This is a genomic window from Nocardioides sp. Z22_16, assembly GCF_058134365.1.
Map to the genome: position 1 here is coordinate 444,183 of NZ_JBYTTI010000002.1, position 113,842 is coordinate 558,024.

101 protein-coding genes and 1 riboswitch (2 of these 102 only partly in view) are annotated in these 113,842 nt (G+C 72.4%); of the genes, 66 read left to right on the plus strand and 35 right to left on the minus strand.

Annotated features, from left to right (window positions below; translation table 11 throughout):
• On the plus strand, window positions 1–1,516 hold the 3' portion of the coding sequence (locus AC3X7R_RS06430; RefSeq protein ID WP_489964743.1) for an ABC-F family ATP-binding cassette domain-containing protein. 182 nt of this gene lie to the left of the window's left edge; the window shows 1,516 of its 1,698 coding nt (coding positions 183–1,698); its start codon lies beyond the left edge, outside the window; the stop codon is at window positions 1,514–1,516.
• Between the two features lie 38 nt (window positions 1,517–1,554).
• Here the strand turns inward: AC3X7R_RS06430 and AC3X7R_RS06435 are convergent, their stop codons facing one another.
• Both AC3X7R_RS06435 and AC3X7R_RS06440 read right to left on the minus strand, forming a co-directional pair.
• Complete coding sequence (locus AC3X7R_RS06435; protein WP_489964744.1) at window positions 1,555–2,817, minus strand: S1C family serine protease; 1,263 nt, start codon at window positions 2,815–2,817, stop codon at window positions 1,555–1,557.
• Window positions 2,818–2,942: 125 nt separating this feature from the next.
• Window positions 2,943–4,277, minus strand: coding sequence for a citrate synthase (locus AC3X7R_RS06440; RefSeq protein ID WP_489964745.1), 1,335 nt, complete (start codon window positions 4,275–4,277; stop codon window positions 2,943–2,945).
• A 324-nt stretch (window positions 4,278–4,601) separates the two neighbouring features.
• On the opposite strand from AC3X7R_RS06440, the gene rplM reads away from it, so the two are divergent.
• From rplM to AC3X7R_RS06460, 4 genes are all read left to right on the plus strand, one after another.
• Complete coding sequence (gene rplM, locus AC3X7R_RS06445; RefSeq protein WP_489964746.1) at window positions 4,602–5,045, plus strand: 50S ribosomal protein L13; 444 nt, start codon at window positions 4,602–4,604, stop codon at window positions 5,043–5,045.
• Between the two features lie 26 nt (window positions 5,046–5,071).
• On the plus strand, window positions 5,072–5,584 hold the full coding sequence (gene rpsI / locus AC3X7R_RS06450) for a 30S ribosomal protein S9 (protein WP_489964747.1): 513 nt from the start codon (window positions 5,072–5,074) through the stop codon (window positions 5,582–5,584).
• Window positions 5,585–5,593: 9 nt separating this feature from the next.
• Entirely contained in the window at window positions 5,594–6,961 is a 1,368-nt protein-coding gene (gene glmM / locus AC3X7R_RS06455) for a phosphoglucosamine mutase (protein WP_489964748.1), read from the plus strand.
• A 71-nt stretch (window positions 6,962–7,032) separates the two neighbouring features.
• Window positions 7,033–7,479, plus strand: a complete 447-nt coding sequence (locus AC3X7R_RS06460; RefSeq protein ID WP_489964749.1) for a hypothetical protein — start codon at window positions 7,033–7,035, stop codon at window positions 7,477–7,479.
• On the opposite strand, the gene coaA is transcribed toward AC3X7R_RS06460, so the two are convergent.
• A complete protein-coding gene (coaA, locus tag AC3X7R_RS06465) occupies window positions 7,455–8,408 on the minus strand; it encodes a type I pantothenate kinase (RefSeq protein WP_489964750.1) in 954 nt (317 codons plus the stop codon). The two genes, AC3X7R_RS06460 and coaA, sit on opposite strands and share 25 nt — an antisense overlap.
• A 44-nt stretch (window positions 8,409–8,452) precedes the next feature.
• Here coaA and glmS point away from each other — a divergent pair, with 44 nt between their 5' ends.
• The 9 genes from glmS to tsaD all read left to right on the plus strand — a co-directional run bounded on the left by glmS (window position 8,453) and on the right by tsaD (window position 17,468).
• Window positions 8,453–10,297 carry a glutamine--fructose-6-phosphate transaminase (isomerizing) gene (gene glmS / locus AC3X7R_RS06470; RefSeq protein WP_489964751.1) on the plus strand — a complete coding sequence of 615 codons (1,845 nt, stop codon included), beginning with the start codon at window positions 8,453–8,455 and terminating at the stop codon, window positions 10,295–10,297.
• Window positions 10,298–10,305: 8 nt separating this feature from the next.
• Window positions 10,306–10,659 (plus strand): holo-ACP synthase, encoded by a 354-nt coding sequence (locus tag AC3X7R_RS06475; RefSeq protein WP_489964752.1) that lies wholly within the window; start codon window positions 10,306–10,308, stop codon window positions 10,657–10,659.
• A 1-nt stretch (window position 10,660) separates the two neighbouring features.
• Window positions 10,661–12,106: an NAD(P)H-hydrate dehydratase gene (locus tag AC3X7R_RS06480; RefSeq protein WP_489964753.1), complete on the plus strand. Its 1,446-nt coding sequence runs from the start codon at window positions 10,661–10,663 to the stop codon at window positions 12,104–12,106.
• Window positions 12,103–13,272, plus strand: coding sequence for an alanine racemase (alr, locus tag AC3X7R_RS06485; protein ID WP_489964754.1), 1,170 nt, complete (start codon window positions 12,103–12,105; stop codon window positions 13,270–13,272). Before AC3X7R_RS06480 ends, alr begins: the two co-directional genes overlap by 4 nt.
• Window positions 13,269–14,327: an alpha/beta fold hydrolase gene (locus AC3X7R_RS06490; protein ID WP_489964755.1), complete on the plus strand. Its 1,059-nt coding sequence runs from the start codon at window positions 13,269–13,271 to the stop codon at window positions 14,325–14,327. Before alr ends, AC3X7R_RS06490 begins: the two co-directional genes overlap by 4 nt.
• Complete coding sequence (gene tsaE / locus AC3X7R_RS06495; protein WP_489964756.1) at window positions 14,324–15,232, plus strand: tRNA (adenosine(37)-N6)-threonylcarbamoyltransferase complex ATPase subunit type 1 TsaE; 909 nt, start codon at window positions 14,324–14,326, stop codon at window positions 15,230–15,232. Before AC3X7R_RS06490 ends, tsaE begins: the two co-directional genes overlap by 4 nt.
• A gap of 33 nt (window positions 15,233–15,265) precedes the next feature.
• Entirely contained in the window at window positions 15,266–15,901 is a 636-nt protein-coding gene (gene tsaB, locus AC3X7R_RS06500) for a tRNA (adenosine(37)-N6)-threonylcarbamoyltransferase complex dimerization subunit type 1 TsaB (protein WP_489964757.1), read from the plus strand.
• Between the two features lie 74 nt (window positions 15,902–15,975).
• The gene (locus tag AC3X7R_RS06505) at window positions 15,976–16,425 is read left to right on the plus strand and encodes a GNAT family N-acetyltransferase (RefSeq protein WP_489964758.1); all 450 of its coding nucleotides are present in this window, start codon (window positions 15,976–15,978) and stop codon (window positions 16,423–16,425) included.
• Entirely contained in the window at window positions 16,422–17,468 is a 1,047-nt protein-coding gene (tsaD, locus tag AC3X7R_RS06510) for a tRNA (adenosine(37)-N6)-threonylcarbamoyltransferase complex transferase subunit TsaD (protein ID WP_489964759.1), read from the plus strand. The genes AC3X7R_RS06505 and tsaD overlap by 4 nt, the downstream gene beginning before the upstream one ends.
• A 96-nt stretch (window positions 17,469–17,564) precedes the next feature.
• Here tsaD and AC3X7R_RS06515 read toward each other — a convergent pair whose 3' ends face one another.
• Window positions 17,565–19,022, minus strand: coding sequence for a hypothetical protein (locus AC3X7R_RS06515; RefSeq protein ID WP_489964760.1), 1,458 nt, complete (start codon window positions 19,020–19,022; stop codon window positions 17,565–17,567).
• Window positions 19,022–19,471, minus strand: a complete 450-nt coding sequence (locus AC3X7R_RS06520) for a hypothetical protein (RefSeq protein ID WP_489964761.1) — start codon at window positions 19,469–19,471, stop codon at window positions 19,022–19,024. The genes AC3X7R_RS06515 and AC3X7R_RS06520 overlap by 1 nt, the downstream gene beginning before the upstream one ends.
• 277 nt (window positions 19,472–19,748) lie before the next feature.
• Here AC3X7R_RS06520 and AC3X7R_RS06525 point away from each other — a divergent pair, with 277 nt between their 5' ends.
• The 5 genes from AC3X7R_RS06525 to AC3X7R_RS06545 all read left to right on the plus strand — a co-directional run bounded on the left by AC3X7R_RS06525 (window position 19,749) and on the right by AC3X7R_RS06545 (window position 24,741).
• Window positions 19,749–20,372, plus strand: coding sequence for a hypothetical protein (locus AC3X7R_RS06525; RefSeq protein ID WP_489964762.1), 624 nt, complete (start codon window positions 19,749–19,751; stop codon window positions 20,370–20,372).
• A gap of 105 nt (window positions 20,373–20,477) precedes the next feature.
• The gene (locus AC3X7R_RS06530) at window positions 20,478–21,563 is read left to right on the plus strand and encodes an S-(hydroxymethyl)mycothiol dehydrogenase (RefSeq protein WP_489964763.1); all 1,086 of its coding nucleotides are present in this window, start codon (window positions 20,478–20,480) and stop codon (window positions 21,561–21,563) included.
• A 5-nt stretch (window positions 21,564–21,568) separates the two neighbouring features.
• On the plus strand, window positions 21,569–22,180 hold the full coding sequence (locus AC3X7R_RS06535) for an MBL fold metallo-hydrolase (protein WP_489965134.1): 612 nt from the start codon (window positions 21,569–21,571) through the stop codon (window positions 22,178–22,180).
• A gap of 191 nt (window positions 22,181–22,371) precedes the next feature.
• Window positions 22,372–22,995: a hypothetical protein gene (locus AC3X7R_RS06540; protein WP_489964762.1), complete on the plus strand. Its 624-nt coding sequence runs from the start codon at window positions 22,372–22,374 to the stop codon at window positions 22,993–22,995.
• 105 nt (window positions 22,996–23,100) lie between these two features.
• Window positions 23,101–24,741: a glycoside hydrolase family 3 protein gene (locus AC3X7R_RS06545; RefSeq protein ID WP_489964764.1), complete on the plus strand. Its 1,641-nt coding sequence runs from the start codon at window positions 23,101–23,103 to the stop codon at window positions 24,739–24,741.
• A gap of 14 nt (window positions 24,742–24,755) precedes the next feature.
• On the opposite strand, the gene AC3X7R_RS06550 is transcribed toward AC3X7R_RS06545, so the two are convergent.
• The gene (locus tag AC3X7R_RS06550; RefSeq protein ID WP_489964765.1) at window positions 24,756–25,952 is read right to left on the minus strand and encodes a class I SAM-dependent methyltransferase; all 1,197 of its coding nucleotides are present in this window, start codon (window positions 25,950–25,952) and stop codon (window positions 24,756–24,758) included.
• A 200-nt stretch (window positions 25,953–26,152) separates the two neighbouring features.
• Between AC3X7R_RS06550 and groES the strand changes: the two genes are divergently transcribed.
• The 3 genes from groES (at window position 26,153) to AC3X7R_RS06565 (ending at window position 28,733) form a co-directional block, all read left to right on the plus strand.
• Window positions 26,153–26,449 (plus strand): co-chaperone GroES, encoded by a 297-nt coding sequence (groES, locus tag AC3X7R_RS06555; RefSeq protein ID WP_489965135.1) that lies wholly within the window; start codon window positions 26,153–26,155, stop codon window positions 26,447–26,449.
• Between the two features lie 87 nt (window positions 26,450–26,536).
• On the plus strand, window positions 26,537–28,153 hold the full coding sequence (gene groL / locus AC3X7R_RS06560; protein WP_489964766.1) for a chaperonin GroEL: 1,617 nt from the start codon (window positions 26,537–26,539) through the stop codon (window positions 28,151–28,153).
• Window positions 28,154–28,238: 85 nt separating this feature from the next.
• Window positions 28,239–28,733: a phosphatase domain-containing protein gene (locus tag AC3X7R_RS06565; RefSeq protein WP_489964767.1), complete on the plus strand. Its 495-nt coding sequence runs from the start codon at window positions 28,239–28,241 to the stop codon at window positions 28,731–28,733.
• A gap of 4 nt (window positions 28,734–28,737) precedes the next feature.
• On the opposite strand, the gene AC3X7R_RS06570 is transcribed toward AC3X7R_RS06565, so the two are convergent.
• A complete protein-coding gene (locus AC3X7R_RS06570) occupies window positions 28,738–30,231 on the minus strand; it encodes a hypothetical protein (protein ID WP_489964768.1) in 1,494 nt (497 codons plus the stop codon).
• A gap of 75 nt (window positions 30,232–30,306) precedes the next feature.
• Here AC3X7R_RS06570 and guaB point away from each other — a divergent pair, with 75 nt between their 5' ends.
• The 8 genes from guaB to AC3X7R_RS06610 all read left to right on the plus strand — a co-directional run bounded on the left by guaB (window position 30,307) and on the right by AC3X7R_RS06610 (window position 41,490).
• Window positions 30,307–31,809 carry an IMP dehydrogenase gene (gene guaB / locus AC3X7R_RS06575; RefSeq protein ID WP_489964769.1) on the plus strand — a complete coding sequence of 501 codons (1,503 nt, stop codon included), beginning with the start codon at window positions 30,307–30,309 and terminating at the stop codon, window positions 31,807–31,809.
• 54 nt (window positions 31,810–31,863) lie between these two features.
• Window positions 31,864–32,970 carry a GuaB3 family IMP dehydrogenase-related protein gene (locus AC3X7R_RS06580; RefSeq protein ID WP_489964770.1) on the plus strand — a complete coding sequence of 369 codons (1,107 nt, stop codon included), beginning with the start codon at window positions 31,864–31,866 and terminating at the stop codon, window positions 32,968–32,970.
• Window positions 32,971–33,006: 36 nt separating this feature from the next.
• Window positions 33,007–34,734, plus strand: coding sequence for a glycerol-3-phosphate dehydrogenase/oxidase (locus AC3X7R_RS06585; protein ID WP_489964771.1), 1,728 nt, complete (start codon window positions 33,007–33,009; stop codon window positions 34,732–34,734).
• Between the two features lie 51 nt (window positions 34,735–34,785).
• Complete coding sequence (locus AC3X7R_RS06590; RefSeq protein ID WP_489964772.1) at window positions 34,786–36,399, plus strand: succinic semialdehyde dehydrogenase; 1,614 nt, start codon at window positions 34,786–34,788, stop codon at window positions 36,397–36,399.
• Window positions 36,399–38,156, plus strand: coding sequence for a GMC oxidoreductase (locus tag AC3X7R_RS06595; RefSeq protein WP_489964773.1), 1,758 nt, complete (start codon window positions 36,399–36,401; stop codon window positions 38,154–38,156). Before AC3X7R_RS06590 ends, AC3X7R_RS06595 begins: the two co-directional genes overlap by 1 nt.
• Before the next feature lie 192 nt (window positions 38,157–38,348).
• Window positions 38,349–39,941: a glutamine-hydrolyzing GMP synthase gene (gene guaA, locus AC3X7R_RS06600; protein ID WP_489964774.1), complete on the plus strand. Its 1,593-nt coding sequence runs from the start codon at window positions 38,349–38,351 to the stop codon at window positions 39,939–39,941.
• 20 nt (window positions 39,942–39,961) lie between these two features.
• Window positions 39,962–40,471 (plus strand): hypothetical protein, encoded by a 510-nt coding sequence (locus tag AC3X7R_RS06605; RefSeq protein ID WP_489964775.1) that lies wholly within the window; start codon window positions 39,962–39,964, stop codon window positions 40,469–40,471.
• Entirely contained in the window at window positions 40,468–41,490 is a 1,023-nt protein-coding gene (locus AC3X7R_RS06610; protein WP_489964776.1) for a substrate-binding domain-containing protein, read from the plus strand. Before AC3X7R_RS06605 ends, AC3X7R_RS06610 begins: the two co-directional genes overlap by 4 nt.
• On the opposite strand, the gene AC3X7R_RS06615 is transcribed toward AC3X7R_RS06610, so the two are convergent.
• The 5 genes from AC3X7R_RS06615 to AC3X7R_RS06635 form a co-directional block, all read right to left on the minus strand.
• Window positions 41,456–43,540, minus strand: coding sequence for an MMPL family transporter (locus tag AC3X7R_RS06615; protein WP_489964777.1), 2,085 nt, complete (start codon window positions 43,538–43,540; stop codon window positions 41,456–41,458). The two genes, AC3X7R_RS06610 and AC3X7R_RS06615, sit on opposite strands and share 35 nt — an antisense overlap.
• A gap of 98 nt (window positions 43,541–43,638) precedes the next feature.
• Window positions 43,639–44,592, minus strand: coding sequence for an SDR family oxidoreductase (locus AC3X7R_RS06620; RefSeq protein ID WP_489964778.1), 954 nt, complete (start codon window positions 44,590–44,592; stop codon window positions 43,639–43,641).
• On the minus strand, window positions 44,589–45,536 hold the full coding sequence (locus tag AC3X7R_RS06625) for a bile acid:sodium symporter family protein (RefSeq protein ID WP_489964779.1): 948 nt from the start codon (window positions 45,534–45,536) through the stop codon (window positions 44,589–44,591). The genes AC3X7R_RS06620 and AC3X7R_RS06625 overlap by 4 nt, the downstream gene beginning before the upstream one ends.
• A complete protein-coding gene (locus AC3X7R_RS06630; protein WP_489964780.1) occupies window positions 45,533–46,909 on the minus strand; it encodes a flavin-containing monooxygenase in 1,377 nt (458 codons plus the stop codon). Before AC3X7R_RS06630 ends, AC3X7R_RS06625 begins: the two co-directional genes overlap by 4 nt.
• Before the next feature lie 55 nt (window positions 46,910–46,964).
• Window positions 46,965–48,809: an AMP-dependent synthetase/ligase gene (locus tag AC3X7R_RS06635; RefSeq protein WP_489964781.1), complete on the minus strand. Its 1,845-nt coding sequence runs from the start codon at window positions 48,807–48,809 to the stop codon at window positions 46,965–46,967.
• A gap of 120 nt (window positions 48,810–48,929) precedes the next feature.
• Between AC3X7R_RS06635 and AC3X7R_RS06640 the strand changes: the two genes are divergently transcribed.
• On the plus strand, window positions 48,930–49,172 hold the full coding sequence (locus tag AC3X7R_RS06640; protein ID WP_489964782.1) for a hypothetical protein: 243 nt from the start codon (window positions 48,930–48,932) through the stop codon (window positions 49,170–49,172).
• Between the two features lie 30 nt (window positions 49,173–49,202).
• On the opposite strand, the gene AC3X7R_RS06645 is transcribed toward AC3X7R_RS06640, so the two are convergent.
• Together AC3X7R_RS06645 and AC3X7R_RS06650 are read right to left on the minus strand one after the other, a co-directional pair.
• Window positions 49,203–50,351: an acyl-CoA dehydrogenase family protein gene (locus AC3X7R_RS06645; RefSeq protein WP_489964783.1), complete on the minus strand. Its 1,149-nt coding sequence runs from the start codon at window positions 50,349–50,351 to the stop codon at window positions 49,203–49,205.
• Window positions 50,351–51,391, minus strand: coding sequence for an LLM class F420-dependent oxidoreductase (locus AC3X7R_RS06650; protein WP_489964784.1), 1,041 nt, complete (start codon window positions 51,389–51,391; stop codon window positions 50,351–50,353). The genes AC3X7R_RS06645 and AC3X7R_RS06650 overlap by 1 nt, the downstream gene beginning before the upstream one ends.
• A gap of 139 nt (window positions 51,392–51,530) precedes the next feature.
• Between AC3X7R_RS06650 and AC3X7R_RS06655 the strand changes: the two genes are divergently transcribed.
• Genes AC3X7R_RS06655 through AC3X7R_RS06665 form a run of 3 tightly spaced genes read left to right on the plus strand, consistent with a single transcriptional unit; the run spans window position 51,531 to window position 53,338 of the window.
• The gene (locus AC3X7R_RS06655; RefSeq protein ID WP_489964785.1) at window positions 51,531–52,043 is read left to right on the plus strand and encodes a Gmad2 immunoglobulin-like domain-containing protein; all 513 of its coding nucleotides are present in this window, start codon (window positions 51,531–51,533) and stop codon (window positions 52,041–52,043) included.
• Complete coding sequence (locus AC3X7R_RS06660; RefSeq protein WP_489964786.1) at window positions 52,040–52,321, plus strand: MerR family transcriptional regulator; 282 nt, start codon at window positions 52,040–52,042, stop codon at window positions 52,319–52,321. Before AC3X7R_RS06655 ends, AC3X7R_RS06660 begins: the two co-directional genes overlap by 4 nt.
• Before the next feature lie 9 nt (window positions 52,322–52,330).
• On the plus strand, window positions 52,331–53,338 hold the full coding sequence (locus AC3X7R_RS06665; protein ID WP_489964787.1) for an aldo/keto reductase: 1,008 nt from the start codon (window positions 52,331–52,333) through the stop codon (window positions 53,336–53,338).
• Between the two features lie 27 nt (window positions 53,339–53,365).
• Here the strand turns inward: AC3X7R_RS06665 and AC3X7R_RS06670 are convergent, their stop codons facing one another.
• The gene (locus tag AC3X7R_RS06670; protein ID WP_489964788.1) at window positions 53,366–55,123 is read right to left on the minus strand and encodes an ABC transporter ATP-binding protein; all 1,758 of its coding nucleotides are present in this window, start codon (window positions 55,121–55,123) and stop codon (window positions 53,366–53,368) included.
• Window positions 55,120–56,844 carry an ABC transporter ATP-binding protein gene (locus AC3X7R_RS06675; protein WP_489964789.1) on the minus strand — a complete coding sequence of 575 codons (1,725 nt, stop codon included), beginning with the start codon at window positions 56,842–56,844 and terminating at the stop codon, window positions 55,120–55,122. The genes AC3X7R_RS06670 and AC3X7R_RS06675 overlap by 4 nt, the downstream gene beginning before the upstream one ends.
• Before the next feature lie 164 nt (window positions 56,845–57,008).
• On the opposite strand from AC3X7R_RS06675, the gene AC3X7R_RS06680 reads away from it, so the two are divergent.
• Complete coding sequence (locus AC3X7R_RS06680) at window positions 57,009–58,085, plus strand: glycerophosphodiester phosphodiesterase family protein (protein WP_489964790.1); 1,077 nt, start codon at window positions 57,009–57,011, stop codon at window positions 58,083–58,085.
• Here AC3X7R_RS06680 and AC3X7R_RS06685 read toward each other — a convergent pair.
• A complete protein-coding gene (locus tag AC3X7R_RS06685; protein ID WP_489964791.1) occupies window positions 58,071–58,343 on the minus strand; it encodes a hypothetical protein in 273 nt (90 codons plus the stop codon). The two genes, AC3X7R_RS06680 and AC3X7R_RS06685, sit on opposite strands and share 15 nt — an antisense overlap.
• Complete coding sequence (locus AC3X7R_RS06690; RefSeq protein WP_489964792.1) at window positions 58,340–59,578, minus strand: PspC domain-containing protein; 1,239 nt, start codon at window positions 59,576–59,578, stop codon at window positions 58,340–58,342. The genes AC3X7R_RS06685 and AC3X7R_RS06690 overlap by 4 nt, the downstream gene beginning before the upstream one ends.
• Before the next feature lie 144 nt (window positions 59,579–59,722).
• Between AC3X7R_RS06690 and AC3X7R_RS06695 the strand changes: the two genes are divergently transcribed.
• The 6 genes from AC3X7R_RS06695 to pcrA are packed head-to-tail and all read left to right on the plus strand — an operon-like array spanning window position 59,723 to window position 66,508.
• Window positions 59,723–61,009 carry an ATP-binding protein gene (locus AC3X7R_RS06695; RefSeq protein ID WP_489964793.1) on the plus strand — a complete coding sequence of 429 codons (1,287 nt, stop codon included), beginning with the start codon at window positions 59,723–59,725 and terminating at the stop codon, window positions 61,007–61,009.
• Window positions 61,010–61,687: a response regulator gene (locus AC3X7R_RS06700; RefSeq protein ID WP_489964794.1), complete on the plus strand. Its 678-nt coding sequence runs from the start codon at window positions 61,010–61,012 to the stop codon at window positions 61,685–61,687. It abuts the gene before it with no gap.
• Between the two features lie 46 nt (window positions 61,688–61,733).
• Window positions 61,734–63,146: an APC family permease gene (locus tag AC3X7R_RS06705; protein ID WP_489964795.1), complete on the plus strand. Its 1,413-nt coding sequence runs from the start codon at window positions 61,734–61,736 to the stop codon at window positions 63,144–63,146.
• Window position 63,147: 1 nt separating this feature from the next.
• Entirely contained in the window at window positions 63,148–63,621 is a 474-nt protein-coding gene (locus AC3X7R_RS06710) for a universal stress protein (protein WP_489964796.1), read from the plus strand.
• 59 nt (window positions 63,622–63,680) lie between these two features.
• Window positions 63,681–64,037, plus strand: a complete 357-nt coding sequence (locus AC3X7R_RS06715; RefSeq protein WP_489964797.1) for a hypothetical protein — start codon at window positions 63,681–63,683, stop codon at window positions 64,035–64,037.
• Between the two features lie 32 nt (window positions 64,038–64,069).
• Complete coding sequence (pcrA, locus tag AC3X7R_RS06720; protein ID WP_489964798.1) at window positions 64,070–66,508, plus strand: DNA helicase PcrA; 2,439 nt, start codon at window positions 64,070–64,072, stop codon at window positions 66,506–66,508.
• A 21-nt stretch (window positions 66,509–66,529) separates the two neighbouring features.
• On the opposite strand, the gene AC3X7R_RS06725 is transcribed toward pcrA, so the two are convergent.
• Both AC3X7R_RS06725 and AC3X7R_RS06730 read right to left on the minus strand, forming a co-directional pair.
• The gene (locus tag AC3X7R_RS06725) at window positions 66,530–67,555 is read right to left on the minus strand and encodes a M23 family metallopeptidase (RefSeq protein WP_489964799.1); all 1,026 of its coding nucleotides are present in this window, start codon (window positions 67,553–67,555) and stop codon (window positions 66,530–66,532) included.
• Between the two features lie 343 nt (window positions 67,556–67,898).
• Window positions 67,899–69,254, minus strand: a complete 1,356-nt coding sequence (locus AC3X7R_RS06730; protein ID WP_489964800.1) for a cryptochrome/photolyase family protein — start codon at window positions 69,252–69,254, stop codon at window positions 67,899–67,901.
• 179 nt (window positions 69,255–69,433) lie between these two features.
• On the opposite strand from AC3X7R_RS06730, the gene sucC reads away from it, so the two are divergent.
• Window positions 69,434–70,615 carry an ADP-forming succinate--CoA ligase subunit beta gene (gene sucC / locus AC3X7R_RS06735; RefSeq protein ID WP_489964801.1) on the plus strand — a complete coding sequence of 394 codons (1,182 nt, stop codon included), beginning with the start codon at window positions 69,434–69,436 and terminating at the stop codon, window positions 70,613–70,615.
• Between the two features lie 16 nt (window positions 70,616–70,631).
• Entirely contained in the window at window positions 70,632–71,513 is an 882-nt protein-coding gene (gene sucD / locus AC3X7R_RS06740) for a succinate--CoA ligase subunit alpha (RefSeq protein WP_489964802.1), read from the plus strand.
• Between the two features lie 82 nt (window positions 71,514–71,595).
• On the opposite strand, the gene AC3X7R_RS06745 is transcribed toward sucD, so the two are convergent.
• The gene (locus tag AC3X7R_RS06745) at window positions 71,596–73,476 is read right to left on the minus strand and encodes a SigE family RNA polymerase sigma factor (protein WP_489964803.1); all 1,881 of its coding nucleotides are present in this window, start codon (window positions 73,474–73,476) and stop codon (window positions 71,596–71,598) included.
• A 122-nt stretch (window positions 73,477–73,598) separates the two neighbouring features.
• Between AC3X7R_RS06745 and AC3X7R_RS06750 the strand changes: the two genes are divergently transcribed.
• The 5 genes from AC3X7R_RS06750 to AC3X7R_RS06770 all read left to right on the plus strand — a co-directional run bounded on the left by AC3X7R_RS06750 (window position 73,599) and on the right by AC3X7R_RS06770 (window position 78,492).
• Complete coding sequence (locus AC3X7R_RS06750) at window positions 73,599–74,879, plus strand: cell division protein PerM (RefSeq protein ID WP_489964804.1); 1,281 nt, start codon at window positions 73,599–73,601, stop codon at window positions 74,877–74,879.
• Between the two features lie 9 nt (window positions 74,880–74,888).
• Window positions 74,889–75,521 (plus strand): phosphoribosylglycinamide formyltransferase, encoded by a 633-nt coding sequence (purN, locus tag AC3X7R_RS06755; RefSeq protein WP_489964805.1) that lies wholly within the window; start codon window positions 74,889–74,891, stop codon window positions 75,519–75,521.
• A gap of 1 nt (window position 75,522) precedes the next feature.
• A riboswitch (ZMP/ZTP riboswitch) is annotated at window positions 75,523–75,600 on the plus strand.
• 33 nt (window positions 75,601–75,633) lie between these two features.
• A complete protein-coding gene (gene purH / locus AC3X7R_RS06760) occupies window positions 75,634–77,208 on the plus strand; it encodes a bifunctional phosphoribosylaminoimidazolecarboxamide formyltransferase/IMP cyclohydrolase (RefSeq protein WP_489964806.1) in 1,575 nt (524 codons plus the stop codon).
• Window positions 77,209–77,251: 43 nt separating this feature from the next.
• Window positions 77,252–78,115, plus strand: coding sequence for a bifunctional methylenetetrahydrofolate dehydrogenase/methenyltetrahydrofolate cyclohydrolase (locus AC3X7R_RS06765; RefSeq protein WP_489964807.1), 864 nt, complete (start codon window positions 77,252–77,254; stop codon window positions 78,113–78,115).
• Complete coding sequence (locus tag AC3X7R_RS06770; RefSeq protein WP_489964808.1) at window positions 78,112–78,492, plus strand: DUF3017 domain-containing protein; 381 nt, start codon at window positions 78,112–78,114, stop codon at window positions 78,490–78,492. Before AC3X7R_RS06765 ends, AC3X7R_RS06770 begins: the two co-directional genes overlap by 4 nt.
• A 54-nt stretch (window positions 78,493–78,546) precedes the next feature.
• Here AC3X7R_RS06770 and AC3X7R_RS06775 read toward each other — a convergent pair whose 3' ends face one another.
• On the minus strand, window positions 78,547–79,539 hold the full coding sequence (locus AC3X7R_RS06775; RefSeq protein ID WP_489964809.1) for a malate dehydrogenase: 993 nt from the start codon (window positions 79,537–79,539) through the stop codon (window positions 78,547–78,549).
• A gap of 106 nt (window positions 79,540–79,645) precedes the next feature.
• On the opposite strand from AC3X7R_RS06775, the gene AC3X7R_RS06780 reads away from it, so the two are divergent.
• Complete coding sequence (locus AC3X7R_RS06780) at window positions 79,646–80,371, plus strand: hypothetical protein (protein ID WP_489964810.1); 726 nt, start codon at window positions 79,646–79,648, stop codon at window positions 80,369–80,371.
• Between the two features lie 4 nt (window positions 80,372–80,375).
• Here AC3X7R_RS06780 and AC3X7R_RS06785 read toward each other — a convergent pair whose 3' ends face one another.
• On the minus strand, window positions 80,376–81,482 hold the full coding sequence (locus AC3X7R_RS06785; protein ID WP_489964811.1) for an aquaporin: 1,107 nt from the start codon (window positions 81,480–81,482) through the stop codon (window positions 80,376–80,378).
• A gap of 142 nt (window positions 81,483–81,624) precedes the next feature.
• On the opposite strand from AC3X7R_RS06785, the gene AC3X7R_RS06790 reads away from it, so the two are divergent.
• The 3 genes from AC3X7R_RS06790 to AC3X7R_RS06800 are packed head-to-tail and all read left to right on the plus strand — an operon-like array spanning window position 81,625 to window position 85,785.
• Window positions 81,625–83,838 (plus strand): NADP-dependent isocitrate dehydrogenase, encoded by a 2,214-nt coding sequence (locus AC3X7R_RS06790; RefSeq protein ID WP_489964812.1) that lies wholly within the window; start codon window positions 81,625–81,627, stop codon window positions 83,836–83,838.
• Window positions 83,838–84,596, plus strand: coding sequence for a DUF6498-containing protein (locus tag AC3X7R_RS06795; RefSeq protein ID WP_489964813.1), 759 nt, complete (start codon window positions 83,838–83,840; stop codon window positions 84,594–84,596). Before AC3X7R_RS06790 ends, AC3X7R_RS06795 begins: the two co-directional genes overlap by 1 nt.
• Complete coding sequence (locus AC3X7R_RS06800) at window positions 84,577–85,785, plus strand: MFS transporter (RefSeq protein ID WP_489964814.1); 1,209 nt, start codon at window positions 84,577–84,579, stop codon at window positions 85,783–85,785. The genes AC3X7R_RS06795 and AC3X7R_RS06800 overlap by 20 nt, the downstream gene beginning before the upstream one ends.
• On the opposite strand, the gene AC3X7R_RS06805 is transcribed toward AC3X7R_RS06800, so the two are convergent.
• A complete protein-coding gene (locus AC3X7R_RS06805; RefSeq protein ID WP_489964815.1) occupies window positions 85,686–86,435 on the minus strand; it encodes a hypothetical protein in 750 nt (249 codons plus the stop codon). The two genes, AC3X7R_RS06800 and AC3X7R_RS06805, sit on opposite strands and share 100 nt — an antisense overlap.
• Complete coding sequence (locus AC3X7R_RS06810; RefSeq protein WP_489964816.1) at window positions 86,432–86,788, minus strand: hypothetical protein; 357 nt, start codon at window positions 86,786–86,788, stop codon at window positions 86,432–86,434. The genes AC3X7R_RS06805 and AC3X7R_RS06810 overlap by 4 nt, the downstream gene beginning before the upstream one ends.
• 87 nt (window positions 86,789–86,875) lie before the next feature.
• Here AC3X7R_RS06810 and trpS point away from each other — a divergent pair, with 87 nt between their 5' ends.
• Window positions 86,876–87,907 (plus strand): tryptophan--tRNA ligase, encoded by a 1,032-nt coding sequence (gene trpS, locus AC3X7R_RS06815; RefSeq protein WP_489964817.1) that lies wholly within the window; start codon window positions 86,876–86,878, stop codon window positions 87,905–87,907.
• 9 nt (window positions 87,908–87,916) lie between these two features.
• Window positions 87,917–88,438: a 2'-5' RNA ligase family protein gene (locus tag AC3X7R_RS06820; RefSeq protein ID WP_489964818.1), complete on the plus strand. Its 522-nt coding sequence runs from the start codon at window positions 87,917–87,919 to the stop codon at window positions 88,436–88,438.
• Between the two features lie 73 nt (window positions 88,439–88,511).
• Here the strand turns inward: AC3X7R_RS06820 and AC3X7R_RS06825 are convergent, their stop codons facing one another.
• The 3 genes from AC3X7R_RS06825 to AC3X7R_RS06835 are packed head-to-tail and all read right to left on the minus strand — an operon-like array spanning window position 88,512 to window position 92,034.
• A complete protein-coding gene (locus tag AC3X7R_RS06825) occupies window positions 88,512–89,255 on the minus strand; it encodes a succinate dehydrogenase/fumarate reductase iron-sulfur subunit (protein ID WP_489964819.1) in 744 nt (247 codons plus the stop codon).
• Between the two features lie 2 nt (window positions 89,256–89,257).
• Window positions 89,258–91,300: a fumarate reductase/succinate dehydrogenase flavoprotein subunit gene (locus tag AC3X7R_RS06830; RefSeq protein ID WP_489964820.1), complete on the minus strand. Its 2,043-nt coding sequence runs from the start codon at window positions 91,298–91,300 to the stop codon at window positions 89,258–89,260.
• 14 nt (window positions 91,301–91,314) lie between these two features.
• A complete protein-coding gene (locus tag AC3X7R_RS06835; protein WP_489964821.1) occupies window positions 91,315–92,034 on the minus strand; it encodes a succinate dehydrogenase cytochrome b subunit in 720 nt (239 codons plus the stop codon).
• Between the two features lie 157 nt (window positions 92,035–92,191).
• On the opposite strand from AC3X7R_RS06835, the gene AC3X7R_RS06840 reads away from it, so the two are divergent.
• The 10 genes from AC3X7R_RS06840 (at window position 92,192) to AC3X7R_RS06885 (ending at window position 105,429) form a co-directional block, all read left to right on the plus strand.
• A complete protein-coding gene (locus AC3X7R_RS06840) occupies window positions 92,192–93,967 on the plus strand; it encodes a methylmalonyl-CoA mutase family protein (RefSeq protein ID WP_489964822.1) in 1,776 nt (591 codons plus the stop codon).
• Complete coding sequence (scpA, locus tag AC3X7R_RS06845; protein ID WP_489964823.1) at window positions 93,964–96,123, plus strand: methylmalonyl-CoA mutase; 2,160 nt, start codon at window positions 93,964–93,966, stop codon at window positions 96,121–96,123. The genes AC3X7R_RS06840 and scpA overlap by 4 nt, the downstream gene beginning before the upstream one ends.
• Window positions 96,120–97,115 carry a methylmalonyl Co-A mutase-associated GTPase MeaB gene (meaB, locus tag AC3X7R_RS06850; RefSeq protein ID WP_489964824.1) on the plus strand — a complete coding sequence of 332 codons (996 nt, stop codon included), beginning with the start codon at window positions 96,120–96,122 and terminating at the stop codon, window positions 97,113–97,115. The genes scpA and meaB overlap by 4 nt, the downstream gene beginning before the upstream one ends.
• Window positions 97,116–97,143: 28 nt before the next feature.
• Entirely contained in the window at window positions 97,144–98,364 is a 1,221-nt protein-coding gene (locus AC3X7R_RS06855) for an amidohydrolase (protein WP_489964825.1), read from the plus strand.
• Window positions 98,365–98,482: 118 nt separating this feature from the next.
• Window positions 98,483–99,544 carry a BMP family lipoprotein gene (locus AC3X7R_RS06860; protein WP_489964826.1) on the plus strand — a complete coding sequence of 354 codons (1,062 nt, stop codon included), beginning with the start codon at window positions 98,483–98,485 and terminating at the stop codon, window positions 99,542–99,544.
• A gap of 141 nt (window positions 99,545–99,685) precedes the next feature.
• Window positions 99,686–101,203: an ABC transporter ATP-binding protein gene (locus AC3X7R_RS06865; protein WP_489964827.1), complete on the plus strand. Its 1,518-nt coding sequence runs from the start codon at window positions 99,686–99,688 to the stop codon at window positions 101,201–101,203.
• Window positions 101,200–102,402, plus strand: coding sequence for an ABC transporter permease (locus tag AC3X7R_RS06870; RefSeq protein ID WP_489964828.1), 1,203 nt, complete (start codon window positions 101,200–101,202; stop codon window positions 102,400–102,402). The genes AC3X7R_RS06865 and AC3X7R_RS06870 overlap by 4 nt, the downstream gene beginning before the upstream one ends.
• Window positions 102,399–103,700: an ABC transporter permease gene (locus AC3X7R_RS06875; protein ID WP_489964829.1), complete on the plus strand. Its 1,302-nt coding sequence runs from the start codon at window positions 102,399–102,401 to the stop codon at window positions 103,698–103,700. The genes AC3X7R_RS06870 and AC3X7R_RS06875 overlap by 4 nt, the downstream gene beginning before the upstream one ends.
• Before the next feature lies 1 nt (window position 103,701).
• Window positions 103,702–104,130, plus strand: a complete 429-nt coding sequence (locus AC3X7R_RS06880; protein WP_489964830.1) for a cytidine deaminase — start codon at window positions 103,702–103,704, stop codon at window positions 104,128–104,130.
• A gap of 3 nt (window positions 104,131–104,133) precedes the next feature.
• Window positions 104,134–105,429 carry a thymidine phosphorylase gene (locus AC3X7R_RS06885; protein WP_489964831.1) on the plus strand — a complete coding sequence of 432 codons (1,296 nt, stop codon included), beginning with the start codon at window positions 104,134–104,136 and terminating at the stop codon, window positions 105,427–105,429.
• A gap of 5 nt (window positions 105,430–105,434) precedes the next feature.
• Here the strand turns inward: AC3X7R_RS06885 and AC3X7R_RS06890 are convergent, their stop codons facing one another.
• Window positions 105,435–105,887 (minus strand): MaoC family dehydratase, encoded by a 453-nt coding sequence (locus AC3X7R_RS06890; protein WP_489964832.1) that lies wholly within the window; start codon window positions 105,885–105,887, stop codon window positions 105,435–105,437.
• 21 nt (window positions 105,888–105,908) lie between these two features.
• Here AC3X7R_RS06890 and AC3X7R_RS06895 point away from each other — a divergent pair, with 21 nt between their 5' ends.
• Window positions 105,909–107,000: an adenosine deaminase gene (locus AC3X7R_RS06895; protein WP_489964833.1), complete on the plus strand. Its 1,092-nt coding sequence runs from the start codon at window positions 105,909–105,911 to the stop codon at window positions 106,998–107,000.
• Here the strand turns inward: AC3X7R_RS06895 and AC3X7R_RS06900 are convergent.
• Both AC3X7R_RS06900 and AC3X7R_RS06905 read right to left on the minus strand, forming a co-directional pair.
• On the minus strand, window positions 106,933–107,553 hold the full coding sequence (locus AC3X7R_RS06900; protein ID WP_489964834.1) for a hypothetical protein: 621 nt from the start codon (window positions 107,551–107,553) through the stop codon (window positions 106,933–106,935). The two genes, AC3X7R_RS06895 and AC3X7R_RS06900, sit on opposite strands and share 68 nt — an antisense overlap.
• 10 nt (window positions 107,554–107,563) lie before the next feature.
• Window positions 107,564–108,178, minus strand: coding sequence for an ATP-binding protein (locus AC3X7R_RS06905; RefSeq protein ID WP_489964835.1), 615 nt, complete (start codon window positions 108,176–108,178; stop codon window positions 107,564–107,566).
• 129 nt (window positions 108,179–108,307) lie between these two features.
• Here AC3X7R_RS06905 and AC3X7R_RS06910 point away from each other — a divergent pair, with 129 nt between their 5' ends.
• A complete protein-coding gene (locus AC3X7R_RS06910; protein ID WP_489964836.1) occupies window positions 108,308–109,921 on the plus strand; it encodes a VWA domain-containing protein in 1,614 nt (537 codons plus the stop codon).
• A 26-nt stretch (window positions 109,922–109,947) separates the two neighbouring features.
• Here AC3X7R_RS06910 and AC3X7R_RS06915 read toward each other — a convergent pair whose 3' ends face one another.
• The 4 genes in view from AC3X7R_RS06915 to AC3X7R_RS06930 are tightly spaced (at most 44 nt apart) and all read right to left on the minus strand, a layout consistent with a single transcriptional unit that may run on beyond the window.
• On the minus strand, window positions 109,948–110,832 hold the full coding sequence (locus tag AC3X7R_RS06915; protein WP_489964837.1) for an aldehyde dehydrogenase family protein: 885 nt from the start codon (window positions 110,830–110,832) through the stop codon (window positions 109,948–109,950).
• On the minus strand, window positions 110,829–112,307 hold the full coding sequence (locus AC3X7R_RS06920) for an aldehyde dehydrogenase family protein (RefSeq protein ID WP_489964838.1): 1,479 nt from the start codon (window positions 112,305–112,307) through the stop codon (window positions 110,829–110,831). The genes AC3X7R_RS06915 and AC3X7R_RS06920 overlap by 4 nt, the downstream gene beginning before the upstream one ends.
• A gap of 11 nt (window positions 112,308–112,318) precedes the next feature.
• A complete protein-coding gene (gene deoC, locus AC3X7R_RS06925; protein ID WP_489964839.1) occupies window positions 112,319–113,317 on the minus strand; it encodes a deoxyribose-phosphate aldolase in 999 nt (332 codons plus the stop codon).
• 44 nt (window positions 113,318–113,361) lie between these two features.
• Window positions 113,362–113,842: the final stretch of a phospho-sugar mutase gene (locus AC3X7R_RS06930; protein WP_489964840.1), read on the minus strand. Its footprint extends 1,178 nt past the window's final position; 481 of the gene's 1,659 nt are visible here — the last part of the coding sequence; the start codon falls outside the window, past its right edge; it ends in the stop codon at window positions 113,362–113,364.

Consider the following 113,842-nt stretch of genomic DNA (forward strand, 5'->3'; position numbering starts at 1 on the left):
GACCCGCAGCGGGGGCCTGGGGGTGATGCGGCAGTTCGTCGGTCATGGCGGGGCCGACGATACCGTCGCCGACCTCCTCCGCTCTGTCGCTCCGGAGCGGGTGCGTCGCGCGGCGGCCGCCGTCGACGCCTGCGAGCTGCGCCTGATGGACGTCGAGGACGAGGCGACGCAGATGCGCTACGCCACCGCCCTGTCCGACTACGCCGACGCCGGAGGCTACGACCAGGAGGTGATCTGGGACGTCTGCACGGTCAAGGCCCTGGGGGTGCCCTTCGACCGTGCCCGGCACCGCCGGCTGAGCACGCTCTCGGGTGGGGAGCAGAAGCGGCTGGTGCTGGAGTACCTGCTGGCCGGTCCGGAGCAGGTGCTCCTCCTCGACGAGCCCGACAACTACCTCGACGTGCCCGGCAAGACCTGGCTCGAGGAGCGGATCCGCACCTCGCCCAAGACGATCCTCTTCGTCAGCCACGACCGCGAGCTGCTGGCCAATACCGCCACCCGGATCGTCACCGTCGAGCTCGGGCACGCGGGCAACCAGGTCTGGACCCACCCGGGCGGCTTCGGCACCTACCACCAGGCGCGGGAGGAGCGCTTCCTGCGCTTCGAGGAGCTGCGCAAGCGGTGGGACGAGGAGCACGCCAAGCTGCGGACGCAGATGCTGATGTACAAGCAGAAGGCGGCCTACAACTCCGACATGGCCAGCCGCTACCAGGCCGCGCAGACCCGGCTGCGCCGGTTCGAGGAGGCGGGTCCGCCGACCGAGCAGCCGCGCGAGCAGCAGGTGGTGATGCGGCTCAAGGGAGGCCGTACCGGGAAGCGGGCGGTGGTCTGCGAGCAGCTGGAGCTCAGTGGGCTGATGCGCCCCTTCGACCTCGAGGTCTGGTACGGCGAGCGGGTCGCCGTCCTGGGCAGCAACGGGTCCGGCAAGTCGCACTTCCTCCGCCTGCTGGCCGGGGGTGGCACCGACCCGGAGCCCGAGCACCTGCCGGTGGGGGACGTGCGTCCCGCGCCGGTGGCGCACACCGGTCGTGCGCGGCTGGGGGCGCGGGTGCGTCCGGGCTGGTTCGTGCAGACCCACGACCATCCCGAGCTGGAGGGCCGCACCCTGCTGGAGGTGCTGCACCGCGGCGACGCCCGGCCGGACGGCACCGGACGGCAGGGGATGGGTCGTGAGCAGGCCAGCCGGGTGCTCGACCGCTACGAGCTGGCCGGGTCGGCCGAGCAGCGCTTCGAGTCGCTCAGCGGCGGGCAGCAGGCGCGCTTCCAGATCCTGCTCCTGGAGCTCTCGGGGGCGACCCTGCTGCTGCTCGACGAGCCCACCGACAACCTCGACGTGCAGTCCGCCGAGGCGCTGGAGGCCGGGCTGGAGTCGTTCGACGGCACGGTGCTCGCGGTCACCCACGACCGGTGGTTCGCCCGCGGCTTCGACCGGTTCCTGGTCTACGGCGCCGACGGTGAGGTCTACGAGTCCGACGGCCCGGTCTGGGACGAGGGACGGGTGGCCCGGACGCGCTGACTCCGCCGCGCGTCCGGGCCACCCGTCGACCCGCGCCTCTAGTCGGTGTTCGCGTCCAGGGTGAGGGTGACCGTCTGCTCCTCGCCGTCGCGCACCAGGGTCACCTCGACCTCGTCGCCGGGGCGGTAGGTGCGGACCGTGGCCACCAGGTCGTCGGAGCCGTCGATCTTCTCCTCGTCCACCTGGGTGATCACGTCGCCCTCCTCGATGCCGGCCTCGTCCGCGCTGGAGCGGGGGGTGACCTCCGCGACCAGGGCGCCCAGGGTGCTGGCCGCGTCCTCGTCGGGGGCGTCGCTGACCTGCACGCCCATCCGAGCGTGGGTGGGGGTCTCACCGGCCGCCATCTGCTCGATGAGCGGCTCGATCTCGTCGATCGGGATGGCGAAGCCGAGCCCGATCGAGCCGCCCTGGCCGCCGAGCCCGGAGGAGGCCGTGCGGATCGAGGAGTTGATGCCGACGACGTTGCCGTTCATGTCGACCAGGGGACCGCCGCTGTTGCCGGGGTTGATCGCCGCGTCGGTCTGGATGGCCGGGTAGGTGGTGCTGTTGCCCTGCTCGTCGGAGGCGACGTTGACCGGGCGGTCCAGCGCGCTCACGATGCCGCTGGTGACGGTCGCGTCGAGGCCGAAGGGCGCCCCGACGGCGACGACCTCCTGGCCCACCCGCAGGTCGGCGGAGCTGCCGATCGTCGCGGGGACCAGGCCGGAGACGTCCTCGGCCTGGATCAGCGCGGTGTCGGTGAGCTTGTCCGCACCGAGCACCTCGGCCTCCGCGCGGGTCCCGTCGTCGAACGTGACGGTGAGCCGGCCGCGGCCGTCGGCCGCCGCGGCGATGACGTGCTCGTTGGTGAGGATCTGCCCGTCCTCGGTCAGCACGATGCCGCTGCCGGAGCCGGACCCCTGGGCGCCGGCCACGTCGATGCGCACCACCGACGGCAGCACCTTGTCGGCCACCGCCTCGACCGTCCTGGCGCCCGCCTCGGGGGTGCCCTGGTCGATGACGGGTGCGGAGGACTCCTCCCGGCTCACCGCCGAGGGTGAGTCGTCGGCGAGCCACTCCTCGTAGATGGCGGCGCCGCCGACGCCGGCGAGGCCGCCGACCAGCAGCGATCCGGCCAGCAGGCCGGCGACCAGGCCGCCGTTGCCGCGGCGGGAGTCGCCTGGCTCCGCCGACGGTGTCGGTGGGATCGGCCGGGTGTCGTGCGTGCCGTAGGGGGACGGGTTCGGTTGCTGCGCAGCCCGGGACTCCCGGTCGGGATCCGGGCCGCTGCCGTAGAAGCTGGGGGGCGGTGTCTCAGTCATGCCTCCACTCTGCCCCGGAATCCCTAAAAGGCGCTGAGACCGGGCTGAGCGAAGGGTGTGACCGCAATCAGGTCACTTTCGCTCATCCCGGCCTCAACGCCGTGAAGACCGTGCCGTGTGCGCCGTCAGGCCCAGCGCTCCGAGGGCGGGGCGTAGGTCAGGCCCCGGTCTCCGGTGTAGATCTGCTTGGGGCGCGCGATCTTCTGCTCCTTGTCCTGGACCAGCTCGAGCCACTGGGCCAGCCACCCCGGCGTCCGGCCGATGGCGAAGAGCACGGTGAACATCTCCGGCGGGAACTGGAAGGCCTCGTAGATGAGGCCGGAGTAGAAGTCCACGTTGGGGTAGAGCTTGCGCTTGACGAAGTACTCGTCCTCGAGCGCGATCTTCTCCAGCTCCAGCGCGATGTCGAGGAGCGGGTTGGTCCCGGTCACCTCGAAGACGTCCTCGGCGGACTTCTTGATGATCTTGGCGCGGGGGTCGTAGTTCTTGTAGACCCGGTGGCCGAAGCCCATCAGCTTCTCGTCGCCGTTCTTCACCCCGGCGATGAAGTCGGGGATGTTCTCCTTGGTGCCGATCCGGCGCAGCATCCGCAGCACCGCCTCGTTGGCCCCGCCGTGCAGCGGGCCGAAGAGGGCGCCCACACCGGCGGAGACCGCCGAGTAGGGGTCGACCTGCGTCGAGCCCACCGAACGCACCGCGTTGGTGGACGCGTTCTGCTCGTGGTCGGCGTGCAGGATGAAGAGCGTGTCCAGCGCCTTCACCAGGCGCTCGTCGGCCGCGAAGCTCTTCTCGCTCATCTTGAAGAGCATGGAGAGGAAGTTCGCGGTGTAGCTCAGGTCGTTGTCCGGGTAGATGAACGGCTTGCCCTGGGCGTGCCGGAAGGACCAGGCCCCCAGGGTCGGCATCTTGGCGATCATCCGGACGATCTGCATGTGCCGGTTGTCGGCGTCGGCGATGTTGCGCGCGTCCGGGTAGAAGGTGGAGAGCGCCCCGACGGAGGCCATCAGCATGCCCATGGGGTGGGCGTCGTAGCGGAAGCCCTCCATGAACGACTTCACGTTCTCGTGCACGAACGTGTGGTAGGTGATCTCGTGGACCCAGTTCTCGTGCTGGTCCTGGGTCGGGAGCTCGCCGTGGATGAGGAGGTAGGCCACCTCGAGGAAGCTGGACTTCTCGGCCAGCTGCTCGATCGGGTAGCCGCGGTACTCCAGGATCCCCTTGTCGCCGTCGATGAAGGTCACCGCGCTGCGGCACGAGGCGGTGTTGACGAACCCGGGGTCGTAGGTGGCGAGCCCGGGCTGGTCGTCCCGGAGACGGATCTGGCCCAGGTCGGCGGCGCGGATGGTGTTGTCGGTGATCGCGAGGTCGTACTCCGCACCGGTGCGGTTGTCGCGCACGGTGAGGGACTCGTTGGATGCGCCGGCGGTGGCCGGGGCATCGGTGGCCGGTGCGTCGGTCACGTCGGCTCCTTAGCACGTATTGTTCACGTCGTAGGTCCTGTCCAACCTAGTCCTCGGACCCTCGCCGCGGTAAGCCGGGGGTCCGCCGGCTGAGCGCCGGCGTGGCTGCCGGGCCACCGGATTTGTCGCCGGTGCCCACCCTGCGTAGACTCGCTCGTCGCGACTCCTGCCGCGCCCGGACCCGTCCCGACAGGCCCTGGTGCAGACCCGGACAGCCCACCGTGCACACCAGGTGGCAAGCCGGGCAGTGTTCGTCAGAAGCCGCGGCTCCACCACCGCCCAGGACGCCTCCTGGTCGGACCTACGAACGAGAAGGTTCTCGCCGTGCGTACGTACAGCCCGAAGCCCGCTGACATCCAGCGCGAGTGGCTCGTCATCGATGCCACTGACGTGGTCCTGGGACGCCTCGCCGTCCAGACCGCCAACCTCCTGCGGGGCAAGCACAAGCCCACCTTCGCGCCGCACATGGACATGGGTGACTTCGTCATCATCGTCAACGCGAGCAAGGTGGCCCTGTCCGGCAACAAGAAGGTCACCAAGATGGCCTACCGCCACTCCGGCTACCCGGGCGGTCTCTCCGCCACGCCGTTCGGCGAGCTGCTGGAGAAGGACGCCCGCAAGGCGATCGAGAACGCGGTCTGGGGCATGCTCCCCAAGAACCGGCTCGGCCGCCAGATCCTGAAGAAGCTGAAGGTCTACGCGGGTCCCGACCACCCGCACGTGGCCCAGCAGGCCAAGCCGTTCGAGATCACCCAGGTCTCCCAGTAATTTTCAAGGACGAGTGAGGAATTACCGTGGCTGAGACCACCGAGAACAACCCGACCGAGGTCGAGGAGACCTTCGAGACCAACGAGCAGGGCGTCGCCTACAGCTCCGAGTCGGCCCCATCGGCCGACGCGCCGCTGCGTCCCGCGACCATCGCCCCCGCGCAGGCCACCGGCCGGCGCAAGGAGGCCGTGGCCCGCGTCCGCATCGTGCCCGGCACGGGGGAGTGGACCGTCAACGGCCGCACCCTGGACTCCTACTTCCCCAACAAGCTGCACCAGCAGGTCGTCAACGAGCCCTTCACCAACCTGCAGCTCGAGGGCCGCTTCGACGTCATCGCCCGGATCCACGGCGGTGGCATCACCGGCCAGGCCGGCGCGCTCCGCCTCGGCGTGGCCCGCTGCCTCAACGAGATCGACGAGGAGACCAACCGCCCGTCGCTCAAGAAGGCCGGGCTGCTGACCCGCGACGCCCGTGTCATCGAGCGCAAGAAGGCCGGTCTCAAGAAGGCCCGCAAGGCACCGCAGTTCAGCAAGCGCTGATCGCTGCCTGTGGAGTCTCCCTCGAAGCGACTCTTCGGCACCGACGGGGTCCGGGGCCTGGCCAACGGTCAACTGACCGCTGAGCTGGCCCTGGACCTCTCGGTGTCCGCGGCGCACGTCCTCGTCGAGCTGAAGCAGTTCGAGGGCGACGACGCCGCGCGACCCCTGGCGGTGGTGGGCCGGGACACCCGGATCTCCGGGCAGTTCCTCGAGGCGGCCGTCGTGGCCGGGCTCGCCTCGGCAGGCGTCGACGTGCTGCTGCTCGGCGTCCTGCCGACCCCGGGCGTCGCCTACCTGACCTCCGCCCTCGGTGCCGATCTCGGCGTCATGCTGTCGGCCTCCCACAACCCGATGCCCGACAACGGCATCAAGTTCCTGGCCCGAGGCGGCAACAAGCTCGACGACGCCATCGAGGTGGCCATCGAGCAGCGGATGGGCGAGTCCTGGACCCGCCCCACCGGCGCCGGCGTCGGCCGCGTGCGGATCCACGAGACCGCCGTGGAGGAGTACGCCACCCACCTGGTGAGCACCCTGGAGAACCCCCTGGAGGGGCTCACCGTCGTCCTCGACTGCGCCGAGGGGGCGGCCTTCGCCGCCGGCCCTCGGGCGCTGGAGGCGGCCGGAGCCAAGGTGATCGCCATCCACGCCGATCCCGACGGCACCAACATCAACGACCAGTGCGGCTCGACCCACCTGGAGTCGCTGCAGGCTGCCGTGGTCCAGCACGGCGCCGACGCCGGGTTCGCGCTCGACGGCGACTCCGACCGCTGCCTGGCCGTCGACCACGAGGGCAACGTCGTCGACGGCGACCAGCTCCTCGCCATCCTGGCGCTGGCGATGCGCGAGCGAGGCCTGCTGGCCCGCGACACGGTCGTGGCCACCGTGATGAGCAACCTGGGCTTCGTCCAGGCCATGCGCGACAACGGGATCGGGGTGCGCCAGACCAAGGTCGGCGACCGCTACGTCCTGGAGGCGATGAAGGTCTCCGGCTACACCCTCGGCGGCGAGCAGTCCGGTCACGTGATCCTCAGCGACCACGCGACCACCGGCGACGGCATCCTCACCGCGCTGCACGTGATGGAGCGGATGGCCAGCACCGGCCGCTCCCTGGCCAACCTCGCCGCGGTGATGGTCCGCCTGCCGCAGGTGCTGGTCAACGTGCCCGACGTCGACAAGTCCCGCGCCGACGACGACGCCGTCCTCGCCGCCGCCATCGCGGAGGAGGAGGCACTCCTCGGCGACCGGGGCCGGGTCCTGCTCCGCCCCTCGGGCACCGAGGCGCTGGTGCGGGTCATGGTCGAGGCCCCCTCCGCCGACGAGGCCGAGCAGGTCGCCCAGCGGCTCGCCGAGGTCGTCCGCCGCCAGCTCGCCCGCTGACCCTCGCCGTGGGCGGGGGCTGAGTACGGCGGCGGATGCGCCCGCCGTCCGGCCGGTGGAGGGTGGGGCGCATGAGCCAGCCCGCACCCACCGGCAGCACCCGTCCGAGCACCGGGCGGGCGGAGTGCTGGCTCCCCGTGCTCTGCACGGCCGCCGGGATCGGCCTCTTCGTGCTGGCGGGCTGGCGCGTCGACTCCTGGGCCCTGGAGGACACCACCGAGACCTTCGGCTACGGCTTCGCGGCGACCATGCTCGCGTCGTTCTTCGGCCTGCCGGTGCTGGCGCTGGTGGTCCTCCTGGCGGTCGTGGGCAGCCTGGTCCCCGACGGGCAGCCCCGGCGCCTCCTCGTGCACGCCGCGGGCGCGGTGCCGGTACTGGCGGCGCTGGCGGTGCTGCTGTACGCGGCGGTCAACGCGGCCAGCGGCGTGGACGGCGGGGTGGCCTTCGCCGTGGCGATCTTGCCGGCGGTCGCGGTGCTGCTGTGGCCGGCGGTTCAGAGCTTGCGGAGCCGCACGTAGCGCACGGAGTGGTCGACGTCCTTGCGCAGCACCAGGGTGGCCCGGCTGCGGGTGGGCAGCACGTTCCGGTCGAGGTTGGGGCCGTTGATGGTGTCCCAGATCCGGCGCGCCTCGGCCTCGGCCTCCTCGTGGGTGAGCGAGGCGTACTTGCTGAAGTAGGAGCCCGGATCGCGGAAGGCGGTCTCGCGCAGCCGCAGGAACCGCTCGACGTACCAGCGCCGGATGTCGGAGGTGGCGGCGTCCACGTAGACGCTGAAGTCGAAGAAGTCGCTGACCGCGAGTCCGGTGCGGCCGTCGTCGCGGACCCGGGCCGGCTGGAGCACGTTGAGGCCCTCGACGATCACGATGTCGGGTCGCTTGACCACGACCTTCTCGCCCGGGATCACGTCGTAGACCAGGTGGGAGTAGGTCGGCGCCTCCACCTCGTCGCGGCCGGACTTGATGTCCACCACGAACTTCAGCAGCGCCCGCCGGTCGTAGGACTCGGGGAACCCCTTGCGCTGCAGCAGACCGCGGCGCTCGAGCTCGGCGTTGGGGAGCAGGAAGCCGTCGGTGGTCACCAGCGCCACGTTCGGGTGCTCCGGCCAGTGCGCCAGCATCTGCTGCAGCACCCGGGCCGTGGTCGACTTCCCGACCGCCACGGAGCCCGCGATGCCGATCACGAAGGGGGTCCGGGGAGGGTGGCGGCGGTGCAGGAACGCCTCCTGCTTGCGGTGCAGCCGTCCGGCGCTCTCCACGTACATCGAGAGCAGGCGCGAGAGCGGCAGGTAGACCTGCTCGACCTCGCCGAGGTCGAGGGAGTCGCCCAGGCCTCGGAGCCGGTCGATCTCCTCGGGCATGAGCGGGTTGTCTGCCGCCGGTGCCAGCGACGCCCACGCGGCGCGATCGAGCTCGACGTACGGCGAGGACTCGTCGCCGGTCACAGACATGGTCGGCATTGTTGCAAAGGGTGCGCGCACTAGACTCACCGGCCATGTGCGGAATCGTGGGGTACGTCGGTACCCGTCAGGCTCAGGACGTGGTGATCGAGGGCCTTCGCCGGCTCGAGTACCGCGGTTACGACTCCGCGGGGATCGCCCTGGTCGACCAGGGGACGGTGGCCTGGGCCAAGAAGGCGGGCAAGCTGGTCAACCTGGAGAAGGCGCTCGAGGAGAGCCCGTTGCCGTCCTCGACGACCGGCATCGGGCACACCCGGTGGGCCACCCACGGCGCGCCCAACGACCCGAACGCCCACCCGCACCTGGGCCGGACCGGCCGGCTCGCGGTCGTGCACAACGGGATCATCGAGAACTTCGCCCAGCTGCGCACCGAGCTGGAGGCGGCCGGCCACGAGATGCTCTCGGAGACCGACACCGAGATCGTCGCCCACCTGCTCGAGCTCGAGGTGGTGGCGGGCCAGGACCTGACCACGGCCATGCAGCGGGTCTGTGGCCGCCTGGAGGGGGCCTTCACCCTGGTGGCGCTTGACGGCCAGGACCCCGACCGGGTGGTGGCCGCGCGGCGCAACTCCCCGTTGGTGGTGGGCCTGGGCGAGGGCGAGAACTTCCTCGGCTCCGACGTCGCGGCCTTCATCGAGCACACCCGGGAGGCGCTCGAGCTCGGTCAGGACCAGGTCGTCACGATCACCCGCGACGGCGTGCAGGTGACCGGCTTCGACGGCAGTCCCGCCGAGGGCGTCCAGTACCACGTCGACTGGGACCTGACGGCCGCCGAGAAGGACGGTCACGACTGGTTCATGCGCAAGGAGATCTTCGAGCAGCCCCGTGCGGTCGCCGACTCGCTGCTGGGCCGACGCGACGTCGACGGGCTGCTCCAGCTCGACGAGATGCGCCTCTCCGACGACGAGCTGCGCGAGATCGACAAGATCATCGTCATCGCGGCCGGCACGTCCTTCTACGCCGGCATGGTGGCCAAGTACGCCATCGAGCACTGGACCCGGATCCCGGTCGAGGTCGAGCTGGCCAGCGAGTTCCGCTACCGCGACCCGATCCTGACCCACTCCACCCTGGTGGTCGCGATCAGCCAGTCCGGCGAGACCGCCGACACCCTGCAGGCGATCCGGCACGCGCGGGTGCAGCGCTCCAAGGTGCTGGCGATCTGCAACACCAACGGCTCCACCATCCCGCGCGAGTCCGACGGCGTCATCTACACCCACGCCGGCCCGGAGATCGGGGTGGCCTCCACCAAGGGCTACCTGACCCAGCTCATCGCCTGCTACCTGCTGGCCCTCTACCTCGCGCAGGTGAAGGGCACCCGGTACGGCGACGAGATCGGCGAGGTGCTCGACCAGCTGGACGAGATGCCGACGCACATCCAGACCGTGCTCGACCTGCACGAGCAGGTCTACGCGCTGGCGCGCGACCACGTCGACACCCGCTCCGTGCTCTTCCTGGGGCGCCACGCCGGCTACCCGGTGGCCCTGGAGGGGGCGCTGAAGCTCAAGGAGCTGGCCTACATCCACGCCGAGGGGTTCGCCGCCGGCGAGCTGAAGCACGGCCCCATCGCCCTGATCGAGGAGGGGCTCCCGGTGCTGTGCATCGTGCCGCCCCGGGGTCGCGACCAGCTGCACGACAAGATGCTGAGCGGGATCCAGGAGGTGCGCGCGCGGGGGGCCCGGACGATCTGCCTGGCCGAGGAGGGCGACGAGTCGATCACGCCGTACGCCGACGAGCTGATCAGGCTGCCCCGGGTCCCGGTGCTGCTCCAGCCGCTGGTCGCGGTGGTGCCGCTCCAGCTCTTCGCCTGCGAGCTCGCCACGGTGATGGGCCACGACGTGGACCAGCCCCGCAACCTGGCCAAGTCCGTCACGGTCGAGTAGGCGCTGTCGTGGCCGTGATCGGGGTGGGCATCGACGTCGCCGACGTGGCGCGGTTCGAGGCCTCGCTGCAGCGCACCCCCGGTCTGCGCGACCGGCTCTTCACCGCGGGAGAGGCGACCCGGCCCCCGGCCTCGCTGGCTGCCCGCTTCGCCGCCAAGGAGGCCCTGGCCAAGGCGCTGGGCGCGCCGGTGGGGATGGCGTGGCACGACGCCGAGATCGTCTCGGAGGAGACCGGTCGGCCGCGCTTCGAGATCCGGGGCACCGTCGCGAAGCGCGCCGCCGAGCTCGGGGTGGACCGGATCCACGTCTCGCTCTCCCACGACGCCGGGATCGCCTCGGCCGTCGTCGTGCTGGAGGGCTGAGATGCGCGGGGCTCACCCGGTCGCCGACGTCCGGGCCGCCGAGGCGGACCGCCTCGCCGCGCTCCCCGAGGGGGCCCTGATGGCGCGCGCCGCGGCCGGGCTGGCGGCGGCGGTGACCCAGTTCCTCGGCGGCGCCTACGGGCGCCGGCTGGTGCTGCTCGTGGGGCCGGGCGACAACGGCGGCGACGCGCTGTGGGCCGGGGCGGCCCTGGCCCGGCGCGGGGCGCAGGTCTGGGCGGTGCCGTTGGCGGAGCGGGTCCATCCCACCGGGCTCGCCGCGCTCCGCGGCGCCGGTGGCCGCCTGCTCGAGCCGGCGGAGCTGGCCGTCCTGGTCGCCCGCGGCGACGAGGTGGACGTGGTCGTCGACGGGATCGTGGGCATCGGGGGGCGGCCCGGCCTGCGGGGGGAGGCCGAGACGGTGCTGGGCCTGCTCGCCGGCGTCCCGGTCGTCGCGGTCGACGTCCCGTCGGGCGTCGACGTCGACACCGGCGAGACGCCCGGCTCCCACGTGCGCGCCGACCTCACCGTCACCTTCGGCACCCACAAGCCGGCCCACCTCGTGGACCCCGCTGCCTCGGCCTGCGGGTCGGTCCGGCTGGTCGGACTCGGGCTCGACCTGCCCCCGCCGGCCCTCGAGGAGCTCGAGGCGGTCGACGTGGCCCGGCTGCTCCGCCTCCCGGGCCCGCACGCGCACAAGTACACCCGCGGCGTGGTCGGGGTGCGGGCCGGCTCCGCCGCCTACCCGGGCGCCGCCCTGCTCTGCGTCGCCGGCGCGGCCTCCGGGCTGGCCGGGATGGTGCGGTACGTCGGCCCTGCCGCGGTGGCCGACCGGGTCCGCGACGCGTTCCCCGAGGTGGTGGGTGCCGGCCGGGTGCAGGCCTGGTGCGTGGGCTCCGGGGGCGGCGACGAGGCGGCCGCCGCGCTCACCGCGACCCTGGAGGAGGCAGCCGAGGACGCCGTGCCCGTCGTCGTCGATGCTGACGCCCTCGCCCACCTGCCCGGCGTCGTGGCGCCCGCACTGCGCGGCCGGCTGGTGCTCACCCCGCACGCCGGCGAGCTGGCGCGGATGCTCGGGGTCGGGCGGGAGCCGGTGGAGGCGGCGCCGCTGCGACACGTCCGCGAGGCTGCCGACCGCTGGGGTGCCACGGTGCTGCTCAAGGGCCGGCGGACCCTGGTGGCCGAGCCCGGGGGGCGGGTGCGCACCAACACCACCGGCACCCCGTGGCTGGCCACCGCCGGGGCGGGGGACGTGCTGACCGGGGTGGTGGCAGCCCTGCTGGCCACTGGTCTGGACCCCTTCGACGCCGCCTCGGTCGGCGCCTGGCTCCACGGGGCGGCCGCGGAGCTCGCCTCGGCCGGCGGACCGCTGCGGGCCAGTGACGTCGCACACGCGGTGCCGCGGGTCGTGTCGGGCGTTGCGAGCGGGGTGGGAGAATCGCAGACATGATTGAGCCGACGGCCCCGGCGCGTGCCGAGATCGTCGTCGACCTCGGGGCCATCGCGCACAACGTCACCCTGCTGCGGCGCCAGGTGGCCCCCGCGGCGTTCATGGCGGTGGTCAAGGCCGACGGCTACGGGCACGGGATGCTCGAGGTCGCCCGGACCGCGCGCCGGGCCGGCGCCGACTGGCTGGGCGTGGCGACCCTCGACGAGGCCAGGGCGCTGAGGGCGGCGGGCGACGAAGGACCCCTGCTGTGCTGGCTCGCCGTGCCGGGGGAGGAGTACGACGACCTGGTGGCCGCGACCGTCGACCTCACGGCGTACTCCGTGGCCCAGCTGGAGGAGATCGCCGCGGCCGCGGCGCGGGTCGGCCGCGCCGCCCGGGTGCAGCTCAAGATCGACACCGGCCTCCACCGGGGTGGGGCGACGCCGGTGGAGTGGCCCCGGCTGGTGGCGGCGGCGCGCGAGCAGGAGCTGGCCGGACGGGTCCGGGTGACCGGGATCTGGTCGCACCTGGTGGCCAGCGACGAGCCCGAGCACCCGGCCAACGCCGCTCAGCGGGCGGTCTTCGCCGAGGCACTGGTCGTCGCGGCGGAGGCGGGCCTGGAGCCCGAGGTGCGGCACCTCGCCAACTCGGCCGCCGCCCTGCTCGATCCCGGCACCCGCCACGACCTGGTGCGCTGCGGCCTGGCCGTCTACGGCCTCGACCCCGCCCCCGGCCACACCGGGCGGATGCTCCCCGACCTGGGTCTGGTGCCCGCGATGACGGTCCGCGGCCGGCTCGCCCTGGTCAAGGAGGTCGCCGCGGGCGCCGGGGTCTCCTACGGGCACACCTGGGTCGCCGAGCGGGACACCACGCTGGGCCTGGTGCCGGTGGGCTACGCCGACGGCGTGCCGCGGGCGGCCAGCCCCGGGGCCGAGGTGTGGGTGGCCGGCCGGCGGCGCCCGTTGCGCGGGCGGATCTGCATGGACCAGCTGCTCGTCGACCTCGACGGGGAGGCGCTCGCCGCGGGCGAGCCGTTCGTGCTGCTCGGGCCGGGCACCGAGGGTGAACCCACGGCGCAGGAGTGGGCGGAGGCGATCGGCACGATCAGCTACGAGGTGGTCACCCGGATGGGCGGCCGCCTGGCGCGCCGGCACGTCGGCCGTCCCGGCGCCGAGGGGGTCTCGTGAGCGTCGGCCGCAGGGCGTGGGGGATCGCGGCAGGCGCCCTGGGCATGGCCGCGGCAGGCGGCGCCGCCCGGATGGTCCGGCAGCAGCGGCTGATGGCCCGTCGCGGGGCCGGCGACGAGATCGCCCTCGGCTCGCTGCGCTCCCCGAGCCTGCGCGTGGTGGCCGACGACGGCGTCGACCTGCACGTCGAGGTCGACGAACCCGCCAGCCGCCTCGAGCCCGACCTGACCGTGGTCTTCGTCCACGGCTTCACCCTCAACCTGGACTCCTGGCACTTCCAGCGCGCCGCCTACCGCGGCCTGGTCCGCACGGTCTTCTACGACCAGCGCTCCCACGGCCGCTCGGGGCGCTCGGCCGGCGAGCACTGCAACCTGGAGCAGCTGGGACGCGACCTCCGGCGGGTCGTGGAGACCACCGCGCCCGGGCCGGTCGTCGTGGTGGGCCACTCGATGGGCGGGATGAGCGTCATCTCGATGGCCCAGCAGTTCCCCGAGCTCTTCGGTGACAAGGTCGTGGGCAGCGCGCTGATCGCCACCACCGCCGGCGGGCTCGACCCCGGGCGGGTGCTCTTCCCCATGGTGCCGCTCGGCCTCGGGGGTCGCGCGGTCGGTCGTGCGGTGCGGGTCCTGGACCGCGGGCACCTGGTGGTCGACCGGGTCCGGTCCGCCGGTCACCGGGTCGCCCAGGTGATCATCGACAGCTACTCCTTCGGCGACCACGTGCCTCGCAGCTACGTGGACTTCGTCTACGGCATGATCGACAGCACGCCCTTCGAGGTGGTCGCCGACTTCTACCCGACGTTCGCCAGCCTGGACCACTTCGAGCACCTGGAGACCCTCTCGCGCGCCCCCTGCTCGATCATCTGCGGCACCGAGGACCGGATGACCCGCCTCGGGCACAGCCGCAAGCTGCACGCGCGGATCCAGGGCTCCGACCTCTTCGAGGCGGAGGGCGCCGGCCACATGGTGATCCTCGAGCGCCACGACGAGGTCAACAAGGAGCTCGACGAGCTCTTCGGGCGAGCCGCGGTGCTCGCCCAGGAGCGGGACACGTGAGCGGGATCGTCCCCGGGCTGAGCGTCGAGCGGGTCGGAGCCGAGGCAGCGGCCGAGGTGCACGCGGTGGTGCGGGCCGCCTTCTCGGCGCGCCCCCCGCTCGACCCGCCCGCCGATGCGCTGGCCGAGACCGAGCAGAGCCTCGCCGAGCGGCTGCGACGCGGGCGCGGGGTGCTGGCCCGGCTCGACGGGCGCCCGGTCGGCGCCCTGCTCCTAGACCCCCGGGACCACACCCTCTTCCTCCGCCGGTTCGGGGTGGTCCCGGGTGCCCAGGGGCGCGGCGTCGCGGCCGCGCTGCTCGCGGAGGCCCGGGCCGCCGGGGTCGCCCAGCAGGAGATCGCCGTGCTGGCGCGCAGCGAGCTTCCCGGCACCCTGGCCTTCTGGCAGGCCCGCGGCTTCACCGTGCGCGGCGGTGAGCCGCCGTACGTCGAGCTCGGGGACGACCTGCCGGCCCGCCACCAGGTCGCGGACGGGGAGCAGATGCAGGCCCTGGGTGCGCGGGTCGGGTCGCTGCTGGAGGCGGGGGACCTGCTCGTCCTCAGCGGGGAGCTGGGGGCGGGCAAGACCACCTTCACCCAGGGCCTCGCCGAGGGACTGGGGGTGCGTGGCGGGGTCACCTCCCCGACCTTCGTGATCGCCCGGGTGCACCCCTCCCTGGTGGGCGGGCCCGACCTGGTGCACGTCGACGCCTACCGTCTCGGTGGCCTCGAGGAGCTCGACGACCTGGATCTCGACGCCTCGCTCGAGGACGCGGTGACCGTGGTGGAGTGGGGAGAGGGCCTGGCCGAGGTGCTCGCCGAGCGCCGGCTCGAGGTGCGCATCACCCGGGCGCTCGCAGACGACGTCGCGCCAGGCACACCGGGACTCGACCCGCGCGAGGTCAGCCTGCGCTGGGTGCGCGGCTGAGCTCCGGCGTGGCTGCCGGGTAGCCTCGGCTGCGTGCTGCTCGCCTTCGACACCGCCACCCCCCTGGTCACCGTCGCCCTGCATGACGGGGAGCGGGTGGTGGCCGAGCGTCTCTCGGAGCGGCCGATGAAGCACGGTGAGCAGCTGGCGCCCCTCATCGAGGCCGTGCTGGCCGACGTGGGCGCGGTGCGCCAGGACCTCACCGCCGTCGCCGCCGGGGCCGGGCCGGGCCCCTTCACGGGCCTGCGTGTCGGCCTGGTCACCGCGCGCACCCTGGGCTACGTGCTCCAGCTTCCGGTCTACGCCGTGTGCACCCTCGACGTCCTCGCCGTGGAGGCCGCCGAGAGCGGGGCGGTGAGCGGCCGCTTCCTGGTGGCCACCGACGCCCGCCGCAAGGAGGTCTACCTCGCCTCCTACGACGACGGCGTCCGGGTCGAAGGGCCCGTGGTGACGAAGCCTGCGGAGGTGGCGACCGAGCTTCCGGTGGTGGGGGAGGGGGCCCACCTCTACCCCGAGGCGTTCGGCAACCGGGTCGGGCCCCGCCGGCCCAGCGCCGGATGGCTGGCCCGGGTGGTGACGGAGGAGCGGGCCGAGCTGCTCGATCCCGAGCCGCTCTACCTGCGCAGGCCCGACGCGGTGGTCCAGCACGCCCCCAAGCCCGTCTCGTGAGCGAGCGGCCAGAATCTCAGGGAGCGCCCGCGGGTCTCCGGACCCGCCCCCTTCTCGCAGCCGACCTGACGGCGGTGGCTGCGCTGGAGACCGGGCTCTTCGGCGCCGACGCCTGGGGCGTCGCCGCCTGGGAGGAGCTCGTCGGCGGGCCCGGTCGACGCGCCTGGGTCGCGGTGACGGCCGAGGACGAGGTGGTCGGCTTCGCGCTGACCGGCCTGGTCGGCGACTTCGCCGAGCTGCTCCGCATCGGCGTCCGGGAGGACCGGCGGCGCGGTGGGGTGGCCGCCCGCCTGCTGCGGGCCGCCACACAGGCGGCCCGCACCGACGGAGCGGCCCGGATGCTCCTGGAGGTCAGCGCCGTGAACGCCGGCGCGAGGGCGTTCTACCGCCGGCACGGCTTCGCGCCGATCGACGTGCGCCGTGGCTACTACCGCGACGGGGCCGACGCCCTCGTGCTGGAGCGGGCCCTGGACCCGACGGCCGACGGGGAGCCCCAGGAGGGATCGGAGAGGATGGAGCCATGAACGACGGGCCACTGGTACTGGGCATCGAGACCTCCTGCGACGAGACGGGGGTCGGCCTCGTGCGCGGGCACACGCTGCTGGCCGACGAGGTGGCCAGCAGCGTCGAGGAGCACGCCCGCTTCGGTGGCGTGGTGCCCGAGGTGGCCAGCCGCGCACACCTGGAGGCGATGGTGCCGACCCTGGAACGGGCCTGCGAGACCGCCGGCATCCGGCTGGACGACGTCGACGCGGTCGCGGTGACGAGCGGTCCCGGGCTCGCGGGGGCGCTCCTGGTGGGGGTCGCCGCCGCGAAGGCGCTCGCCCTCGGTCTGGGGAAGCCGTTGTACGGCGTCAACCACCTGGCCGCGCACGTGGCCGTCGACCAGCTCGAGCACGGCCCGCTGCCGGAGCCCTGCCTGGCGCTGCTGGTCTCCGGCGGCCACTCGAGCCTGCTCAAGGTCGAGGACGTCACCACCGGCGTCGACCCCCTCGGCGCCACCATCGACGACGCGGCGGGCGAGGCCTTCGACAAGGTCGCGCGGCTGCTGGGCCTGCCCTTCCCCGGAGGCCCGCACATCGACCGGGCCGCGGCCAGCGGCAACAGCGTGGCCATCGACTTCCCCCGGGGGCTGACGGCCCGGCGGGATCTCGAGCGGCACCGGTTCGACTTCTCCTTCTCGGGGCTCAAGACCTCCGTGGCGCGCTGGGTCGAGGCCAAGCAACGCGCGGGGGAGACGGTGGACGTGGCGGACGTCGCCGCCTCGTTCCAGGAGGCGGTCTGCGACGTGCTGACCCGCAAGGCCCTCGACGCCGCCGTCACCCATGGCATCGAGGACATCCTCATCGGCGGCGGCGTCGCGGCGAACTCGAGGCTCCGCGCCATGGCCCAGGAGCGGGCCGCGGCCAAGGGCATCAGGGTCCGCGTTCCGCGTCCGGGCCTGTGCACCGACAACGGGGCGATGGTGGCGGCGCTCGGCGCCGAGCTGGTGCGCCGCGGGCGAGGGCCCTCGTCGCTCGACCTGCCCGCGGACTCGAGCCAGCCGATCACCACGGTCGTCGCCTGACCGAGACCGAAGCCGGCCCGGAACGGCGCCGCGCCCGGACCCCTGCGGGTCCGGGCGCGGCGATTGTTCGGGCCTGTGCCTCTCAGCTGGCGGTGCTCACTCCAGGACGCCGGGAGCGACCCCGTCGTCGTCGAGCCAGTCCTGCTCGGTGAGCAGGTGATCCCGCTCCTGGGCACCCTTCTTGCTGCCGCCACGCTGGCTGCCTCCTGCGCCAGCCGCCCCGGCCGCGCCGCGACCGGCCGCGGATCCGGCTGCGCCGCGGGCTCCTGCTCCCCGGGCTCCGGCTCCGGCTGCTGCTCCCCGGGCTCCGGCTCCGGCTACTGCGCCGCGGGCTCCGGCTCCGGCTGCTGCGCCGCGGGCTCCGGAGCCGGCGGCCCCGGCTCCGCGGGCGGCTGTTCCGCTCGCGGGTGCGCTGCCTCGCCCGGCGGCACCCGGTGCCCCGACCGCCGAGCTGCGACCCAGGGTGGCACCACCGGCCGCGCGGGTGGAGGAGCCGATGGGGCGCACGTTGGCCGCGCCGGCGCTCCGCGCCCCGGCCGCGGGCCCCACGGGCGCTCCGCCCCTGCCCACCGCTGCTATCGGGGCCATGCCAGCGCCACCGCCGCCTCCCGCCGAGGCCGCCGGAGCCGAGCCCGCGCCGGGCACGGCACCGCCGCCGGGGGCTCCCGGCGTCGCGACAGGTCCGCCGCCCGGGCCGGCCTCGCCTCCGCGCACGCCCGGGTCCACGGGACCCCTGGGCAGCTCCGGACCCGACGGCACCGGAGCGTCGGGGGTCGTCTCCGGCGGGCGGGGGGTGTTCTCCGGGGGGATGGGCGTCTCCTCAGGGGGCTGAGGTGTCTCCTCCGGTGGCAACGGCGGCTCGGGCGGCCACGGGCCGCTCGGCGGCGGCGGCTTGGGCGGTCCCACCTCGATGACTCCCCCGCCGGACCCGCCGGACCCGCCGGACCCGCCGGGGATGGTCGGGACGGAGGGCCCGCCCGGGCCACCAGGCCCGCCGTTGCCCGCAGGCTCTTGGGGGAAGACGGGGTCCGGCTCGCCGTGGATCTTCTTCATCACGTCGGCGGCAGCCGCGTAGTCCGTGGTGAGACGCTCCATGGCCTTGGCGGCCTCCGCCTCCTGGGCAGCCGAGGCCTTGTCGTAGGCGGAGACGTCCTCGCCGTGCTGGATCTGCTTCTTGAGCGTCTTCTCCGCGTCCCACGTCGGGTCGGGACTGAAGGCGCCGGGAGACGTCAGCGGCTGCTTGGCCAGGCCCTCGTGAATGTCCTGAGCGTGCTGGAGGGCGTCACGCGCCTGGATGAGCGCCTTCTGCCCGTCGCGAAGGATGGCGACCCGGGCCAGCATGTCCTCCGACGTCTTCTGGAACGCGCTCTGGACCGCGGCCCCGGTCTTGAGCATGGGCAGGTCGGCCATGGAGGGGGCCAGGGTGGCCAGCTTCTGGGCCACGGCTTCGAGCTTGTCGGCCTTCAACCGCCAGTCGCCGGCGACGTCGAAGACGATGTTCTCCTTGGCGCCCTGGACGGCCTGCTGGAGCCTGGCGCGCTGCGGTCCGGTCATCAGGCACCACCCCCCGGGCCGCACGAGGCATCGAGGTCGCGACCGGAGTCGGTGCTGAAGTCGGGTGCGACGCACGCCTCGAGACGACTCTCCACACCGCGCGCCTGCGCGGCCGCGTCGTCGTCGGCCTGGTTGAGGTCCTTGGCGCTCAGGATCAGGTCCTCGCGGTACTGCTTGAGCCCCGTCGCCAGCTGGTCCAGCTGCTGGAGCACGTTGGCCTGGGCCTTGGCCCCGTGGTTGCCGAGGTTGGCGCCAGCCCACGAGCCGCCGAAGTGGCTCGGATCGAACTGCGCCATGCCGGTGGCCTTGATCTCCGTCGACGCCTCCTCGAGGAGGTCGAGGGCGCTGTCGACGGTGGCGACGGCGTCCTGGACCTTCTGCATGAGGCCGAGCGCGGCGCCTACCGGGCCCATGAACGGGACCAGACCGAATACTTGCTGCTGCGACACGGTTCTCGCCTTCCCCCTCGTGACTGACTGCGCCGTGTATTCCCCTCGTGCCAGGTGGCTAAACCTGGGTTTCTGCGCAGGTGAGGGAGGCGCGGCGGTCCGTCAGACGTTACCGCTCCTCCGGGCCGTGCGCCGAGCCTCCCAGGGGTGTGAGCGGGGTCTCGTGCTCGGGCGGGGAGTTCTACTACGCAAAGTAGTAGATGTCTACTACTGTCTGTAGTAGTCGACGATCCGGAGTGGGCCGGACGTCCGAACACCTCATGAATGGAGTGGCGAGATGCGTGCAACGCTCGACAAGGTTCTGTCCGGGATCGGCCTGTTGCTGGCTGTGGTGCTGGTGATCGCGGGGGGTCTGCTGACGTGGGCCAACACGTTCATCGGTGAGCAGGTGGAGGATCAGTTCTCGGCGCAGGACATCACGATGCCGACGCAGGAGGCGATCGACGGCCAGGTGGAGGCCGGTGGTCTGACCAAGGCCGATGGTGAGGCGTTGGAGGAGTTCGCGGGGGAGACGTTGGACAACGGTCCGGCGGCCAAGGCCTACGCGGACAACTACATCCTGGCGCACATGAACGGTCAGGGTGCGGCGCTCAACGACGGTGAGCCGGTGACCTACGAGGAGGCGTCGAACATCGGTCGGGAGAAGATGGCTGAGGTCTCGGCGAACCCGGAGGCGACCGAGGACGAGGTTGCTGAGGCTGAGTCGTGGATGGAGCTGCGGGAGTCGCTGTTCATGGGCAACACGCTGCGGGGTCTGCTCCTGTACGGGTACGCGTTCGCCACGATCGGGACCATCGCCGGGTATGCCGCGATCGCCGCGTTCGTGGGTGCTGCTCTCTTCCTGGTCCTGGGCCTGCTCGGTCTCGCCCACTCGCGCAAGGTTGCTCGCGCGGAGGCCTGAGCGGTCCGGAACGGTCGGCCCGTCCCCTCGGGGACGGGCCGACCTGTCGTGCTGTGACAGGCTCTCGGTGACGGGGGGTCGTAGGTAGAGCACCGTGGAGGACAGATGCAGCAGGTCAGGGCAGTGGTGGCGCGCGCCAAGGGCGAGCCGGTCACGATGGAGACGATCAACGTGCCGGATCCGGGTCCGGGTGAGGCGCTCGTGAAGGTGCAGTCCTGCGGGGTCTGCCACACCGACCTGCACTACCGCGAGGGCGGCATCAACGACGACTACCCGTTCCTGCTGGGCCACGAGGCCGCCGGCATCGTCGAGCAGGTCGGGGAGGGTGTCACCGAGGTGGCGCCCGGTGACTTCGTGGTCCTCAACTGGCGGGCCGTCTGCGGGGAGTGCCGTGCCTGCCGCCGCGGTGAGCCGCAGTACTGCTTCGCCACGCACAACGCCACCCAGAAGATGACCCTGGCCGACGGGACCGAGCTCACGCCCGCCCTGGGCATCGGCGCCTTCGCCGAGAAGACCCTGGTCGCCGCCGGCCAGTGCACCAAGGTCGACGCGAGCGCCCGGCCGGCGGCCGTCGGACTCCTGGGCTGCGGCGTGATGGCGGGGATCGGGGCCGCGATCAACACCGGCGGTGTGGGTCGCGGCAAGTCGGTCGCCGTGATCGGCTGCGGAGGCGTGGGCGCCGCCGCGGTGGCGGGCTCGGCGCTCGCCGGCGCCGCCAAGGTGATCGCGGTCGACCTCGACCCCCGCAAGCTGGAGCGGGCTCGCGGGCTGGGCGCCACGCACGTCGTCGACAGCTCGAGCAGCGACGCGGTCGAGGAGATCAGGCGGCTCACCGACGGCCACGGAGCCGACGTGGTGATCGACGCCGTCGGCCGCCCCGAGACCTGGCGGCAGGCCTTCTACGCCCGCGACCTGGCCGGCACGGTCGTGCTGGTGGGCGTGCCCACCCCCGACATGCGGATTCCCGACATCCCGCTGGCCGACGTCTTCGGGCACGGCGGCGCCCTCAAGTCGAGCTGGTACGGCGACTGCCTGCCGTCACGCGACTTCCCGATGTTGGTGGACCTCTACCAGCAGGGGCGGCTCGACCTGGACGCCTTCGTCACCGAGGAGATCGGCCTCGACGACGTCGAGGCGGCCTTCGCCAAGATGCACGGCGGCGACGTGCTCCGCTCGGTGGTGGTCCTGTGAGCGGGCTGCGGATCGACCATGCCGTCGTCTCGGGGACCTTCTCCCTCGACGGTGAGACCCACCAGGTGGACAACAACGTGTGGGTGGTCGGGGACGACTCGGAGTGCGTGGTGATCGACGCCCCGCACGACGTCGAGGCGATCCTGGCGCTGGTGGGGGACCGGAAGGTGCGCGCCATCGCCTGCACCCATGCCCACGACGACCACGTGAGGGTGGCGCCCGCCCTGCGTGAGCGGGTGGTCGCGCCGATCCTGCTCCATCCCGACGAGCGCCCGCTGTGGGAGCTCACCCACCCCGACCAGCTGTGGGACGTCGACCTCTCCGACGGACAGGAGATCGAGGTGGCGGGGACGGTGATGCGGGTGCTGCACACCCCGGGGCACGCTCCCGGTGCGGTCTGCTTCCACGTTCCGGAGCTCGGGTGCGTCTTCACCGGCGACACCCTCTTCCAGGGTGGGCCGGGGGCCACCGGGCGCTCGTTCAGCGACCGCACGGTGCTGGAGGAGTCGATCCGGCGGGCGCTGTGGCCCCTGGGTGACGAGACCGTGGTGCACACCGGGCACGGCGACGACACCACGATCGGTGCCGAGCGAGCGCTCCTCGACGAAGTCCGCTGACCGAGCCCGGGCAGGATTTGACGGCGCCCTCCGGAGCGGGGAGGTTGGGGCTGCTGTGGCTGGTGTGAGCAGTGTCTCGCCCAGCCACGCAGGATCTACTACCCAATGTAGTAGATATCTACTACTGTCTGTAGTAGTCGACGATCCGGAGTGGGCCGGACGTCCGAACACCTCATGAATGGAGTGGCGAGATGCGTGCAACGCTCGACAAGGTTCTGTCCGGGATCGGCCTGTTGCTGGCTGTGGTGCTGGTGATCGCGGGGGGTCTGCTGACGTGGGCCAACACGTTCATCGGTGAGCAGGTGGAGGATCAGTTCTCGGCGCAGGACATCACGATGCCGACGCAGGAGGCGATCGACGGCCAGGTGGAGGCCGGTGGTCTGACCAAGGCCGATGGTGAGGCGTTGGAGGAGTTCGCGGGGGAGACGTTGGACAACGGTCCGGCGGCCAAGGCCTACGCGGACAACTACATCCTGGCGCACATGAACGGTCAGGGTGCGGCGCTCAACGACGGTGAGCCGGTGACCTACGAGGAGGCGTCGAACATCGGTCGGGAGAAGATGGCTGAGGTCTCGGCGAACCCGGAGGCGACCGAGGACGAGGTTGCTGAGGCTGAGTCGTGGATGGAGCTGCGGGAGTCGCTGTTCATGGGCAACACGCTGCGGGGTCTGCTCCTGTACGGGTACGCGTTCGCCACGATCGGGACCATCGCCGGGTATGCCGCGATCGCCGCGTTCGTGGGTGCTGCTCTCTTCCTGGTCCTGGGCCTGCTCGGTCTCGCCCACTCGCGCAAGGTTGCTCGCGCGGAGGCCTGAGCGGTCCGGAAGGGTCGGCCCGTCCCCTCGGGGACGGGCCGGCCTTCGTGTGTGTGTGGACGGCTTCGCTCTCCGGGTGGGCGGGGGCCCCTAGACTCCCTCCGCATGCGAGCCTCCCTCCCCGTGTCGAGGCTCCTGCGTCGGGTCGTGGTCGTCCTCGTCGTCATGACGCTCGCCGCCTGTGGCTCCGGCAGTCCCGGCGAGGAGACCTCCCCGACCCGGGCCACGGTCGCCGGCTCCGAGGCCAAGGTCCCGGCCGCCGGCCCCGCGCGGTCGGCCGCCCAGGCCCTCGGCCTGGTCGAGGGCTGGGGACCTACGGCCCCGGAGCTGGAGCGGGCGGCGACCCTGGCGGCAGGACTGACGGTCCCCGAGCTGGCCGGCCAGGTGATGGTGGCGCCCTGGGCGGGGGTCCGAGCGCCGACCCGGGCGCTGCGCCGCCTCCACCTCGGAGGGTTCATCTGGTTCACCGACAACGTCGTGTCACCGGCGCAGGTGCGACGCGTCAACCGGGTGCTGCGCCGGGCCGCCGACCGGGAGTGGCCGCTCCTGCTCGGGATCGACCAGGAGGGCGGAGTGGTGGCCCGGCTCGAGCGTGGCGTGACGCGGCTGCCGACCTTCATGACGGCCGGCGCGGCCCGCCGGCCCGCGCTGACCAGGGCGGTCGCCGCGGCGAGCGGCCGTGAGCTGCGGGCCCTGGGGTTCACCGCCAACTTCGCTCCGGTCGCCGACGTCACCCTCGGCCTCGACGACCCGGCCATCGGCGCGCGGGCGGCTTCGTCCTCTCCCGCGCAGGTGGGGGTCCACGCGTCGGCCGCGGTCCGCGGGCTGGGGGACGCCGGGCTGGTGGCGACGCTCAAGCACTTCCCCGGCCACGGCTCCGTGCGGGCCGACAGCCACCTGACCCTGCCTCGGCAGACCCGTGGTCGCGCGGCGCTGCACCGCACCGACCTGCGACCCTTCGCCGACGCGGTCCGGGCCGGCGCCCCGGCGGTGATGACGGGTCATCTCGACGTGCGGGCGGTGGACCCCGGGGTCCCCGCGTCGCTGTCGCGCCGCGTCGTGCAGGGGCTGCTGCGTGAGCAGCTCGGCTTCGAGGGCCTGGTGGTCACCGACTCCTTGAGCATGGGCGCCGTCACCGGCTCCTACTCGCCCGAGCGGGCCGCGGTGCAGGCCCTGCGTGCCGGCAGCGACGTCCTGCTGATGCCGGCACACGTGGAGCGTGCCCACGCCGGCATCGTCCGGGCGGTGCGCCGGGGTGTCCTGCCGCGAGCCCGCCTCGAGCAGGCGGCGGCCCGGCAGATCGCCCTCCTGCTGCACCATCGCAGTGCCACCGGGGCGCCCCCCGGATCGGCCCGTGCCGCCGCGCTCGCCTGGTCCCGCGCCGCGGTGACGGTGACCGCGGGTCCGTGTCGAGGGCGGCTGGTGGGGCGACGGGTCACGCCGGTGGGCGACCGGGCAGCGGTCCGGGCCTTCGTGCCCGTCGCCCGGGCGGCCGGGCTCCGGGTGGTGCCGCGAGGCGCCCGGGTCGCCTTCCTGCGCCCGGGCGGCCAGGCCCTCCCTGCCGCCGTCACGGTCGCGGTCGACGCGCCCTGGGTGCTGGCCCGGGCCCGTTCGCGGGTGAGGGTGGCGGCCTACGGCGACACCCCGCTGGCGATGCGGGCGGTGGCCGACGTGCTGGCCGGCCGGCGCCCGGCTCCCGGACGCCTCCCGGTCCGCGTCCCGGGCTCGCAGCGCCGCGGCTGCTGAGCGGCGGCGCCGGTTCAGAAGGGGCGGACCAGCAGGGCCCGGCCGACGCCGTCGACCCGGGTCAGCACCACCGTCGCCTCCTCGTCGCCGGTGAGGGCGAGCCGCTTGCGCAGCTGCTCGGGGACCACCTCGACGCCCCGCTTCTTGATCGTCAGGGGCCCCACGTTGCGCTCGACCAGGGCGGCGCGCAGCTGCTTCTCCCGGAAGGGCAGCTCGTCGATGACGTAGTAGGCGCGCATGAAGGGGCTCCGGAAGGACTTGTCCGAGGTGACGTAGGCGATGTGGGGGTCGAGCAGGCCCCCGTCGACCCCGGCGGCCACCGCGGTGACCAGGCCGGCCCGGATCACCGCACCGTCGGGCTCGTAGAGGTGCTGGCCCAGGGGGCGGACCGGGCGCTCCAGCCCGTCGTAGGGGTCGTCCTCGGCGGTCAGGGAGGCGAGGCCGCCCCGCGAGATCACCGTCGCCCGGCGCCGGGTGGTGGCCAGGGACGACGACCAGAGCGCGGCCTCCTTGACCTCGCCCTCGTCGCTGACCCACTCCGCCTCCACGCCCTCGGGGACCAGGTCGTGCGGGATGCCCGGCGCCACCTTCACCACGGCGCTCGCAGCCCGCCCGCCGGTGAGCAGCTCGGCGACGAACGACCAGGGCGGGGTCCATCCGTCCTGGTCGAAGACGCGGCCGCGTGCCCCCCGGCGTGCGGGATCGGCGAAGACCGCGCCGAAGGTGCCGAGGTCGAGGGTGGTGGCGTCGGTGGCCATCACCGCGCCGGAGAGGCCCAGGGCTGCCAGGTTGGCCTCCGCCATGGCGACCCGGACCGGGTCGAGGTCCACCCCGGCGCTGACCAGGCCCGCGCGCGAGAAGGCGGCCAGGTCGCCGCCGATCCCGCAGCCCAGGTCGACGACCGACGAGGGAGCCGCCGCGGCGAGCCGGGCCGCCCGGTGGTCGGCGACCCGGCGCCGGGTCGACTGCTCGAGCGCGTCGGGGGTGAAGTACATCGAGACCGCGTCCTCGCCGAACTTGGGCACCGCCCGCACCCGCAGGTGGACGGTGGTCAGTGCGGCCGCGGCCCGGTCCGGGTCGTGCTGCACCCGGCGTACGGCGGCCGCGGCGCGCAGGGGGTCGCCCTCGGCGTCGGCGTAGGCGTGGGTGGCCAGCTCCAGCAGCCGCTGGCCGTCCTCGGTGAGCAGCCAGCGAAAGGTCTCCAGGTCCACGGACGCCATAGTGGCAGGAGGGGACCAGTCTGGCACTCGATCAGTGGGAGTGCTAACGTTTCCATTGGCACTCTCGCCCCGAGGGTGCCAGCACTCGTGTCCGGCTCGTGATCCCCGCGACGGCGCTGGCCAGCCGCGAGAACCCAGACAGTCCGCGCCCCGCGGGCGCACGCTACGTGGAGAAAGTGGAGGTCGACACTGTGTCGGTCAACATCAAGCCCCTCGAGGACCGCATCGTCGTCAAGCCGCTCGACGCCGAGCAGACCACGGCCTCTGGCCTGGTCATCCCGGACACCGCCAAGGAGAAGCCCCAGGAGGGCGAGGTCGTGGCCGTGGGTCCGGGTCGCTTCGGCGAGGGTGGCACCGAGCGCATTCCCATGGACATCTCCGTGGGCGACAAGGTCATCTACAGCAAGTACGGCGGTACCGAGGTGAAGTACTCCGGTGGCGAGTACCTGATCCTCTCCGGCCGCGACGTGCTGGCCATCGTTTCCTGATCGTTCCCCGGTCCCGGACGCCCCGGCCCGCCGTGCACCTGTGCCGGTCGGCCGGGCGTCCGGGTCCGTCCATTTGAGGAGATCCACATGCCCAAGATCCTGGAGTTCGACGAGAATGCTCGTCGCGCCCTCGAGCGCGGAGTCGACGCGCTCGCCAACACCGTCAAGGTGACGCTCGGCCCGAAGGGGCGCTACGTCGTCCTGGACAAGAAGTGGGGCGCCCCCACCATCACGAACGACGGTGTCACCGTCGCCCGCGAGATCGAGCTCGACGACCCGTTCGAGAACCTCGGCGCCCAGCTCACCAAGGAGGTCGCCACCAAGACGAACGACATCGCCGGTGACGGCACCACCACCGCGACCGTCCTCGCCCAGGCGATGGTCCACGAGGGCCTGCGCGCCGTCGCGGCCGGCGCCAACCCGATGGGTCTCAAGCGCGGCATGGACGCCGCCGCCGCGGCCGTCGGCGACGCGCTGCGCGAGGCCGCCCGCGAGGTGGAGTCCAAGGAGGACATGGCCTCGGTGGCCACCATCTCCAGCCGCGACGCGCACATCGGCGAGCTGCTGGCCGAGGCGTTCGACAAGGTCGGCAAGGACGGCGTGATCACCGTCGAGGAGTCCAACACCATGGGCACCGAGCTGGAGTTCACCGAGGGGATGCAGTTCGACAAGGGCTACATCTCGGCCTACTTCGTCTCCGACCCCGAGCGGATGGAGGCCGTCCTGGACGACCCCTACATCCTCATGGTGCAGGGCAAGATCTCCTCGGTCGCCGAGCTGCTCCCCCTGCTGGAGAAGGTCATCGCGACCGGCAAGCCGCTCTTCATCCTCGCCGAGGACGTCGAGGGCGAGGCGCTCTCCACCCTGGTGGTCAACAAGATCCGCGGCACGTTCAACGCGGTGGCCGTCAAGAGCCCTGCCTTCGGCGACCGCCGCAAGGCGATGATGCAGGACATCGCGACCCTGACCGGCGGTCAGGTCGTCGCTGCCGAGGTCGGCCTCAAGCTCGACCAGGTCGGCCTCGAGGTCCTGGGCCAGGCCCGCCGGGTCGTGGTCACCAAGGACGAGACCACCATCGTCGACGGCGCCGGTGACAGCGCCGAGGTCGAGGGCCGGGTCAACCAGATCAAGGCCGAGATCGAGAACACCGACTCCGACTGGGACCGGGAGAAGCTCCAGGAGCGTCTCGCGAAGCTGGCCGGCGGCGTCTGCGTCATCAAGGTCGGCGCACACACCGAGGTGGAGCTCAAGGAGAAGAAGCACCGGATCGAGGACGCCGTCTCCGCGACGCGCGCCGCGATCGAGGAGGGCATCGTCGCCGGCGGCGGCTCCGCCCTGGTGCACGCAGTCTCCGTGCTCGACGACAACCTCGGCCTGACCGGCGACGAGGCGATGGGCGTGCGCATCGTGCGCCGCTCCGCCGACGAGCCGCTGCGCTGGATCGCCGAGAACGGTGGGGTCAACGGCTACGTCGTCACCACCAAGGTCCGCGAGCTCGGGGTGGGCAACGGCTACAACGCCGCCACCGAGGAGTACGGCGACCTGGTCGCCCAGGGCGTGCTCGACCCGGTCAAGGTCACCCGCTCGGCCCTGGTCAACGCGACCTCGATCGCCGGCATGCTGCTGACGACCGAGACGCTGATCGTGGAGAAGCCCGCGGACGAGGACGACGCCCCGGCCGCCGGCCACGGCCACGGCCACTGAGCGACGCCTCGCCACACGCAGCGGCCCGCCGCCCCTGAGGGGGCGGCGGGCCGCTGCCTTTCCCGGACCCGCGTACGGTGTGGGCGTGCAGAGGCGCCAGGTCGCGGTCGTCGACATCGACGGGGTGCTCGCCGACGTGCGTCACCGGCTGCGTCACGTGACCTCCTCGCCCAAGGACTGGGGCGCCTTCTTCGCCGCCGCCCGGCACGACCCGCCGCTCGCCGAGGGTCTGGAGGTGGTCCGCCGGCTGGCCGAGGTCTACGACATCGTCTACCTCTCCGGCCGCCCGGAGCAGTGCCGGCGCGACACCGAGGAGTGGTTCCGCCGCCACGAGCTGCCTCCCGGCGAGCTGCTGCTGCGCGGGAACCGGGACCGGCGGCCGGCGCGGCTGATGAAGGTCGACGAGCTGCGGCGGATCGCCACGGGGGCGGAGGTCGTCGTGCACGTCGACGACGACCCCGAGGTCGTCGCGGCCTCCCGGGCGGCCGGCTTCGACGTGCTCCCCGCGACCTGGATGCCGGAGGCGGCCGACGAGGCCGCCGTGCTGCGCCGGGCCCAGGAGGCCGAGGGCCGGAGCTGAGCCCTCAGCAGCGGGGCCGGGGCGCTGCCCGGTCCGCGGTCTTGAGGTGCCAGATCCGCTTGGCCATCCCGCACTCCGGCACCGTGGCGTCGTACCGGCTCTCCACCGCGGCGCGCAGGCGGTGACCGGCCTCGGGGTTCCAGACCTCGAACGGCGCCACCTCGACCAGCCAGGTCGGGGCGTCGGGGCCCTCCACCAGCGAGATGAGCTCCTCGTAGTCGGGGTCCAGGGTGCGCATCGGGAGGCTCCACATGTGCTGGTACGGCGAGGGGAGGCCGCTGGCGGCTTGCACGTCCGCGCGCCCGCCGAAGACGGTCAGCGTGTCCCCGGGCTCGGCGACCTCCGCCACGGCGGAGCCCGTGTCGTCCTCCCCGGTGCTCCCCATCCACGCGGGGTCGACGACCAGCCAGGCCGTCACGCAGACCAGGGACGACAGTGCGATCCCGATGACCGGGAGGGGCACGAGCATCGCCCCCCGCTCCAGGGTGCCGCAGAGCGCCGCGAGAGCGAGCGCGGTCGCCGGGACGAGCGCGAAGAGGTAGTCGCGCCAGAAGCTCCCGCTGGCGACGATGACGTAGAGCTCGTAGGAGACCATCGCGGCGATCGCCGCGGTCAGGGCGGGATGGGCACGCAGCAGCCGGGGGAGCCGGGCGGCGAAGAGGCCGAGGACCGGCGCCACCCCGGAGAGGATCGCCACCGCGACCAGCCCCACCGCCCGCAGCTGGTTGGCGGCGGAGGGGCGCGCGTCCAGGACCGCGCTGGCGTCCGCGCGGAACCCGATGACCGCGTAGGCCAGCGTGTCGAGCTCCACCCCGGCCCAGAGGGCCCAGAGCACCGTGGCGACGGGCTGGACGGCCGCGCCGACCAGCCCGGCGGCGGCGAGCCGCGCGAACGAGGCTCCGCTGAGCCGGCCGCTGGCCCACGAGGCGACGAGCAGGACCGCCGCGAAGACCAGGGACCCGAGCAGGCTCTGCTTGAGCCCCGCGGCCAGCGAGCCGGTCACTCCGGCCAGCAGGGCCAGCACCCACGCGCTGCGGGTCGCCTCGCGCCGCAGCGCCACCAGGGTGAGCCAGCAGCTCGCCATCAGCAGCGGTATCCCGAGCACCTCGCCCTTGACGTCGACCGGGTCGATCAGCGGGTTGGCCAGGATGGCCGCGGTGCAGACCGCCACCCAGACCGGGGCCCTCCCCCCGGCGATGGTCCGGGCGGCGCCGGCCGCGAGCAGCACCACGAGCGCGCAGCCGAGTGCCCCCACCAGACGGACGGCGGTGGTGCCGTCGACGGCGCCCAGGAGCCGGAAGACCAGGATCAGGAAGGGTGGGCGGTCCACGAAGTAGTGGCCGTAGAGCGAGTCGGGCTGGGGGTCCCAGCTGCGGGCGACCAGCATGAATCCGGCCTCGTCCGCGCCCGGGGGTTGGCCGATGCCGAGGAGCCGCAGGACGAGGACGACGAGGGCGGACGCACCGATGACCCAGCGGTGGTGCTGCAGCTGCGGCATGTCCCCCCTCGTGCGTGTGCGGTCGGAGGCCAGCATGGTGCTCGGGTCCTGTGCCGGTCAAAGTAGGATGGAGAGGTGGAGATCCCTGAGAAGTTCGCCAGCCTCGGCCTCACCTACGACGACGTGCTGCTGCTGCCGGGGGAGTCCGACCTCGCCCCCGACGAGATCGACACCACGACCCGGCTGACCCGCGAGATCTCGTTGCGGGTCCCCCTGCTGAGCGCGGCCATGGACACCGTGACCGAGTCGCGGATGGCGATCGCGATGGCTCGTGAGGGCGGCATGGGCGTCCTGCACCGCAACCTCTCGATCGAGGACCAGGCCTACCAGGTCGACCTGGTGAAGCGCACCCAGACCGGCATCATCTCCAACCCCGTGGTGATCGGGCCCGACGCGACCCTGGAGGAGCTGGACCGCATCTGCGGGGAGTACCGGGTCTCCGGGCTCCCGGTCGTCGACGCCGACCAGCGCCTGCTCGGCATCATCACCAACCGCGACCTGCGCTTCACCCCCCTCGCCGAGTGGGCCACCACCAAGGTCGACGAGGTGATGACCCACATGCCGCTGGTCACCGGCGAGGTGGGCATCTCACGGGAGGACGCCACCGCGCTGCTGCGCCAGCACAAGCGCGAGCGCCTGCCGCTCATCGACGCCGACGGCCGCCTGGCCGGGCTGATCACGGTCAAGGACTTCGTGAAGTCCGAGCAGTTCCCCCGCGCCTCCAAGGACGCCGACGGGCGCCTGCTCGTGGGCGCCGCGATCGGCTACTTCGGCGACGCCTGGCAGCGTGCCACCACCCTGGTCGAGGCCGGCGTGGACGTCCTGGTCGCCGACACCGCCCACGGCCACGTGCACCTGCTCCTCGACATGGTCCGCAGGCTCAAGGCCGACCCGGCCACCCGCCACGTGCAGGTGATCGGCGGCAACGTCGCCACCCGCGAGGGCGCGCAGGCGTTCGTCGACGCGGGGGCCGACGCGGTCAAGGTCGGGGTCGGTCCCGGCTCGATCTGCACCACCCGGGTGGTCACCGGGGTCGGTGTCCCGCAGGTCACCGCCATCTACGAGGCGTCGCTGGCGGCCAAGCCCGCGGGCGTCCCGGTGATCGCCGACGGCGGCATGAAGCACTCCGGCGAGATCGCCAAGGCCCTGGTCGCCGGCGCCGACTCGGTGATGCTGGGCTCCCTGCTCGCCGGGTGCGAGGAGTCGCCGGGCGACCTGGTCTTCGTCAACGGCAAGCAGTTCAAGTCCTACCGCGGGATGGGCTCGCTGGGGGCGATGTCGAGCCGGGGCAAGAAGTCCTACTCCAAGGACCGCTACTTCCAGGCCGAGGTGACCAGCGACGACCAGATCGTCCCGGAGGGGATCGAGGGTCAGGTGGCCTACCGCGGCCCGCTCGGCGCCGTCGCCCACCAGCTGATCGGCGGCCTCAACCAGTCCATGTTCTACGTCGGGGCCCGTACCGTGCCGGAGCTGCAGGAGCGGGGCCGGTTCGTCCGGATCACCTCGGCCTCGCTCAAGGAGAGCCACCCGCACGGCGTCCAGATGACCGTCGAGGCGCCGAACTACTCCGGTCTCTGAGGCCGCTCGCGTGCCCGTGCACACCCGTGACCTGCTCGTGAAAGGCTGCACCCCGTGACCGAGATCGAGATCGGCAAGAACAAGCGCGCCCGGCGCGCCTACGCCTTCGACGACGTGGCCATCGTCCCGTCGCGTCGCACCCGCGACCCCGAGGAGGTGAGCGTGGCCTGGCAGATCGACGCCTACCGCTTCGACCTGCCGGTGCTCGCGGCCCCCATGGACTCGGTGATGTCGCCGGAGACGGCGATCGCCTTCGGGCGCCTCGGTGGTCTGGGGGTGCTCAACCTCGAGGGGCTCTGGACCCGCTACGAGGACCCCTCGCCGCTGCTGGAGGAGGTCTCCTCCCTGCGGGGCGTGGACGCGACCGCGCGCATGCAGGAGATCTACGCCGAGCCGGTGAAGGCCGAGCTGATCAGCGCCCGCCTCCACCAGATGCGTGACGCGGGGGTGACGGTGGCCGGCTCGCTCTCCCCGCAGCGCACCAAGGAGTTCGCCAAGACGGTGGTCGACGCCGGCGTCGACATGTTCGTCATCCGGGGCACCACCGTCTCGGCCGAGCACGTCTCCAGCCAGGCCGAGCCGCTCAACCTCAAGGAGTTCATCTACGAGCTCGACGTGCCGGTCGTGGTGGGGGGCTGCGCCACCTACCAGGCCGCGCTGCACCTGATGCGCACCGGCGCCGCCGGGGTGCTGGTGGGCTTCGGCGGGGGCGCGGCGCACACCACCCGCACCGTGCTGGGGATCGCCGTCCCGATGGCCAGCGCGGTGGCCGACGTCGCCGCGGCGCGCCGCGACTACCTCGACGAGTCGGGCGGGCGCTACGTGCACGTCATCGCCGACGGGTCGATCGGCCGTTCCGGCGACGTGGCCAAGGCGATCGCCTGCGGCGCCGACGCGGTGATGATCGGCTCGCCGCTGGCCCGTGCCTCCGACGCACCGGGCCGCGGGTTCCACTGGGGCACCGAGGCGCACCACGCCGAGCTCCCGCGCGGCCAGCGGGTCGGGTTCGAGCCCGTCGGGACGCTGGAGGAGATCCTCTTCGGTCCCTCGCACGTGGCCGACGGCACGATGAACCTGATCGGCGCGCTCAAGCGGTCGATGGCGACCACCGGCTACACCGAGCTCAAGGAGTTCCAGCGGGTCGAGGTCGTCCTCGGCTAGGACGGCCCGGCACCAGCCATCGGGCAGAATCGAGACATGACGACGCCGATCGCCCTGAACCCCGCCTCGCGGGCCGCCGCTCTCGAGGCGATGCAGTCCGGGGAGCTCGACGTCCTGGTGGTCGGCGGCGGCATCGTCGGGGTCGGCGCCGCCCTCGACGCGGTGACCCGGGGGCTGAGCACCGCTCTGATCGAGCAGCGCGACCTGGCCAGCGGGACGAGCAGCCGCAGCAGCAAGCTGGTGCACGGCGGCTTGCGCTACCTGGAGATGCTCGACTTCGCCCTGGTCCGGGAGGCCCTGGAGGAGCGGGGCCTGCTGCTGACCCGGCTCGCCCCCCACCTGGTTCGCCCGGTGCCCTTCCTCTACCCGCTGCGACACGCGTGGGAGCGGCCCTACGTGGGCGCCGGGGTGGCGCTCTACGACGGCATGGCGATGGCCGGCAAGTACGACATGGGAGTGCCCAAGCACAAGCACCTCTTCCGCAAGCAGCTCGCCCGGATGGCCCCCGACATCAGGACCGACGACCTGCACGGCGCGATCCGCTACTACGACTGCCAGGTCGACGACGCCCGGCTGGTGATGACCGTGGCACGGACCGCGGCCAACAACGGCGCCCACGTGGCCACCCGCACCAAGGTGACCGGCTTCCTGCGCGAGGGGGACCGGGTGGTCGGCGTGACGGCGCGGGACCTGGAGAACGGCGTCGACCTGGAGGTCCGGGCCAAGCGGGTGATCAACGCCGCGGGCGTGTGGACCGACCAGATCCAGGAGATGATGGGCGGCGAGGGCTCGCTCGACGTGGACGCCTCCAAGGGCATCCACGTCGTGGTGCCCAAGGACCGGATCCGGTCGGAGTGCGGCTTCATCACCAAGACCGAGAAGTCCGTGCTCTTCGTCATCCCCTGGGGCGCCTACTGGATCATCGGCACCACCGACACGCCGTGGGACCTGGACCTGGCGCACCCGGCGGCGAGCCGCACCGACATCACCTACCTGCTCGAGCACATCAACCGGCTGCTCAAGGTGCCGTTGGACCTCGAGGACGTGGTGGGGGTCTACGCCGGCCTGCGCCCGCTCCTCAAGCCGCTGCGCAAGGTCGGCGCCGAGGCCGAGACGACCAAGCTCTCGCGCGAGCACACCACGATCTGCCCGGTCCCCGGTCTGGTGCTGATCGCCGGCGGCAAGCTGACCACCTACCGGGTGATGGGCAAGGACGCGGTCGACGTCGCCTTCGAGGGTGTCGACGGGGTGCTGCCGAGCATCACCGACCGGGTGCCGCTGGTGGGGGCGTACGGCTTCGAGACGCGGACCAACCAGCGGGTCGCCCTGGCCAGGGCCTCGGGCCTGGACGTGGGTCGGGTCGACCACCTGCTCGGTCGTTACGGGGGACTGGTCGACGAGGTGCTGGCCCTGGTCGAGCAGCGTCCCGAGCTCGGCCGGCCGCTGGGCCAGGCGCCCGGCTACCTGGCCGCCGAGGTGGTCTACGCGGTGACCCACGAGGGTGCGCGGCACCTCGACGACGTGCTCACCCGGCGCACCCGGATCTCCATCGAGACCTTCGACCGCGGCGTGCTCGTGGCGCGCGAGGCGGCGGAGCTGATGGCCGGGGAGCTGGGCTGGGACGCGGCGGCGACCGACTCGGAGGTCGACCACTACCTGCGCCGGGTGGAGGCGGAGCGACAGAGCCAGCTGATGGCCACCGACCAGGAGGCCGACGAGGCCCGGGTGCGGGCGCCCGAGATCGTGACCGCCCCGCCGGACTGAGCTGACTACTGCGGGGTAGCAGCGGAGACCTGGGTCACATACGCTCAGGACATGACTGCCAGCTCCTCCCGTGGCCCGCTCACCGACGGCCCCCGCGACCCCGAGCACGACCCGAGCGCCAGCTGGGCCCTGGAGCCCGACTACGTCGCCCGCCTGACGGCGCGGGTCGCCGCCTCGGGGTCGCAGACGCACGAGGTGCGGTCCCCGCTGGACGACGCGCCGCTCGCCCACCTGCCGCAGAGCAGCCCCGAGGACGTCGAGCGGGCGGTCGCCCGGGCGCGACGGGCCCAGGAGTCGTGGTCACGCACCCCGCTCGCCGAGCGGGCGCGGATGCTGCTGCGTCTCCACGACCTCGTGCTCGACCGGCAGGACGAGATCACCGAGCTCATCTGCCTGGAGTCGGGCAAGGCCCGCAAGGACGCCTTCCTCGAGGTCGCCCACGTGGCGATGACGGCGCGCTACTACGCCCGCACCGGCGCCTCCCACCTCTCCACACGGCGGGTCCCCGGCATGTTCCCGGTGCTGACCCGGGTCGACGTCAACCGGATCCCGAAGGGCGTCGTCGGCATCATCTCGCCGTGGAACTACCCCTTCACCCTGGCCCTGTGCGACGGCCTCCCGGCTCTGATGGCCGGCAACGCGGTGGTCGCCAAGCCCGACGCGCAGACCACGCTGACGGCCCTGCTCGGCCTCGAGCTGCTCGAGGCCGCGGGGTTCCCGGTCGGTCTCTGGCAGGTCGTGGCCGGCCAGGGTGCCGAGGTCGGCACCCCGCTGATCGCCGGCGTCGACTACCTCTGCTTCACCGGCTCCACCGCGACCGGCAAGGTGATTGCGCGGCAGTGCGCGGAGCGGCTGATCGGCTGCTCCCTCGAGCTGGGCGGCAAGAACCCGATGCTGGTGCTGCGTGACGCCCAGGTGGAGCGCGCCGCCGACGGTGCGGTCCGGGGCGCCTTCTCCAACTCCGGTCAGCTCTGCATCTCGATGGAGCGGATGTACGTCGCCGACCAGGTCTACGACCGGTTCGTCGACCGGTTCGTGGCGCGCACCGAGGCGCTGGCCCTCGGGGCCAGCACCGACTGGGAGGTGGACATGGGGACGCTGATCAGTGCCCGCCAGCTCGAGGCGGTCACCGCCCACGTCGAGGACGCCGTCGCCAAGGGGGCGCGGGTGCTGACCGGGGGGAGGGCCCGTCCCGATCTCGGCCCCCACTACTACGAGCCGACCGTGCTGGAGGGCGTCACCCCCGACATGGCCTGCTTCGGCACCGAGACCTTCGGTCCCGTCGTCTCCCTCTACCGCTTCCACGACGAGGCGGACGCCGTCTCCCGGGCCAACCAGGGCAGCTACGGGCTCAACGCCTCGGTCTACACCGCCGACGGCGCGCGGGGGCGCGAGATCGCCCGGCACCTGCGCTGCGGCACCGTCAACGTGAACGAGCCGTACGGTGCCGCCTTCGGCACGGTGGGCGCGCCGATGGGCGGCATGCGGGAGTCGGGTCTCGGCAGGCGGCAGGGGGCCGAGGGGATCCTGCGCTACACCGAGACCCAGTCCGTCGGCACCCAGCGCGGGCTGCCGATCCGTCCGCCGGCGGGGATGTCGGAGGAGGCCTACGCCCGGATGATGACCGTCAGCCTGCGGCTGCTCAACCGGCTCGGCCGCGCCTGATGGGGCGCAGTCGCCCCAGGACCCCCACCCACTACGACGTCCTGGTCATCGGGTCCGGGTTCGGGGGCTCGGTCAGCGCGCTGAGACTCTCGGAGAAGGGCTACCGCGTCGGCGTGCTGGAGGCCGGCGCCCGGTTCGCCGACGCCGACTTCGCCCCGACCTCCTTCGACCTCAAGCGCTACCTCTTCATGCCCGGCGCCGGGCTCTACGGCATCCAGCGCATCGACCTGCTCAAGGACTGCCTGATCCTCGCCGGGGCGGGCGTGGGTGGCGGCTCCCTGGTCTACGCCAACACGCTCTACGAGCCGCTCGACGCGTTCTACCGCGACCCGTCGTGGGCGCACATCACCGACTGGCGGGCCGAGCTGGCGCCGTACTACGACCAGGCCAAGCGGATGCTGGGCGTGGTGGAGAACCCGCTGCGCACCCCGTCGGACGCCGTGATGCAGCGGGTGGCCGAGAAGATGGGCGTGGGGGAGACCTTCCACCCCACGCCGGTCGGCGTCTTCTTCGGCGGTCCGGGCCAGGCGCCCGGCGAGACGGTCGAGGACCCCTACTTCGGGGGAGCCGGCCCGGCCCGCACCACCTGCCTCGGGTGCGGTGAGTGCATGACGGGGTGCCGTCACAACGCCAAGAACACCCTGGTCAAGAACTACCTCCACCTGGCCGAGCGGCTCGGCGCGGTGGTCCACCCCCTGACCACCGTGACGCGGGTGCGGCCGCGCCCGGGGGGCGGCTACACCGTGCAGGCGCGGTGGACCAAGGCCAAGCTGTCGCGCCGCACCGCGGTCAAGGAGTTCACCTGCGACCAGGTCGTCTTCTCCGCCGCCGCGCTGGGCACCCAGAAGCTGCTGCACAAGCTGAAGGGCGAGGGTGACCTGCCGCACGTCTCGGACCGGCTGGGCGTGCTGGCGCGGACCAACTCCGAGGCGATCCTCGGGGCGCTCGCGCCCGACCTGGCCACCGACTACAGCCAGGGCGTGGCCATCACCTCCTCCTTCCACCCCGACGAGCACACCCACATCGAGCCGGTGCGCTACGGCAAGGGCAGCAACGTGATGGCGCTGCTGCAGACGGTGCTGGCCGATCCGGTGCCCGGGCGGTCCCGGATCGGGATCTGGCTGCGGGAGGTGTGGCGGGAGCGGGCCAACGCCCTCGACCTCTACGACTTCAAGCACTGGTCGGAGCGCTCGGTGATCGCGCTGGTGATGCAGACCCTGGACAACTCGATCACCACCGTCCGGGTGCGCACGCCCTTCGGCTGGCGGATGTCGAGCAGGCAGGGGCACGGCGAGCCGAACCCGACCTACATCCCCCAGGCCTACGAGGCGGCCCGCCGGATGGCGGAGGAGATCGGGGGGACGCCGGGCGGCAACATCGGCGAGCCCTTCGAGAGGCCGCTGACCGCGCACTTCATCGGGGGCTGCACCATCGGCGACTCCCCGGAGACCGGGGTGATCGACCCCTACCAGCGGCTCTACGGGCACCCGGGGCTGCACGTCGTGGACGGGTCGGCCATCTCGGCCAACCTCGGCGTCAACCCCTCGCTGACCATCACCGCCCAGGCCGAGCGTGCGATGGCGCTGTGGCCCAACAAGGGCGAGGCGGACCCCCGGCCCGCGCTGGGCGAGGGCTACCGCCCGGTCCAGCCGGTCCGGCCGCGCAACCCCGCGGTGCCGCAGACCGCGCCCGCCGCGCTGCGGCTGCCGATCGTCCAGGTGACGGGCGCGTCCCGCCAGACGGTCGTCGGGAAATAGTCGCAAAGCGCGCGCGGAACTTGGAGCGGTAGGGCATCGTTGTCATCAAGTGCAGGCCCGGCACTCCCTCCCATGACGCCGGGTCGACGTCCAGGTCCTCTCCAGGTACGTGGACGATCAGGGCTCGACCACTCCCTCCCCGGTCGGGCCCTGGTGCATGTGCGGGCTCGGTCGCCTCGATAGAGTGCGAGCATGACTGCGCCCGCTGAGCACGACCTGGTCCTGGTGGTCGACTTCGGGGCACAGTACGCCCAGCTGATCGCGCGTCGGGTGCGCGAGGCGCGGGTGTACTCCGAGATCGTGCCGCACACCATGCCGGTCTCGGAGATGCTGGCCCGCAAGCCCGCCGCCATCATCCTCTCCGGCGGCCCGTCCAGCGTCTACGCCGACGGTGCGCCCGGCCTGGACCCCTCCCTCTTCGACGCGGGGGTCCCGACCTTCGGCATGTGCTACGGCTTCCAGCTGATGGCCAGCGGTCTCGGGGGGGAGGTGGCCCACACCGGCGCCCGGGAGTACGGCCGGACGCCGGTCCAGGTGGTCGAGCCCGGCACCCTCCTCGCGGAGATCCCGGTCCAGCACAACGTCTGGATGTCGCACGGAGACTCGGTGCAGGCCGCCCCGGACGGCTTCACCGTGCTGGCCTCGACCGACGTCACCCCGGTCGCGGCCTTCGAGGACACCGAGCGCCGGCTCGCCGGCGTCCAGTGGCACCCGGAGGTGCTCCACTCAGAGCACGGCCAGAAGGTGCTCGAGCACTTCCTCCACCAGATCGCCGGCTGCCGCCCCACCTGGACGATGGTCAACATCGTCGAGGAGCAGATCGAGCGGATCCGCGAGCAGGTCGGGGAGTCCGGCCGCGCCATCTGCGGCCTGTCGGGGGGCGTCGACTCCGCCGTCGCCGCGGCGCTGGTCCAGCGCGCGATCGGCGACCGGCTCGACTGCGTCTTCGTCGACCACGGGCTGCTGCGCAAGGGCGAGGCCGAGCAGGTGGAGCGCGACTTCGTCGCCGCCACCGGGGTCAAGCTCCACGTGGTCGACGCCGAGGAGCGGTTCATCTCCGCGCTGGCCGGGGTCACCGACCCGGAGGAGAAGCGCAAGATCATCGGGCGCGAGTTCATCCGGGTCTTCGAGGCGGCCGAGGCCGAGGTGCTCGCCGGCAAGATCGAGCAGAGCGCCGTCGACTCGGGCGCCAAGGTGGCCTTCCTGGTCCAGGGCACGCTCTATCCCGACGTGGTCGAGTCCGGTGGGGGCGCCGGAACCTCCAACATCAAGTCCCACCACAACGTGGGCGGTCTCCCCGACGACCTCGAGTTCGAGCTCATCGAGCCGCTGCGCACCCTCTTCAAGGACGAGGTCCGCCTGGTCGGGGAGCAGCTCGGCCTGCCGGCCGAGATCGTCTGGCGCCAGCCCTTCCCCGGGCCAGGTCTGGGGATCCGGATCATCGGCGAGGTGACCCGGGAGCGGCTGGAGCTGCTCCGCGAGGCGGACGCCATCGCCCGGGAGGAGCTCACCCGTGCCGGGCTCGACCGTGACATCTGGCAGATGCCGGTGGTGCTCCTGGCCGACGTCCGCTCCGTCGGCGTGCAGGGGGACGGTCGCACCTACGGCCACCCCGTGGTGCTGCGCCCGGTGACGTCGGAGGATGCGATGACCGCGGACTGGGCCAGGCTGCCCTACGACGTGCTGGAGCGGATCTCGACCCGGATCACCAACGAGGTCGCCGAGGTCAACCGGGTCACGGTCGACATCACGTCGAAGCCGCCGGGCACCATCGAGTGGGAGTGACTCGTGACGGAGGGGGACGCATGAGGAGTCGTGCCGTGGGGGCGGCGCTCGTGACGGCGGTGCTCGCCGCCGGGTGCAGCGCCTCGTCGCAGACGTCGGAGGACGACGCGAAGGAGGCGACCGAGGTCACCTGCGAGCTCGAGGGCTCCTCGCCCGGCCGCGCCACGGTGGCGGTGGGCGAGGACGCCTTCACCGTGACCTGGGAGGGCTTCCCCGTGCCCTCGCGGGACGGCTTCCACTACTCCGTGCTGCTGGCCGACGACGAGGAGACCCTGGCCCAGCTCAGCCTGCGCTACTACGACGGTGAGCTGGACGAGCAGAGCCTGGAGCTGCTCGCCGGGAAGTACCAGAAGACCGTGGTGGAGACCGCGCCGGAGGTGGACGGCGACCGGATCGTCGCGGTCTTCCCCACGGGCGACGGCGCGCCCGCTGCCGCCGAGGTGACCCGGTGGAGCGCCGCCGCCTACAGCAGGGACCTCAAGACCGCGGGGAAGTGCCCGCAGGACGACCCCTTCCTGCCGTTCCCGTGACCACTCCCCGGCGCGGGATCGCGCTCGCCCTCTGCCTCGTCCTCGCGACGGCGCTCTCGGCCTGCGTGAAGCCCGACCGTGCGGTGGTCGCGCTGCTGCTGGCCTCCACCCAGGCGGAGCGCTGGGAGGAGATCGACGAGCCGGTCTTCCGCGCCCGGGTCGAGGAGACGTGCCGGGGGTGCGACTACCTGACCTACAACGCCGACCAGGACCCCGCCCGCCAGGAGGCCCAGCTCGCGGAGGCCCTGGAGGCGGGGGCGGACGTCATCGTGCTCAACGCGGTCGACTCCGAGTCCGGCGAGCGGATGGTGCTGGAGGCGGGCGACGTGGAGGTGGTCGCCTACGACCGCTACGTGGCGGGGGCGGACTGGTTCGTCTCGGTCGACCCGGCCGTGATCGGCACCCAGATGGCCGAGGCGGTGGTGGACGCCGTCGGACGCCGGGCCGAGGTCCTCGTGGTCAACGGCGGTCAGGGCGACTCCAACGCCGCGGCGATCCGGCGCGCGGTGGGGGAGGTCTTCGACAAGGCCAGGGTCCGGGTGGTCGACGAGCTCTCCCCGCTCACCTGGAGCGCCGAGGAGGCGAGCGAGTTCATCGCCTCGAGGGGGCGTCGGATGCGGGGGATCGACGCGGTGGTGGCAGCCAACGACACCCAGGCCGGCGGGGTGGCCGCCGCCCTGAGCGAGCTGGACCTCCGGGGCAGCGGCCCCTTCCTCACCGGCCAGGACGGACAGCTCGACGCAGTCCACCGGTTGGTCGCCGGGGAGCAGGGGATGACGGTCTACAAGCCGATCCCGGCCCTGGCCAGGCAGGCCGCCGACCTGTCCGTCAGCCTGCTGTCGGGCTCGGAGGTGACCGGCGCCGTGGAGTACGAGGGGGTCCCGTCCTTCCTCCTCGAGCCGCTGCCGGTGACGGGCGCGACCATCGCGCCCACCGTGGTCCGGGACGGCGTCTACGACCTCGACCAGGTGTGCCCGCCCGAGCTCATGCGTCGGTGCGAGGAGCTGGCCCTGCGCTGACCTGGGCCGGCGCGGGCGAACCGGGCCACCAGATCCGGTCACCCAGGTCCAGGTTGATCGCGGTCACCAGCACCGAGCGGACCACCATGGTGTCGAGGATGACGCCGAGGGCCACCGCCAGCCCGAGCTCGGCCAGGAAGACCACCGGGATCGTGCCGAGAACCGCGAACGTGGCGGCCAGCACCAGCCCGGCGGAGGTGATCACGCCGCCGGTCGAGCTGAGCGCGACCAGCGAGCCCGCCCGGGTGCCCAGGGTCTGGGTCTCCTCGCGCACCCGGGTCATCAGGAAGATGTTGTAGTCGATGCCGAGGGCGACGAGGAAGACGAACGCGAAGAGCGGGAACGACGGGTCGGAGCCCGCGAATCCCAGGACGTACTCGAAGACGAGCGCCGAGATGCCCAGGGCGGCGCCGAAGGAGAGGACGACCGTCCCCACCAGGATCAGCGGGGAGACGAGGGCCCGGAGCAGCACCACGAGGATCAGGAAGACCACCAGCAGGATGGTCGGGATGATCACCACGTTGTCCCGGCTCGAGGCATCCCTGGTGTCCAGCAGGAAGGCGGAGCCGCCACCCACCAGGGCGTCGGCGCCGGGAACGGCATGGGTCGCGGCCCGCACGTCCTCCACGGCCGCGAACGCCTCCGGGGAGGCGACGTCGTGCGGGACGACCGCCTCCACGAACGCGACGTCCCCCTGGACGACCGGCTCGGAGGGGGTCTCCAGCCCCTCGATCCCCGACATCGCCTGGCGCACCGCCGCCCCCTGCTCGGCGTTCGCCACCACCTGGACGGTGTTGGACCGGTCGATGAGCCCGTGCTCCTCGAGCTCCTGCTGACCGGTGATCGAGCTGAACTCCTGGGTGTAGGACTCCTCGGTGGAGAGCCCGCCCGTGTCCAGCCTGAACAGGCCGAGGCAGGCGATGCCGAGGAGCGCGGCGGTGACCGTCCAGACCGCGCGCGGACGCGGGGCGATGGCCCGCCCCACCCGCGCCCAGATCCCCGACGTCGTCGCCTCGGCGGAGTCGTAGGTCGGCCTCCGGGGCCAGAAGACCCAGCGCCCGCAGACCACGAGCAGGGCCGGGAGCAGCGTCACCTGGACCACCAAGGTGACCGCGATGCCGATGGCGGCGACGGGGCCGAGCCCGGCGGTGGAGTTCATCTGGGCGAGCAGCAGGCACAGCATGCCCAGGATCACGGTCGCGGCGCTGGCCAGGATCGCCGGTGCCGCGCGGTGCAGGGCGTACGCCATCGCCTCGTGCCGGTCCTCGTGACGGCGCAGCTCCTCCCGGTAGCGCGCGACGAGGAGGAGCGCGTAGTCGGTCCCGGCGCCGATCACCAGGATGGTGAGGATGGCGTAGCTCTGTCCGTTGACGGTGAGGTCGGCGTACCTGGCCAGGAAGTAGATCAGGGCCTGGGAGCCGAAGAGCGCCACCCCGGCGCAGACGATCGGCAGGATCCAGAGCACCGGGCTGCGGTAGGTGAGCAGCAGGATGACGACCACGACCGTGAGCGTCGAGAAGAGCAGGGTGGTGTCGATCCCGCCGAAGGCCTCCGCGGAGTCGGCCGCCTGCCCACCGGGTCCCGCGACGTAGACGTCCACCCCCTCCAGGTCGGCGATCGAACGCAGCTCGTCGGCCACGTCCGGCATCCGGTTCCAGCCCTCGGACCCGAGGTCGAAGGTCACGAGCGTCTGCATGGCCTCGCCGTCGGTGGAGGGGAGGGGGCCGACCACCTCGCCCACCACGCCGTCGAGCCCGGCGAGCTCCTCCGCGTCCGCGGTGGCCGCGGCGACGTCCTGGGCGGTGAGGCCTTCCGCCCGGGAGTAGACCACCACGGTGGGGATCGCGTCCGGGTCCTGGAAGGCCTGGAGCCTCGTCAGGGCGCGGGTCGACTCGGCGCTGTCGGGCAGCCACGAGCTCGCCTCGTTGTTCTGCTCGTCGACCAGCTTGGCGGCGAAGACCGAGGAGCCCACGGTGATGCCGAGCCACAGGGCCACCACGAGCCACTTGGTGACGGGGCCGGTCAGCCGGCCGGCGATCTGACGGTTCATCCCTCCAGTGGAGCACCGGCGACCCCTGACGCGCATCGGGGTTTTCCCCGGGAGTCGCAGATACCGCATCGGGGGTAGCGTCGTGGCGTGCTCCGGGTCTACAGCCCGCGGGCCGCCCGCCAGGCCTCGAAGGCCTGCGCGCTGGTGTAGGCCGGCCGGTAGCCCAGCCCCTCCTTGAGCCGGGTGTTGTCGAGGACCGGGCGGTGGGCCAGGAAGACGGTCTGCTCCGGTCCGTAGGCCGTGACACCGAGCCGTCTGCCCACCGTGAGGGCGGCGCGCAGCACCGGCTCGGGGATCGCCAGCGTGCCCTTGCCCAGCGCGGCGGCGATGTCGTCGACCGTCATCGCGCCGTCGCCGGCGACGTTGAAGATGCCGGTCACCTCCCCGGTCGCGGCCAGCTCGATCGCGCCGACCACGTCGGAGTCCCAGACGAAGACGAACGGGGAGGCGGCGCCGCGGATCTTCAGCAGCCGCTTCCTCTCGAAGAGGGCGGTGATCTGGTTGTCGACCCGCTGCCCCAGGATCGTGCCGATCCGCAGCACCACCTGCTCCAGCTGCGGGTCGCTGACCCGCAGCCGGGCGAGCATCTCCTCGACGAGTCGCTTGTGGTGGCTGTAGGCGAACTCCTCGTTGCCGCGCACCGGGTCGTCCTCGGTGAGCCAGCCACCGTGGGCGGCGCCGTTGTCCGGGTGGTAGCCGTAGGCGGCCCCGGAGGAGGAGACCACGACCCGGCGGACGCCGTGCGCCAGGCAGGCCTCCAGCACCTGCTGGGTGCCGGTGACGTCGACGGCGTACTCCAGCTCGCGCGAGCTGTCCTTGCCGGGAGTGACGATCGAGGCCAGGTGGACCACCACCTCCACGTCGCGACCGGCGAAGACGGCCTCGACGGCGCCCGGGTCGGTGACGTCCATGACCAGGTGCTCGACGCCGGGAGCGGGCCGCTGGGGCGGGCGCAGGTCGGCGCTGAGGACCCGGTGGCCGGCCTCGCCCAGGCCGCGGACCACCGAGGTGCCGAGGAAGCCGCTGCCCCCGGTGACCAGGATGGTGCTCATACCGCTGCCTCCTGGCTCCGTGGCGCCGTCGACCGCGAGCGCCACCACTGGGCCACGGCGAGCCCGGCGATGATGTCCCAGATGCCCCACCAGGCCGCGACCAGGGCCATGCCGCCCAGCCCGTCGAAGTAGGTGACGACGAGCAGCAGGCCGAGTCCGGCGTTGCGGATGCCGACCTCGAAGGTCATCGCCCGGGTGCTGGCGTCGGGCAGCCGGGTGGCCCTGGCGATGCCGTAGCCGAGCAGCAGGGCGAGCGCGTCGTGGAGGAAGACCGCGATCACCACCACGCCGATGTGGTCGACGAAGATCGACCAGTTGTTGGCGACGCCGACCACGATCACCGCGCCCAGGCCCAGGAAGGCGACCGGCCCCACCACCTTGCCCGCCTTCGCGGCGACGACCGGCCACAGTCGGGCGATCGCGATGCCGGCCGCGAACGGTAGGCCGATGACCAGCCCGATCTCGGCCAGCATGTCCCACGCGGAGAGCTCGATCTCCTCCAGGAGCGCCTTGCCGGTGGGGTGCAGGGCACCCCAGAACGCCACGTTGAGCGGCATCGCGAAGATCGCCAGCAGGTTGCCCACCGCGGTCATCGAGACCGAGAGCGCCACGTCGCCGCGGGCCCGGTGGGTGAGGATGTTGGAGACGTTGCCGGGTGGGCAGCAGGCCACCAGGATCATGCCGAGCGCGACGGATCCCCGGACGTCGAGCAGCAGGGTGAGCCCGAAGGTCAGCGCCGGCAGCAGCAGGAACTGCGCCACCACGCCGATCGCGATGGTGCCGGGGCGCCGGGCCGCCAGCTTGAAGTCGTCGAGCCTGGTGTCCAGCGCGATGCCGAAGAGGATCGCCCCGATGACGATCTTCAGGGTGGTCAGCGAGCCTTCCTCGAAGGCGATCCTGACGCTGTCGACGTCCGCGACGAGCGGGGCGAGCTGGGCGATCACCGGGCGTGCTCCTTCTGCTGGAGGCTCGCGAGGGCCTCGCGGACCGCCGTGCGGTAGGCGTCCTTGTTGACGTAGTAGCTCATCCGCTCCAGGCCGAGGTACCTGTAGCCACCCGTGAGGTCCGGGGGCGGGCCGTGGACCTGCTCGCGCTCGAAGCCGGCCGCCAGCTCCGGGGCGCGGTGGCGGGCGGCGAGGTAGGAGGCGACCAGGTCGGCCTGCTCGTAGCGCCCCTGCCACCCCAGCCCGGAGGCCTCGACCATGCCGAGCACGAAGAGGCCGGGTGCCGAGCGGGCGAAGATGTTGAGGTGCAGGTCCGGCGAGGTGCCGCTGCCCGGGCCCGCCCAGTCGAGCAGTGCGGGGTCCAGGAACGGGTAGTGCAGGCGGTAGCCGGTGGCCAGCACCACCAGGTCGTACGCCTCGCGCCGGCCGTCCACGAAGCGCACGCCGTCGCCGTCCAGCGACTCGATGTCCGGACGCACCGTGATGTCGCCGTGGCCCAGGTGGTGCAGGACGAGCGAGTTGACCACGGGGTGGGACTCGTAGATCTTGTAGTCGGGCTTGGGCAGGCCGAACCGCACCGGGTCGCCGGTGAACGCCTTCAGCACCCGGGTGTCGATCGCCTGCTTGATCCGCGGCGGCAGGGGCTTGCCCTGGTTGAGGGTGTCGGAGGGGCGGCCGAAGAGGTACTTGGGCACGAAGTAGTAGCCGCGTCGCACGCTCAGGTCGACCGAGGCGGCGTGGTGCACGGCGTCCACGGCGATGTCGCAGCCGGAGTTGCCGGCCCCGATCACCAGGACCCGCTTGCCGGTGAAGACCTGGGCCCGCTTGTAGGCGCTGGTGTGGAGCATCTCGCCGTCGAAGCTGCCGCGGAAGGTCGGCACGGCCGGCTCGCTCAGGGTTCCGTTGGCCACCAGGACGCCGGCGTGCCGCTCGGTGCGGTCGCCGTGGGGGCCGGTGCTGGTCACCAGCCACTGGTCGCCGTCGGGCTCGACCCGGGTCACCCTGGTCCGGAACCGGAAGCCCTCGCGCAGCCCGAAGTGGTCGGTGAAGGCGTTGAAGTAGGCGAGCAGCTCGCGGTGGCTCGGGTAGTCGGCCACCGAGTCCGCCATCGGGAACTCGGAGAACTCGGTGGTGGTCTTGGAGGAGATCAGGTGGGCGGACTCGTAGACGGTGCTGTGCTCCGCGTCGATGTCCCACAGGCCCCCCACGCCGCCGGCCTGCTCGTAGCCGGACCAGGGCAGTCCGCGGCGCTGCAGGGTGCGCGCTGCGGCCAGCCCGCTGGGACCGGCGCCGATCACGGCGTAGGTGGGCGCCTGCGCCTGGTTCTCCTGCACGTGGTGACTCTCCTTCTCGTTCTCCTGGACGCGGAACACCGGACCGCAGTAAATCACTCGATTTACTACAGCCCGGTGCCCGGGGTGGTCCTGCTCAGCCGTAGAGGCGGTCCACGAGGTCGGAGTACTTGCGGTTGACCACCCGCCGCTTGAGCTTGAGGGTCGGGGTGAGCTCCTCGGACTCGGCGGTCCACTCGGTGCCGAGCAGCTCGAAGGCCTTCACCTGCTCGGGGCGGGAGAGCCGCTCGTTGGCGCTGTCCACCGCCGCCTGCGCCATCGCCCGGATCTCCGGCTTGGCCGCGAGGTCGGCGAGGTCGGTGAACTCGATCCCCAGGCGCTCCGCGACCACCGGGGCCACCTCGCCGTCCAGGGTCATCACCGCGACCACGTACGGGCGGCCGTCGCCGATCGCCATCGCGTGGCCGACGATCGGCGACTCCTTGAGGTAGTTCTCGATGTTGGAGGGCGCGATGTTCTTGCCCTGCGAGGTGATGATCAGCTCCTTCTTGCGGTCCACGATGGAGACGAACCCGTCCTCGTCGATGGTCCCGATGTCACCGGTGTGCAGCCACCCGTCGGGGTCGATCAGCGCGCGGGTGGCGTCCTCCTGCATGTGGTAGCCGGGGGTGTTGACCGGCCCGCGGACCAGCACCTCGCCGTCCTCGCCCAGCTTCACCTCCATGCCGGGGGTGGCCCGGCCGACCGTGCCCATCCGGAAGCCGCCGGGCCCGTTGGCGGTCACCGCGCCACAGGTCTCGGTCATGCCGTAGACGTCGTAGACCTTCAGGCCGAGCCCGGCCATGAACCGGGTGGTCTCCACCGGCATGGGGGCCGACGCCGACCCGGCCCAGCGGACCTGGTCCAGTCCCAGGAGCAGCTTGAGGAAGCCCAGGATGGCCTCCTCGGCCTTCGCGTAGGCCTCCTCGATCTCGGGGGTCATCGTGCCGCCGACCTCTTGGGCCTCGACCCAGGCCAGACCCGCCGCCATCGACTCCTGGACCAGCCTGACGTTGTCGGGGTCGGGGTCGGAGGCCAGCTTGGCGGAGATGCCGGTCTGGATCTTCTCCCAGACCCGGGGCACCCCGAAGAACGCCGTCGGGTGCACCTCGCCGAGCGTGGCGAGCAGGAGGGACGGGTCGGCGATGCAGTACTGGTGGCTGCCCTGCATCTGGGGGCCGTAGACGCCCAGGATCCGCTCGGCGATGTGCGCGAGGGGGAGGTAGCTCACCTGGGTCTGGCGCTGGTCGAGGAGGCCCGCGGCCTCCAGGGTGCTGGCGGCCTCGAACTGGACGTTGTGGTGGGTGAGCACCACGCCCTTGGGGTTCCCGGTGGTGCCGGAGGTGTAGAGGATGGTGGCGGGGCTGGCCGGGGTCAGGGCGTCGTGGCGCCGCTCCAGCTCGTCGGGCTCCTCCTGCCGGCGCGCGCGGCCGGCCTCCACCAGCTGGTCCCAGGTGCTGTAGCGCTCGCCGGCCGGCGGCTCGGCGTCGATCAGCACCACCCGGATCTCCCCGTCGGCGTCCAGCGCCTGCTGCCACCGGGCCAGGTGGTCCGCGGTCTCCAGGATCGCGAGGCGGGCGCCGGAGTGCCCGGCGACGTAGGAGACCTGCTCCGGGGAGAGGGTGTTGTAGATCGACATCGGCACCGCGGCGGCGTGCACCGCTCCCATGTCGGCGACCACGTGCTCGATCCGGTTGCTGGCCATCACGGCCACCGGGTCGCCGGGGCCGACGCCGAAGGCGGCCAGCCCGGCCGCGACGTCGAGCGCGAGCTCCCTGGTCTCCTGCCAGGAGAGGGTCCGCCAGCCCTCCTCGACCCGGTTGCGGTCGGAGTAGGCCGGCTCGTCGGCGTACTTCGCGGCGGTGTCGGCCAGCGAGTCGATGAGGGTGCGTCCCTCCACCTGCTGCTGGATGCGGTCTCGCTCGGCAAGGACGTCGGTCATCGGGAAGCTCCTCCAGGGATCGTGTGTGACGTGAGTCTCACGTAGCCGGAGGGTGCCCGCAAGCGAATCGGAGGTCCCGACAAGGGTTTGTGGGCGCAGCGCGCAAGGTACAGGGGGTGCATGAGTGACCAGACCCCCCAGGACCGCACCGCCGACGTCGACCAGGAGAGCGTGGACCAGCGCGCCGAGCTGCTCCCCGAGGAGCAGGCGGCGGGCAGCGAGGACCCCGACGGCCAGGCCCGGGTGATCCTGCAGGAGTCCGCCGAGCGGACCGACGACCCCTCGGGCGCCCGGGCCGAGTCGACCCAGACCCTGGGCACCGACGAGGGCCCCGCCGCGGAGGGCCTGGACGGGCAGGCCTAGGGCCGCCGCCCGGGCCCGGCGGGGCGCGGGTCAGATCCCGAGGCTGCGCCCGATGATCTCCTTCTGGATCTCGGTGGTCCCGCCGTAGATGGTGGAGATCCGGCTGTCCAGGAAGGCCCGGGCGATCGGGTACTCCATCATGTAGCCGTACCCGCCGTGCAGCTGGACGCCCTGGTTGACGAGCTTGTTCTGCAGCTCGGTGGCCCACCACTTGATCATCGCCGCGTCCACCGCGGTGAGCTCCTTGTCCAGGTGCTTGCGGAGGCAGTCGTCGAGGAACGCCCGGGCCACCCTGGCCTCGGTGGCCATCTCGGCGAGCAGGAACCGGTTGTGCTGGAACTTCCCGATCGGCCGGCCGAAGGCCTCCCGCTCCTTGGCGTAGGTCACGCAGAGCTCCACGACGTACTCCGCGGCCGCGACCGCCTGGGCTCCGATGATCAGCCGCTCCTGGGGCAGGTTCATCATCAGGTAGAGGAAGCCCTGACCCTCCTCGCCGAGCAGGTTCTCCTTCGGCACCCGGACGTCGGTGAACGACAGCTCGGCGGTGTCCTGGGCGTGCATGCCGATCTTCTCCAGGTTGCGGCCGCGCTCGAAGCCCACCATCCCGCGCTCCACCACGAGCAGGCTGATGCCCTGGTGGCCTGCCTCGGGGTCGGTGCGGGCGACGACGATGACCAGGTCGGCGTTGATGCCGTTGGAGATGAAGGTCTTCGACCCGTTGAGCACGTAGTGGTCGCCGCCGTCGACGGCGGTGGTGCGGATGCCCTGCAGGTCCGAGCCGGCCCCCGGCTCGGTCATCGCGATCGCGGTGATGATCTCCCCGGAGACGCACCCGGGCAGCCAGCGCCGCTTCTGCTCCTCGGTGCCCAGGCTCACCAGGTAGGGGACGATGATGTCGGTGTGCACCGAGAACCCGGGGCCGCTCGCGCCGACCCGGGTCGCCTCCTCGGAGACGATCACGTTGAAGCGGAAGTCGTCGATGCCCGGGCCGCCGTACTCCTCGGGGACGTCGAAGCAGAGCAGGCCGGCGGTGCCCGCCTTGCGCCACAGCTCGCGGGGCACGATGCCGTCGGCGTCCCACTGGGCGTGGTGGGGGACGACCTCCTTCTCCAGGAAGGTCCGCACGGTCTGGCGGAAGTCCTCGTGCTCGGCCTCGAAGACGGGGCTGCTGCTCGCCATCAGGAGATCATCTCCTTGACCTGGGCCATCGTGGCGGTCGGGTCCTCGCTGACCGGGGTGATGTTGAGGTGGGTGACGCCGGCCTCCTCGAAGGCGGCGATCCGCTCCTTGACGTAGGAGGCGGGACCAACCAGGTTGGCGGCCTCCAGCCAGTCGGTGGGGATGAGCGCCTCGGCCTCCTTCTTCTTGCCCGAGAGGTAGAGGTCCTGGATCTCCTCGGCCTCCTTCTCGTAGCCGTAGGACTTCGCCACGTCGTTGTAGAAGTTCTTCCCCTTGGCGCCCATGCCGCCCACGTAGAGGGCGAAGAGCGGGCGCGCGAAGTCGAGCAGGGCCTTGGTCTCCGGGCCCTCGCCGATGGAGACCATGCCGCCGGCGGTGACCTGGAGGGGGCCGAGCTCGGGCAGTCGCTTGGCCTTGCCCGCCGCCAGCGCGTCGCCCCAGACCAGGTGCGCCTTCTCGGGGTGGAACAGGTGGGGGATCCAGCCGTCGGCGATCTCGGCGGTCTGCTCCACGCTCTTGGCGCCCAGCGCCGCGATCCAGATCGGGATGGTGTCGCGCTCGGGGCGGGTGAGCAGCTTGAGCGCCTTGCCGAGGCCGGTCACCGCACCGTGCTCCTTGTCGAGCGGCAGCGTGATGATGCCGTCGTGGGTCAGCGGCTCCCGCTTGAGGCCGCGGCGGACCACGTCGATGATCTCGCCGGTGCGGCCCAGGGGCTTGCTGTAGGGCACCCCGTGGAAGCCCTCGATGACCTGCGGGCCCGACGCGCCCAGGCCCAGGATGGCGCGGCCGCCCGAGACGTTGTCGAGGCCGGCGGCGGTCTGCAGGAGGGCGCCGGGAGTGCGGGAGTAGATGTTGAGGATGGCCGAGCCGATCTGCACCTTCTCGGTCTTGGCCGCCAGGTAGCCCATCAGGGTGGGGGAGTCGAAGCCGTAGGCCTCCGCCACCCAGACCACGTCGAGACCGGCCTGCTCCCAGCCGGCCACCGTGTCTGCGGTGGCGCGCGGGTTGCCGTCGTACATCAGCTGCGTGGCGAGCTTCATGGGGTTCCTACTCCTCTGCGGGCGAGACTGTGACAGCAACACTGTCACAGTTTGCTCGGGCCGGTGAAGCCCTATGCTCGAATTCTCCGGGGCTCGGCGTCCCGGGGCGTGTGGGGAGCACGGAGCGAGGGGAGTGGAGATGGCACTGGTCACCGACGTGCGGGTCCGGCAGCCGAAGGCCGACGACCTGGTGGGGAGCCGGTTCGTGGTCGCGGGGATCGGCCACGGGTTCGAGGGCACCGTGGGCATCCGGGTGCTGGGACAGGACGGCAAGGTGCTCGGCCAGGGCTTCGCCCAGTCCAGCGGCGGCATGGCGGGGATCGGGGACTTCTCCGCCGAGGTGCGGCTCGACCAGGTGCCGCGGCCGGGCACCCGGGTCACCGTCCAGGTCTTCGGGGACAACCCCGGGCTCCCGGACGAGGGACCCAGCCCCGGCTTCGACCTGCGGGAGGTGGAGGTGATCGTCTTCGGTGAGATGGCGGGCTTCCTGCTCTACCGCGTCGAGCGCGGCGACACCCTCACCTCGATCGTGAGGAAGCTGCGGGACCACACCTCTGCCACCGTCAAGCAGGTGGTGGCGGCGAACCCCCGGATCCAGGACCCCGACGTGATCAAGGTCGGCTGGCGGCTGCGCGTCCCGATCGTGCCATGAGCGGGCTCACCATCGCCGAGGACCTGCGCTGGATCGAGATGGTCACCTGTCTGCGGGCCACCGGCATGCCGATCCGTGAGGTACGGCGCTACGCCGAGATGGTGCGCTCCGGTGTCGGCAACGAGGACGATCGGCTCGACCTGCTGCGCGCCCACCGCCGGGCGGTGCTGGCCCAGCTGGCGGAGGTCACCGAGCACCTCGGCGCGATCGAGCGCAAGATCGGGCTCTACGAGGAGGCGGTCGCGCACCTTGACCTGGAGCGCGCTCCAGGGGCTTGAGTGGTGGTCATGACCATCCCCACACGCACCCTCGGGACCACCTCGTCCCTGACCGTCTCCGCGCTCGGCCTCGGCTGCATGGGCATGTCGGAGTTCTACGGCGCCCCCGACGAGCAGGGCGGGATCGACACCATCCACCGTGCCCTGGACCTCGGCGTCACCTTCCTCGACACCGCCGACATGTACGGCCCCTTCGTCAACGAGCAGCTGGTGGGCAAGGCGATCGCCGGGCGCCGCGACGAGGTCCAGCTCGCCACCAAGTTCGGCAACGAGCGGGCCGCGGACGGCACCATGCTGGGCATCAACGGCAGCCCGGAGTACGTGCGCCGGGCTTGCGACGACTCCCTGCGGCGCCTCGGGGTGGACCACCTCGACCTCTACTACCAGCACCGCGTCGACCGGACCGTCCCGATCGAGGAGACGGTCGGCGCGATGGCCGAGCTGGTCGCGGCCGGCAAGGTGCGCCACCTCGGCCTCTCCGAGGCCTCGGCCGCGACCATCCGGCGGGCCCACGCCGTGCACCCGATCACGGCCCTGCAGACCGAGTACTCGCTCTTCACCCGCGACCTGGAGGAGACCGTCCTGCCCACGCTCGCCGAGCTCGGCATCGGGCTGGTGCCCTACTCGCCGCTGGGCCGCGGCATCCTGACGGGGACGATCACCAGCGACGACTCGCTCGACGCGAGCGACTCCCGCCGCTCCGGGTACTTCCCCCGCCTCAGCGGGGAGAACCTCGCTGCCAACCTCCGGCTCGTGGACCGAGTGCGGGAGCTCGCGGACGGGCTGGGCTGCACGCCCGGCCAGCTCGCCCTGGCCTGGGTGCTGGCCCAGCAGGAGCGGGCCGGGGTCGGCGTCGTGCCCATCCCCGGCACCAAGCGGGTCAGGTACCTCGAGGAGAACGTCGGCGCGCTCGCGGTCACCCTCACCGACGCAGACCTCGCGGCCCTCACCGCGGCCGTGCCGCGCGACGCCGTGGTGGGCGAGCGGTACGGCGACATGGCCGCCATCGACTCCTGAGAGGCGCTGCGGCGCCTCCGGTGGGGACTAGTCGCGACCGTGCCAGGAGTCCCAGAGCGCGGCGTACGAACCGCCCGCGGCGACCAGCTCGTCGTGCGAGCCGAACTCGGTGATCCGGCCGTCCTCGACCACCGCGACCCGGTCGGCGTCGTGGGCGCTGAAGAGCCGGTGGGCGATCGCCACCACCGTCCTGCCGTGCAGCACGGCGGCCAGCGAGCGCTCCAGGTGGCGGGCCGCGCGCGGGTCGATCAGCGAGGTCGCCTCGTCGAGCACCAGGGTGTGCGGGTCGGCCAGCACCAGCCGGGCCAGGGCGATCTGCTGGGCCTGCGGGGCGGTGAGCGAGAGACCGCCCGAGCCCACCTCGCTGTCCAGCCCCTGGGGCATCGCCTCCACCCACTCCCGGGCGTCGACCGCCTCCAGGGCGGCGAGGATGTCGGCGTCGCTGGCGCTCCGCCCGTCCGGCACCGCCAGGGCGAGGTTCTCGCGCAGCGAGCCGACGAAGACGTGGTGCTCCTGGGTGACCAGCGCGACGTGGCCGCGCAGGTCGGCCAGCGGCAGCTCGGTGAGGCCGACGCCGCCCACGGTGACCGTCCCGGTCCGGGGCGGGTGGATGCCGGCGAGCAGGCGCCCCAGCGTCGACTTGCCGGCACCGGAGGGACCCACCATGGCGATCCGCTCGCCGACACCGATGTCCATCGAGACACCGTGCAGGACGTCGCGCCCCTCGACGTAGGAGAACCGGACGTCGCGCGCCTCCAGGTGCTCGTCCAGCGGCTGGGCGTCGGTCGCCTCGCGGTCGTCGGGGACCTGCGCCACACCCAGCAGGCGGGCCAGCGAGGCCGCGCCCATCTGCAGCTCGTCGAGGATCGCCACGATCCGGTCCACCGGGTCGATCAGCATCTGCACGTAGAGGGTGGCGGTGGTGACCTCGCCGAGGCTCACGCTGCCCTGGGTGTAGAGCCAGCCGCCGAAGAGCAGGGTGGCCACGGTCGGCAGCAGGTAGGAGATCTCCATGCTGGGGAAGAACCGGGTGCGCAAGGAGAGCGTGTACCGCTCGGCGTCGAAGGAGTCCTTGCAGTCGGCGTCGATCTGCCGGACCCGCTCCTGGGCCAGGCCCAGGGCCTCGACCGTGCGGGCCCCCTCGACCGTCTCGGTGAGGGTGGAGTTGATCTGGGAGTACGTCGCGGACTCGCGCAGGTAGCCGTCCTTGGCCCGTGCCAGGTACCAGCGCAGCCCGACCACCAGGGGTGGCAGCGCGAGCAGGCAGGGCAGCACCACCCACCACCCCACGCTGATCGCCGCGGCCAGGGTCAGCACCGCGGTCACCGCGGCGATCGTCCACTCCGGCAGCGCCCAGCGCACCGACCAGCCGAGCTGCTCGACGTCCCGGCTGGTCCGGGTCATCAGGTCGCCCGACCCGGCCGACTCCACCGTGCCGATCGGCAGTGCCAGCGCGTTGTCGACGAAGTCCTCGCGCAGCTCGGCCAGCACCTGCTCGCCCAGCACCTGGCTGACCAGGCGGGCGTAGCGGGTCATCACGGTCTGCACGACCAGGAAGCCGGCCAGCAGCAGGAGGATCCGGTCGACGTGGCCCACGGTGGTCCCGCGCTCGACCGCCTCCACCAGGTCGCCCAGCAGGCGCGGGGCGGCCAGCGCCGCGAGCGCCGCCAGCACGTGCAGGGCCAGCGCGCCCCCCAGCAGGCGCGGGTGACGCCGCAGGACGGAGAGCGCGTAGCCCCACACCTCGCGGCCCTGCGCCACCGGCAGCGTGGTCTCGGCGCTCATCGGCTGACCTCCTCGGCCTCGCGGGTGACCACGGCCCGGTAGGGCGGGCAGGAGCCGAGCAGCTCGGCGTGCGTGCCGGTGGCGACGATCCGACCGTCGGCCAGCAGCGCCACCTCGTCGGCGGCGTCGAGCATCAGCGGACTGGTGGTGGTGACCACCGTGGTCCGCCCGGCGCGGTGCCGGCGCAGCCGAGCCGCGATCCGCGCCTCGGTGTGGGCGTCCACCGCGGAGGTGGGCTCGACCAGGACCAGGACCTCCGGGTCGCCGGTCAGCGCGCGGGCCAGCACCAGCCGCTGGCGCTGCCCCCCGGAGAAGCTGCGTCCCCGCTCGGTGACCAGGCTGTCGAGGCCCTCGGGGAGCGCCTCGAGCACGTCGTCCGCGCTGGCGGTGGCCAGGGCGGCGCGGACCGCCTCCTCCCCGCCCCGTCCGCTGACGTCGAGCCGGTCGCCCAGCCGGCCGGAGAAGAGGGCCGCGCCGGTGTCGGAGACCACGATCCGCTCCCGCACCTCGCCCCGGCGCAGGTGCGGCAGCGGCACCCCGCCGAGGGTGACCTCGTCGTCGATCTCGGCCGCGGCCATCCCCAGCCGGTCGGCCAGCAGGGCGGACTCGTCGGGGCGCTCGCAGACCACCGCGACCAGCCGACCGGGACGGACCCGCAGGCCGGTCCGGGCGTCGTACAGCTCGGAGCCGACCGGCGGGGAGGCCGCCGGGACCTCGGGGTCGGTGTGGGCCGGGGTGAGTGCGAGGACGGCGCAGACCCGGCGCGCCGAGACCCGCGCCCGGATGAACTTGTTGGCGTACTCGGTGACCGTGCGCAGCGGGATCATCAGGAACGCCGCGTAGCCGTAGAACGCCACCAGCTCGCCGACGGAGATCTCGCCGGCGACCGCGGACCGGGCCCCCAGCCACACCACCAGGACCACGAAGAAGCCGGGGAGGAAGACCTGGAGCCCGTCCAGCACCGACTGCACCCGGGCCACCCGCACCCCGGCGTGCCGGGTCTCCTGGGACTGGCGCCGGTAGCGGGTGAGGAAGACCTGCTCGCCGCCGATGCCGCGGAGCACCCGCAGGCCGCTGACGATGTCGGTCGCGGTGTTGGAGAGCTCGCCCATCAGGTGGCGCTGGTGGGCGCTGCGGCGCTGCAGCGGACTGAGGATGGGACCGATCAGCAGCATCAGCAGCGGGACGCCGACCAGCACCACCAGGCCCAGCGTCACCGAGGTGCTGAGCAGGATGGCCGAGACCAGGACGAAGGAGACGATCGCCCCGGCGAAGCGGGCGGTCACGTCCATCACCTGGCCCAGGTGGGACAGGTCGCTGGTGCCGATCGCGATCACCTCACCGGAGGAGACCTTGCGCGGCAGCGTGCCGCCCAGGTGCACCGCCTGACGGCCGACCAGCTGCACCGTGCGGTACGCGGCGATCAGCCAGTTGGTCACCGCGAACCGGTGCCGCATGATCCCGCTGAAGGCCTGGACCAGCCCGATCCCCAGCATCACCCCCGCCCACAGGAGCAGCTGGTCGGAGTCGCGGGCGGCGACCCCTCGGTCGATCGCCCGGCCGAGGATCGCGGGCATCACGGCCTGGGCGCCCATCCAGACGATGCCGAAGGCCATCCCGCCGGCGAGGGTCTGCCACTGGCCCTTGGCGAGCCACCAGAGGAAGCGCCCGGGGGACCGGTGATCGGCGGTTCCCGGGTCGGTCAGAGGCAGTTGGCGCACTCGCTCGAGTCTACGGAGCCCAACGGCTGGCGACGAATCAATTGTCGTGGGGCGCCCACCGGGGAGGACGTCTTGTGGATCGCGTCCCGCGAGTTCATCCAGACGTCACCCGCCGGACCCCCTGTCGTCCCGTGTCGGTGGCACGCGCCCCGCACCGTCGGGTCATGGGTCCCTCCGCACAGCAGTCGGTCCGTCCACGCAGCCTGGTGGTCACCCCGGCGGTGGTGGCGCACCGGGGGGCGTGCGGCTCGCGCCCCGAGCTCACCCTGGCCGCCTTCCGCGCCGCGGTCGAGGCGGGGGCCGACGAGATCGAGCTCGACCTGGTGATCACGGCGGACGGGGTGCTCGTGGTCCGGCACGAGAACGAGCTCTCCCGCACCACGGACGTGGCCGACCACCCGGAGCTCGCAGACCTGCGGACCACCAAGGTCGTCGACGGGGTGGTGGTGACCGGCTGGTTCACCGAGGACCTCACGCTGGCGCAGGTCAAGCGGCTGGGCGCCAGGGAGCGGCACCCGGCGCTGCGTCCGCGCAGCGCGGCGCACGACGGGCGCGAGGGCGTCCCGACCTTCACCGAGGTGCTGGCGGCGATCGGCGCCGAGCAGGCGCGGAGCGGTCGGGCGGTGGGGGTGATGGTCGAGCTGAAGCACGCCTCCCACTTCGCGGCCCTGGGCCTGCCGCTGGGGCCGCCGCTGCTGGCCGCCCTCTCCCGGCACGGACTGGACGGCCCGCGCTCGCGGGTCAGCGTGATGTCCTTCGAGACCACCGTGCTGCGCGAGCTGGCCGCCGGCTGCCGGCTCCCGCTGCTCCAGCTGGTCGACTCCGGGCCGGGAGGTCCCCGGGACCTCCAGGTCACGGGTGACCCGCGCACCTGGGCGGACCTGCTCAGCGACGAGGGCCTGGCCTGGGTCGACGAGTACGCCGACGGGCTCGGCCTCGCCCGGGACCTGGTCCTGCCACGCGACGCCGACGGCAGGCTGGGGGCGCCCACCTCGGTGGTGGACCGGGTCCACCGGCACTGGCTGACCGTGCACGTGTGGACCCTGCGCGCTGAGAACGAGCACCTGCCCCTCCAGTGGAGGCGCCCCGGGGGGCCGGGGGACCACGGGGACATGGCCGCCGAGGTCCGTGCGTTCCTCGAGGCCGGGGTGGACGGCGTGATCACCGACCACCCCGAGCTGGCCGTTCCCGTGGTGCGAGCGGCGTCCAGCCGGTCGGCGTCCCCCTCAGCCCGCGCGTGAGCGACGGCTGCCGAAGGCGATGGCCAGCAGCCCGCCCAGGCCGGCCAGCACCCACGGCGCCGGCAGCAGCCACCGCAGGTCGTCGACGTGGACCAGGTCGGAGACGATGGCCGCCCAGACCGCCACGAAGCCGAGGAAGGCGATCCCCATCACCAGGTGGGCGATGTCGAGGGGGTGTCGGCCGCTGGGCTGGTGGCGCTGCCCCTCGAGGGCGAAGGGGTCGGGCGACACGTCGGTGTCGTGCTCGTAGTCGGTCATCGGTTCGTTCCTTCGCTGGTGACGATGATCTCGCCGACGCCGAGGTCGACGTCGAGGGTGATCCCGGGCTGGTCTTCGTCGCTGCCGCTCGAGGCCGAGCCGCCGGTGTTGATCCCGCCGCGGTCGACGGAGTCGAAGAGCTCCACCCGGCCCGGGCCTCCGACGTTGGCGTCGACGTCCGCGGCCAGGCCGTCGGGCAGGAGCACCTCGATGCGCCCGACGCCACCGGAGATGTCCACGTCGCGGCCGTCGAGGTCGTCGAGGTCGTCGAGCTCCCGGAGGTCGAGGACCAGCTCGCCGGTGTTCATCTCGTAGGTGCTCTGCAGCTCGGTCGAGGTGATCGGGACGATCACGAGGCGCTCGCCGCGGAACTCCTCGGTCGCCATGCTGCCGGCCATCCAGCTGGCCGCGACCAGCCCGAGGGCGATGAGCCCGCCGGCCCGCCCGTAGAAGGCGCCGACGACGAGCATGGTGGCGACGATCCCCAGGGCCAGCGCCGGGTAGGCGCTGTCCACGACCTGCGCACCGGCGAGGTCGACGATGCCGAGCACGCCGAGGGAGAGCGCGATCAGCGCGCAGGTGAGCCAGAAGAGCAGGGGACCGCGCTTGCGGGGGTCCCGGGGCCGGGTCAGGGGCGGCCGGGCCGGGAGCGGGGGTTGGCCGTAGGTCTCCGCGTAGGTCTCCGCGTAGGTCTCCGGGCCGCTCGCAGCCGGGTCGAGCGGCGTCCCCGGCGTCCCCGGCGTCCCCGGCGGGGTGGGAGGGGTGGGCTCGGTGGGATCGGTCGGGCGGGCGTACGGCGCCGGCCGGGGGTGCGGCGTCTGGTCGCGGAAGAAGAAGTACCAGACCGCGAAGGCGGCCAGGGCCAGCGGCCAGGGGAACCAGTACAGGTTCCACGTGTCGCCGAGCAGCAGGAGTGCGGCGAGCACTCCCGCACCGATCACCGCGATCCCGCGGCTGCGCTCGTCGAGGCGCAGGGGAGCCTCGCTCGCCCCGTCCTCGGGGAGGAGGAGCCACAGGGCGCCGTAGAGCGCCAGGCCGGAGCCGCCGAAGAAGGCCAGCACCACGAAGGCGATGCGGACCACCAGGGGGTCGATGTCGAGGTGCCGGGCGAGGCCGGCGGCGACGCCGGCGATCTTGCGGTCGAGCGGGCGGCGGAGGCGGGTGACGTCTCGCACCTGCTCGCCGGTGACGCGTGGTCCGGTCGCCCCGGTGTCGGGTCCTGAGGTCTCGTTCATGTGCTCCACCCTGCTCCGCTCCACGCGTGCCCACCATCGGGGGAGACCCTGGCCCGGCCCGGATCCGACCCGGGGGATCTCGGGGTCGTCTCGGGGGCGAACCTCATGGTCGCCGGGGGGCCGGCCTGACACGATGGTGCTCTCATGACCACCTCCGGCATCCTCCCACCTGGCCCAGAGACGTGGCCGGAGCCTCGTCGCGCCACCCGGGACTCCGAGGAGCTCGTCCTCGGCGGGGTCGCCGCCGGGCTCGCCCGCCACCTCGCCCTGCCCGTGCTCTGGGTCCGGGTCGCCTTCGTGGCCGCGACCGCGCTGGGCGGTCTGGGTGTCGCCCTGTATGCGGCGATGTGGCTCTTCCTGCCCTCGGACGCCAGGTTCGAGACCGCTGCGCCCGGGGTCGAGGGCGCCACCCGGACGGGCCGGCGCCCGGGCCGGGTGGCCCGGCTCACCGACGTCGGGCCGGCCATCGCGCTGGGAGCGCTCGGGCTCGGCATGGTGCTGGTGCTCCAGGCGTTCGTCGGGGCGGGCGGCTTCCTGTGGCCGCTGGTGCTCGCCGCAGCGGGGGTGGCACTCCTGTGGCGGCAGGCCGACGAGGCGCAGCGCGAGCGCTGGCTCGACACCACCGGTCGGCTCGGACCGGTGCGGGCGGTCTTCGGCCGGGGCACCGTGGCCTCCTACCTGCGCCTGGTGGCCGGGGCGGGACTGGTGGCCGGGGCGATCACCTTGTTCGCCCTGGAGGACGAGGGCGTCTCCCAGGTCCGCGAGGTGGGGCTGGCGGCGCTCCTGGGCATCGTCGGGCTGGGCGTGGTCCTCGGACCCTGGGTGCTCCGGCTCGCCTCCGACCTGGGGGCGGAACGTGCGGAGCGGATCCGCACCCAGGAGCGGGCCGACGTCGCCGCCCACCTGCACGACTCGGTCCTGCAGACGCTCGCGCTGATCCAGAAGAACGCCGAGGACGGCGCCACCGTGGCCCGGCTGGCGCGGGCCCAGGAGCGCGAGCTGCGCTCCTGGCTCTACGCCGGGGAGGCGGCCGACGCCGACACCCTCCTGGGCTCGGTCCGTCAGGCGGCGGCGCGGGTCGAGGACGAGCACGGAGCAGTCGTCGACGTGGTGACCGTCGGGGAGGACGTGCCCCTGTCCGAGCCGCTGCGGCCGCTGGTGCTGGCCATGCGCGAGGCGGTCGTCAACGCCGCCAGGCACGCCGGCACCGGTCGGGTGGACGTCTACGCCGAGGTCGGGCGGGACGCGGTGGAGGTCTTCGTCCGCGATCGGGGGGTGGGCTTCGACCTCACCGGAGTGCCGGCGGACCGTCTCGGCGTGCGAGGAAGCATCATGGATCGGATGGAACGGCACGGCGGGACCGCCGACGTGCGCTCCGCGCCCGGCGAGGGCACCGAGGTGCGGCTGCGGATGCCGCTGGAGGAGGCATAGGTGGAGCAGGGCAGGACCAGGGTCGTGGTCGTCGACGACCATGCGATGTTCCGGGCCGGGGTACGCGCCGAGCTCGCCTCCGCGGGGGCCGCGGCCGTCGACGTCGTCGCGGAGGCGGCGGACGTCGACCAGGCGGTCCTGGCGATCCAGGAGCACCGGCCCGACGTCGTCCTCCTCGACGTCCACCTGCCCGGCGGTGGGGGAGTCCAGGTGATGCGCAGGATCGCCACGGCGCCCGCGGCGCCCGCGGCGGCCTCGACCACCAGGTTCCTGGCGCTCAGCGTCAGCGACGCGGCGGAGGACGTGATCGGCACCATCCGCGGAGGGGCCCGGGGCTACGTGACCAAGACGATCACCGGCCCCGAGCTGGTGGACGCCATCCGCCGGGTGGCCGAGGGGGACGCGGTCTTCTCCCCGCGCCTGGCCGGCTTCGTGCTGGACGCCTTCGCCGGGTCGATCGAGGTCGCGGCGGTCGACGAGGACCTGGACCGGCTCACCGAGCGCGAGCGCGAGGTGATGCGGCTGATTGCCCGGGGCTACGCCTACAAGGAGGTGGCGCGTGAGCTCTTCATCTCGATCAAGACCGTGGAGACCCACATGTCCTCGGTGCTGCGCAAGCTCCAGCTCTCCTCGCGCCACGAGCTGACCCGCTGGGCCTCGGAGCGGCGCCTGCTCTGAGCGGTCCCGAGGTTTCACGGGGGCCGACAGGGGGAACGCCAGACAGGTGAACGACTCAGGGACCACGGGTTCCCCAGCGGCCTCCTCGGCGGAGAAGGGCGACGACTCCGGGCTCAAGCGGTCCATCACCGGCCGGTTGCTCTTCTTCTACGTGCTGGGCGACGTCCTGGGCTCCGGCATCTACGTCCTCATCGGACAGGTCGCCGGCGTGGTGGGCGGCGCGTTCTGGATCGCCTTCGCGGTGGGCGTCTCGGTCGCCGCCATCACCGGGCTGGCCTACGCCGAGCTCGCCACCAAGTACCCGCAGGCGGCCGGCGCCGCGCTCTACGTCAACAAGGCCTTCGGCAACCAGCCGCTGACCTTCCTCGTCACGGTCAGCTTCCTCTCCGCCAGCTTCGCCGCCGCCGGCTCGCTCGCCACCGGGTTCGCGCAGTACTTCGGCGAGCTCTGGGCGTTCCCGCCCACGTTGGTCGTCGCGCTCGTCTTCCTGCTGGTGCTCACGGTCATCAACTTCCTGGGCATCACCGAGTCGGTGGTCGCCAACATGGTCATGACCTTCGTGGAGGTCGCCGGCCTGGTGATCATCGTCGGCATCGGGATCTGGTACGTCGCCCAGGGCGACGCCGACTTCGGGGTGCTCACCGAGTTCGACACCCGGGACGGCGACAACGCCATCTTCGCGATCGTCGCGGGTGTCGCGCTGGCCTTCTTCTCCATGACCGGCTTCGAGAACGCCGTCAACGTCGCCGAGGAGACGGTGGAGCCGGAGAAGTCCTTCCCCCGCGCGCTGATCGGGGGCATGCTGGCCGCCGGGGTGATCTACGTGCTGGTCTCGGTCGCGGCCGCGCTGACGGTCGGGGCCTCCACCCTCGCCGACTCCGACGTGGCCCTCCTGGAGGTGGTGGAGGCCGACCTCGTCCCGATCCCCGTCGGCTTCCTCACCGTGCTGTTCACCATCATCGCCTGCATCGCGATCACCAACACCACGCTCGTCGCCGTCGTCACCCAGCCGCGCATCCTCTACGGGATGGCGCGCGAGGACGTCGTGCCCCGGGTCTTCGGCCGCATCCACGCCGCGCGCCGCAGCCCCTGGGTCGGCCTCATCTTCTCGGCGCTGGTCCTGGTGCTGCTGCTGGTGATCGGCACCTGGGTCACCGAGCTGACCGACGGCGGGCTCGACCTCGTCGGCCGACTGGCCACGGTGACGGTCGTCTTCCTGCTCTTCATCTACGTCCTGGTCATCGCCGCCGCCCTCAAGATCGGCGACCGGGACGCCCACGAGCGCACCTTCACCGCCAACCGTCCGCTGCTGGTGGTGGGGCTGATCGGCAACCTGGTGCTGCTCGTCTACGTGATCTGGGACGACCCCTCCTCGCTGCTGTGGTGCGGAGCACTCGTGGCAGTGGGCTTCGTCCTCTATGTGGTGCAGTATGTGGTCAGCCGGAGAAAGGCAGCCTGAGATGCATGTTGTCGTCGCCACCGACGGGTCCAAGCAGTCGCTGGCTGCCGCCCGCCACCTGAAGTCGTTCGCCGACCCGGCCAAGCTCTCCGCCATCACCGTGGTGGCCGTGGTGCGTCCGCTGGCCGCGGTGCCGTTCGCCGACGACCTGCACGACTCCGAGCGGCGGGCGGTGTCGGACTCCGAGTCCTTCCGGTCCGCGGCGGAGAGCGCGGTCGCCGCGGTCGCGGAGGTCTTCGACGGCTGGGGCCCCAAGGTGCAGCGCCGGATCCGCAGCGGCTCCCCGGCCAACGAGATCCTCAAGCTGGCCAAGCAGGCCGAGGCCGGCCTGCTCGTGGTGGCGAGCGGCAGCCGGGGGATCAGCGACACGGTGCTGCTCGGCAGCACCGCGCAGCGGGTCCAGCAGTACGCCCCCTGCCCGGTGCTCGTGGTGCGACCGGCGCCCCGACCGCGCCGGGCGGCGCGGAAGGCCTGAGGCCACGCGCGCTGGACCCGTGTGGGGTCTGGCCACCCTGAGCCACTACTCTTCGGCGCATGGAGATCCTGCGTCTGATCCTTCTCTTCATCCACATCCTGGGCTTCGCCGCCCTGCTCGGCGGGCTGCTGGTGCAGCTCTCCGCCGATGAGAAGCGGGTCAACAGCCTGATGCGCGACGGGGCCGGCACCGCCTTCGTCGCCGGGGTGCTCCTGGTCGGCGTCCTGGAGTCGCTGGGCGACCCGAACCACGTGAAGATCGGCGTCAAGTTCGCCATCTCCCTGCTGATCCTGGTGCTGGTGATGGCCAACATGCGCAAGCCCCGCATCCCGGACGGCCTCTACTACGGCCTGCTCGCGCTGACCGTGATCAACATCGCGGTCGCCACCTTCTGGAGCCCGGTGCACGCCGCCTGACCGTCGGTGCCGCCACGTAGGGTGGCACCGAGATGAGCAGCCCTTTCACCCTTCCCGGTCTCGAGCACCTCCAGCACCCCGAGCGACCCGCAGGCGGACCGCCGGGCGGTCGCCGCGGCCCTAGCGCCGAGGAGCTGCTGGAGGGCCTCAACGAGCCCCAGCGCCAGGCCGTCGTCCACGAGGGGGCGCCGCTGCTGGTGGTCGCCGGCGCGGGCTCCGGCAAGACGCGGGTGCTGGCCCGACGGATCGCGTGGCTGGTGGCGCAGCGCGGCGTCCACCCGGGCTCGATCCTGGCCATCACCTTCACCAACAAGGCCGCGGCCGAGATGAAGGAGCGGGTCGAGGATCTGGTCGGCAAGCGGGCCCGGCTGATGTGGGTCTCCACCTTCCACTCCGCCTGCGTCCGGATCCTGCGCAAGGAGATCGACCGTCTCGGCTACAAGTCCAGCTTCTCCATCTACGACGCCGCCGACTCCAAGCGCCTGGTCACCCTGGTGCTGCGCGACCTCGAGCTCGACCCCAAGCGCTACCAGCCGGGTGCGGTCCTCAACTGGATCTCCGACCAGAAGAACGACCTGCGCGACCCCGAGGAGGCGGCCAAGGAGACGCGGAACGGCTTCGAGGAGACCTACGCCTCGATCTACTCGCTCTACCAGCGCCGCCTCAGCGAGGCCAATGCGCTGGACTTCGACGACATCCTCATGCACACCGTCCACCTGCTCCAGGCGTTCCCGGAGGTCCGTGAGACCTACCGCCGGCGCTTCCGGCACGTGCTCGTCGACGAGTACCAGGACACCAACCACGCGCAGTACGCCCTGATCCACCAGCTCTGCGCCCACGACCCCGAGGAGATCGGCAGCGCACCCGCCGTCGAGCGGGTGGAGCCGGCGGAGCTGATGGTGGTGGGCGACGCCGACCAGTCGATCTACGCCTTCCGGGGCGCCAACATCCGCAACATCCTCGACTTCGAGCAGGACTTCCCCGACGCGACCTCGATCCTGCTGGAGCAGAACTACCGCTCGACCCAGACGATCCTGACCACCGCCAACGCCGTCATCGGCAACAACAAGGGACGCAAGCCCAAGCGGCTGTGGACCGACGCCGGCGAGGGGGAGCGGATCGTCGGCTACGTGGCCGACGACGAGCACGACGAGGCGCGGTTCGTCTCCGACGAGATCGACAGGCTGGTCGACGACGGGCTCCGTGCCGGTGACGTCGCGGTCTTCTACCGGACCAACGCCCAGTCCCGGGTCTTCGAGGAGATCTTCATCCGGACCGGCCAGCCCTACAAGGTGGTGGGCGGGGTCCGCTTCTACGAGCGCAAGGAGGTCCGCGATGCGCTGGCCTACCTGCGGCTCCTGGTCAATCCCGCCGACGAGATCTCGCTGCGCCGGATCCTCAACACCCCCAAGCGGGGGATCGGGGATCGCGCCGAGGCGTGCGTCGCGGCGCTCGCCCAGCGCGACGGCCTCACCTTCTGGGAGGCACTGACCCGCGCCGACCAGGCCCCCGGCCTGGCGACCCGTTCGCTGCGCATGATCAGCTCGTTCGTGGCGGTGATCGAGGAGCTGATGTCCATGGTCGCCGCCGGGGAACGCGCAGACGTGGTGCTGGAGTCGGTGCTGGAGCGGTCCGGGTACCTGGCCGAGCTGGAGGCCTCCGACGACCCCCAGGACGCGACCCGGGTGGAGAACCTCGCCGAGCTGGTGGCGGTGGCGCGCGAGTTCGCCGAGGACCCGGTGGCCGCCCCGTCGGCCGACCCGACCGACGTCGAGGCGGGCACGGTGGCCCCGGGCCTCGCCGACTTCCTGGAGCGGGTCGCCCTCGTCGCCGACAGCGACCAGATCCCCGACAGCCCGGAGGCGCAGGAGCAGGGGGTCGTGACGCTGATGACCCTGCACACCGCGAAGGGCCTCGAGTTCCCGGTGGTCTTCCTCACCGGCCTCGAGGACGGCGTCTTCCCGCACATGCGCTCCCTCGGCGACCAGACCGAGCTCGAGGAGGAGCGGCGCCTGGCCTACGTCGGCATCACCCGTGCGCGCGAGCGGCTCTACATCTCCCGGGCGGTCGTCCGCTCGGCGTGGGGGGCGCCGTCGCACAACCCCGCCTCGCGCTTCCTCGACGAGCTTCCCGTCGACCTGGTCGACTGGCGTCGCACCGAGGCCGCCCAGACCCGGTGGGGGCGTCCCGACCTGGCTTCGGGGTCGCCGGCCGGGCTGGGCGCCCCCACGGCGGCGGGTCGTCGCAACTTCTCCTCGGCCGCACTGCGCGCCGACGCGGCGGCCAAGGCCCGTCCCTCACGGCCGATCCCGTCCCTGTCGCCGGGCGACCGCGTCGTGCACGACTCGTTCGGTCTCGGCACGGTGGTCACCGTCGAGGGCGCGGCCGAGAAGTCGGTCGCCTCGATCGACTTCGGGTCCGAGGGGGTTAAGCGGCTGCTGCTGCGCTACGCCCCGGTCGAGAAGCTGTAGCGGAACGGCGGGCTGGGCCCCTCAGGGGCGCAGGCCGTGCTCGATCAGCTTGGAGTGCGGGTCGACCGGGTTCCCGCCGCCGGGGCGGATCTCCAGGTGGAGGTGGGGCCCGGTGGAGTTGCCGGTGCTGCCCACGGTGCCGATGACCTGGCCGCCGGCGACCTTGGTGCCGACGCTCACCTGGGCGCTCGTCTGGTGGCAGTACCAGACCTCGGTGCCGTCCTCGAGGGTGAGCACGGTCTTGTTGCCGTAGGAGCCGTCGTAGCCGACCTCGGTGATCGTGCCGTTGGCGACCGCGCGCAGCGGCGTGCCGGAGGGGGCGGCGAAGTCGAGCCCGGTGTGGGTGGTCGACCAGAGGCTGCTCGACATCCCGAAGGTGGCGGAGAGGCGGTAGCCCTCCACCGGCATGACCCACTGGTTGGCCTCGATCTTGGCGGCCTGCTTGTCGGCCTGGACCGTGAGGGTCTCCAGGGTCTTCGAGCGCTGGGCCGCGGCCTTCTCGGCCTTCTCGACCAGCTTCGCCTCGACCTGCTCGGCAGCCTCGAGGCGGTTGGAGTCGCGGCTCACGACGCCCGTGCGCTCCTCGAGGATCTCGGGGTCGACGCCGGCGCCGGCGACCGAGGCGGCGGACGCGACCCTCGAGCTGGAGGAGTGCGAGGCCTCGGTGAGCGACGGCCCGGCCGTGAGCGCGCCCCCGGCCGACACGGCCAGGGCGGCCACACCGGCCAGGATCGGTGCCGACGGGAGGGCCTTGAGGAAGGAGCCGCGGCTGTCGGAGGCGGTGCTCCGGACGGCCCGGCGCTTGCCCGTGGTGGGGCTGAGGATCTCGGTGGAGCTCGAGGAAGACGCGACCCGGAGCGGGCCGGGCCGGCTGGTGTGGCTGGCCACGGCGGGGGGCCGCTCGACCTCGGCCCGCGAGACCCGGGCCCGGCGGGCGGACTTGGAGGCGGCCAGCGTGCGCGGCGGGCGGGCCGCGCGCTTGGGCTCGGGACGAGCCGCGCGCTTGCCGACGACGGTGGGGTTGGATCCCGTGGACTGCTCGGGCACCGCGGCCTCGTTCCGCACCGGCGCGGCGGCCTTCGGCGCGGGAACGGACTGGCGGGTCACAAGGGGCTTGCGCGGTGCGCGAACCTCCGAGGTTGCACGGCGGGAGCCGCGCTCAGCTCGGTGGTTTCCCATGAAGGTTTACCTCGCAATGTAGGGGGTACAACGGGCCAGCAGGCCGGACAACTCGGGCGACTGTACCGGATCCACGAGCCCAACCGGAATGGCTCGGGCACCCAGTGTGGAACAACTTCTCGGGGCTGGTGGCATAACCGCAGGACAGGTGGCCGTTCCGGTCCATACCACCGGGTAGCTGGTGGGCATCATCACACCGTGGCAGGGCCCCTCACCGGGTCGCCCCGAAGCGGCGCAGGGCCTCTTCCCGCTCCGCGGCATGGTCGACGATCCTGAGGGGATAGCCGCGCTCGTAGCCGGTCTCGTGCCGCCATGGCTCGTGGGCGGCCGCGCCGGGCAGGTGGGCCAGCTCCGGCACCCAGCGCCGCACGTAGTCGCCGCCCGGGTCGAAGCGGAGTCCCTGCTGGACGGGGTTGAACACCCGGAAGTAGGGAGAGGCGTCGGTGCCCGTCCCCGCGACCCACTGCCACCCGTGGTTGTTCGAGGCCAGGTCGGCGTCGAGGAGGTGGTCGAGGAAGAACCGGGCGCCCAGCGGCCACCACACGTGCAGGTCCTTGGTCAGGAAGCTGGCGGTCACCATCCGCAGCCGGTTGTGCATCCACCCCTCGCCGAGCAGCTGCCGCATCCCCGCGTCGACGAAGGGGTAGCCCGTGGTGCCGGTGCGCCACGCCTGCACCGCGTCCTCCTCGTGGGAGTAGCGCAGGTCCCGCAGGGCCGGGCGCAGGTCCGACCACGCCGAGTCGGGCCGGTGGTGCAGGACGTCGGCGTAGAACTCCCGCCACCCCAGCTCGGTGACGAAGCGGTCGACCCCCGGACCGCCGCGGCCGGCGAGGTCGCCGAGGAGGGAGCGCGGATGGAGGGCGCCGACGCTCAGCCACGGCGAGAGGCGTGAGGTGGCATCGCGGTCGGGGCGGTCCCGGTCGCCGTCGTAGTGATCGAGCAGGTCGTCGCGGAACATGCGCCACCGGCGCCAGGCCGCCTCCTCGCCGGCGGCGGGCAGCCGGTCGGGAGCCGCGGCGTCGGCCTCGCGCAGCAGGCGCAACGCCTCGGGGTCGGAGGCGGCGGGCAGCAGCTCCGGGGAGCGGGGGGCGGGGGCGGGGTCGGCCCACGGGGCCTCCCGCCAGGCCCGGGCCCAGGGCGTGAAGACCTGGTAGGGGCTCCCGGCCTGGTTGCGGATCCGCCCCGGCCCCACCACGTACGGCGAACCCGCGGGCCGCCACGTCGCGGCGCCCCGGGCGGTGAGGGCCTGCTCCACCTCGAGGTCGCGACGGGCCCCGTGAGGCGTCGTCTCGGCGGACACGTGCACCGAGCTCGCGTCGACCTCCGCCACCAGGCGTGGCAGCACCACCGCGGGGTCGCCGAGCCGGATCGCCAGGCCCCCGCCGAGCCGCTCGTCGAGCGCCCGGAGGCTGCGGGCCAGCCAGGAGCGGCGCAGGGGCGAGGCTCGCGACCACAGCCGGGGATCGACGACGAAGACGGGGACCGCGGGGCCGGCCGCACAGGCGGCCAGGAACGCCGGGTGGTCCCGGGTGCGGAGGTCACGCCGGAACCAGATCACTGCCGCCATGCGCCCACGCTACTGACGGGTCGGGTGGCGGCCGGGTGGTCGCCTGGTGGTCGCCTGGTGGTCGCCGGGTAGTCACTGTGCGTCCAACGCCCGACCCGGACTCGGGAGGCGGCGGGGACCGGGTCTAGGGTGCCCAAAGGAATCCCCGGACTGTCAATGAGAAAAAAAGGACTGGGTGGATGTCAGACCTGATGGAGTACCAGGCGAAAGAGCTCTTCGCCAAGCACGGTGTCACCACGACCCTCGGCGTCGTCGTGGAGACGGCCGAGGAGGCCAGGGCCGCTGCGGAGGAGATGGGCGGGGTCACCGTCATCAAGGCCCAGGTCAAGGCCGGCGGGCGCGGCAAGGCCGGTGGGGTCAAGCTGGCCAAGACGCCGGACGAGGCGCAGCAGCACGCCGCCAACATCCTCGGCATGGAGATCAAGGGCCTCCGGGTCAACCGGGTCCTGGTGACCCCCGCGACCCCGCCGGTGGAGGAGTACTACTTCTCCTTCCTGCTCGACCGCGCCAACCGCTCGCACCTGTGCATCGCCTCGGTCGAGGGCGGTGTGGAGATCGAGGAGGTCGCCAAGACCAACCCCGAGGCCGTGCGGCAGATCCGGATCGACGCCCTCGAGGGTGTGACCCCGGAGAAGGCCGCCGCGATCGTGGACGAGGCGAAGTTCCCCGCCGAGCTGCGCGACCAGGCGATCGAGATGGTCCAGGCGCTGTGGAAGGTCTACACCGAGGAGGACGCGACGCTCGTCGAGGTCAACCCGCTGGCGCGTCTCGAGGGAGACAAGCTCGAGGCGCTCGACGGCAAGGTCTCGCTCGACGAGAACGCCGAGTTCCGCCACGAGGACCACGCCACCTTCGTGATCCGCGACGAGGAGGACCCGCTCGAGGCGAAGGCCAAGGACAAGGGCCTCAACTACGTGAAGCTCGACGGCCAGGTCGGCATCATCGGGAACGGCGCGGGTCTGGTCATGTCGACCCTCGACGTGGTGGCCTACGCGGGTGAGGCGCACGGCAACGTGACCCCCGCCAACTTCCTCGACATCGGCGGCGGCGCGAACGCCCAGGTGATGGCGGACGGCCTCGACGTGATCCTCAACGACCCCCAGGTCAAGAGCGTCTTCGTCAACGTCTTCGGTGGCATCACCGCGTGCGACGAGGTCGCCAACGGCATCGTCGGCGCGCTGGACATCCTCGGCGACGAGGCCAGCAAGCCGCTGGTCGTCCGCCTCGACGGCAACAACGTCGAGGAGGGGCGCCGCATCCTCGACGAGGCGAACCACCCGCTGGTGACCCTCGTCGACACCATGGACGGCGCGGCCGACAAGGCCGCCGAGCTGGCCAACACCGACAAGCACAGCGCCTGAGACGGAGCACGAACACATGTCTATCTACCTGAACAAGGACTCCAAGATCATCGTCCAGGGCATGACGGGCGGGATGGGCTCCAAGCACACCACCCTCATGGTCGAGGCCGGGTCCAACATCGTCGGTGGCGTCAACGCCCGCAAGGCCGGGACCTCGGTCGAGCTGGGCGGCAAGGAGCTGCCGGTCTTCGGCAGCGTCGCCGAGGCCATGAAGGAGACCGGCGCCGACGTCTCGGTCGTCTTCGTCCCCCCGGCCTTCACCAAGGACGCCTGCATCGAGGCGATCGACGCCGGCATCGGCCTGCTGGTCGTCATCACCGAGGGCGTCCCGGTCCAGGACACCGCCGAGGTCTTCGCCTACCTGGACGGCAAGTCCACCCGGATGATCGGCCCCAACTGCCCCGGCATCATCACGCCGGAGGAGTCCCTGGCCGGCATCACCCCGCACACCATCGCGGGCAAGGGTCCGGTCGGGCTGGTCTCGAAGTCCGGCACCCTGACCTACCAGATGATGTTCGAGCTCAAGGACTACGGCTTCACCACCGCCATCGGCATCGGCGGCGACCCGATCATCGGCACCACCCACATCGACGCCCTCGAGGCCTTCGAGAACGACCCGGAGACCAAGGCGATCGTGATGATCGGCGAGATCGGCGGCGACGCCGAGGAGCGGGCGGCCGCCTACATCAAGGAGCACGTCACGAAGCCGGTCGTCGGCTACGTGGCCGGCTTCACCGCCCCGGAAGGCAAGACCATGGGCCACGCCGGCGCCATCGTCTCCGGCTCCTCGGGCACCGCGCAGGCCAAGAAGGAGGCCCTGGAGGCCGCCGGCGTCAAGGTCGGCAAGACCCCGTCGGAGACCGCCGCGCTGATGCGGGAGATCCTGGAAAACCTCTGAGGACCGCTGAGGACCTCTGAGGACCGCACGACGTACGACGAACGCCCCGACCACCGCCGCGCGGTGGCCGGGGCGTTCGGCGTTACTGCGCCGGCTGGAATCGCGGCAGGCGCTCCAGCGCACGCCGCGAGAGCCAGACGAAGTCGTCGCGGCCCATGGTGCGGTCGCGAGCCGGCGTGAAGCCCACCTGGGCCACCTTGTCGCCGTGCCGCATCACCGACATCAGGAACTCGACCGACTCCGCGTCGGAGATGGCCAGCTCCAGGCGCCAGACGGTCAGGTCGACCTTCTTGCCTGAGCGGTGGAAGAGGCGGGAGACCTCGGTGCCGAACCCCTCCTGCGCGCACTGGCCCAAGCGGCTGCGGACCTGCTCGACGAACGCGCGCCCCACCTTGGGGGTGCGGGCGATCGCCGCCGACTCGGTGAGCCCGAACTCGTCCGTCCGCCTGCCCTGCGGGAAGAGGAAGGTGCGGGTCTGGCTCTGCCGCAGCCCCTTGGCCTGGAAGTTGGCGCGGTCGCAGCGGGTGGAGGCCGAGTTGCTCTGGGCCGGCTTCGGCGTGGTGCCGACCCAGGGGCCGACGGCGCCGGAGACCGGCGGGAGGTCGGACTCGGTGAGCATCCCGGGCGCCTCGGCGGAGACCGGGACCTTGGTGCTGCGGGCCCGCGGAGGGGTGGCGCAGGAGCCGGTGCCGGGCAGGCCGCACGCCCCGTTGACGGCGGCCGCGAGCATCTCCGCGGCCGGCCGGGTGGCGGGACGGAGTCCCTCGACCCGGGTCGAGATGGTGGTGAGCAGCTGTCCCGAGCGGGCGACACCGACCTGCAGGGTGCGGGTCGGGCCCGACCAGCTGCGCATCGTGTAGAGACGGGCCTCGTCGCCGACGCCGCGCAGGTCGTGGACGGCCAGCAGCTGGGTCCGCGGGGCTGCGCACCCGCCCATCCAGTCCTGGACGGTGCGGAAGGCGGCGGCCGCGGCCTCCGGGGAGGCCGAGAGCTCCACCACCTCGGTGGCGGTCGCCTTGACCTGCGGCTTCGCGCGCTTCTTCGGCTTCTTGCGGTTCTTGCCCCCCTCGGCCCGGGGCTGGGTGCTGCCCTCGAAGGAGCGCACCAGGGTCCCGAGGCCTTCGGGGTCGGCGTACCTGGCCGCCTGGCACGGCAGCACCAGGCCGTCACCCTCGCGGTTGTCGTGGGTCGCCGTCTCGGTCCACTTCAGTCCCCGGTCGATGCGTCGGGTCTGGGAGGGCCTGAGGAGCACCTCCTCGGTCAGCGTCGGCACGACCTCCTCGGCCTCGACCTGCGTGGCGCGGCGCTCGAAGCCCTGGTCGCCCAGGCTCGCGTCGACCGTCTCGCCCTGGGCGACGACGATGCCGCTGGCGACCACCGCCACCACGGTGGCGGCGACCCCGACCAGGGTGTGGGTACGGCGCCGGGCCGTCCCGGCGCGCCGCATCACGGTGCTGCGCGGCCAGCGCCCGCCGGCCGTGACCGTCCCGAGCTCCTGCAGACGGGCACCGATCTCGGACTCGGGGCACTGCCGGGCCTCGGCGAAGGCGGTGGAGCCCTCGGCCAGGAGCGTGCTCGCGCTGGTCTGGGGAACGCCGATCTCGCGGGCGATCTCGGGCATCGGCAGGGCCGGCAGGTGGGCCAGCACGAGGGCCTTGCGCTGAGGGGTGGACAGGGTGGTGAGGGCGTCCAGCGTGGCCGCCACCTCGGCCGGGACGTCCTTCTCCTTGTGCCAGGGACGTGCGGTGTGCCGGTGCCGGGCCCGGCTCCAGACCAGCGGCCGCAGCCACGCCTCCTTGTCGGGGAGGGTGCGGACCTTGTGCCAGTGGTGCCAGGCGACCGCGAAGGCGTCGCGGACAGCCGTGCGGGACACGTGCTGGTCGCCCGTCAGGGCGTAGGCCTCGGCAAGGAGGCGATCCCGCACGTCCTTGTAGAGATCGTCGAAGTCGTTGGCGTGCGTCATAGCGCTTCCAAGGTACGTGAGGGGTGAAGGGCCCGCAGCGGACTGCGGCATTCGCCGTCCCGGCACCGGGGACGGCGTGCCTGCGCCCAGCGGCCCGTCGGCGGGGTGATGATGGCAGCGCCATGACCTCGCTGCTGTCCTCCGCCGCGCCCGGGACCCAGGCGACCTCCGAGGAGCCGCCGCCCGGGCCCCGGCGCCGACCGGTCCTGGTGCTCTCGGTGGCCGCCGGGGTGCTGGCTGCCGGGATCCTCCTGCTCGTCTGCGTCGTGCTGGCCCTGATGGGCTGGTTCCTGAGCGACCTGGGCGCGCACGGGGAGCCGAGGGCCGCCCTGGCGGCCGGAGTGGGAGGGTGGCTGGTCGCCCACGGCTCCGGCGTGGTGGTCCGCGGCGCGCCGGTGACCCTGGTCCCGCTGGGCCTGACGCTGCTGGCGGCCTGGAGCACCTGGCGCACCGGCCACCGGCTGGGCGAGCGGCTCTGGGGCCACGGCCCCGACGCCCACGGGATCGACGACGGGCAGCGCGACTGGACCGTCCCGGTCGCGGCGGCCGGCTTCGGCTCGGGGTACGCCGCGGTCGCCCTGGCACTGCAGGGGCTGCTCGGGGAGGAGTTCCCCTCCGCGCACGGCCCCGTCCTGCTGTGGATCGCCGGGCTCACCCTGCTGGTCGCCGCCCCGGCGGTGGCCGCCGGCTCCGGACGGGCCGCCGTGTGGGGGTCGGCGCTCTCCCCGGTGCTGCGCCACACGCTCAGCACGGCCAGGTCGGCGGTGCTGGTGCACCTCCTGGTCGCCGGGCTCCTGCTGGGCGCCGCGCTGCTGCTCGACCTCGGTGAGGCCGCCAACATGGTGGAGCGGCTGCGCACGTCCCCGGGCGAGACGGCCCTGCTCGTCCTGGTCTCCCTCGCCCTGGCGCCCAACGCCGTCCTCTGCGCGAGCGCGTTCCTCGCCGGCCCCGGGTTCGCGGTGGGCGGTGGCACCCTGGTCTCGCCGGCGGCCGTCGCGCTCGGCCCCCTGCCCTTCCTCCCCCTGCTGGCGGCCCTGCCCGACGAGGGCAGCCCGGTGCCGTGGGCGGCCGGGATCATGCTGGTGCCGGCCACCGTCGCGGCGGTCGCGGCGGTGCGGGTCCAGCGCCGGCGCCCCACCCTGCGCTGGGACCACGGTGCGCTGCGGGGCTGCGGCGGGGGTCTCGTCGCCGGCGTGGTGGTCACCGCCCTCACCGCCCTGGCCGGCGGCGCGGCCGGACCCGGCCGGATGAGGTTCGTGGGGCCGCTCACCTCCGACGTGCTGGTCCACCTCGTCACCGCGATGGGCGTGGGTGGCCTGCTCGGCGGCCTCGCGATCACCTGGTGGCAGCGTCACACCTCGGTGCCGGTGGACGGTGCCGACGAGGCTGAGCCGGGTCACTAGACTCCCCGGGTGTCCAGACCCACCGCCCCCGCACGACTCGTCGTCCTCATCTCCGGCGCGGGGACCAACCTCCAGGCGCTGCTCGACGCGTGTGCGTCCCCCTCCTACGGCGCCCGGGTCGTGGGCGTCGGGTCCGACCGTCCCGACGTCGAGGGGCTCGCCCGCGCCGAGCGTCACGGTGTCCCGACCTTCGTCAAGCAGCTGGGGCAGTTCGACACCCGGGACAACTGGGACCACGCCATGGCCCGGGCCGTGGCCGGCTTCGAGCCCGACCTGGTCGTGCTGGCCGGCTTCATGAAGCTGCTGAGCGAGGAGTTCCTGGCCCGGTTCCCCGGACGGGTGGTCAACACCCATCCCGCGCTCTCCCCGTCGTTCCCCGGCGTCCGGGGCCCGGCCGACGCGCTCGAGTACGGCGTCAAGGTCACCGGCTGCACGCTCTTCGTGGTCGACGGCGGGGTCGACACCGGCCCGATCATCGCCCAGTCGACGGTCCCGGTCGAGGACGGCGACGACGCCGAGTCGCTCCACGACCGGATCAAGACCGCGGAGCGCGCGATGCTGGTGGAGGCGGTCGGCCGGATCGCCCGCGAGGGGCTGACCGTGGAGGGACGCAAGGTGCGCTTCGGTGCGCGCGCGTCGTAGGCTGGTCCCACACGACTGGCGCAGGTGGGACACCACCAGGGAGTGACGTCGAGTGGCATCGAACGCCTGGGTGCCCTCGGCGCATGTCCGTCCCCTGTCGAGGAGTGTCACCGTGTCCGACCGCATCCAGCTCCGCCGAGCGCTCGTCTCCGTCTACGACAAGACCGGTCTGGAGGACCTGGTCCGGGGCCTCCACGACGCCGGCGTCGCCCTGGTCTCGACCGGTGGGTCGGCCGCGCTGATCGAGGGGCTCGGCCTCCCGGTCACCCGGGTCGAGGAGCTCACCGGATTCCCCGAGTGCCTGGACGGGCGGGTGAAGACCCTCCACCCGCGGGTGCACGCCGGGATCCTCGCGGACCGCCGGCTGGAGAGCCACGTCGCCCAGCTCGAGGAGCTGGGCGTCGAGCCCTTCGACCTGGTCGTCTGCAACCTCTACCCGTTCTCCCAGACGGTCGCCTCCGGCGCCGACCCCGACGACTGCGTGGAGCAGATCGACATCGGCGGGCCCTCGATGGTCCGCGCGGCGGCCAAGAACCACCCCTCGGTGGCCATCGTCACCTCCCCGGAGCGCTACCAGGAGGTGCTCACGGCGGCCGCCGAGGGCGGCTTCACCCTCGAGCAGCGCAAGCGGCTGGCCGCCGAGGCGTTCGTGCACACCGCGTCGTACGACGTCGCGGTGGCGTCCTGGATGGGCAACGTGCTGACCGACACCAGCGACGGCACCGGCTTCCCCGCGTGGACCGGGGCGACCTGGCAGAAGCAGGCCGTGCTGCGCTACGGCGAGAACCCGCACCAGGCGGCCGCGCTCTACGTCGACGCCCAGGCCGCCGAGCCCGGGCTGGCCCAGGCCCGGCAGCTGCACGGCAAGGAGATGTCGTACAACAACTTCGTCGACGCGGACGCCGCGCGCCGGGCCGCCTACGACTTCGTCCAGCCGGCCGTGGCCATCATCAAGCACGCCAACCCCTGCGGCCTGGCGGTCGCCGACGACGTGGCCTCCGCGCACCGCAAGGCCCACGCCTGCGACCCGGTCTCCGCGTTCGGCGGGGTGATCGCCACCAACGTGCCGGTCTCGGTCGAGATGGCGCGTCAGGTCAGCGAGGTCTTCACCGAGGTCGTGGTGGCCCCCGGCTACGAGGACGGCGCGGTGGAGCTGCTCAGCGCGAAGAAGAACATCCGCCTCCTGCAGTGCGACCCGCCCGGCGGCGCGGGCGTCGAGATGCGGCCGATCTCCGGGGGGCTGCTGCTCCAGCACCGCGACGTCGTCGACGCCGTGGTCGAGGGCGGCGGCGACGACCCCTCCGACTGGCGGCTGGTCGCCGGGGAGCCCGCGAGCGCCGAGGTGCTCGCCGACCTGGCGTTCGCCTGGCGGGCGTGCCGCTCGGTGAAGTCCAACGCGATCCTGCTCGCCGCCGACCGCGCCTCGGTCGGCGTGGGGATGGGCCAGGTCAACCGCGTCGACTCCTGCCGGCTCGCCGTCGAGCGCGCCGGCGACCGGGCGGCGGGCTCGGTGGCGGCCTCGGACGCGTTCTTCCCGTTCGCCGACGGTCCGCAGATCCTGGTCGAGGCGGGGGTGCGGGCGATCGTCGCGCCCGGCGGCTCGGTGCGCGACCCGGAGGTCGTGGCGGCGCTCGCGGCCGCCGGGGTGACGACGTACTTCACCGGCACCCGGCACTTCTTCCACTGACCGGGGGAGGGCGAGGGTGCCGGCGACTCCTAGACTCACCCACGTGACTGCACTCAGGCTCGACGGCACGGCGACCGCAGCGGCGATCAAGCAGGAGCTCACGGTGCGGGTGGCCGCGCTCAGGGAGCGCGGCATCCACCCGGGCCTGGGCACCGTGCTCGTGGGGGACGACCCCGGGTCGAGGTGGTACGTCAACGGCAAGCACAAGGACTGCGCCGAGGTCGGGATCGAGTCGATCCGGGTCGACCTGCCCGACTCCGCCTCCCAGGAGGAGATCGAGGAGGCCGTGCGGGGCCTCAACGCCGACCCGGCCTGCACCGGCTACATCGTGCAGCTGCCACTCCCGCGCGGGCGCGACGAGAACCGCGTGCTGGGCATGATCGATCCCGCCAAGGACGCCGACGGCCTCCACCCCACCAACCTGGGGTGGCTCGTCCTGGGCCACGAGGCGCCGCTGCCCTGCACCCCGTTCGGGATCGTGGAGCTGCTGCGGCGCCACGACGTGCCCCTCGCGGGCGCGGAGGTCGTCATCGTCGGCCGCGGCGTGACCGTGGGCCGGCCACTGGGCCTGCTGCTCACCCGCCGGTCCGAGAACGCCACCGTCACCCTCTGCCACACGGGCACCGTCGACCTGGCCGCCCACGTGCGACAGGCCGACATCGTGGTGGCGGCGGCGGGCGTCCCGGGGATCATCACCGCCGACATGGTCAAGCCCGGCGCCGCGGTGCTGGACGTCGGGGTCTCGCGGGTCGACGGCCGGCTCGCCGGCGACGTGGCCCCCGAGGTCTGGGAGGTGGCGGGGTGGGTCTCGCCGAACCCCGGGGGAGTGGGCCCGATGACCCGGGCCATGCTGCTCTCCAACATCGTCACCCTCGCCGAGCAGCAGGCGGCGGAGCGCCCCGCGTGAGCGACGGCGAGATCAAGCCGCCCGAGGACGTCCCACCGGTCTCGGCGGAGGCGCTGGTCGACGGTGAGGTCCGCGAGCCCGACGCGGGGCAGGTCGAGGAGCGGACCTACCCGTCCACCATCGGGGGCGCGTTCTACCTGCTCTTCCTCGTCCTCGCGGCCGCGGCCCTGGTGGTCGTGGTCCTCGGGTCCTGGCGGATGGGGATCCGCCTCTTCGGGGGAGTCCTCATCGTGGCCGCCGCCGTCCGGCTGGCGCTGGGGAGCCGTGACGCCGGGATGCTCGCGGTGCGCAGCAAGGCGGTGGACGCGGGGCTGCTCACGGCGGTGGGGGTCGCCTTCGTGGTGCTCGCCAGCTCCATCCCCGACCAGCCCGCCTGAGACGCCGACGGCGCCGACCCGGGTGGGTCGACGCCGTCGGAGGTGGCACGCGGGTCAGATGAGACCGAGCTCCGTGACCGCCTTGCGCTCGTCCTCGAGCTCGGCGACCGAGGCGTCGATGCGGGCGCGCGAGAAGTCGTTGACCTCGAGGCCCTGGACGATCTCCCAGCTGCCGCCCTTGGTGGTGACCGGGAACGAGGAGATGAGGCCCTCGGGCACGCCGTAGGACCCGTCGGAGGCGACGGCCATGGAGACCCAGTCGCCCTCCGGGCTGCCGAGCAGCCAGTCACGGGCGGCGTCGATGGTCGCCGACGCGGCGGAGGCGGCCGAGGACGAGCCCCGGGCCTCGATGATCGCCGCGCCACGCTTGGCGACGGTGGGGATGAAGGTGTTCTCCAGCCACTCCTGGTCGTCCACCGCGGCGGCGGCGTTCTGGCCGTTGACCTCGGCGTTGAAGAGGTCCGGGTACTGGGTGGCCGAGTGGTTGCCCCAGATGGTCATCTTCTTGATGTCGGTGACCTTCGCGCCGGTCCGGGCCGCGAGCTGGGAGATGGCGCGGTTGTGGTCCAGACGGGTGAGGGCCGAGAAGCGCTCGGTGGGGATGTCGGGAGCGTTGGTCGCGGCGATCAGGGCGTTGGTGTTGGCGGGGTTGCCGGTGACGCCGATGCGCACGTCGTCCGCCGCGACCTTGTTGAGCGCCTTGCCCTGGGCGGTGAAGATCGCGCCGTTGGCCGACAGCAGGTCGCCGCGCTCCATGCCGGGGCCGCGGGGACGGGCACCGACGAGCAGGGCGAGGTTGACGCCGTCGAAGATCTTCTCGGGGTCGGCACCGATCTCGACGCCGGCCAGGGTCGGGAAGGCGCAGTCGTCGAGCTCCATGACGACGCCCTCGAGAGCCTTGAGCGCGGGCTCGATCTCGAGGAGCTGCAGCTGGATCGGGCGGTCGGCGCCGAGCAGGGAGCCGCTGGCGAGACGGAAGAGGAGGCTGTAGCCGATCTGACCGGCGGCACCGGTCACGGCCACCTTGAGCGGGGCGCTGGTTGACACGAGGACTCCTGGAGTGGTGACTCGACGAAAAGGATGAGCGTCTCGACTCTAGTCGCGACCACGCGCCGCGTCGGCGCGGGGTCGCACGCTGGCATCATGGCTCCCCATGAGCGGCTCCCCGACACCTGACCAGGCGCTGACGGGAGGGGGCCGGCGACTGAGAGCGCGGGCGGCCGGCGCGGTGCTGCTGGCGTCCCTGACCGTCGGCTGCGGTGCCGCCCCACCGCTGAGCCCGCCCTCGGGGGTGGACGAGCTGGTGGTCCCGACCCCGGCTCCCGACCCGACGGACTTCGTGGACGGGATCGACAACGCGTGGTTGCCGCTGCGGCCCGGCGCGGTCTGGGTGCGCGAGGTCCGGACGGCGGGGCGCGTCGTCACCGAGACGACGCGGGTGCTGCCCGGGTCGCGGACCGTGGCGGGAGTGACCGCGACCGAGGTGCTCACCGAGCGCGAGGGCGCGAGCGACGAGATCGCCTGGTACGCCCAGGACCGCCGGGGCAACGTCTGGGCCCTGGGGGTGCGAGGCGAGTGGGAGGCGGGCACCGACGGCGCGCAGGCCGGCCTGGCGATGCCGGCCCGGCCGCGCCGGGGCGACGGCTTCGCCCGATGGGCGCTGGACGGCGAACCCCAGGAGGTGGTCGTGGTGGGGGAGCGGGAGAGCTCGGCCACGGTGCCGGCGGGGCGCTTCACCGACCTGCTGGAGACCACGGTGACCTCCGCGGACGAGACCGAGTGGGCCGTCTACCACGCCGAGGACGTCGGTCAGGTCCTGCGGGTCCGCAGCGACGGCACCGACCGCACCGAGCTGGTGGAGTACCGCCCGGGCGACTGAGGGATCAGCCGCCGGGTCGGATCTGGGTGCGCCCGTCTTCCTCGTCCGGCGGGGGCGGCGCGCCCCAGCCCTGCTGCGGCGCGGGCGTGCCCCACTGGCCGCCGCCCTGCGGGGGAGCCGGCGGGTAGCCCTGCTCGGGGTAGGGCTGGCGGGTCTGGGTGGGAGCGGCCTGCCCCCACTGGGGGTCCTGGGCCGCGCCCCACTGGCCGCCCTGTGCCGACGGGCCCTGCGGCGGCGTGCCCCACTGGCCGGACTGGCCGGGCTGACCGGGCTGGGGCTGCGGCTGGCCGGGGTGCGGCTGACCGGCGACGCCCGCCCAGGGCGCGCCGGGGGCCGGCTGGCCGTAGCCGGGAGGCTGCTGACCCTGCGGCGCCTTGGGGCCGGAGGAGAAGGTGAGCCCGGAGCCGGGGACCGGGGGGGCGCCCTGGCCGAAGAGCAGCGGGTAGGTGGCACCGGCGAGCGCGGCGCCGAGCAGCGGCGCGAGCACGAAGACCCACAGCTGGGCCATCGCGTCGGTGTCGGTGAAGAGCGCGACGCCGATGGACCGGGCCGGGTTGACCGAGGTGCCGGTGGCCGTCATGGAGGCGAAGTGGATGGCGGCCAGCGCCAGGCCGATGGCGATCGGCGCCAGGGCGGCGAGCGTGGAGTTGCGGGCGTCGGTGACCCCCAGGACCACGAAGACGAAGATCATCGTCATCAGCAGCTCGAGGAGGAGGGCGGCCCACCAGGCGTAGTTGCCCCGGCTCTCGGCGCCGAAGACGTTCTGGCCCAGCGAGTCGCCGGTCGAGAAGGCCTCGAAGCCGTGCATCAGGCCGAAGAGGCAGGCGCCCGCGAGGATGGCCCCGAGCAGCTGGGCCGCCATGTAGGCCGGGGTGAGGCGCCACGCGAGGCGGCCGCCCAGGGCGGCGCCCAGGGTGACCGCGGGGTTGAAGTGGCCGCCGGAGATCCGGCCGAAGGCGGCGGCCATGACCAGGACGGCGAGGCCGAAGGCCAGGCCCGTCGCCACGAAGTCGCCGCTCATCGCCGCCGTTCCGCAGCCGAAGAGCACGAGGACGAAGGTCCCCAGCACCTCGGCGCTCAGCTTCTGTGCGGTCGTCGGAGTGTCCTGCATGGGCGCCGTCTCGGGCGCGTTTCCCCCAGTCATGGGGCCTAGCCTCCCATGTCGACGGGTGCGAGGCTAGAGATGCCCCTCCGTCGGGTATCTTGACGTCAAGCAATCCATCCGGACAGTTCCGACAAGGAGTCGCTGCCACATGGCAAAGATCATCTACACCCTCACCGACGAGGCGCCGCTCCTGGCGACGTACTCCTTCCTCCCGATCGTCTCGGCGTACGCCCGGACCGCGGGTGTGGAAGTGGAGACGCGCGACATCTCCCTCGCCGGCCGGATCATCTCCCAGTTCCCCGAGCGGCTCACCGCCGAGCAGCGGATCGACGACGCGCTCGCCGAGCTCGGCGAGCTGGCCACCAGGCCCGAGGCCAACATCATCAAGCTGCCCAACATCTCGGCCTCGATCCCGCAGCTCAAGGCGGCGGTCAAGGAGCTGCGCGAGCAGGGCTTCGACCTGCCCGACTACCCCGAGAACCCGCAGACCGACGAGGAGCGCGAGGTCCGCGCCAGGTACGACCGGGTCAAGGGCTCGGCCGTCAACCCGGTCCTGCGCGAGGGCAACTCCGACCGGCGCGCGCCCGCCTCGGTGAAGAACTACGCCAAGGCGCACCCGCACCGCATGGGTGCGTGGAGCAGCGACTCCAAGACCAACGTGGCCACGATGGGCAAGGACGACTTCCGCGACAACGAGAAGTCCGTCGTGCTGCCCGCCGAGGACACCCTCACGATCCAGCTCGTCGCCGCCGACGGCAGCACCACGGTGCTCAAGGAGTCGGTCCCGGTGCTCGCCGGCGAGGTCGTGGACGGCACCTTCATGAGCGTCTCGGCGCTGCGCAGCTTCCTGGCCGACCAGGTGGCCCGGGCCGAGCAGGAGGGCGTGCTCTTCTCCGCGCACCTCAAGGCGACGATGATGAAGGTCTCCGACCCGATCATCTTCGGCCACGTGGTCGAGGTCTTCTTCGCCGACGTCTTCGAGAAGTACGGCGAGCAGCTCGCCGCGGCGGGCCTCTCGGCCAACGACGGCCTCGGCGGCATCCTCTCCGGGCTCGACGCCGTCGAGGGCGGTGCCGAGATCAAGGCCGCCTTCGAGCAGGCCATCGGCGCGGGTCCCGCCCTGGCGATGGTCGACTCCGACAAGGGGATCACCAACCTCCACGTGCCCTCCGACGTGATCATCGACGCCTCCATGCCGGCGATGATCCGCACCTCGGGTCACATGTGGAACGCGGCGGGCGAGGAGCAGGACACCCTCGCGGTGATCCCGGACTCCTCCTACGCCGGGGTCTACCAGACGGTCATCGACGACTGCCGCGCCCACGGCGCCTTCGACCCGGCGACCATGGGCTCGGTGCCCAACGTCGGCCTGATGGCCAAGGCGGCCGAGGAGTACGGCTCGCACGACAAGACCTTCGAGGTGCCCACCGACGGCACCGTGCAGGTGGTCAACGCCGCCGGCGAGGTGCTGATCGAGCACCAGGTCGCGGCGGGCGACATCTGGCGCGCCTGCCAGACCAAGGACGCCCCGATCCGCGACTGGGTCAAGCTGGCCGTGACCCGCGCCCGGGCGACCGGCTCGCCGGCCGTCTTCTGGCTCGACGCCGAGCGCGCGCACGACGCCAACCTGATCGCCAAGGTCGAGGAGTACCTGGCCGACCACGACACCGAGGGCCTGACCATCGAGATCATGGCGCCCGCCGAGGCGACGGCGTACTCGCTGGAGCGGATCCGCCGGGGCGAGGACACCATCTCGGTGACCGGCAACGTGCTGCGCGACTACAACACCGACCTCTTCCCGATCCTGGAGCTGGGCACCAGCGCCAAGATGCTCTCCGTCGTCCCCCTGATGAACGGCGGCGGCCTCTTCGAGACCGGTGCCGGCGGCTCCGCACCCAAGCACGTGCAGCAGCTGGTCAAGGAGAACTACCTGCGCTGGGACAGCCTGGGCGAGTTCTTCGCGCTCGCTGCGAGCTTCGAGCACCTCGCGCAGAGCACCGACAACGCGCGGGCCCAGATCCTGGCCGACACCCTGGACCGGGCGACCGGGACCTTCCTCAACGAGGACCGGTCCCCGGGGCGCAAGCTCGGCACGATCGACAACCGCGGGTCGCACTTCTACCTCGCCCTCTACTGGGCCGAGGAGCTGGCCCGGCAGACCGAGGACGCGGAGCTGGCGGCGGCGTTCGCCTCGCTGGCCTCGTCGCTGCGCGAGAGCGAGTCGACCATCGTCGACGAGCTCAACGCGGTGCAGGGGTCGCCGGCCGACATCGGCGGCTACTTCCGCCCCGACGAGGAGAAGGTCACCGCGGTGATGCGTCCCTCGAAGACCCTCAACGAGGCGATCGCCTCCCTGGGCTGATGAGCCAACGCCCGGACCGCCGCGGCGCCGCCGACCTCGTGTCGGCGGCGCCGCTGCTCTCCGCCTTCGCGCTGGTCGCGGTCAACCTGCTGCCGGTCGCGGCGGTGCTGGCCGGGTGGATGACGATGGGCGACGTCTTCGTCGTCTACTGGCTGGAGAACCTCGCCGTCTGGGCGGTGACCGTGGTCAAGATCGCCAGCGCCCGCGGGGCCGAGCCAGCCGACTCGAGCCTGAGGATCAACGACCGCCCCGCCCACCTGATGCCCCGCGGCGTGCTCGCCGGGTTCTTCTCCTTCCACTTCGGGATCTTCACCCTGGTCCACGGCTTCTTCGCCTTCGGCCTGGCGTTCGCCGCCGAGGGGGACCTCCACGGCAGGTACTGGCTGCTGACCGGCCTCGCCTTCCTGCTCAGCCACGTGGTCTCGCTGGCGGTCAACTGGTTCGGCGAGGACGAGCGCTCGCAGCTCTCGCCCAGCCAGGCGATGTGGCAGCCCTATCCGCGGATGCTGGTGCTCCACTTCTCGATCATCGTGGGCTTCCTGCTGATGGTCCGCGACCAGGTCGAGGGACCCGGGCCGCTGGGGACGACCAGCCTGCTGGCACCGGTGCTCCTCCTCTGCGGTCTCAAGACCGTCCTCGACCTCGGGTTCCACCTCCGGGAGCGGCGTCGGGCGCGGGAGCTTGAGGATCCGGCCGTCGTTCCCGGAATAGCCGACGGGGGCGTGGTGCTGCACCCTCGTGGCGCAGACGACGACTGAACGAGCTCCGGAGGGGCGCGCGGCCTCCCGGCACACCGGCCTGGCGATCGGCGCCCTGGCGATGGGTGGCTTCGCCATCGGCACCACCGAGTTCGTCTCGATGGGCCTGCTGCCGCAGATGGCCCGGGGGGTCGGGGCAAGCATCCCCTCGACCGGCCACGCCATCTCCGCCTACGCCCTGGGTGTGGTGGTGGGCGCGCCGGTGGTGGCCTTCCTGGGGTCCGGCTGGCCGCGTCGTGCCCTGCTCGTGGGCCTGATGGTCCTCTTCGCCGTGGGCAACGTGGCGACCGCCCTGGTCTCGTCGTACGACGGCCTGCTGGTCGCGCGCTTCGTCTCCGGGCTGCCCCACGGCGCCTTCTTCGGGGTGGCCTCGCTGGTCGCCGCCGGGCTGGCCCGTCCGGGCCGTCGTGGTCGGGCGGTGGCGATGGTGATGCTGGGGCTCTCGGTCGCCAACCTGCTCGGCGTGCCTGCCGCGACCTGGCTGGGCCAGACGGCCGGCTACCGGGCGGCGTACTGGCTGGTCTCCGGGATGGGGCTCCTCACCCTGGCCCTGGTGCTCGCCTTCGTGCCCTCCCGGCCCGGCGACGCCGACGCGCACTGGCGCCGCGAGCTCGGTGCCCTGGCGAAGCCGCAGGTGCTCCTGACGGTGCTCGCCGGGGCGGTCGGCTTCGGTGGGATGTTCGCGGTCTACACCTACATCGTCCCGACGCTGACCGAGGTGGGCGGGCTCCCCGAGGCGGTGGCCCCGGTCTTCCTGCTGGCCTTCGGGCTGGGCATGGTCGTCGGCACCTGGCTGGCCGGCGAGCTCGCCGCCTGGTCGGTCTTCCGCTCGCTCTTCATCGGCGGCGGCGGTCAGGGCCTGCTGCTGCTCGCCTTCTCCGTGCTGGCGCCCACCGGCTGGTGGACCCTGCCGATCGTCTTCGGGATCACCGCCACCGGGTCGATCCTGGTGGTCAACCTGCAGCTGCGCCTGATGGAGGTCGCCGGCGACGCGGAGACGATCGGCGCGACGATGAACCACGTCGCCCTCAACGTCGCCAACGCGCTGGGCGCCTGGCTCGGCGGGCTGGTCATCGCGGCCGGCTGGGGCTACCGGGCGCCCGGGCTCGTGGGCTTCGGGCTCTCCGTGCTGGGGCTGGGCGTCCTGGGACTCTCCGCCCGGCTCCACCTCCAGCGGGTCGACAGGTAGGCGCGCCGGGCCGCCATCGTCACCTCGTTGACCGTCTTGAAGAGCACGAAGACGGCGGTGCCGAGGACCTCGGGCGCCACGCCGCTGTCCACGATGGTCCGGTTGACGCCGAGCGCGAGCCCGGAGAGCGGGAACTCCCCCAGGGGCGCGGGCTGCCATCCCGCCTGGTGCAGCACCGAGAGGTCCTCCATGTAGGGGACGGCGATCGCCGAGCCGACGAAGACGACGCACAGGTGCCAGCTGTAGGTCCCGACCCAGCTCTGCTCGGTGGGTCCGGCCTGCCGCTCGGCGGTACGCAGGCCGACCACGAAGAGGAGCACCGTCGCGATCAGGACCGCCCAGGTGGACGCGCCCCAGGTGATGGCGGTCAGCGGCGCCCCGGCGAAGAGCACCAGGCCCAGGGCGAAGAGGGCGCGGCCGCGCAGCGTCGCGAACCTCCCCTCGCGGGCGCGGGTGGAGAGGGTGACCAGCACGGCCTCCACGGCGTAGCAGACGACCAGCAGCGGAAGGTCGAGCGAGCCCTGGACGACCAGGACGAGGGGCAGCAGGTTGGTCACCGCCAGCACCGCCACGGCCAGCCACGGGTGGGCGCGGGTCGGGTCCGGCCAGTCGCCGGGCACCGACGGCTGGGTCAGGGAGGGCGAGGTCATGGCAGCACCCGCGCCTCGACGACCCGCAGCGGGTCGCCGATCTCGTCCCCGCCCGCCTCGAACACGCACCGGATGCGGCGGGACTCCCGGTCCTCCCCGCGCACCTCGAACTCGATGGTGTTGGGGCCGACGAAGCGGGACTCCTCCCCGGGCACGTAGCGGAGGGGCCGCTCCCCGCGGGACTCCAGCGCGCGCCCGGCGCAGCTCCACCGGGTGGTGCGGTCCAGGCCCTGGGCGGCGTGGTCGACCGCGCCGGTGGCTCCCAGGAGGAGCAGCACCACCGCGACGTCGACGACCACCAGCACGACGACCATCAGCACTGACGGCGGCAGCCTGCCTGCTCTCCTCCCCACCGGCGAAAGGATAGTGCGCGGCAGGCGGTGCCCGCAGCCGGATCGGTGGCCGAGCCGGTTTCAGGGGGTCGGGCGTCGCCTGTGACAATGGCTGCCATGTCCGCTCCGACTGCTCGACCTCGCGTGCTCTCCGGCATCCAGCCCACCGCCGACTCGTTCCACTTCGGCAACTACCTCGGTGCGCTGCGACAGTGGGTCGACCTGCAGGCGGAGTACGAGCCGTTCTTCTTCATCGCCGACCAGCACGCGATCACCGTCGAGCAGGACCCCAAGGTGCTGCGCGAGCGCACGCTGCGCGCAGGGGCCCAGCTGATCGCCGCTGGCGTCGACCCGGAGCGCGCGGCGATCTTCGTGCAGAGCCAGGTGCCGGCCCACGCCCAGCTCGGCTGGGTGCTGCAGTGCCTCACCGGCTTCGGGGAGGCCCGGCGGATGACCCAGTTCAAGGACAAGTCGGCCAAGCAGGGGGAGGGTGCCGCCAGCGTGGGCCTCTTCACCTACCCCATCCTGATGGCCGCGGACATCCTGCTCTACCGGCCGCAGTACGTGCCGGTGGGGGAGGACCAGCGCCAGCACCTCGAGCTGACCCGTGACCTCGCGCAGCGGTTCAACCACCGCTACAAGAAGACCTTCCGGCTCCCGGAGCCGTTCATCCTCAAGGAGACGGCGAGGATCGCCGACCTCCAGGATCCGACCGCCAAGATGTCGAAGTCGGCGTCCTCGCCCAACGGCATCGTGGAGATGCTCGACGACCCGAAGGTGAGCGCCAAGAAGATCCGCTCCGCGGTGACCGACTCGGGCTCGGAGATCCGCTTCGACGCCGAGGAGAAGCCGGGCGTGAGCAACCTCCTCACCATCCACTCCGCGCTCTCGGGTGAGGCCGTCGCCGATCTGGAGGAGCGGTTCGCCGGCCGGGGCTACGGTGACCTCAAGAAGGAGGTGGCCGAGGTGGTGGTGGAGTTCGTGACCCCGTTCCGGGACCGCACCCTGGAGCTGCTCGAGGACCGGGCGCACCTGGACGACGTGCTGGCCTCGGGCGCACAGAAGGCCTCCGCGGTGGCGGAGGCGACCCTGCGCGACGTCTACGACCGCGTGGGCTTCGTCGCGCCGGCCGGACGATAGAGGGCACTCGTGCAGACGATCGGCGTGGCCATCGCCATACCGGAGCCCTGGGGCAAGCAGCTCCAGGACTACCGCGCTGGGCTCGGTGACGTCTCGGCCACCCTCATCCCGACCCACATCACCCTCATCCCGCCCACCGCGGTGGAGGGGGAGGACGCGATGGCCGAGGTCGAGGAGCACCTGCTCCGGGTGGCCTCACGTCACCCCGCGTTCCCGATCCACCTGCGCGGCACCGGGACCTTCCGCCCCGTCTCGCCCGTCGTCTTCGTGACGGTGGCCCGGGGCATCTCCCAGTGCGAGGCGCTCGCGAGGGACGTGCGGACACCGCCGCTCGACGTCCGCCTCACCTTCCCCTACCACCCGCACGTCACCGTCGCCCACGACCTGGCCGACGACCGCCTCGACCGCGCCTTCGCCGAGCTGGCGGACTTCGAGTGCCACTTCGAGGCGACCGAGTTCCACCTCTACCACCACTGCGAGGGCGAGGGGTGGATGCCGAACCGGGCGTTCGCCCTGCGCTCCGCGCACTGAGCTCGGCCCCGGTCCTCAGAGCACGAACGGCCGGCCCCCGAGGGGGACCGGCCGTCGCGTGGCTGTGCGAGTCTCAGAGACCGTGCTTCATCGCCGTCCGCAGGTCCTTGTTGAGCTGCGAGATGACGTCGAGCGGGATCTCCTTGGGGCAGGCCGCGGTGCACTCGCCGATGTTGGTGCAGCCGCCGAAGCCCTCGTGGTCGTGCTGGCCGAGCATGTTGACCACGCGGGGGTCCCGCTCGGGCTGGCCCTGCGGCAGCTCACCCAGGTGGGTGATCTTGGCGCCCAGGAAGAGCGAGGCCGAGCCGTTGGGGCAGGCCGCCACGCAGGCGCCGCAGGAGATGCAGGTCGCGGCGTTGAAGGCGCGCATCGCCTTGTCCCGGGGAGCGGGCACGGAGTTGGCCTCCGGCGCCGAGCCCGTGTTGGCGGAGATGAAGCCGCCCGACTGGATGATCCGGTCGAACGCGCCGCGATCGACCACCAGGTCCTTGATGACCGGGAACGCGTCGGCCCGCCACGGCTCCACCGTGATCGTGTCGCCGTCGGAGAAGGAGCGCATGTGGAGCTGGCAGGTGGTGGTGACCTCGGGCCCGTGTGCCTGGCCGTTGATCATCATCCCGCACATGCCGCAGATGCCCTCGCGGCAGTCGGAGTCGAAGGCCACCGGCTCCTCGCCCCGCTCGTTGAGCTGCTCGTTGAGCTGGTCGAGCATCTCCAGGAAGCTCATGTCGGGGGAGATGTCGGAGACCTGGTAGGTGTGCATCGCCCCCTTGTCGGCACCGTCCGGCTGGCGCCAGATCTTCAGAGTCAGGTTCATGCTCACTTGTAGCTCCGCTGCTTCATCTCGATGGCCGTGTAGATCAGGTCTTCCTTGTGCAGGACCGGCTGACCCTCGTCGCCGCCCCACTCCCAGGCCGCCACGTAGGCGAACTCCTCGTCGTGGCGCAGCGCCTCGCCGTCCTCGGTCTGGGACTCGGCACGGAAGTGGCCGCCGCAGGACTCGCGGCGGTTGAGGGCGTCGATGCACATGAGCTCGCCCAGCTCGATGAAGTCGGCCACCCGGCCGGCCTTCTCCAGGCTCTGGTTGAGGCTGTCCGCGGTGCCCAGGACCTTGAGGTTGGTCCAGAAGTCGGCCTTGAGCTCGCGGATCATGTCGATCGCCTTGCGCAGCCCCGCCTCGCTCCGCTCCATGCCGCAGTACTCCCACATGATGTTGCCCAGGGCCTTGTGGTAGCTGTCGGCGCTTCGGGTGCCGTTGATGGAGAGGAACTTCGCGATCCGTCCCTCCACCTCCTGGCGGGCGGCCACGACCTCGGGGTGGTCGTCGGAGATCTTCTCGAACGGCGCGTCCGCGAGGTAGTCGCGGATCGTGTTCGGGAGGACGAAGTAGCCGTCCGCCAGCCCCTGCATGAGCGCCGAGGCGCCGAGCCGGTTGGCCCCGTGGTCGGAGAAGTTGGCCTCGCCGGCGACGAAGAGCCCCGGCACGTTGGACTGCAGGTGGTAGTCGACCCACAGGCCACCCATCACGTAGTGCACCGCGGGGTAGATCCGCATCGGCGTCTCGTAGGGGTTCTCGCCGGTGATCCGGGCGTACATGTCGAAGAGGTTGTCGTACTTCTCCCGCACCGCGTCCTCGCCCAGACGGGCGATCGCCTCGGCGAAGTCGAGGTAGACGCCCCGACGGACCATGCGCTCGTTGCCGTCCTTGTCCACCTCGCGCACGGCGGGGCCGACGCCGCGGCCGTCGTCGCACATGTACTTGGCGGCGCGCGAGGCGATGTCACGGGGGACCAGGTTGCCGAACGCCGGGTAGATCCGCTCCAGGTAGTAGTCGCGGTCCTCCTCGGGGATGTCGCGCGGGTCCTTCTCGCAGTCCTCGACGTTCTTGGGGACCCAGATCCGGCCGTCGTTGCGCAGCGACTCCGACATCAGCGTCAGCTTGGACTGGTGGTCGCCGGAGACCGGGATGCAGGTCGGGTGGATCTGCGTGTAGCACGGGTTGGCCATGTAGGCGCCCTTGCGGTGGGCCCGCCAGGTCGCGGTGACGTTGGACCCCATCGCGTTGGTGGAGAGGTAGAAGACGTTGCCGTAGCCGCCGGAGGCGAGCACGACCGCGTCGGCGAGGTGGGTCTGGACCTCACCGGTCACCAGGTCGCGCGCCACGATGCCGCGGGCCTTGCCGTCGACCAGGACCAGCTCGAGCATCTCGTGGCGGGTGAACTGCTCGACGGTGCCGGCGGCCACCTGCCGCTCCATCGCCTGGTAGGCGCCGATCAGCAGCTGCTGGCCGGTCTGGCCACGGGCGTAGAAGGTGCGGGAGACCTGGACGCCGCCGAAGGAGCGGTTGTCGAGCAGGCCGCCGTACTCCCGGGCGAACGGGACGCCCTGGGCCACGCACTGGTCGATGATGTTGGCGCTGACCTCGGCGAGCCGGTAGACGTTGTTCTCACGGGCGCGGTAGTCGCCGCCCTTGACGGTGTCGTAGAAGAGACGGTGCGTGGAGTCGCCGTCCTCCTTGTAGTTCTTCGCGGCGTTGATGCCGCCCTGCGCGGCGATCGAGTGGGCCCGGCGCGGGGAGTCCTGGTAGCAGAAGGACTTCACGTGGTAGCCCGCCTCGCCCAGCGTGGCCGCGGCGGCGCCGCCGGCCAGGCCGGTGCCGACGATGATGATGCTCATCTTGCGGCGGTTGGCCGGGTTGACCAGGCGGTTCTCGAACTTGCGGTTGGTCCAGCGGTCCTTGATGGGACCGGTGGGGGCGACCGGGTCGACGAGCTTCTCGCCGAGCGTGTAGTAGCCGCGGGCGTCGTCGGAGACCTGCACCGGTGGCTGGTTGAGCTGGGTGGTTCCGTCCAGGAAAGCCATGGAGATGTGGGTCCTTACTTGGAGACGATGCCGAGGAGCACCGAGATCGGGACGAGCGCGAAGCCGCCGGCGATGACGATCGCCACGACCCAGCCGGCCGCCTTGGCCCGCGCCCGGGAGCGGGCGGTGTTGGTGAGGCCGAGGGTCTGCATGGCGCTCCAGGTGCCGTGGTGCAGGTGCAGGCCGAGCGCGACCATGGCCACCAGGTAGATGGCGGTCATCCACCACAGCTCGAAGGACTCGACCAGCAGGTTGTAGGGGTCGGCCGTGCCGGTCCCGTCGGGGTTGGGGTTGATCTTCCCGATGGTGAAGTTGAGCAGGTGCCAGACGAGGAAGACCAGGATCGTCACGCCGCCCCACCGCATGGTGCGCGAGGAGAGCGAGGAGCCGAGGTTCTTCTTCATCACGTACTTGGTGGTCCGCGCCCCGTGGGCGCGGCGGGCCAGCACGCTGGCCGCGTAGACGTGCGCGACGAGGGCCACGATCAGCAGCACGCGCATGGCCCACAGCAGGCCGTTCTCCGGGAGCATCGGCTCCCCGAAGACCTTGAGGTGGTGGGCGTACTCGTTGAACGAGTCGTGCCCCGCGAACACCTTGAGGTTGCCGTACATGTGAAGGACCAGGTAGCCGATGAAGACGAGGCCGCTGACGGCCATGGTGAGCTTCAGGGCGACGGTCGAGCGCGTGGAGCGTGACCCTTTGGCCAGGGTCCGCGTAGGAGTATGGGTTGCCACAAGAGGACAAACTACCGCGCCTGTACGCCGTGGCGGACCACCGCCTCCACGTCCGGGTGTGAGAAACCTCCGGTTACCGACGGGTCACCCCCGAGAGGGGTCCTGACATGCGACCAGGCGCGCGGCGCCGGCAGGGGTCCGGCCTATCCTGCGCAGCATGACCTCACCCCACGAGCGACTCGCGCTCTCCTCCGAGGCCGACGCCGCCACCGCCGCGGACTGGGAGCGGGCCACCGCGGCCGTGCTCCGCAAGTCCGGCCGGATGCGGGACGACGAGCCGGACGCCCTGGTCTGGCAGCGGCTCGGGCGCACCACGCTGGACGGCATCGTCGTCGACCCCATCGGCACCCCCGCCTCCCTCGACGGACTGACCACCTCGGGGAGGCCGGCCCGGGCCGGCGCCTGGGACGTCCGCACCCCGCTGGTGGGGGACGACGCCTCGGCGCTCAACGAGGCCGCCCTGGTCGACCTGGAGAACGGCGCCACCTCGCTGCTGCTGGCCCTGGGTGACGCCGAGGTGGACCTCGAGGCGACCCTGGCCGGAGTCCTGCTCGACCTCGCCCCGGTGACCCTCGACCGGCCCACCCCGGCGCAGGCCGCCGCGCTGGCCGACGTGCTGGAGGCGTGGGACGGCCCGGTCGCGGGCGGTGCCAACCTCTCCTTCGACCCGCAGACGCTCGACATGTTCGGCTCCGCGGAGTCCGAGGAGGGCAGCGAGCCGATCGAGCACCTGGTGCCACTCGCCCGACGGGCCTGGCAGCTCGGGATCCTGGGTCTCGTCGTCGATGGCACCGCGCTCCACGACAAGGGGGCCAGCGACGCCCAGGAGCTCGGCTGGTCGATGGCGGTCGGCGTCCACTACCTCCGCGTGCTGACCGAGGCCGGCATGCCGGTCGAGGAGGCGGCCCGGGTCATCGAGTTCCGCTACGCGGCGACCGACGAGCAGTTCCCGACGATCGCGAAGCTCCGCGCCGCCCGCCGGCTGTGGGCCCGGGTCCTGGAGGCCTCCGGCGCCCGCGACGTGGCGCAGCGCCAGCACGCGGTCACCAGTCGTCCGATGATGACGCGGTTCGACCCGTGGGTGAACATGCTCCGCACCACGGTCGCGGCGTTCGCCGCCGGGGTGGGCGGGGCCGACGCGGTCACCGTCGTCCCGTTCGACGAGCCCCTGGGCCGCCCCGACGCCTTCGGTCGCCGGATCGCGCGCAACACCTCCTCGCTGCTGATCGAGGAGTCCCACCTCGCCGTGGTCGCCGACCCGGCCGGCGGCTCCTACGCGGTGGAACGGCTCACCGACGACCTGGCCGTGGCCGGGTGGGCCGAGCTCGGCCGCATCGAGGCCGCCGGCGGGGTCCAGTCGCTGGAGGCCCGCCAGGGCGTGGCCGACCGGGTGGTCGCGACCGCCGCGGAGCGCGACGCCCAGGTGGCCGACCGCTCCCGCCCGATTACCGGGCTCTCGGAGTTCCCCCACCTCGCCGAGGTGCTGCCGCAGCGTGAGCCCGCGCCGAGCCACGGGGTCCGCTCCTACGGCTGGGCCTTCGAGGCGCTGCGCACCGAGCCGGCGAGCACCCCCGTCTTCCTGGCCACCATGGGTCCCATCGCGGCCCACACCGCCCGCGCCACCTTCGCCACCAACCTGCTGGCCGCGGGGGGTGTCGCGGTCGAGGTCGCGGGGCCGACGGACGGTGTGGACGGGCTGCTCGCCGCCTACTCCGGCCAGCCGGTGGTCTGCCTGGCCGGCACCGACAAGGCGTACGCGGAGTGGGGCGCCGACGCGGTCGCCGCGCTGCGCGCCGCGGGTGCCTCCTACGTCGTGCTCGCCGGCAGGCCCGGCGAGAAGATCAACATGACCGAGGACACGGTGGACGACTCCGCCGCCATGGGCGTGGACGCGCTGGCGTTCCTGACCCGGATCCGGGAGGCACTGGCATGACCGTTCCGAGCAACTTCTCCGAGATCGACCTGGCCGCCGCAGGCGAGCGGCCGGCGACGCCGCGCACCGAGGGCGAGGGGTGGCTGGCGCCCGAGGGCGTCCAGGTGCTGCCGGTCTACGGCCCCGAGCACCTCGAGGGCCTCGACGCCCTGGACACCTGGCCGGGTCTGAGCCCGTTCCTGCGCGGGCCCTACCCGACCATGTACACCACCCAGCCGTGGACGGTGCGCCAGTACGCCGGGTTCTCCACCGCGGAGGAGTCCAACGCCTTCTACCGCCGCAACCTGGCGGCCGGCCAGAAGGGCCTCAGCGTCGCCTTCGACCTGGCCACCCACCGCGGCTATGACTCCGACCACCCGCGGGTGCGCGGCGACGTGGGCATGGCGGGCGTGGCGATCGACTCCATCTACGACACCCGCACCCTCTTCGACGGCATCCCGCTGGACCAGATGTCGGTCTCGATGACGATGAACGGCGCGGTGCTGCCGGTGCTGGCGCTCTACATCGTGGCGGCCGAGGAGCAGGGGGTGAAGCCGGAGGAGCTCACGGGGACCATCCAGAACGACATCCTCAAGGAGTTCATGGTCCGCAACACCTACATCTACCCGCCGCTGCCGAGCATGCGGATCATCAGCGACATCTTCTCCTTCACCTCCCAGCGGATGCCGCGCTTCAACTCGATCTCCATCTCCGGCTACCACATGCAGGAGGCGGGGGCGACCGCCGACCTCGAGCTGGCCTACACGCTGGCCGACGGGGTGGAGTACATCCGCGCCGGCCTCGACGCCGGGCTCGACATCGACCACTTCGCGCCGCGGCTGTCGTTCTTCTGGGCGATCGGGATGAACTTCTTCATGGAGGTCGCCAAGATGCGCGCCGCCCGCGCCCTGTGGGCGCGCCTGGTGCGCCAGTTCGACCCGAAGAACCCCAAGTCGCTCTCGCTGCGCACGCACAGCCAGACCAGCGGCTGGTCGCTGACCGCCCAGGACGTCTTCAACAACGTCCAGCGCACCGCGGTCGAGGCGATGGCCGCCACCCAGGGCCACACCCAGTCGCTGCACACCAACGCCCTCGACGAGGCGATCGCGCTGCCGACCGACTTCTCGGCCCGCATCGCCCGCAACACCCAGCTGCTGCTGCAGCAGGAGTCGCGGACCACCGAGGTGATCGACCCCTGGGGCGGCTCGTACTACGTGGAGAAGCTGACCCACGACCTCGCGGAGCGCGCCTGGGCCCACATCCAGGAGGCGGAGGCCGCGGGCGGCATGGCCAAGGCCATCGAGCAGGGGATCCCCAAGATGCGCATCGAGGAGGCGGCCGCCCGCACCCAGGCGCGGATCGACTCCGGGGCGCAGAAGGTGATCGGCGTCAACACCTTCCGCCTCGCCGACGAGGACCCGCTGGACGTGCTCCGGGTCGACAACGACGAGGTCTACCGGCAGCAGATCGCCAAGCTGGAGCGGCTCCGCGCCGAGCGGGACGACGACGAGGTCCGGCGGACCCTCGACGCGCTCACCGCCTCGGCGGAGCGCGGTGACGACGGCGGGAGCCTCGACGGCAACCTCCTCAGCCTCGCCGTCGACGCGGCCCGTGCCAAGGCGACCGTCGGTGAGATCTCCGACGCCCTGGAGAAGGTCTACGGCAGGCACCAGGCGGTCATCCGTACGATCAGCGGCGTGTACCGGGACGAGGCGAGCGGCGGCGAGGACTCGCGGGTCGAGCAGGTGCTCGCCGCGACCGCGGAGTTCGAGGAGGCGGAGGGCCGGCGGCCCCGCATCCTGGTGGCCAAGATGGGCCAGGACGGCCACGACCGCGGCCAGAAGGTGGTGGTCACCGCCTTCGCCGACCTCGGCTTCGACGTCGACGTGGGCCCGCTCTTCTCCACGCCCGAGGAGGTGGCCCAGCAGGCGGTCGACGCAGACGTGCACATCGTCGGGGTCTCCTCGCTGGCGGCGGGCCACCTCACCCTGCTGCCCGCGCTGAAGAAGGCGCTCGCCGAGCTGGGGCGCCCCGACGTCATGGTCGTCATCGGCGGGGTCATCCCGCCCGACGACGTGGCGACGCTCAAGGAGATGGGTGCCGCCGAGGTCTTCCTCCCCGGCACCGTCATCGCCGAGAGCGCGCTCGGCCTGCTGGCCAGGCTCCGCGAGCAGTGAGCCCGGCCCCGCCGGTCGACGTCGCCGAGCTGGTCGCCGGCGTCCGTGAGGGACGCCGCGCGGCCGTCTCGCGCGCCATCACCCTGGTGGAGTCGTCCCGGGCCGACCACCGGGCGGCCGCCCGCGAGCTGCTCGCCGAGCTGACCCCGGTCGCGGGCGTCGGCTCGCCCGCGGTGCGGGTGGGGATCTCCGGCGTGCCCGGGGTCGGCAAGTCCACCTTCATCGAGGCGCTCGGCACCCACCTCACCGGCGAGGGCCGCCGGGTCGGGGTCCTCGCCGTGGACCCCTCCTCCGTGCGGACCGGCGGCTCCGTGCTGGGGGACAAGACCCGGATGGCCAGGCTGGCGGTGGACCCGCGGGCCTACATCCGGCCGTCGCCGTCCGCCGGCACGCTCGGGGGCGTGGCCCGGGCGACGAGCCAGGCGATGACGGTGCTCGAGGCCGCCGGCCACGACGTCGTCCTGGTGGAGACGGTCGGGGTCGGCCAGTCCGAGATCACCGTCTCCCGGATGGTCGACACCTTCCTCTTCCTCACCATCGCCCGCACCGGGGACCAGCTGCAGGGGATCAAGAAGGGGATCCTGGAGATCGCCGACGTGGTCGCCGTCAACAAGGCCGACGAGGACCGCGAGGCGGAGGCCCGGGTCGCCGCGCGCGAGCTGGCCGGGGCGCTGCGCCTGGTCAGGGGCCACCACGAGTGGGCGCCTCCGGTCGTGACCTGCTCCGGGCTGACCGGGACCGGGGTCGCCGACGTCTGGGCCAGGGTGCTCTCCCACCGCGACCACCTCGCCGGCGAGGGCCTCGCGGCGAAGCGCGCCGGTCAGCAGCTGGAGTTCACCTGGGCGCTCGTGCTCGAGGAGCTCGAGCACCGGCTGCGGCGCTCCCCGGCGGTGGACGCGGTGCGCGAGGAGATCAAGGCGGAGGTGCTGGCGGGCCGGATGGCGGCCCCCGAGGCGGCCGACCGGGTTCTCGCCGCCTATGACCGGGACTGACCGCGACGGCAACTACCCTGGAGTGACCATGAGTGAACGGACCTCCAGCGCCTCCACCCCGCTCGCCTCCTCCGTCGTGACCGAGGTGGTGACGAAGTACGCCGACCAGATGGTCGAGCTCCGCCGCGACCTGCACGCGCACCCGGAGCTCTCGTGGGCCGAGACCCGGACGACCGACGTGGTGGTCGACCTGCTCGCGGGCAGCGGGTGGCGGACGCGGCGGGTCGCCGGGGGAGGCGTGCTCGCCGAGATCGGGAGCGACGGTCCGCGGGTGGCGCTGCGGGCCGACCTGGACGCGCTGCCGGTCGAGGACAGGATCAAGGACCCGTGGGTCAGCACCGTGCCGGGCGTCGCCCACGCGTGTGGCCACGACGTGCACATCGCCGGCCTGGTGGGGGCGGCGCTGGCGCTCGAGGAGGTCCACTCCCGCGGGCTGCTCGAGGGGCAGGTCCGGCTCGTCTTCCAGCCGGCCGAGGAGGTCATGCCCGGCGGTGCGCTGCACCTGATCGAGGCCGGCGCCCTGGAGGGGGTCGACCAGATCTTCGGGCTGCACTGCGACCCCAGCCTCGACGTCGGCCGGGTGGGGCTGCGGGTGGGTCCGCTGACCGGCGCCGCGGACGCCCTCAGCGTCCGGGTCTCCGGCAAGGGCGGCCACACCTCCCGGCCGCACCTGACCGAGGACCTCACCTTCGCCCTCGGCAAGCTGCTCACCGAGCTGCCGGCGATCCTGTCGCGCCGGCTCGACCCGCGGGCGGGCGCGAGCGTGGTCTGGGGACGCGTCCACGCCGGCTCCGCGCACAACGTGATCCCGGGGGTGGGGGAGCTGGCCGGCACGGTGCGGATGCTCGACGCCGTGGCGTGGGCCGACGCCGAGCACCTGGTCCGGACCCTGGTCAGCCAGATCGTGGCCCCCTACGGCGTGACCGCGGAGGTCTCCTACCAGCGCGGGGTGCCGCCGGTCGTCAACGGCGCCGCCTCCACCGCGGTGCTGGCCACCGCGGTGGAGACCGTCCTGGGCGACCGCGGGCACGTGCCGACCAGCCAGAGCCTGGGCGGCGAGGACTTCGGGTGGTACCTGGACCGGGTCCCCGGCGCCATGGGACGGCTGGGCACCCGGACCCCCGGGGGGCCGACGTACGACCTCCACCAGGGGAACCTGCGGATCGACGAGGGCGCCGTGACGATCGCGGCGCGGGTGCTGGCCGAGGCGGCGGTGGTCGCCCTGGGGCGGTCCCGGAGCCGGGCCTGAGCCCACTAGGTCACCCTCCGGTAACGAAGGGGGGTGCGACACCTCGCCTTCCGCTTCCCGGTATTACTGTGATGCCGAAATGCGCCCCGAGCGCCAGGAACAAAGATCAGGAGGCGCCGTGAAGAAGACGGCCCGTATCGCCGCAGTGGTCAGCATCGCTGCGCTCACCCTCGCCGGTTGTGGCGAGCGTTCCAGTGACGAGGCAGACGACGCGAGCACGCCCTCGTCGTCCCCGTCGCCCACGGCCGAGCAGGTCGACTTCAAGGCGTGCATGGTCTCCGACTCGGGCGGCTTCGACGACAAGTCCTTCAACCAGACCTCCTACGACGGCATGGAGAGCGCCGCCACCAACCTGGGCGTCCAGACCGGTGAGGTCGAGTCCCAGTCCGACAGCGAGTACGGCGACAACATCGCCGCGCTCGTCTCCGAGGGCTGCGACTCCATCACCACCGTGGGCTTCCTGCTCGGCGACGCCACGCTGGCGGCCGCGAAGAAGAACAAGGACGTCGACTTCTCGATCGTCGACTTCGCCTACGAGAAGGCGCCCAAGAACGTCAAGGGCCTGACCTTCAACGCCAACGAGAACTCCTTCCTCGCCGGCTACCTCGCCGCGGCGACCTCCGAGACCGGCACCGTCGGCACCCTCGGCGGCATGAACATCCCCACCGTGACCATCTTCATGGAGGGCTTCCGCCAGGGCATCGAGAAGTACAACGAGGACGAGGGCGCCGACGTCAAGCTCCTCGGCTGGGACGGCAAGTCCGGCTCGTTCACCGACGACTTCGAGGACAAGACCAAGGGTCAGGCGATCGCCGAGCAGATGATCGGCCAGGGCGCGGACATCATCTTCCCGGTCGCCGGTCCGGCCGGTCTGGGCGCGCTCCAGGCCGCCAAGGACGCCGACGTCCACGCGATCTGGGTCGACACCGACGGCTGCGTCTCGGCCGCCGAGTACTGCGACGTCCTCCTGACCTCCGTGGTCAAGGGGATGGACGTCGCCGTCGAGGGGGCCATCGAGGCCTCGCTCAACGACGAGTTCAGCAACGAGGTCTACGTCGGCACCCTGGAGAACGGCGGCGTCTCGCTGGCCGAGCTCTCCGACGACGTCGACCCCGAGGTGGCCGACAAGATCGCCGAGCTGGAGGAGCAGATCATCTCCGGCGAGCTCGAGGTCAAGTGACCCCGAAGGTCTGACAGCAATTCCCGGCGCCGGGGTGGGGCACGCTCCCCACTCCGGCGTCGGTGTTCCAGGGTCGATCCGCCGCCCGCACCGGGCCGGGTCGCGGACGAGGCGTCCGACATCGACGTCGAGAGGATTCCAGTGAGGCTCGAGATCCAGGGGCTGACCAAGCGGTTCGGCTCCTTCACGGCCAACGACCGCATCGACCTGACCATCGAGCCCGGCGAGATCCACTGCCTGCTGGGCGAGAACGGCGCAGGCAAGTCGACGCTCATGAACATGCTCTACGGGCTGCTGGACCCGACCGAGGGGCAGATCCTCGTCGACGGCGAGCCGGTCTCCTTCGCCTCCCCGCGGGACGCGATCGCCGCGGGCATCGGCATGGTCCACCAGCACTTCATGCTCGTCCCGGTCTTCACCGTCGCCGAGAACGTGATGCTGGGCCGGGAGCACACCCGGCTCGGCGTCCTCAACCGGGCCAAGGCGGCGCAGACGGTGCGCGAGCTCTCGGAGCGCTACAACCTGGCGGTCGACCCCGACGCCCTGATCGAGGACCTCCCCGTCGGCGTGCAGCAGCGGGTGGAGATCATCAAGGCCCTCTCGCACGACGCCAAGGTGCTGATCCTCGACGAGCCCACCGCGGTGCTGACGCCGCAGGAGATCGACGAGCTGATGACCATCATGCGTGCGCTCAAGGAGCAGGGCACCTCGATCGTCTTCATCACCCACAAGCTGCGCGAGGTCAAGGCCGTCGGGGACAGGATCAGCGTGATCCGCCGCGGCAAGGTCGTCGGCACCGCCCCGCCCACCGCCTCGGAGACCGAGCTGGCCGAGATGATGGTCGGCCGCGCGGTCCAGCTCGTGGTCGACAAGGAGCCACCCCGCTCCGGCGCCGAGGTCCTCTCGGTGGAGAACCTCACGGTCGTCGACCCGCGGGGCCACCAGGTGCTCAAGGACGTCTCCCTCGCGGCGCGAGGCGGTGAGGTCCTGGGCATCGCGGGCGTGCAGGGCAACGGGCAGACCGAGCTGGTCAAGGCGCTGCTCGGCCTGATCCGCCCCGACGCCGGCGTCATCCGGCTCGACGGCGAGGACATCACCCGGCACGGTCCCCGGGAGAGCCTCGACGCCGGCATCGGCTACGTCCCCGAGGACCGCTCCCACGACGGCTACGTGGGCGACTTCAGCGTCCGGGAGAACCTGGTCCTCGACCTCTACCGGAGCGAGGAGTTCTCCCGCGGGCCGGCCCTGCGGCTGGACGCGATGGCGAAGAACGCCGACAAGCGGATCGAGGAGTTCGACATCCGCACGGAGGGGCCCGAGACCCCGGTCAGCTCGCTGTCGGGCGGCAACCAGCAGAAGGTCGTGGTCGCCCGGGAGTTCTCCCGGCCGCTGAAGGTGCTCGTCGCCGCCCAGCCCACCCGTGGGGTCGACGTCGGCTCGATCGAGTTCATCCACAAGCGCATCGTCGCCGAGCGCGACCACGGCACCGCCGTGGTGATCGTCTCGACCGAGCTCGACGAGATCTACGCCCTCTCGGACCGGATCGCAGTGATGTACGACGGGCGGGTGGTCGCGGTCGTCGGACCCGACACGCCGCGCGAGGAGATCGGCCTGCTGATGGCAGGGGCCGGCACGGAGAGCACCGAGGTGAAGGCATGAGCCCGCAGAGCCCCGTCACGGGGACCGACCCCAAGCCGGAGGAGGCGCAGCCCACCCGCGCCGTCCTGCACAAGCCGGTGAGCTGGTTGCCGACCCTGGTCGAGACGGCCGTCGCCATCGTGGTGGCGCTCGTCATCGGCGCCCTGCTGGTGGTGCTCAGCGACGAGGACGCGATCGAGTCGCTGCCCTACCTCTTCACCTACCCCGCCGACTTCCTCAGCGCCTCGTGGGACGCCGTCTGGTCCTCCTACTCCGCGCTCGTCAAGGGCTCGGTGGGCAGCCCCGGCCGGCTGGGCACCACGCTGGAGCGGTCGGCCCCGCTGATCTGCGCCGGCCTCGGCGTCTCGCTGGCCTTCCGGGCCGGCCTCTTCAACATCGGCGCGACCGGCCAGATGGTCTTCGGCTTCCTGGCCGCCGGCTACGTCGGCTTCACCTGGGACCTGCCGCCGGTGCTGCACATGCTGGTGGCCTTGGTGGCCGGCGTCGCCGCGGGCGGGCTCTACGGCGGGCTGGTCGGCTTCCTCAAGGCCCGCACCGGCGCCCACGAGGTCATCACCACCATCATGTTCAACTACCTCGCGGCGTCGATCCTGCTCTACGCGCTCAGCAAGGACGCGTTCCAGCGTCCGGGCAGCGACAACACCCAGTCGCCGCCGGTGGCTGACTCGGCGGCGTTCGGGTCGGTCTCCGACATCCACCTCGGCGTGCTGCTGGCCTTCCTGGCCGCGCTGGGCGTCTGGTGGGTGCTGGAGCGGAGCACGCTGGGCTTCGAGCTGCGGGCCGTCGGGGCCAACCCCGACGCCTCGCGCACGGCCGGCATGAACGTGGCGAAGGTCTTCACCGTCGCGATGCTGCTGGCCGGCGCCCTGTCGGGCCTCGCGGCGACGATGCAGGTGCTCGGCGACCAGTCCTCGCTGAGCCCGACCCTGGCCGGCGCCATCGGCTTCGACGCGATCACCGTCGCGCTGCTGGGCCGGGCCACCCCGCTGGGCACGGTGCTCGCGGGCCTGCTCTTCGGCGCCCTGAGCGTGGGCGGCGTCGCGATGCAGGCCTCGGCCGGCACGCCCAAGGAGCTCGCGCAGGTGCTCCAGGCGCTGATCGTGTTGTTCGTCGCGGCACCTGCGCTGGTCCGCGGCCTGACCCGGATGAGGACCAGCGGGTCCGGGTCCACCGTGCAGGCGAAGGGATGGGGCGGATGAGCACCGCGACCGCAGTGAGCGACACCGGCACCGTCGAGGTGCGCGACCGTGCCGACGTCCGGCGCCAGATCAAGCTGGTCGTCGTCTACGCACTGGTCCTGGCCGCCCTGGTGGCCTTCGCGCTGACCACGAAGGACGCCACCGTCTGGTACACCCTCGAGGATCGGGTCAACCGCAAGGAGCACCCGCCGGTGGAGGCCAACGGGTTCTTCATCCTGTGGCCGGCCGTCGTCGTCGCGGCCGTCGCCGTGGTGCTCGCCGCCCTCAACCGGGTCCCGAGGAACTGGGTCGGGATCGTGGTGCACCTTGCCGTCGGCGCCGCCTTCTTCGGCGGCTTCCTGGTGTGGGTCTACGCCGACCAGACCAGCGCCGGCTCCATCGTGATGACCAACCCGATGCCGGGCACCGTCCGCCTGGCGACCCCGCTGGTCTTCGGTGCCCTCGCCGGGGTGCTCTGCGAGCGCGCGGGCGTCATCAACATCGCCATCGAGGGTCAGTTCCTGATGGGCGCGTTCTTCGCGGCGGTCGCCTCGTCGCTGGCCTACAGCGCCGAGATGGGCCTGGTCGGTGCCGTCCTCGCAGGCGTCGGGATGGCCGCCCTGCTCGGCGTCTTCGCGATGCGCTACCTGGTCAACCAGGTGGTCCTCGGCGTGGTGCTGATCGCCCTGGCCACCGGGCTGTCGAGCTTCCTGCTCAGCCAGATCCCGAGCGACCCGGAGGTCAAGCAGTACCTCAACGAGCCGCTGATCCTGCCGCGGATCGAGATCCCGGTGCTCAGCGAGATCCCGGTCCTGGGGTCGACCCTCTTCAACCAGTCGCTGCTGGTCTACCTGATGTACCTCTCGGTCGTCCTGGTCAGCTGGCTGCTCTTCCAGACCCGCTGGGGCCTTCGGGTGCGCAGCGTGGGGGAGCACCCGAAGGCGGCGGACACGGTCGGCATCAAGGTCAACCGGGTCCGGTGGCAGGCCGTGCTGCTGGGCGGTGCCCTGGCGGGACTGGGCGGCGCCTACTTCACGGTGGGCTCGACCGGCTCCTTCGACAACGGCGCCTCGGCCGGCAACGGCTTCATCGCCCTGGCCGCGGTGATCATGGGCCGCTGGCACCCGGTCTTCGCCTCGCTCGCGGCGCTCTTCTTCGGCTTCATGTGGACCCTGCAGGCCCAGCTGGCCTTCCTGGACAAGATCCCGGGCGAGCTGCTCCGGGCCTCGCCCTACCTGGCCACGGTGATCGCGGTGGCCGGCTTCGTCGGACGGGTCCGCCCACCGGCGGCCGACGGCGAGCCCTACGTGAAGAGCTGACGTGGCGCTCGAGTCGCGGGAGTGGACCCAGGACGACTGGGAGGAGCTGGCGCGGGCGGCGGCGGAGGTCGCCCACCGTGCCTACGCGCCCTACAGCAGGTACCGGGTGGGTGCGGCCGCGCGCGCCGAGGGCCCCGACGGGAGCGTGCGGGTGCTGGTGGGCTGCAACGTCGAGAACGCCGCCTACGGCGTGACGCTCTGCGCCGAGTGCGGGCTGGTCTCCCAGCTGCACGCCACCGGGGGCGGGGTGCTGACCCACTTCGTCTGCGTGGACGGGACCGGCGCGGTGATCATGCCGTGCGGGCGCTGCCGCCAGCTGCTCTTCGAGCACGGTGGGCGCGACCTGCTGCTGTGGACGGTCTCCGGCATCCGCCGGATGGACCAGGTACTGCCCGACGCGTTCGGGCCCGACGACCTGAAGGATGTGTGAGACGTGGCCCACTCGGAGGCCGAGCACGACGCTGTCGAGGTGATCACCGCCAAGCGGGAGCGCCAGGAGCTCAGCGACAGCCAGATCGACTGGGTCATCGGGGCCTACACCCGCGGTGACGTTGCCGACGAGCAGATGGCCGCCCTCGCGATGGCCATCTACCTCAACGGCATGGAGCGACGCGAGATCGCCCGCTGGACCCGGGCGATGATCGCTTCGGGCGAGCGGATGGACTTCTCCGGGCTCTCACGCCCCACCGCGGACAAGCACTCCACCGGGGGAGTGGGGGACAAGATCACCCTCCCGCTGGCGCCGCTGGTGGCCTCCTGCGGCGTGGCGGTGCCCCAGCTGTCGGGCCGGGGGCTGGGCCACACCGGTGGCACCCTCGACAAGCTGGAGTCGATCCCGGGTTGGCGTGCCTCGTTGTCCAACGCGGAGATCATGGCCCAGCTGGAGTCGGTGGGCGCGGTCATCTGTGCCGCGGGCGACGGCCTGGCGCCGGCCGACAAGAAGCTCTACGCCCTGCGCGACGTCACGGGGACCGTCGAGGCGATCCCGCTGATCGCCTCCTCGATCATGAGCAAGAAGATCGCCGAGGGCACCGGCGCGCTGGTGCTCGACGTGAAGGTCGGCACGGGCGCCTTCATGAAGGACCTCGACCGGGCGCGCGAGCTGGCCCACACCATGGTGGCGCTCGGCCAGGACGCCGGGGTCCACACGGTGGCCCTCCTCACCGACATGTCCACGCCGCTCGGCCTGACCGCGGGCAACGCGATCGAGGTCGCCGAGTCCGTCGAGGTGCTGGCCGGTGGAGGGCCCGCCGACGTGGTGGAGCTGACCGTGGCGCTGGCCCGCGAGATGCTGGCCGGGGCAGGGGTGACCGACGTCGACCCCGCCGACAAGCTCGCCGACGGGTCCGCCATGGACGTGTGGCGCGCGATGGTGCGCGCCCAGGACGGCGACCCCGACGCCGCCCTGCCCACCGCGCGGGAGTCCCACGTGGTGACCGCCCCGGCCACCGGCGTGCTGACCCGGCTCGACGCCATGGCCGTCGGCATGGCCGCCTGGCGGCTCGGGGCCGGCCGGGCCCGCAAGGAGGACCCGGTGCAGGCGGGTGCCGGCGTGGTGTGGCACGCCCGGCCCGGCGACCGCGTGGCCGCCGGCGACCCGCTCTTCACCCTGCTCACCGACGACTCCGCGCGCTTCGACCGGGCGCTCGCCTCCCTGGAGGGCGGCTACGACCTCGTCGACACCACGTCGTACGTCCCCGGCGACCTGGTCATCGACCGGATCGGCTGAGCCGGCTACGGCAGGAGCAGGACCACGGTCTCGGCGACGCAGGCCGGCTTCGGCTCGTCCTCGATCTCGATCGTGTGCTTCAGGGTCATCTGGAGCCCTGCCGGCAGCTCGAGGCAGTCGCCCATCGTGATGTGCAGGCGGATCCGCTTCCCGACCCGCAACGGCGCCGGGAACCGCACCTTGTTGACGCCGTAGTTGAGCTTCGCCCCCGGGGTGTCCAGGGCGAAGATGTCGGTGCCGAGCATGGGGATGAGCGAGAGGGTGAGGTAGCCGTGGGCGATGGTGCCGCCGAAGGGCCCCTCGGCCGCACGGTCGACGTCCACGTGGATCCACTGGTGGTCGCCGGTCGCCTCGGCGAACTGGTCGACCCGGGCCTGGTCGACGGTCAGCCACTCGCTGGTGCCGAGCTGCTCCCCGGTGGCGGCCGTGATCTCCTCGAGCGTGGTGAAGGTGCGCATGGATGAAAGGATAAGGACGTGATGACTCCGAACCGCGACCAGGTCCGCCGTGCCCCCAAGGTTGTGCTCCACGACCACCTCGACGGTGGGCTGCGCCCAGCCACCATCCTGGAGCTGGCCGAGGGGATCGGCCACCCCCTTCCGGCGTCCGACGCGGAGACGCTCGGCCGGTGGTTCACGGAGTCGGCCGCCTCCGGCAGCCTGGAGCGCTACCTGGAGACCTTCGACCACACGGTCGCGGTGATGCAGACCGCCGCGGCGCTGCGCCGGGTCGCCGCCGAGTTCGTGGAGGACCTGGTGGCCGACGGCGTCGTCTACGCCGAGGTGCGCTACGCCCCGGAGCAGCACGTGGAGGGCGGGCTGTCGCTCGACGAGGTCGTGGCGGCGGTGCAGCAGGGCTTCGACGAGGCGAGCGCGGCCGCCGGCGGGCGGATCGTGGTGCGCCAGCTCCTCACCGCGATGCGGCACCAGGCGCGGTCGCGGGAGATCGCCGAGCTGGCGGTGGCCTGGCGCGACCGCGGCGTGGCGGGCTTCGACATCGCCGGCGCCGAGGCCGGCTACCCGCCCACCCGGCACCTGGACGCCTTCGAGTACCTGCAGCGGGAGAACAGCCACTTCACCATCCACGCCGGCGAGGCCTTCGGGCTGCCCTCGATCTGGCAGGCGATCCAGTGGTGCGGCGCGGACCGGCTCGGCCACGGCGTCCGCATCGTCGACGACATCGAGGTCGCCGAGGACGGCACCGCGCGGCTGGGCCGGCTCGCCGCCTACGTGCGCGACAGCCGGATCCCGCTGGAGATGTGCCCCACCTCCAACGTGCAGACCGGCGCGGCCACCTCCATCGCCGAGCACCCGATCGGGCTGCTCACCCGCCTGCGGTTCCGGGTCACCGTCAACACCGACAACCGGCTGATGAGCGGCACCACGATGACCGAGGAGATGGTCCGGCTGGTGGAGGCGTTCGGCTACGGCTTCGACGACCTGCAGTGGTTCACCCTCAACGCGATGAAGTCGGCGTTCCTCCCCTTCGACCAGCGGCTGGAGATCATCGAGCGGGTGGTGAAGCCGGGCTACGCGGCGCTGGCGCGGGAGGCAGGTCCGGCAGCACCGTGAACCACGGCACCGGCCAGGTGGTGGCGATCCGCCCGGCCAGGAACGCCTCGCGACGGATCCTCACCCGGCGTCCGGGGGCGGGGTCGAAGGCGGTCAGCAGCTCACCGGGCGCGTCGGCCTCCAGGGCCAGGACCACGTGCCGCGGCAGCGCGCGGCCACCCACGTAGAGGGCCACCGGCCAGCCCTGCGCCAGCGCCGCGCGGAGCTCCTCCCACCGGCGGGCGCGTCGCCAGGGCCACACCGGCCGGACCCGGTGCCGGACGCCGCTCCGCCCGCCGAGCTGGCGGGCCACCGCCCACGGCGGCGTGCCCACCGCTCGGCTCCAGGGCGGCTGGACCCGGCCCACCACGTCCACCGCGCCGGTCACCCGGCGGTGCATCGCCAGCACCTCCTCGCGCACCCGGGAGTCGCCGCCGAGGATGAGACGGCGGGCGTAGCGCTCGTTGCGGAGGACCTCGGCGACCACCAGCACCGTCGCGCCGCAGGAGCGGCCGTCGGGCTGCCGCAGCGGCCGCGACAGCAGCTCTCGCGCCCAGGCTCCCGGCGCCGCCATCAGGCCGCCATCAGGACGCCGAGGGTGCCCCGGCCATGATCCGCCGGATCTCGGCGTACCCCTCGTCACCGGTCACCGGCCGGCACCCGCGGGCCACCGCGTGGTCCACCACCCGGCGCTGGTCGCGCAGCAGGGCGAGACCGCGGCGCAGCAGCACCGCCGGCGGCTTGCGGTGCTCGCGGAGGTCCCGGAGCAGCCGGCGCCAGAAGGTGAGCCAGCGCTGCTGCCGCACGCAGTAGGCGCCGGCCAGCATGCCGCGGGCGTCGCACGGCGGCACCGCCTCGGCGGCGAAGATCCCCTCGGCCACGAAGAACCGGTGCTCGCCCAGGTCGAGCTCGCGACGCCCGATCACCCTGCTCTGGGGGATGGAGTAGTCCGGCACCTCGGTCCGCCCGTGGCGGCAGAGCGCGTCGAGCGCGGCCAGGGCCTCCTCCAGGTGCCACGAGGCCGGGTCGTCCCAGTCCACGAGACCGGCGTTGGCGCCGTGGGCGATGCGGGGCAGGTCGGGGTCGGTGCCCGGTCGGTAGAAGTCGTCGAGCCTCAGCACCGGGAGTCCCAGGCGCTCGGCGAGACGGGACTTGCCGGCTCCCGAGGGGCCGGCGAGGACGATCACTCGGGCACGCACGTCGGCCATTGTGCCCGACGGCTCCGCCGGGCCTGCCCGCGGATTGCCCCGAACAGCCTTACTAGGGGGTAGACGAACCGTATCCTCTACCCACACTGTTGTGCACAAGCTGGTGGAGGGAGCACACCGATGGGTTCTGGACGCCATGCCCACGCGGAGAAGACGGCCGGTGGCGTGCCCTCGGCCGTGCCCGTGGTGGTGCTGATCGCGGTCCTGGCCGTCGTCGCGTGGCTCTTCCTCCGCCCCCAGGGCCCGGAAGGGGCCGCCGCCGAGGACTGCGAGTCGGGGGAGACGGTGGTGCTCAGCGTGGCCCCCGCCATGGAGGGGCCGGTCGAGCAGGCGATCATCGCGCTCAAGCAGCAGGAGGCGTGCTTCCCGGTGGAGCTGCGGGCCGAGAGCCCGGCGGCCGTCGAGGACTCCCTCTTCAGCGGCGGCCGTCCGCAGCTGTGGGTCGCGGACTCACCGGCCCGGGTGGCCGGCCTCGCCGCGGTCGGGGTCGAGGCGAGCACCATCAGCGACTCCCTGGCCAGCACCCCCGTGGCGTTGGCGGCGGGGCCGTCGGTCGCGCGTCCCGCCTCCTGGGTGGAGGCCATGGAGTCGGGCCGGCTGCTGCTCTCGAACCCGGAGACCGACAGCGCGTCGGCGCTCGCGATCGTCGCTCCCTCGCTGGAGCGCTCCGCCACCAAGGCCGCCGCCGAGCGCACCGAGGCCGCCGTGGTCACCGCGGCACAGGCCTACGGCGTGCGCGCCACCTCCGGCGAGGCCGAGGACGTCGCCCTCGACCGCATCAGCACCACCTTCAGCCAGCTGATCCCCGTCACCGAGCAGGATCTCCTCGCCTCCGGCGCGAGCGTGCCCGACCTGCAGGTGGTCACGCCCGAGACCGGGGCTCCGCTGCTCACCTTCCCGCTGGTCAAGACGGACGGCGGCGCGAAGGTCGACGGGATCGGCACCGCGCTGGGCGAGTGGTTCGGCTCGCCCGCGGGCCAGGCCACCCTCTCCGCGGCCGGGCTGCGCGCCGCCGGCGGCGCCCCGGTCGAGGGCCGCGGCCTCGGGGAGGTCACCCTCTTCAAGGAGGTGCCCAGCCAGCTCTTCAACGAGGCGCTCGGAGCCTGGCGGGTGCTCAGCGTCCCCTCCAGCCTGCTGGCCGTCTTCGACGCGTCCGGGTCGATGGACTTCCCCGCCGGGGACGGCCAGACCCGGATGGACCTCGCGGTCGACGCGGCGCTGACCGCCCTCGACGTCTTCCCGGGGCACGCTCGGATCGGCATGTGGGCGTTCTCCATCGAGCAGGGCGGCCCCGGCCAGGACTGGCGCGAGCTGGCCCCGATGCGCCGCCTCAACGACACCACCCAGGGCCAGTCCCACGTCGACTACCTGCGCGTCCGGGTCCCCTCCTTGAAGGGCATCACCCAGGGCGGCACCGGGCTCTACGACACGGTCGTGGCGGCGTACCAGAAGGCGGTGCGCGCCTACGACGAGAACTTCTTCAACGCCGTGATCCTGCTGAGCGACGGCGCGAACGAGGACCCTGGCTCGCTGCGGCTCAGCCAGGTGCTCTCGCGCCTGGAGAGCCTCAGGGACCCGGACCGCCCGGTGCGCATCATCTCGGTCGGCATCAGCGGTGACGCGGACATGCCCGCCCTGACGAAGATCTCCGAGGTCACCGGAGGTGAGGCCTACCAGGCACGCGACCCCCGCGACATCCTCGACGTCTTCACCGAGGCGCTCATGTCGCGGTGAGGTCCGCGCCCCTCGGGGGGCAGGCCTCAGCGACCGATCGGGTGCCAGACCGTCTTGGTCTCGAGGAACGCGGTCATCCGCCCCAGCCCCGGGTCGGCCTGCCAGTCGGGCTCCGCGGCCGGTGCGCGGAGCACGCGCTTGAGGTTCTCCGCAGCCGACGCCTCGTAGGCGGTCGCGGCGTCCGCGTCGCCCGCGGCCCCGGTCAGGTCGATCGCGTTGACGTCCATGTGCTCGGCCAGCCACGGGGCGGTGGCCGAGGTCGGCCCGGTCAGGATGTTGACCACGCCGCCCGGCACGTCGGAGGTGGCCAGCACCTCGGCCAGCGTGACCGCGGGCAGGGGGCGCTCCTCGGAGGCGAGCACCACGGCCGTGTTGCCGGTGACCACGACGGGTGCGAGCACCGAGACCAGGCCGAGCAGCGAGGAGCGCTGCGGCGCGATCACCGCGACCACTCCGGTCGGCTCCGGGGAGGAGAGGTTGAAGTAGGGCCCCGCCACCGGGTTGGCCGACCCGACGACCTGGGTGATCTTGTCGGCCCACCCGGCGTACCAGACCATCCGGTCGACCGCCTCCTCGACGACCTGCGTCGCCGGGCGCGCGCCCAGGCCCTCGGACTGGCGGACGACCTCGACCAGCTGCGGTCGCCGGTCCTCCATGATCTCCGCGACCCGGTAGAGGATCTGCGCGCGGTTGTACGCCGTCCTGGCGGACCAGCCGCCGAACGCCTTGCGGGCCGCCTGCACGGCGTCCCGGGCGTCCTTGCGGGAGGCCATCGCCGCGTTGGCCACGAAGTCGCCCTTCGCGTCGTTGACCACGTAGGAGTAGCCCGACTCCGAGCGCGGGAACGCGCCGCCGATGTAGAGCTTCCAGGTCTTGCGCACCGCTGCGCGGGTGGGAGGCGTGGTGCTCACTTGAGGTATCCCTCCAGTCCGTGGCGGCCGCCCTCGCGGCCGTAGCCCGACTCCTTGTAGCCGCCGAACGGCGAGGTGGGGTCGAACTTGTTGAACGTGTTGGCCCAGACGACGCCCGCCCGGAGCTGGTTGGCCATCCAGAGGATGCGGGACCCCTTCTCGGTCCAGACCCCGGCGGAGAGACCGAACGGCGTGTTGTTGGCCTTCTCGACCGCCTCGGTGGGCGTGCGGAAGGTCAGCACCGAGAGGACCGGTCCGAAGATCTCCTCCCGAGCGATCCGGTGGGCCTGCGAGACGCCGGTGAAGATGGTCGGGGGGAACCAGAAGCCCCGGTCGGGGAGCTCGCACGGCGGGGACCAGCGGCCCGCGCCCTCCGCGGTGCCGACCTCGTCCTCGCCCACCGCCGCCAGCTCGCGGATGCGGGCCAGCTGCTCGGCGGAGTTGATGGCGCCCACGTCGGTGTTCTTGTCGAGCGGGTCACCGACGCGCAGGGTGGCCATCCGTCGCTTGAGCCGGTCGAGCACCTCCTCGGCCACGCTCTCCTGGACCAGGAGGCGCGAGCCGGCGCAGCAGACATGACCCTGGTTGAAGAAGATCCCGGTCACGATCCCCTCGATCGCCTGGTCGACGGGCGCGTCCTCGAAGACGATGTTGGCGGCCTTGCCGCCGAGCTCGAGGGTCACCTTCTTGTCGGTGCCGGCCACGGTGCGGGCGATCCGCCGCCCGACCTCGGTGGACCCGGTGAAGGCGACCTTGTCGACGTCCGGGTGGGCCACCAGGGCCTGCCCGGTGGCGCCGGCTCCGGTGACGATGTTGACGACCCCCGCCGGCAGGTCGGCCTGCTGGCAGATCTCGGCGAAGAGGAGGGCGGTCAGCGGGGTGGTCTCGGCAGGCTTGAGCACCACCGTGCTGCCGGCCGCCAGCGCCGGGGCGATCTTCCAGGCCAGCATCAGCAGCGGGAAGTTCCACGGGATCACCTGCGCGGCCACGCCGAGCGGGCGGGGGTCGCGGTCGCCGGGGACGGCGTACTCGAGCTTGTCGGCCCAGCCGGCGTAGTAGAAGAAGTGCGCGGCGGCTGTGGGGACGTCGACGTCCCGGCTCTCCTTGATCGGCTTGCCGTTGTCCAGCGACTCCAGCACCGCGATCTCCCGGGCGCGCTCCTGGATGATCCGGGCGATCCGGTAGAGGTACTTGGCCCGCTCCCGGCCGCTCATCCGCGACCAGACCTTGGTGTAGGCCTTGCGGGCGGCCCGTACCGCGAGGTCCACGTCGGCGTCGTCTGCCTCGGCGACCTCGGCGAGCACCTCCTCGGTGGCCGGGTTGACCGTCTTGAACGACTGCCCCCGCCCGGCGACGAAGTCACCGTCGACGAAGAGGCCGTAGGAGGAACGGATGTCGACGATCGCCCGGGACTCCGGGGCGGGGGCGTAGTCGAAGAGGGGAGCCGCGGGGCTCGACTCGGGAACCTTGACCATGCTCTGCTTCCTCAGTCCAGGGTGAAGTAGTCGGGGCCGGAGTACCGGCCGGTGGTCATCTTGGTGCGCTGCATCAGCAGGTCGTTGAGGAGCGTGGAGGCGCCGAAGCGGAACCAGTCGGGGTCGAGCCAGTCCTGGCCGCAGACCTCGTTGACCATCACCAGGTACTTGATGGCGTCCTTCGCGGTGCGGATGCCGCCGGCGGGCTTGACCCCGACCATCCGGCCGGTCTGCTCACGGAAGTCGCGGACGGCCTCGAGCATCACCAGCGTCACCGGCAGCGTCGCGGCGGGCTGCACCTTGCCGGTGGAGGTCTTGATGAAGTCGCCCCCGGCCATCATGGCCAGCCAGCTGGCCCGGCGCACGTTGTCGTAGGTCTGCAGCTCGCCGGTCTCGAAGATCACCTTCAGGTGGGCGGCCCCGCCGTCGGGACGCGCGCACGCCTCGCGGACCGCCACGATCTCCTCGAAGACCTGGAGGTAGCGCCCGGTCAGGAAGGCGCCGCGGTCGATGACCATGTCGATCTCGTCGGCGCCCGCCTCGACCGCGTCGCGGGTGTCGGCCAGCTTGACGTCGAGGGCCGCGCGACCGCTGGGGAAGGCGGTGGCGACCGCGGCGACGTGGACGCCGGAGTCGCCCAGGGTCTGCTTGGCCGTGGCCACCATGTCGGGATAGACGCAGACCGCCGCGGCGGCCGGGCAGGAGGGGTCGGCCGGGTCGGGACGCATCGCCTTGGAGGCCAGGGCACGCACCTTGCCGGGCGTGTCCATCCCCTCCAGCGTGGTCAGGTCGACCATCCGGATCGCCAGGTCGAGGGCCTGGGCCTTGGCGGTGGTCTTGATCGACCGGGTGCCGAGACCCGCGGCACGGGCCTCGCAGCCGACCTGGTCGACCCCGGGCAGTCCGTGGAGGAAGCGGCGCAGGGAGGCGTCGGAGGCGGTGACGTCGCCGAAGGTGGCGGCGAGGTCTGCTCCGGCCGTGCCTGCACTCGAGGCAGAAAGGGCTGTCACTCCGACAGCATAGGCGCGGCACGGCGCAGGACGACAACCGCGCGTCAGAGGCCGGCGGCGGCCCTCACGTCGTTCTTGAGGGCGTCGAGGCGGCCCGCGGCGGAGATGCGGGCGGCGTCCACGCCGTCCTCGGGCGAGACCGGGACGACCACCTCGAGGTAGCACTTGACCTTCGGCTCGGTCCCCGACGGACGCACGATCACCCGGGCCCCCTCGGCCAGGGTGTAGCGCAGTCCGTCGGTGGGCGGCAGCGCGGCGGAGCCCTCGGCGAGGTCCTCGACCCGCTCGACGGCCAGGCCGCCCAGCGAGCTCGGGGGAGCGGAGCGGAGCCGCGTCATCGCCGCCTCGATCCCCGCCGTGTCGGTGAAGCGCACCGAGAGCTGGTCGGTGGCGTGCAGCCCGTGCCTGGCGGCGATGTCGTCGAGCAGGTCGCCGAGGGTGCGGCCCTCGGCCTTGGCGGTCGCCGCGACCTCGCAGAGCAGGAGCAGCGCCGAGACGCCGTCCTTGTCCCGCACGTGCTCGGGG

Excerpts from the sequence above, each read along its gene's own strand:
- AC3X7R_RS06805 (WP_489964815.1), bottom strand. The coding sequence starts at position 86,435 with ATGACCTCGCCCTCCCTGACCCAGCCGTCGGTGCCCGGCGACTGGCCG.
- AC3X7R_RS06750 (WP_489964804.1), top strand. The coding sequence starts at position 73,599 with ATGACCTCGCTGCTGTCCTCCGCCGCGCCCGGGACCCAGGCGACCTCC.
- AC3X7R_RS06620 (WP_489964778.1), bottom strand. The coding sequence starts at position 44,592 with ATGAGCACCATCCTGGTCACCGGGGGCAGCGGCTTCCTCGGCACCTCG.
- AC3X7R_RS06545 (WP_489964764.1), top strand. The coding sequence starts at position 23,101 with ATGCGAGCCTCCCTCCCCGTGTCGAGGCTCCTGCGTCGGGTCGTGGTC.
- AC3X7R_RS06660 (WP_489964786.1), top strand. The coding sequence starts at position 52,040 with ATGAGCGGGCTCACCATCGCCGAGGACCTGCGCTGGATCGAGATGGTC.
- AC3X7R_RS06715 (WP_489964797.1), top strand. The coding sequence starts at position 63,681 with ATGGAGATCCTGCGTCTGATCCTTCTCTTCATCCACATCCTGGGCTTC.
- AC3X7R_RS06895 (WP_489964833.1), top strand. The coding sequence starts at position 105,909 with ATGACTCCGAACCGCGACCAGGTCCGCCGTGCCCCCAAGGTTGTGCTC.
- AC3X7R_RS06695 (WP_489964793.1), top strand. The coding sequence starts at position 59,723 with ATGACCACCTCCGGCATCCTCCCACCTGGCCCAGAGACGTGGCCGGAG.
- AC3X7R_RS06460 (WP_489964749.1), top strand. The coding sequence starts at position 7,033 with ATGAGCCAGCCCGCACCCACCGGCAGCACCCGTCCGAGCACCGGGCGG.
- AC3X7R_RS06515 (WP_489964760.1), bottom strand. The coding sequence starts at position 19,022 with ATGACCGGACCGCAGCGCGCCAGGCTCCAGCAGGCCGTCCAGGGCGCC.
- AC3X7R_RS06435 (WP_489964744.1), bottom strand. The coding sequence starts at position 2,817 with ATGACTGAGACACCGCCCCCCAGCTTCTACGGCAGCGGCCCGGATCCC.
- alr (WP_489964754.1), top strand. The coding sequence starts at position 12,103 with ATGATTGAGCCGACGGCCCCGGCGCGTGCCGAGATCGTCGTCGACCTC.
- sucC (WP_489964801.1), top strand. The coding sequence starts at position 69,434 with ATGTCAGACCTGATGGAGTACCAGGCGAAAGAGCTCTTCGCCAAGCAC.
- guaA (WP_489964774.1), top strand. The coding sequence starts at position 38,349 with ATGACTGCGCCCGCTGAGCACGACCTGGTCCTGGTGGTCGACTTCGGG.
- AC3X7R_RS06910 (WP_489964836.1), top strand. The coding sequence starts at position 108,308 with ATGGGTTCTGGACGCCATGCCCACGCGGAGAAGACGGCCGGTGGCGTG.
- AC3X7R_RS06790 (WP_489964812.1), top strand. The coding sequence starts at position 81,625 with ATGGCAAAGATCATCTACACCCTCACCGACGAGGCGCCGCTCCTGGCG.
- AC3X7R_RS06605 (WP_489964775.1), top strand. The coding sequence starts at position 39,962 with ATGAGGAGTCGTGCCGTGGGGGCGGCGCTCGTGACGGCGGTGCTCGCC.
- AC3X7R_RS06785 (WP_489964811.1), bottom strand. The coding sequence starts at position 81,482 with ATGCAGGACACTCCGACGACCGCACAGAAGCTGAGCGCCGAGGTGCTG.
- AC3X7R_RS06585 (WP_489964771.1), top strand. The coding sequence starts at position 33,007 with ATGACGACGCCGATCGCCCTGAACCCCGCCTCGCGGGCCGCCGCTCTC.
- AC3X7R_RS06640 (WP_489964782.1), top strand. The coding sequence starts at position 48,930 with ATGAGTGACCAGACCCCCCAGGACCGCACCGCCGACGTCGACCAGGAG.
- groL (WP_489964766.1), top strand. The coding sequence starts at position 26,537 with ATGCCCAAGATCCTGGAGTTCGACGAGAATGCTCGTCGCGCCCTCGAG.
- AC3X7R_RS06890 (WP_489964832.1), bottom strand. The coding sequence starts at position 105,887 with ATGCGCACCTTCACCACGCTCGAGGAGATCACGGCCGCCACCGGGGAG.
- AC3X7R_RS06920 (WP_489964838.1), bottom strand. The coding sequence starts at position 112,307 with ATGGTCAAGGTTCCCGAGTCGAGCCCCGCGGCTCCCCTCTTCGACTAC.
- AC3X7R_RS06730 (WP_489964800.1), bottom strand. The coding sequence starts at position 69,254 with ATGGCGGCAGTGATCTGGTTCCGGCGTGACCTCCGCACCCGGGACCAC.
- AC3X7R_RS06670 (WP_489964788.1), bottom strand. The coding sequence starts at position 55,123 with ATGAGCGCCGAGACCACGCTGCCGGTGGCGCAGGGCCGCGAGGTGTGG.
- AC3X7R_RS06875 (WP_489964829.1), top strand. The coding sequence starts at position 102,399 with ATGAGCACCGCGACCGCAGTGAGCGACACCGGCACCGTCGAGGTGCGC.
- AC3X7R_RS06655 (WP_489964785.1), top strand. The coding sequence starts at position 51,531 with ATGGCACTGGTCACCGACGTGCGGGTCCGGCAGCCGAAGGCCGACGAC.
- AC3X7R_RS06645 (WP_489964783.1), bottom strand. The coding sequence starts at position 50,351 with ATGGCGAGCAGCAGCCCCGTCTTCGAGGCCGAGCACGAGGACTTCCGC.
- AC3X7R_RS06710 (WP_489964796.1), top strand. The coding sequence starts at position 63,148 with ATGCATGTTGTCGTCGCCACCGACGGGTCCAAGCAGTCGCTGGCTGCC.
- AC3X7R_RS06685 (WP_489964791.1), bottom strand. The coding sequence starts at position 58,343 with ATGACCGACTACGAGCACGACACCGACGTGTCGCCCGACCCCTTCGCC.
- tsaD (WP_489964759.1), top strand. The coding sequence starts at position 16,422 with ATGAACGACGGGCCACTGGTACTGGGCATCGAGACCTCCTGCGACGAG.
- scpA (WP_489964823.1), top strand. The coding sequence starts at position 93,964 with ATGACCGTTCCGAGCAACTTCTCCGAGATCGACCTGGCCGCCGCAGGC.
- AC3X7R_RS06590 (WP_489964772.1), top strand. The coding sequence starts at position 34,786 with ATGACTGCCAGCTCCTCCCGTGGCCCGCTCACCGACGGCCCCCGCGAC.
- AC3X7R_RS06855 (WP_489964825.1), top strand. The coding sequence starts at position 97,144 with ATGAGTGAACGGACCTCCAGCGCCTCCACCCCGCTCGCCTCCTCCGTC.
- AC3X7R_RS06745 (WP_489964803.1), bottom strand. The coding sequence starts at position 73,476 with ATGACGCACGCCAACGACTTCGACGATCTCTACAAGGACGTGCGGGAT.
- glmS (WP_489964751.1), top strand. The coding sequence starts at position 8,453 with ATGTGCGGAATCGTGGGGTACGTCGGTACCCGTCAGGCTCAGGACGTG.
- AC3X7R_RS06530 (WP_489964763.1), top strand. The coding sequence starts at position 20,478 with ATGCAGCAGGTCAGGGCAGTGGTGGCGCGCGCCAAGGGCGAGCCGGTC.
- AC3X7R_RS06690 (WP_489964792.1), bottom strand. The coding sequence starts at position 59,578 with ATGAACGAGACCTCAGGACCCGACACCGGGGCGACCGGACCACGCGTC.
- AC3X7R_RS06780 (WP_489964810.1), top strand. The coding sequence starts at position 79,646 with ATGAGCGGCTCCCCGACACCTGACCAGGCGCTGACGGGAGGGGGCCGG.
- AC3X7R_RS06595 (WP_489964773.1), top strand. The coding sequence starts at position 36,399 with ATGGGGCGCAGTCGCCCCAGGACCCCCACCCACTACGACGTCCTGGTC.
- AC3X7R_RS06570 (WP_489964768.1), bottom strand. The coding sequence starts at position 30,231 with ATGCCGCAGCTGCAGCACCACCGCTGGGTCATCGGTGCGTCCGCCCTC.
- AC3X7R_RS06900 (WP_489964834.1), bottom strand. The coding sequence starts at position 107,553 with ATGGCGGCGCCGGGAGCCTGGGCGCGAGAGCTGCTGTCGCGGCCGCTG.
- AC3X7R_RS06680 (WP_489964790.1), top strand. The coding sequence starts at position 57,009 with ATGGGTCCCTCCGCACAGCAGTCGGTCCGTCCACGCAGCCTGGTGGTC.
- AC3X7R_RS06615 (WP_489964777.1), bottom strand. The coding sequence starts at position 43,540 with ATGAACCGTCAGATCGCCGGCCGGCTGACCGGCCCCGTCACCAAGTGG.
- pcrA (WP_489964798.1), top strand. The coding sequence starts at position 64,070 with ATGAGCAGCCCTTTCACCCTTCCCGGTCTCGAGCACCTCCAGCACCCC.
- AC3X7R_RS06480 (WP_489964753.1), top strand. The coding sequence starts at position 10,661 with ATGCGCGGGGCTCACCCGGTCGCCGACGTCCGGGCCGCCGAGGCGGAC.
- AC3X7R_RS06665 (WP_489964787.1), top strand. The coding sequence starts at position 52,331 with ATGACCATCCCCACACGCACCCTCGGGACCACCTCGTCCCTGACCGTC.
- AC3X7R_RS06795 (WP_489964813.1), top strand. The coding sequence starts at position 83,838 with ATGAGCCAACGCCCGGACCGCCGCGGCGCCGCCGACCTCGTGTCGGCG.
- AC3X7R_RS06825 (WP_489964819.1), bottom strand. The coding sequence starts at position 89,255 with ATGAACCTGACTCTGAAGATCTGGCGCCAGCCGGACGGTGCCGACAAG.
- AC3X7R_RS06650 (WP_489964784.1), bottom strand. The coding sequence starts at position 51,391 with ATGAAGCTCGCCACGCAGCTGATGTACGACGGCAACCCGCGCGCCACC.
- AC3X7R_RS06635 (WP_489964781.1), bottom strand. The coding sequence starts at position 48,809 with ATGACCGACGTCCTTGCCGAGCGAGACCGCATCCAGCAGCAGGTGGAG.
- trpS (WP_489964817.1), top strand. The coding sequence starts at position 86,876 with ATGGCTGCCATGTCCGCTCCGACTGCTCGACCTCGCGTGCTCTCCGGC.
- AC3X7R_RS06525 (WP_489964762.1), top strand. The coding sequence starts at position 19,749 with ATGCGTGCAACGCTCGACAAGGTTCTGTCCGGGATCGGCCTGTTGCTG.
- coaA (WP_489964750.1), bottom strand. The coding sequence starts at position 8,408 with ATGTCTGTGACCGGCGACGAGTCCTCGCCGTACGTCGAGCTCGATCGC.
- sucD (WP_489964802.1), top strand. The coding sequence starts at position 70,632 with ATGTCTATCTACCTGAACAAGGACTCCAAGATCATCGTCCAGGGCATG.
- AC3X7R_RS06840 (WP_489964822.1), top strand. The coding sequence starts at position 92,192 with ATGACCTCACCCCACGAGCGACTCGCGCTCTCCTCCGAGGCCGACGCC.
- AC3X7R_RS06870 (WP_489964828.1), top strand. The coding sequence starts at position 101,200 with ATGAGCCCGCAGAGCCCCGTCACGGGGACCGACCCCAAGCCGGAGGAG.
- AC3X7R_RS06830 (WP_489964820.1), bottom strand. The coding sequence starts at position 91,300 with ATGGCTTTCCTGGACGGAACCACCCAGCTCAACCAGCCACCGGTGCAG.
- AC3X7R_RS06540 (WP_489964762.1), top strand. The coding sequence starts at position 22,372 with ATGCGTGCAACGCTCGACAAGGTTCTGTCCGGGATCGGCCTGTTGCTG.